Annotated in this window: 105 protein-coding genes, 2 tRNA genes and 2 pseudogenes (2 of these 109 only partly in view); 67 read left to right on the plus strand and 42 right to left on the minus strand. The window is 70.1% G+C overall.

Translation table 11 applies throughout. From position 1 onward, the window contains the following. Both IM767_RS03810 and IM767_RS03815 read right to left on the minus strand, forming a co-directional pair. Window positions 1-577 carry the 5' portion of an ABC transporter ATP-binding protein gene (locus IM767_RS03810; RefSeq protein ID WP_109209122.1) on the minus strand. It extends 1211 nt beyond the left edge of the window, so only the first 577 of its 1788 coding nucleotides appear in the window; the start codon lies at window positions 575-577; its stop codon lies off the left edge, out of view. A gap of 58 nt (window positions 578-635) precedes the next feature. Further along, the gene (locus tag IM767_RS03815; protein WP_109209123.1) at window positions 636-1643 is read right to left on the minus strand and encodes a LacI family DNA-binding transcriptional regulator; all 1008 of its coding nucleotides are present in this window, start codon (window positions 1641-1643) and stop codon (window positions 636-638) included. Between the two features lie 337 nt (window positions 1644-1980). Here IM767_RS03815 and IM767_RS03820 point away from each other — a divergent pair, with 337 nt between their 5' ends. Genes IM767_RS03820 through IM767_RS03830 form a run of 3 tightly spaced genes read left to right on the plus strand, consistent with a single transcriptional unit; the run spans window position 1981 to window position 5732 of the window. After that, complete coding sequence (locus IM767_RS03820) at window positions 1981-2982, plus strand: ABC transporter permease (RefSeq protein WP_109209124.1); 1002 nt, start codon at window positions 1981-1983, stop codon at window positions 2980-2982. A 13-nt stretch (window positions 2983-2995) separates the two neighbouring features. After that, window positions 2996-3952, plus strand: coding sequence for a carbohydrate ABC transporter permease (locus IM767_RS03825; protein ID WP_198425640.1), 957 nt, complete (start codon window positions 2996-2998; stop codon window positions 3950-3952). Between the two features lie 31 nt (window positions 3953-3983). Continuing rightward, window positions 3984-5732, plus strand: coding sequence for a type 2 periplasmic-binding domain-containing protein (locus tag IM767_RS03830; RefSeq protein WP_109209125.1), 1749 nt, complete (start codon window positions 3984-3986; stop codon window positions 5730-5732). Window positions 5733-6219: 487 nt separating this feature from the next. Here IM767_RS03830 and IM767_RS03835 read toward each other — a convergent pair whose 3' ends face one another. From IM767_RS03835 to IM767_RS03845, 3 genes are read right to left on the minus strand one after another with little or no spacing between them, the layout of a single operon-like run. Then, window positions 6220-6825 carry a YesL family protein gene (locus IM767_RS03835; protein WP_109209126.1) on the minus strand — a complete coding sequence of 202 codons (606 nt, stop codon included), beginning with the start codon at window positions 6823-6825 and terminating at the stop codon, window positions 6220-6222. Between the two features lie 54 nt (window positions 6826-6879). Then, complete coding sequence (locus IM767_RS03840) at window positions 6880-7869, minus strand: LacI family DNA-binding transcriptional regulator (protein ID WP_109209127.1); 990 nt, start codon at window positions 7867-7869, stop codon at window positions 6880-6882. After that, window positions 7863-10373, minus strand: a complete 2511-nt coding sequence (locus tag IM767_RS03845) for a glycosyl hydrolase family 95 catalytic domain-containing protein (RefSeq protein ID WP_109209182.1) — start codon at window positions 10371-10373, stop codon at window positions 7863-7865. The genes IM767_RS03840 and IM767_RS03845 overlap by 7 nt, the downstream gene beginning before the upstream one ends. Before the next feature lie 118 nt (window positions 10374-10491). On the opposite strand from IM767_RS03845, the gene IM767_RS03850 reads away from it, so the two are divergent. The 3 genes from IM767_RS03850 to IM767_RS03860 are packed head-to-tail and all read left to right on the plus strand — an operon-like array spanning window position 10492 to window position 17476. Beyond that, window positions 10492-12537: a beta-galactosidase gene (locus IM767_RS03850; RefSeq protein WP_109209128.1), complete on the plus strand. Its 2046-nt coding sequence runs from the start codon at window positions 10492-10494 to the stop codon at window positions 12535-12537. After that, window positions 12534-14885: an alpha-xylosidase gene (gene yicI / locus IM767_RS03855; RefSeq protein ID WP_109209129.1), complete on the plus strand. Its 2352-nt coding sequence runs from the start codon at window positions 12534-12536 to the stop codon at window positions 14883-14885. The genes IM767_RS03850 and yicI overlap by 4 nt, the downstream gene beginning before the upstream one ends. After that, window positions 14882-17476, plus strand: coding sequence for a glycoside hydrolase family 3 C-terminal domain-containing protein (locus tag IM767_RS03860; protein WP_239453164.1), 2595 nt, complete (start codon window positions 14882-14884; stop codon window positions 17474-17476). The genes yicI and IM767_RS03860 overlap by 4 nt, the downstream gene beginning before the upstream one ends. A gap of 101 nt (window positions 17477-17577) precedes the next feature. On the opposite strand, the gene IM767_RS03865 is transcribed toward IM767_RS03860, so the two are convergent. After that, window positions 17578-18492 (minus strand): DUF6807 domain-containing protein, encoded by a 915-nt coding sequence (locus IM767_RS03865; RefSeq protein ID WP_109209130.1) that lies wholly within the window; start codon window positions 18490-18492, stop codon window positions 17578-17580. 191 nt (window positions 18493-18683) lie between these two features. On the opposite strand from IM767_RS03865, the gene IM767_RS03870 reads away from it, so the two are divergent. Continuing rightward, on the plus strand, window positions 18684-18962 hold the full coding sequence (locus IM767_RS03870; protein WP_109209131.1) for a GlsB/YeaQ/YmgE family stress response membrane protein: 279 nt from the start codon (window positions 18684-18686) through the stop codon (window positions 18960-18962). A 159-nt stretch (window positions 18963-19121) separates the two neighbouring features. Here the strand turns inward: IM767_RS03870 and pgm are convergent, their stop codons facing one another. Continuing rightward, the gene (pgm, locus tag IM767_RS03875; RefSeq protein ID WP_109209132.1) at window positions 19122-20765 is read right to left on the minus strand and encodes a phosphoglucomutase (alpha-D-glucose-1,6-bisphosphate-dependent); all 1644 of its coding nucleotides are present in this window, start codon (window positions 20763-20765) and stop codon (window positions 19122-19124) included. Window positions 20766-20861: 96 nt separating this feature from the next. On the opposite strand from pgm, the gene pheA reads away from it, so the two are divergent. Further along, a complete protein-coding gene (gene pheA / locus IM767_RS03880; protein ID WP_109209133.1) occupies window positions 20862-21839 on the plus strand; it encodes a prephenate dehydratase in 978 nt (325 codons plus the stop codon). Next, window positions 21839-22279, plus strand: a complete 441-nt coding sequence (locus tag IM767_RS03885; RefSeq protein ID WP_109209134.1) for a TIGR03618 family F420-dependent PPOX class oxidoreductase — start codon at window positions 21839-21841, stop codon at window positions 22277-22279. The genes pheA and IM767_RS03885 overlap by 1 nt, the downstream gene beginning before the upstream one ends. 102 nt (window positions 22280-22381) lie before the next feature. On the opposite strand, the gene IM767_RS03890 is transcribed toward IM767_RS03885, so the two are convergent. Continuing rightward, window positions 22382-23467 (minus strand): LLM class flavin-dependent oxidoreductase, encoded by a 1086-nt coding sequence (locus IM767_RS03890; RefSeq protein WP_109209135.1) that lies wholly within the window; start codon window positions 23465-23467, stop codon window positions 22382-22384. A gap of 49 nt (window positions 23468-23516) precedes the next feature. Then, window positions 23517-24158 carry an NADPH-dependent F420 reductase gene (locus tag IM767_RS03895; protein WP_239453166.1) on the minus strand — a complete coding sequence of 214 codons (642 nt, stop codon included), beginning with the start codon at window positions 24156-24158 and terminating at the stop codon, window positions 23517-23519. A gap of 116 nt (window positions 24159-24274) precedes the next feature. Between IM767_RS03895 and IM767_RS03900 the strand changes: the two genes are divergently transcribed. Then, window positions 24275-25261 (plus strand): aldo/keto reductase, encoded by a 987-nt coding sequence (locus IM767_RS03900; RefSeq protein ID WP_109209136.1) that lies wholly within the window; start codon window positions 24275-24277, stop codon window positions 25259-25261. 27 nt (window positions 25262-25288) lie between these two features. Here the strand turns inward: IM767_RS03900 and IM767_RS03905 are convergent, their stop codons facing one another. Beyond that, window positions 25289-26644 (minus strand): cryptochrome/photolyase family protein, encoded by a 1356-nt coding sequence (locus IM767_RS03905; RefSeq protein ID WP_109209137.1) that lies wholly within the window; start codon window positions 26642-26644, stop codon window positions 25289-25291. Window positions 26645-26735: 91 nt separating this feature from the next. Between IM767_RS03905 and IM767_RS03910 the strand changes: the two genes are divergently transcribed. The 5 genes from IM767_RS03910 (at window position 26736) to IM767_RS03930 (ending at window position 33562) form a co-directional block, all read left to right on the plus strand. Further along, complete coding sequence (locus IM767_RS03910; protein ID WP_109209138.1) at window positions 26736-27866, plus strand: LacI family DNA-binding transcriptional regulator; 1131 nt, start codon at window positions 26736-26738, stop codon at window positions 27864-27866. A gap of 372 nt (window positions 27867-28238) precedes the next feature. Next, window positions 28239-30023 carry a glycoside hydrolase family 13 protein gene (locus IM767_RS03915; RefSeq protein ID WP_109209139.1) on the plus strand — a complete coding sequence of 595 codons (1785 nt, stop codon included), beginning with the start codon at window positions 28239-28241 and terminating at the stop codon, window positions 30021-30023. Window positions 30024-30053: 30 nt separating this feature from the next. Beyond that, window positions 30054-31424: an ABC transporter substrate-binding protein gene (locus IM767_RS03920; protein ID WP_109209140.1), complete on the plus strand. Its 1371-nt coding sequence runs from the start codon at window positions 30054-30056 to the stop codon at window positions 31422-31424. Between the two features lie 180 nt (window positions 31425-31604). Next, the gene (locus tag IM767_RS03925) at window positions 31605-32573 is read left to right on the plus strand and encodes a carbohydrate ABC transporter permease (protein ID WP_194398798.1); all 969 of its coding nucleotides are present in this window, start codon (window positions 31605-31607) and stop codon (window positions 32571-32573) included. Window positions 32574-32677: 104 nt separating this feature from the next. Next, window positions 32678-33562, plus strand: a complete 885-nt coding sequence (locus IM767_RS03930; protein ID WP_109209185.1) for a carbohydrate ABC transporter permease — start codon at window positions 32678-32680, stop codon at window positions 33560-33562. A 64-nt stretch (window positions 33563-33626) separates the two neighbouring features. Here IM767_RS03930 and IM767_RS03935 read toward each other — a convergent pair whose 3' ends face one another. Next, entirely contained in the window at window positions 33627-35084 is a 1458-nt protein-coding gene (locus tag IM767_RS03935) for a diacylglycerol kinase family protein (protein ID WP_109209141.1), read from the minus strand. Window positions 35085-35180: 96 nt separating this feature from the next. Between IM767_RS03935 and serS the strand changes: the two genes are divergently transcribed. From serS to IM767_RS03950, 3 genes are all read left to right on the plus strand, one after another. Beyond that, complete coding sequence (gene serS / locus IM767_RS03940; RefSeq protein WP_109209142.1) at window positions 35181-36446, plus strand: serine--tRNA ligase; 1266 nt, start codon at window positions 35181-35183, stop codon at window positions 36444-36446. Then, complete coding sequence (locus IM767_RS03945; protein WP_239453168.1) at window positions 36443-37417, plus strand: HAD hydrolase family protein; 975 nt, start codon at window positions 36443-36445, stop codon at window positions 37415-37417. Before serS ends, IM767_RS03945 begins: the two co-directional genes overlap by 4 nt. Window positions 37418-37569: 152 nt before the next feature. Further along, window positions 37570-37654: transfer RNA gene (locus IM767_RS03950), tRNA-Ser, on the plus strand. A gap of 16 nt (window positions 37655-37670) precedes the next feature. On the opposite strand, the gene IM767_RS21135 is transcribed toward IM767_RS03950, so the two are convergent. After that, window positions 37671-39659, minus strand: a complete 1989-nt coding sequence (locus IM767_RS21135) for a DUF4012 domain-containing protein (protein ID WP_162564207.1) — start codon at window positions 39657-39659, stop codon at window positions 37671-37673. A gap of 242 nt (window positions 39660-39901) precedes the next feature. Here IM767_RS21135 and IM767_RS03960 point away from each other — a divergent pair, with 242 nt between their 5' ends. The 4 genes from IM767_RS03960 (at window position 39902) to IM767_RS03975 (ending at window position 44199) form a co-directional block, all read left to right on the plus strand. Then, entirely contained in the window at window positions 39902-41203 is a 1302-nt protein-coding gene (locus IM767_RS03960) for an LCP family protein (protein WP_109209145.1), read from the plus strand. Between the two features lie 35 nt (window positions 41204-41238). Further along, window positions 41239-42519 (plus strand): LCP family protein, encoded by a 1281-nt coding sequence (locus IM767_RS03965; protein ID WP_109209186.1) that lies wholly within the window; start codon window positions 41239-41241, stop codon window positions 42517-42519. A 167-nt stretch (window positions 42520-42686) separates the two neighbouring features. Beyond that, the gene (locus IM767_RS03970) at window positions 42687-43982 is read left to right on the plus strand and encodes a GGDEF domain-containing protein (protein WP_109209146.1); all 1296 of its coding nucleotides are present in this window, start codon (window positions 42687-42689) and stop codon (window positions 43980-43982) included. Window positions 43983-44110: 128 nt separating this feature from the next. After that, a tRNA-Ser gene (locus IM767_RS03975) sits at window positions 44111-44199 on the plus strand. Window positions 44200-44314: 115 nt separating this feature from the next. On the opposite strand, the gene IM767_RS03980 is transcribed toward IM767_RS03975, so the two are convergent. Continuing rightward, window positions 44315-44710 carry a dihydrofolate reductase family protein gene (locus IM767_RS03980; RefSeq protein ID WP_239453169.1) on the minus strand — a complete coding sequence of 132 codons (396 nt, stop codon included), beginning with the start codon at window positions 44708-44710 and terminating at the stop codon, window positions 44315-44317. A 286-nt stretch (window positions 44711-44996) separates the two neighbouring features. On the opposite strand from IM767_RS03980, the gene IM767_RS03985 reads away from it, so the two are divergent. Both IM767_RS03985 and IM767_RS03990 read left to right on the plus strand, forming a co-directional pair. Continuing rightward, window positions 44997-45395, plus strand: a complete 399-nt coding sequence (locus tag IM767_RS03985; protein WP_109209148.1) for a hypothetical protein — start codon at window positions 44997-44999, stop codon at window positions 45393-45395. A gap of 188 nt (window positions 45396-45583) precedes the next feature. Then, window positions 45584-46171, plus strand: a complete 588-nt coding sequence (locus tag IM767_RS03990) for a hypothetical protein (protein ID WP_109209149.1) — start codon at window positions 45584-45586, stop codon at window positions 46169-46171. Between the two features lie 318 nt (window positions 46172-46489). Here the strand turns inward: IM767_RS03990 and IM767_RS03995 are convergent, their stop codons facing one another. Together IM767_RS03995 and IM767_RS04000 are read right to left on the minus strand one after the other, a co-directional pair. Next, a complete protein-coding gene (locus tag IM767_RS03995; protein WP_109209150.1) occupies window positions 46490-46882 on the minus strand; it encodes a DUF4328 domain-containing protein in 393 nt (130 codons plus the stop codon). Window positions 46883-47420: 538 nt separating this feature from the next. Beyond that, window positions 47421-47864: a hypothetical protein gene (locus tag IM767_RS04000; protein WP_162564209.1), complete on the minus strand. Its 444-nt coding sequence runs from the start codon at window positions 47862-47864 to the stop codon at window positions 47421-47423. A 191-nt stretch (window positions 47865-48055) separates the two neighbouring features. Between IM767_RS04000 and IM767_RS04005 the strand changes: the two genes are divergently transcribed. Beyond that, window positions 48056-48775: a DUF5995 family protein gene (locus tag IM767_RS04005; RefSeq protein ID WP_109212381.1), complete on the plus strand. Its 720-nt coding sequence runs from the start codon at window positions 48056-48058 to the stop codon at window positions 48773-48775. Between the two features lie 184 nt (window positions 48776-48959). Here IM767_RS04005 and IM767_RS04010 read toward each other — a convergent pair whose 3' ends face one another. Together IM767_RS04010 and IM767_RS04015 are read right to left on the minus strand one after the other, a co-directional pair. Further along, window positions 48960-49265, minus strand: coding sequence for an NIPSNAP family protein (locus tag IM767_RS04010; RefSeq protein ID WP_109211806.1), 306 nt, complete (start codon window positions 49263-49265; stop codon window positions 48960-48962). A gap of 187 nt (window positions 49266-49452) precedes the next feature. After that, window positions 49453-49890 carry an SRPBCC family protein gene (locus IM767_RS04015; RefSeq protein WP_162564388.1) on the minus strand — a complete coding sequence of 146 codons (438 nt, stop codon included), beginning with the start codon at window positions 49888-49890 and terminating at the stop codon, window positions 49453-49455. A 151-nt stretch (window positions 49891-50041) separates the two neighbouring features. On the opposite strand from IM767_RS04015, the gene IM767_RS04020 reads away from it, so the two are divergent. The 10 genes from IM767_RS04020 to IM767_RS04065 all read left to right on the plus strand — a co-directional run bounded on the left by IM767_RS04020 (window position 50042) and on the right by IM767_RS04065 (window position 58740). Continuing rightward, complete coding sequence (locus IM767_RS04020; protein WP_109211804.1) at window positions 50042-50407, plus strand: nuclear transport factor 2 family protein; 366 nt, start codon at window positions 50042-50044, stop codon at window positions 50405-50407. A 240-nt stretch (window positions 50408-50647) separates the two neighbouring features. After that, window positions 50648-51601, plus strand: a complete 954-nt coding sequence (locus IM767_RS04025) for a coiled-coil domain-containing protein (protein ID WP_162564387.1) — start codon at window positions 50648-50650, stop codon at window positions 51599-51601. Window positions 51602-51693: 92 nt separating this feature from the next. Beyond that, window positions 51694-51885 (plus strand): hypothetical protein, encoded by a 192-nt coding sequence (locus IM767_RS04030; protein ID WP_109211802.1) that lies wholly within the window; start codon window positions 51694-51696, stop codon window positions 51883-51885. An 87-nt stretch (window positions 51886-51972) separates the two neighbouring features. After that, entirely contained in the window at window positions 51973-52338 is a 366-nt protein-coding gene (locus tag IM767_RS04035) for a nuclear transport factor 2 family protein (RefSeq protein ID WP_109211801.1), read from the plus strand. A 122-nt stretch (window positions 52339-52460) separates the two neighbouring features. Beyond that, window positions 52461-53264, plus strand: coding sequence for a CPBP family intramembrane glutamic endopeptidase (locus IM767_RS04040; RefSeq protein WP_239453458.1), 804 nt, complete (start codon window positions 52461-52463; stop codon window positions 53262-53264). Then, window positions 53261-54100 (plus strand): CPBP family intramembrane glutamic endopeptidase, encoded by an 840-nt coding sequence (locus IM767_RS04045; protein ID WP_109211800.1) that lies wholly within the window; start codon window positions 53261-53263, stop codon window positions 54098-54100. The genes IM767_RS04040 and IM767_RS04045 overlap by 4 nt, the downstream gene beginning before the upstream one ends. A gap of 108 nt (window positions 54101-54208) precedes the next feature. After that, window positions 54209-55033: an alpha/beta fold hydrolase gene (locus tag IM767_RS04050; RefSeq protein WP_162564386.1), complete on the plus strand. Its 825-nt coding sequence runs from the start codon at window positions 54209-54211 to the stop codon at window positions 55031-55033. Between the two features lie 350 nt (window positions 55034-55383). Continuing rightward, window positions 55384-55728 (plus strand): hypothetical protein, encoded by a 345-nt coding sequence (locus IM767_RS04055; RefSeq protein WP_109211798.1) that lies wholly within the window; start codon window positions 55384-55386, stop codon window positions 55726-55728. Window positions 55729-55930: 202 nt separating this feature from the next. Next, the gene (locus IM767_RS04060; protein WP_162564385.1) at window positions 55931-57937 is read left to right on the plus strand and encodes an ATP-dependent helicase; all 2007 of its coding nucleotides are present in this window, start codon (window positions 55931-55933) and stop codon (window positions 57935-57937) included. Window positions 57938-58056: 119 nt separating this feature from the next. After that, window positions 58057-58740: a phosphatase PAP2 family protein gene (locus IM767_RS04065; RefSeq protein ID WP_109211796.1), complete on the plus strand. Its 684-nt coding sequence runs from the start codon at window positions 58057-58059 to the stop codon at window positions 58738-58740. Between the two features lie 59 nt (window positions 58741-58799). On the opposite strand, the gene IM767_RS04070 is transcribed toward IM767_RS04065, so the two are convergent. Next, window positions 58800-59456, minus strand: coding sequence for a TetR/AcrR family transcriptional regulator (locus IM767_RS04070; RefSeq protein WP_339327383.1), 657 nt, complete (start codon window positions 59454-59456; stop codon window positions 58800-58802). A gap of 80 nt (window positions 59457-59536) precedes the next feature. On the opposite strand from IM767_RS04070, the gene IM767_RS04075 reads away from it, so the two are divergent. Then, the gene (locus tag IM767_RS04075; RefSeq protein ID WP_109211794.1) at window positions 59537-60271 is read left to right on the plus strand and encodes a GOLPH3/VPS74 family protein; all 735 of its coding nucleotides are present in this window, start codon (window positions 59537-59539) and stop codon (window positions 60269-60271) included. Window positions 60272-60282: 11 nt separating this feature from the next. Continuing rightward, window positions 60283-60861, plus strand: coding sequence for a small multidrug efflux protein (locus IM767_RS04080; RefSeq protein ID WP_109211793.1), 579 nt, complete (start codon window positions 60283-60285; stop codon window positions 60859-60861). Between the two features lie 73 nt (window positions 60862-60934). On the opposite strand, the gene IM767_RS04085 is transcribed toward IM767_RS04080, so the two are convergent. Both IM767_RS04085 and IM767_RS04090 read right to left on the minus strand, forming a co-directional pair. Beyond that, on the minus strand, window positions 60935-61252 hold the full coding sequence (locus IM767_RS04085; RefSeq protein ID WP_162564384.1) for a hypothetical protein: 318 nt from the start codon (window positions 61250-61252) through the stop codon (window positions 60935-60937). A gap of 120 nt (window positions 61253-61372) precedes the next feature. After that, the gene (locus IM767_RS04090; protein ID WP_109211791.1) at window positions 61373-61981 is read right to left on the minus strand and encodes a TetR/AcrR family transcriptional regulator; all 609 of its coding nucleotides are present in this window, start codon (window positions 61979-61981) and stop codon (window positions 61373-61375) included. Between the two features lie 120 nt (window positions 61982-62101). On the opposite strand from IM767_RS04090, the gene IM767_RS04095 reads away from it, so the two are divergent. The 5 genes from IM767_RS04095 to IM767_RS04115 all read left to right on the plus strand — a co-directional run bounded on the left by IM767_RS04095 (window position 62102) and on the right by IM767_RS04115 (window position 67457). After that, a complete protein-coding gene (locus IM767_RS04095) occupies window positions 62102-62545 on the plus strand; it encodes a hypothetical protein (RefSeq protein ID WP_109211790.1) in 444 nt (147 codons plus the stop codon). A gap of 86 nt (window positions 62546-62631) precedes the next feature. Beyond that, window positions 62632-63024: a nitroreductase/quinone reductase family protein gene (locus tag IM767_RS04100; protein ID WP_239453456.1), complete on the plus strand. Its 393-nt coding sequence runs from the start codon at window positions 62632-62634 to the stop codon at window positions 63022-63024. A 97-nt stretch (window positions 63025-63121) separates the two neighbouring features. Continuing rightward, window positions 63122-64951 (plus strand): ABC transporter ATP-binding protein, encoded by a 1830-nt coding sequence (locus tag IM767_RS04105; protein WP_204161318.1) that lies wholly within the window; start codon window positions 63122-63124, stop codon window positions 64949-64951. Beyond that, window positions 64948-66651 carry an ABC transporter ATP-binding protein gene (locus IM767_RS04110; protein WP_109211788.1) on the plus strand — a complete coding sequence of 568 codons (1704 nt, stop codon included), beginning with the start codon at window positions 64948-64950 and terminating at the stop codon, window positions 66649-66651. The genes IM767_RS04105 and IM767_RS04110 overlap by 4 nt, the downstream gene beginning before the upstream one ends. Continuing rightward, the gene (locus IM767_RS04115; protein WP_109211787.1) at window positions 66648-67457 is read left to right on the plus strand and encodes a helix-turn-helix domain-containing protein; all 810 of its coding nucleotides are present in this window, start codon (window positions 66648-66650) and stop codon (window positions 67455-67457) included. Before IM767_RS04110 ends, IM767_RS04115 begins: the two co-directional genes overlap by 4 nt. A gap of 40 nt (window positions 67458-67497) precedes the next feature. Here IM767_RS04115 and IM767_RS04120 read toward each other — a convergent pair whose 3' ends face one another. Further along, the gene (locus tag IM767_RS04120; RefSeq protein ID WP_109211786.1) at window positions 67498-68091 is read right to left on the minus strand and encodes a dihydrofolate reductase family protein; all 594 of its coding nucleotides are present in this window, start codon (window positions 68089-68091) and stop codon (window positions 67498-67500) included. 302 nt (window positions 68092-68393) lie between these two features. On the opposite strand from IM767_RS04120, the gene IM767_RS04125 reads away from it, so the two are divergent. Next, window positions 68394-69182, plus strand: coding sequence for a helix-turn-helix domain-containing protein (locus tag IM767_RS04125; RefSeq protein WP_162564383.1), 789 nt, complete (start codon window positions 68394-68396; stop codon window positions 69180-69182). Window positions 69183-69273: 91 nt separating this feature from the next. Then, window positions 69274-70179, plus strand: a complete 906-nt coding sequence (locus IM767_RS04130) for a Rossmann-fold NAD(P)-binding domain-containing protein (RefSeq protein WP_109211784.1) — start codon at window positions 69274-69276, stop codon at window positions 70177-70179. Between the two features lie 28 nt (window positions 70180-70207). On the opposite strand, the gene IM767_RS04135 is transcribed toward IM767_RS04130, so the two are convergent. Continuing rightward, complete coding sequence (locus IM767_RS04135) at window positions 70208-70795, minus strand: VanZ family protein (protein ID WP_109211783.1); 588 nt, start codon at window positions 70793-70795, stop codon at window positions 70208-70210. Window positions 70796-70941: 146 nt separating this feature from the next. On the opposite strand from IM767_RS04135, the gene IM767_RS04140 reads away from it, so the two are divergent. Then, a complete protein-coding gene (locus tag IM767_RS04140) occupies window positions 70942-71523 on the plus strand; it encodes a TetR/AcrR family transcriptional regulator (RefSeq protein WP_109211782.1) in 582 nt (193 codons plus the stop codon). On the opposite strand, the gene IM767_RS04145 is transcribed toward IM767_RS04140, so the two are convergent. Together IM767_RS04145 and IM767_RS04150 are read right to left on the minus strand one after the other, a co-directional pair. After that, window positions 71489-72919: an MFS transporter gene (locus IM767_RS04145; protein WP_109211781.1), complete on the minus strand. Its 1431-nt coding sequence runs from the start codon at window positions 72917-72919 to the stop codon at window positions 71489-71491. The two genes, IM767_RS04140 and IM767_RS04145, sit on opposite strands and share 35 nt — an antisense overlap. A gap of 96 nt (window positions 72920-73015) precedes the next feature. After that, window positions 73016-73261 carry a hypothetical protein gene (locus IM767_RS04150; protein WP_109211780.1) on the minus strand — a complete coding sequence of 82 codons (246 nt, stop codon included), beginning with the start codon at window positions 73259-73261 and terminating at the stop codon, window positions 73016-73018. A 173-nt stretch (window positions 73262-73434) separates the two neighbouring features. Here IM767_RS04150 and IM767_RS04155 point away from each other — a divergent pair, with 173 nt between their 5' ends. Genes IM767_RS04155 through IM767_RS04170 form a run of 4 tightly spaced genes read left to right on the plus strand, consistent with a single transcriptional unit; the run spans window position 73435 to window position 76747 of the window. Next, window positions 73435-74151, plus strand: coding sequence for an ABC transporter ATP-binding protein (locus IM767_RS04155; RefSeq protein ID WP_109211779.1), 717 nt, complete (start codon window positions 73435-73437; stop codon window positions 74149-74151). Beyond that, window positions 74148-74897, plus strand: coding sequence for an ABC transporter permease (locus IM767_RS04160; protein WP_198425642.1), 750 nt, complete (start codon window positions 74148-74150; stop codon window positions 74895-74897). The genes IM767_RS04155 and IM767_RS04160 overlap by 4 nt, the downstream gene beginning before the upstream one ends. 3 nt (window positions 74898-74900) lie before the next feature. Then, complete coding sequence (locus tag IM767_RS04165; protein ID WP_109211778.1) at window positions 74901-76121, plus strand: sensor histidine kinase; 1221 nt, start codon at window positions 74901-74903, stop codon at window positions 76119-76121. Beyond that, a complete protein-coding gene (locus tag IM767_RS04170) occupies window positions 76118-76747 on the plus strand; it encodes a response regulator (RefSeq protein WP_109211777.1) in 630 nt (209 codons plus the stop codon). Before IM767_RS04165 ends, IM767_RS04170 begins: the two co-directional genes overlap by 4 nt. A gap of 14 nt (window positions 76748-76761) precedes the next feature. On the opposite strand, the gene IM767_RS04175 is transcribed toward IM767_RS04170, so the two are convergent. Continuing rightward, the gene (locus tag IM767_RS04175) at window positions 76762-77115 is read right to left on the minus strand and encodes an SdpI family protein (protein ID WP_162564382.1); all 354 of its coding nucleotides are present in this window, start codon (window positions 77113-77115) and stop codon (window positions 76762-76764) included. 128 nt (window positions 77116-77243) lie between these two features. On the opposite strand from IM767_RS04175, the gene IM767_RS04180 reads away from it, so the two are divergent. Genes IM767_RS04180 through IM767_RS04190 form a run of 3 tightly spaced genes read left to right on the plus strand, consistent with a single transcriptional unit; the run spans window position 77244 to window position 79955 of the window. Then, window positions 77244-78386, plus strand: a complete 1143-nt coding sequence (locus IM767_RS04180; RefSeq protein ID WP_109211775.1) for a 3-oxoacyl-[acyl-carrier-protein] synthase III C-terminal domain-containing protein — start codon at window positions 77244-77246, stop codon at window positions 78384-78386. Then, window positions 78383-79081, plus strand: coding sequence for an iron-containing redox enzyme family protein (locus tag IM767_RS04185; protein ID WP_109211774.1), 699 nt, complete (start codon window positions 78383-78385; stop codon window positions 79079-79081). The genes IM767_RS04180 and IM767_RS04185 overlap by 4 nt, the downstream gene beginning before the upstream one ends. A 22-nt stretch (window positions 79082-79103) precedes the next feature. Continuing rightward, the gene (locus IM767_RS04190) at window positions 79104-79955 is read left to right on the plus strand and encodes a DUF6999 family protein (RefSeq protein ID WP_109211812.1); all 852 of its coding nucleotides are present in this window, start codon (window positions 79104-79106) and stop codon (window positions 79953-79955) included. Between the two features lie 46 nt (window positions 79956-80001). Here IM767_RS04190 and IM767_RS04195 read toward each other — a convergent pair whose 3' ends face one another. Further along, window positions 80002-80574, minus strand: coding sequence for a TetR/AcrR family transcriptional regulator (locus IM767_RS04195; RefSeq protein ID WP_109211773.1), 573 nt, complete (start codon window positions 80572-80574; stop codon window positions 80002-80004). An 81-nt stretch (window positions 80575-80655) separates the two neighbouring features. Between IM767_RS04195 and IM767_RS04200 the strand changes: the two genes are divergently transcribed. Further along, entirely contained in the window at window positions 80656-81852 is a 1197-nt protein-coding gene (locus IM767_RS04200; protein ID WP_109211772.1) for an MFS transporter, read from the plus strand. Between the two features lie 10 nt (window positions 81853-81862). On the opposite strand, the gene IM767_RS04205 is transcribed toward IM767_RS04200, so the two are convergent. Then, entirely contained in the window at window positions 81863-82621 is a 759-nt protein-coding gene (locus IM767_RS04205) for an MBL fold metallo-hydrolase (protein ID WP_109211771.1), read from the minus strand. A 159-nt stretch (window positions 82622-82780) separates the two neighbouring features. Between IM767_RS04205 and IM767_RS04210 the strand changes: the two genes are divergently transcribed. Further along, window positions 82781-83125, plus strand: coding sequence for a UBP-type zinc finger domain-containing protein (locus tag IM767_RS04210; RefSeq protein ID WP_109211770.1), 345 nt, complete (start codon window positions 82781-82783; stop codon window positions 83123-83125). Window positions 83126-83154: 29 nt separating this feature from the next. Then, window positions 83155-84792: an FAD-dependent oxidoreductase gene (locus IM767_RS04215; RefSeq protein WP_109211769.1), complete on the plus strand. Its 1638-nt coding sequence runs from the start codon at window positions 83155-83157 to the stop codon at window positions 84790-84792. Window positions 84793-84799: 7 nt separating this feature from the next. On the opposite strand, the gene IM767_RS04220 is transcribed toward IM767_RS04215, so the two are convergent. Further along, window positions 84800-85882, minus strand: coding sequence for a DNA polymerase IV (locus IM767_RS04220; RefSeq protein WP_194398799.1), 1083 nt, complete (start codon window positions 85880-85882; stop codon window positions 84800-84802). A 175-nt stretch (window positions 85883-86057) separates the two neighbouring features. On the opposite strand from IM767_RS04220, the gene IM767_RS04225 reads away from it, so the two are divergent. The 3 genes from IM767_RS04225 to IM767_RS04235 all read left to right on the plus strand — a co-directional run bounded on the left by IM767_RS04225 (window position 86058) and on the right by IM767_RS04235 (window position 89491). After that, a complete protein-coding gene (locus IM767_RS04225; protein ID WP_109211768.1) occupies window positions 86058-87671 on the plus strand; it encodes a hypothetical protein in 1614 nt (537 codons plus the stop codon). 10 nt (window positions 87672-87681) lie between these two features. Continuing rightward, window positions 87682-88974, plus strand: a complete 1293-nt coding sequence (locus IM767_RS04230) for a DUF11 domain-containing protein (RefSeq protein WP_109211767.1) — start codon at window positions 87682-87684, stop codon at window positions 88972-88974. 178 nt (window positions 88975-89152) lie between these two features. Beyond that, entirely contained in the window at window positions 89153-89491 is a 339-nt protein-coding gene (locus tag IM767_RS04235) for a sugar ABC transporter ATPase (protein ID WP_109211766.1), read from the plus strand. A 47-nt stretch (window positions 89492-89538) separates the two neighbouring features. On the opposite strand, the gene IM767_RS04240 is transcribed toward IM767_RS04235, so the two are convergent. After that, window positions 89539-89898: a hypothetical protein gene (locus IM767_RS04240; RefSeq protein ID WP_194398800.1), complete on the minus strand. Its 360-nt coding sequence runs from the start codon at window positions 89896-89898 to the stop codon at window positions 89539-89541. 2 nt (window positions 89899-89900) lie between these two features. On the opposite strand from IM767_RS04240, the gene IM767_RS04245 reads away from it, so the two are divergent. After that, entirely contained in the window at window positions 89901-90653 is a 753-nt protein-coding gene (locus IM767_RS04245) for a DUF1684 domain-containing protein (RefSeq protein ID WP_162564381.1), read from the plus strand. 86 nt (window positions 90654-90739) lie between these two features. Further along, entirely contained in the window at window positions 90740-91858 is a 1119-nt protein-coding gene (locus IM767_RS20555; protein ID WP_198425643.1) for a potassium channel family protein, read from the plus strand. Window positions 91859-92059: 201 nt separating this feature from the next. On the opposite strand, the gene IM767_RS04255 is transcribed toward IM767_RS20555, so the two are convergent. Then, the gene (locus tag IM767_RS04255) at window positions 92060-93070 is read right to left on the minus strand and encodes a LacI family DNA-binding transcriptional regulator (RefSeq protein ID WP_109211764.1); all 1011 of its coding nucleotides are present in this window, start codon (window positions 93068-93070) and stop codon (window positions 92060-92062) included. A gap of 165 nt (window positions 93071-93235) precedes the next feature. On the opposite strand from IM767_RS04255, the gene IM767_RS04260 reads away from it, so the two are divergent. From IM767_RS04260 to rhaS, 4 genes and pseudogenes are all read left to right on the plus strand, one after another. Continuing rightward, on the plus strand, window positions 93236-94777 hold the full coding sequence (locus IM767_RS04260; protein WP_109211763.1) for a sugar ABC transporter ATP-binding protein: 1542 nt from the start codon (window positions 93236-93238) through the stop codon (window positions 94775-94777). Then, window positions 94774-95837, plus strand: a pseudogene (locus IM767_RS04265) (ABC transporter permease). The gene IM767_RS04260 and the pseudogene IM767_RS04265 overlap by 4 nt, the downstream one beginning before the upstream one ends. Next, a pseudogene (locus IM767_RS04270) lies at window positions 95834-96891 on the plus strand (ABC transporter permease). The pseudogenes IM767_RS04265 and IM767_RS04270 overlap by 4 nt, the downstream one beginning before the upstream one ends. A gap of 61 nt (window positions 96892-96952) precedes the next feature. Next, complete coding sequence (rhaS, locus tag IM767_RS04275; RefSeq protein WP_109211762.1) at window positions 96953-97999, plus strand: rhamnose ABC transporter substrate-binding protein; 1047 nt, start codon at window positions 96953-96955, stop codon at window positions 97997-97999. A 498-nt stretch (window positions 98000-98497) separates the two neighbouring features. Here the strand turns inward: rhaS and IM767_RS04280 are convergent, their stop codons facing one another. Together IM767_RS04280 and IM767_RS20680 are read right to left on the minus strand one after the other, a co-directional pair. Then, window positions 98498-99745: an MFS transporter gene (locus tag IM767_RS04280; protein WP_109211761.1), complete on the minus strand. Its 1248-nt coding sequence runs from the start codon at window positions 99743-99745 to the stop codon at window positions 98498-98500. A gap of 227 nt (window positions 99746-99972) precedes the next feature. Beyond that, window positions 99973-100962 (minus strand): ArsR/SmtB family transcription factor, encoded by a 990-nt coding sequence (locus IM767_RS20680; protein WP_109211810.1) that lies wholly within the window; start codon window positions 100960-100962, stop codon window positions 99973-99975. A 72-nt stretch (window positions 100963-101034) separates the two neighbouring features. Here IM767_RS20680 and IM767_RS04290 point away from each other — a divergent pair, with 72 nt between their 5' ends. Together IM767_RS04290 and IM767_RS04295 are read left to right on the plus strand one after the other, a co-directional pair. Then, the gene (locus tag IM767_RS04290; RefSeq protein WP_109211760.1) at window positions 101035-101418 is read left to right on the plus strand and encodes a cupin domain-containing protein; all 384 of its coding nucleotides are present in this window, start codon (window positions 101035-101037) and stop codon (window positions 101416-101418) included. A 12-nt stretch (window positions 101419-101430) separates the two neighbouring features. Further along, entirely contained in the window at window positions 101431-101721 is a 291-nt protein-coding gene (locus IM767_RS04295; protein ID WP_109211759.1) for a DUF4287 domain-containing protein, read from the plus strand. A 1-nt stretch (window position 101722) separates the two neighbouring features. On the opposite strand, the gene IM767_RS04300 is transcribed toward IM767_RS04295, so the two are convergent. From IM767_RS04300 to IM767_RS04315, 4 genes are all read right to left on the minus strand, one after another. Then, window positions 101723-103669 carry a glycoside hydrolase family 127 protein gene (locus tag IM767_RS04300; RefSeq protein ID WP_109211758.1) on the minus strand — a complete coding sequence of 649 codons (1947 nt, stop codon included), beginning with the start codon at window positions 103667-103669 and terminating at the stop codon, window positions 101723-101725. Next, window positions 103666-104556 (minus strand): carbohydrate ABC transporter permease, encoded by an 891-nt coding sequence (locus IM767_RS04305; protein WP_109211757.1) that lies wholly within the window; start codon window positions 104554-104556, stop codon window positions 103666-103668. Before IM767_RS04305 ends, IM767_RS04300 begins: the two co-directional genes overlap by 4 nt. A gap of 12 nt (window positions 104557-104568) precedes the next feature. Then, window positions 104569-105501 (minus strand): carbohydrate ABC transporter permease, encoded by a 933-nt coding sequence (locus IM767_RS04310; RefSeq protein WP_109211756.1) that lies wholly within the window; start codon window positions 105499-105501, stop codon window positions 104569-104571. Window positions 105502-105564: 63 nt separating this feature from the next. Next, window positions 105565-106866, minus strand: coding sequence for an ABC transporter substrate-binding protein (locus IM767_RS04315; RefSeq protein ID WP_109211755.1), 1302 nt, complete (start codon window positions 106864-106866; stop codon window positions 105565-105567). A gap of 165 nt (window positions 106867-107031) precedes the next feature. Here IM767_RS04315 and IM767_RS04320 point away from each other — a divergent pair, with 165 nt between their 5' ends. Beyond that, window positions 107032-108057 carry a LacI family DNA-binding transcriptional regulator gene (locus IM767_RS04320; protein ID WP_109211754.1) on the plus strand — a complete coding sequence of 342 codons (1026 nt, stop codon included), beginning with the start codon at window positions 107032-107034 and terminating at the stop codon, window positions 108055-108057. Between the two features lie 64 nt (window positions 108058-108121). Here IM767_RS04320 and IM767_RS04325 read toward each other — a convergent pair whose 3' ends face one another. The 6 genes from IM767_RS04325 to IM767_RS04350 form a co-directional block, all read right to left on the minus strand. After that, window positions 108122-108703 carry a DnaJ family domain-containing protein gene (locus tag IM767_RS04325; RefSeq protein WP_109211753.1) on the minus strand — a complete coding sequence of 194 codons (582 nt, stop codon included), beginning with the start codon at window positions 108701-108703 and terminating at the stop codon, window positions 108122-108124. Further along, entirely contained in the window at window positions 108700-109551 is an 852-nt protein-coding gene (locus IM767_RS04330; protein ID WP_109211752.1) for an NAD-dependent epimerase/dehydratase family protein, read from the minus strand. The genes IM767_RS04325 and IM767_RS04330 overlap by 4 nt, the downstream gene beginning before the upstream one ends. 53 nt (window positions 109552-109604) lie before the next feature. Further along, window positions 109605-110561, minus strand: a complete 957-nt coding sequence (locus IM767_RS04335; protein ID WP_109211751.1) for an oxygenase MpaB family protein — start codon at window positions 110559-110561, stop codon at window positions 109605-109607. A 73-nt stretch (window positions 110562-110634) separates the two neighbouring features. Next, complete coding sequence (locus tag IM767_RS04340) at window positions 110635-111669, minus strand: LacI family DNA-binding transcriptional regulator (RefSeq protein WP_109211750.1); 1035 nt, start codon at window positions 111667-111669, stop codon at window positions 110635-110637. After that, window positions 111662-113179, minus strand: a complete 1518-nt coding sequence (locus IM767_RS04345; protein ID WP_109211749.1) for a sugar ABC transporter ATP-binding protein — start codon at window positions 113177-113179, stop codon at window positions 111662-111664. Before IM767_RS04345 ends, IM767_RS04340 begins: the two co-directional genes overlap by 8 nt. A 59-nt stretch (window positions 113180-113238) precedes the next feature. Continuing rightward, a protein-coding gene (locus IM767_RS04350; protein WP_109211748.1) for an ABC transporter permease subunit crosses the window boundary here: on the minus strand, window positions 113239-113250 show its end. 1005 nt of this gene lie beyond the right edge of the window; 12 of the gene's 1017 nt are visible here — the last part of the coding sequence; the start codon falls outside the window, past its right edge; the stop codon is at window positions 113239-113241.

The following is a 113250-nucleotide window of genomic DNA, read 5'->3' on the forward strand; positions in this document are numbered from 1 at the left end:
CCCACCGCAGCACGAGGGCGACCGGAACCGCGAGGGCGTACACCGGCAGGAACTGCGGAACCGCGATGGCGGTCATGACGATCGCGCCGATCAGCACCATCGTCGCCGACAGCAGCGGGTGCGTGACCTGCTGGAGCATCAGCTCGACGTTCTCGACGTCGCGGACGACCTTGGTCTGCACGATCGACGAGCTCACCCGCGTGTGGTACCCGATCGACAGGCTCTGCAGCCGCGCCGCGAGCGCGTTGCGCAGGTCGGCGCCGGTGTCGCGCACCACCGTCATGAAGTTGCGCGTGTAGACGATGTGCATCGGATAGTTCTGCAGCAGCAGCACGGCGGCCACCGAGAACCAGATCAGCACCGTCGACACCTCGCCGCCCGTGGCGACGATGTCGATGATCTCGGCCGTCACCACCGGTAGGAACCACAGCGGGATCTCTTTGCAGGCGAACGCGAGCAGAGCCAGTGCCATGCGTCCGGGTCGCCGCGCGAGCAGCTTGAGGACCGAACGGCCGGGTCGGGGATTCTGGACGATCGAGATGGTGCGGATCGCACCGGTAAACGCTTTCTGCGTCATGATGACATGGTACTGACGGATGCCGCCATCGCGGCACTGCGGAAGGCGATCGGTGGGTTCAGCCGGCGGTAGAGGCGCGCACGATCAGCTCGGGCTGGTACACGATGTTGCCGAGGTCGGCCCCGGCGGTGCCCGCGATCCGCGCCAGCAGGATCTCGGCGGCGGTGCGGCCCATCTCGCGCGCGGGCTGGCGCACCGAGGTGAGCGGCACGCCGGCGATCGCCGCGAACTCGATGTCGTCGTACCCCACGACGGCGACGTCCTCCGGGACGCGCACACCCCGCGAGATGAGGCCGTGGACCAGGCCGATCGCGAGATGGTCGTTCGAGGTGACGATGCCGTCGGGGCGCTCGGCCGGGGCTCGGGCAGCCAGCTGCTCGCCGAACGCGAGGCCGCGGTCGGACGTGGTGCGCTGGGTCCAGATCGGCTCGATGCTCGCACCCGGGTGCGCGGCGACGGCCAGGCGCGCACCCTGCAGGCGCTCCCGCACCTGGCGCACCTCCTCGCGGGCCCCCACGAAGGCGAGGCGTCGCCGCCCGGTCGCGATGAGGTGCTCGGCGGCGAGGCGTCCGCCGGCGACGTCGTCGAACGAGACGGAGGGCAGTTCGCCAGTGTCGTCGACCGCGTCGACGAGGACGACCGGGATGCCGCGTCCGCGCAGCCGCTCGAGCCACGGCTCGAGTGGACCGAAGGGGCTCACCAGGGCGCCTTCGACCTGGACGCGCTCGAACAGCTCGAGGTGGTCGCGCTCCTTGGCGATGTCGTCGCTGGAGTTGCCGACCAGTACACGCAGCCCCGCGGCCGAGGCGGCGTCCTCGGCGCCCGCCACCATGTCGGCGAAGAAGGGGTTCGCGATGTTGATGACGGTCATGCCGAGCAGGCCCGACCGTCCGGCGCGCAGCTGCCGGGCCGCCTGCAGGGGGACGTATCCCAGCTGGTCGGCGGCCGATCGCACGCGGCGAACCAGGCGCTCGCTCACCATGTCGGGGCGATTGAGCGCGTTGGACACCGTGCTGATGGACACGCCCGCGCGCTCGGCGACGTCGCGGATGCCGACTCGCTTCATGTCGCTGGTCCTGTCGTGATCACCCGGAGCAGGTCCGGGAGCGGGCGCCGCCGCGCGCCCGATCCGACAATGGTAGGCGTTTTCCGATGGGAGAGCGGTGCGTCGCGAGGCGAGGGGATCGTTACCCCGGCGTTACGAGATGACATTTGACGAACTGTGGTGGTGCCGCTTACCCTTCAATCGAAGCGGTTCGAAATCGAAGCGGTTCGACAATGGCACCGGCAACCGCGTCCCCTGCGGCAGGGCCACCCCCACGTACACGAAGGAGTGACATGGAACGGCGTCATGCTCACCCGGCGGCGCCCTCATCGGGTGCCGCACGTCCGGGCACGGTCCGATGACCACGCAGGCTCAGGCGCAGACCGTCTTCCAGGAGGCGGCGGTCCACAACCTCGAGAAGAACACGAACAAGCGCCGCGGCCGGCGGCTCCGGCCGGCCGGCAGTCGCACGTCGTTCAAGCTCTTCCTGTGCATCGTGCCCTTCCTGGTGCTCGCCTTCCTGTTCTCGTATCTGCCGCTCTACGGCTGGATCTACTCGCTGTACGACTACAAGCCGGCGCTCGGCCTCGAGGGCAGCGAGTTCGTCGGACTCCAGTGGTTCCAGATGCTGGTCAGCTCGCCGACTCAGATGGCGCAGATCGGCCAGGTGCTGCTCAACACCCTCGCGATCAGCTTCCTCGGCATCGCGACCTCGGTGCTCCCTCTCTTCTTCGCGATCCTCCTCAACGAGATCAAGGCGCCGTGGTTCCGCAACTCGGTGCAGACGCTCACCGCGCTCCCCAACTTCATCTCGTGGGTGCTCGTCTACATGATCGCCTTCTCGCTGTTCTCCAGCTCGGGCCTCGTCAACGACGTGCTGATGGATGCCGGGCTCGTCACGGCGCCGATCAAGTTCCTCGACACCGACCAGAACGTGTGGATCACCATGACGCTCTGGAGCATCTGGAAGGGCCTCGGCTGGGGCGCGATCATCTACCTCGCCGCGATCGCGGGCATCGACCAGTCGCTGTACGAGTCGGCGCGCATCGACGGCGCCGGGCGCTTCCAGCTGATGCGCTACATCACGCTGCCGCAACTCATGCCGACCTACCTGGTGCTGCTGCTGCTGTCGATCGCCAACATCCTCAACAACGGCATGGAGCAGTACTACGTGTTCCAGAACGCCTTCAACAAGGAATGGATCCAGGTCCTCGACCTGTACGTCTACAACATCGGCATGACCGGCAACAGCCTGTCGCTGGCCACCGCGATCGGAATGCTCAAGAGCCTCATCTCGGTCGCCCTCCTGCTCACCGTCAACGCGGTCTCCAAGCGCGTCCGCGGCGAATCGATCGTGTGAAAGGCATCCGATCATGACCACGACGATGACGAAGACGCTCACCACCGCGAAGAAGGGCGATACCTCCGCCCGCTACCGCTCGACTGCCGGCGATGTCCTGTTCCGCCTCGCGAACTACGCGGTGTTCGCGCTGTTCGCCCTCATCTGCGCGTACCCCTTCTACTACCTGATCATCAACTCCATCAGTGCCAACGACGTCTCGGCGCTCGGCGACGTGCGCCTGTGGCCGGTGGGCTTCCACCTGTCGAACTACGCGCAGGTCTTCCAGCTGCCGGGCCTGCCGATGGCGACCGTCGTCAGCATCGGCCGCACCGTCATCGGCACGGTGCTGACCGTGCTGGCGTCGGCGTTCCTCGGCTTCATGTTCACGCAGACCCGCATGTGGGGCCGCAAGTTCTGGTACCGCTTCCTCATCATCACGATGTACTTCAGTGCCGGCTTGATCCCGGTCTTCATCATCATGAAGACGCTGGGACTGACCAACAACTTCTGGGTGTACGTCCTGCCGTTCGTGGTGCAGCCGTTCAACGTCATCCTCGCGAAGACCTATGTCGAGTCGATGCCGAAGGAGCTCCAGGAGGCCGCCGAGGTCGACGGGGCCAACATCCTGCAGGTGTTCTTCAGGGTCTACCTGCCGAACATGACGCCGATCCTCGCGACCATCGCCATCTTCAGCGCGGTGACGCAGTGGAACAGCTTCCAGGACACCCTGATCTACATCACCGACCAGAGCCTGTACACGCTGCAGTACCTGCTCTACATGTTCATCAACCAGGCCTCGAGCCTCGCCCAGGCCGCGCAGAACGCCGGCGGCAACATCGGTCAGATCGCCGGGCTCGCCACCGAGCAGACACCGACCTCCATACGCATGACGGTCTCCGTGCTGGTCGTGCTGCCCATCATCTTCATCTACCCCCTGTTCCAGCGCTTCTTCGTGAAGGGCATCATGCTGGGCGCCGTCAAGGGATGACGGCGGCCGGTCCCACCAAGAAAGGAAAGCAATGAAGCTGAGAAAGAAGGTGTCCCTCGCCGTCGTGGCGCTGCTCGCGGCGGGGTCGCTCGCGTCCTGCAGTGCGGGCGGCGGCGAGCAGGGCCCGATCGACGAGTTCCCGGAGAAGTGGGACGAGGAGATCACGATCGACGTGTTCGACGGTCTCGCGAACTACATGGGCGTCCAGCAGGGCTGGTTCGCCAAGATCGTCGAAGACAAGTTCAACATGAAGCTCAACATCATCGCCCCGAACGTCGCGGGCGGCGGTGACACCCTCTACAACACCCGCGTCGCGGCCGGTGACCTCGGAGACCTGATAATCACCGACAAGGGTGAGAAGCTCGACGAGCTCATCGAGGGCGGGCTCGTGCAGGACTCGGCGAACTACTACCCGGCCATGGAGAACGCCGCGCAGTTCGACAAGGCCGTCGAGCACCTCAACGACGGCAAGGACGGCGTGTACGGCTTCCCGTCGGCGGTGTCGTCGCTGCAGCCGACCGAGCCGTCGGAGGGCCTGAACCCCACCTTCGGCCCGTACGTGCGCTGGGACTACTACAAGGAGCTCGGCTACCCCGAGATCGGCACCCTCGAGGATCTCCTGCCGGTGCTCGCCGACATGCAGGCAGCACACCCCACCGCCGACAACGGCCAGCCGACCTACGCGTTCTCGCTGTTCAAGGACTGGGACGGCAACATGATGGTCACGGCCAAGCAGCCGGCCTGCTTCTACGGCTACGACGAGATCGGCTTCGTGCTGGCCAAGGCCGACGGCTCGGACTACCAGAGCATCCTGGATCCCGAGAGCGAGTACATGCGCAACCTCAAGCTGTACTTCGACGCGAACCAGCTCGGCCTCGTCGACCCCGAGTCGACCACGCAGAACTACGACACGCTGTTCTCGAAGTTCCAGAACGGGCAGGTGCTCTTCTCGTGGTGGCCCTGGCTCGGCCAGTCCGCCTTCAACACCGAGGCCAACATGGCCGCGGGCAAGGGTTTCCAGATGGCACCCCTGCAGGACCAGAACATCTTCTCGTACGGCGCGGAGGCGTACGGCGGCAAGCAGGTGTTCGCCATCGGCTCGAAGGCCGAGGACCCGGAGCGCATCGCCGCGTTCATCGACTGGCTATACTCCGCCGAGGGCGCCTACGCCAACAGCAGCCAGACCGGTGCGTCGGCCGGCCCGCAGGGCCTCACGTGGGACGTCAACGACGCCGGCGAGCCCGAGCTCACCGACTTCGGCAAGCAGGTGTTCCTCGAGGGCGGCGCGACCGTTCCCGAGGAGTGGGGCGGCGGCGACTACGCCGACGGCGTCTCGGCGCTGAACCTCAACGCGGTGCTTCCGATCGAGGTCGACACCGAGACCGGCTTCCCGTACAGCTACACCTTCTGGCCGACCTACCAGGCGTCGATCGCCAACCCGTTGACCGACGACTGGTCGGCCAAGATGGGCGACGCGACCTCGACCATGGAGTACCTCGAGGCAAACGACCAGGTGCTCGTCGCGCCGGGTGCGAGCTACGCAGCCCCCGCCGACAGCTCCGAGATCGAGACGCTGCGCAACCAGGTCAAGGAGATCATCAAGCAGTACTCGTGGCAGATGGTCTTCGCCGAGAACGAGGCGCAGTTCGAGTCGCTGCGCGACGAGCTCATCGAGACCGCCAACGGCCTGGGCTACGAGCAGGTGCTCGAGTTCGACATGGACAACGCGAAGTCGCAGAACGACCAGCGCGTGGCCGTGACCGAGGAGTTCTCCAGCTGATCCGGTGATTCCAGCGAGGGGCCCGGGATGCGCCGCATCCCGGGCCCCTCGTCGTTTCCGGTGCCGCCCCGCCGCCTCGAGCATCGATGCCGCAGGCCCCCGCGCGCCACCTGTCCGTACGTCGATCTCGTCCTCAACTGAGGAGCATTCCCGAGTTGCGGAGCCGGCTGGGGTCCGCGGTCCGCAATTGCGCTCTCGTCCTCAGCTGAGGACGGAATGCCGCGTTCCGGAGCCCGTTGGAGCAGCCAGTCCGCAACCGCGCACCGGCCCTCAGCCGAGGCCGGACCGCCGCGCCCTGGCGCCCCGGTCCGCGAACGATTCTGTTCCTCAGTTGAGGGACACTGCCGAGTTGCGGAGTCGTGCCCGAGCCTGCGGTCCGCAACTCGGCGCTCGTCCTCAGCTGAGGAACGCGAGGGCCGGGGCTGACGACACAGAGAAGAGCGGATGCCGGGGGCCGCGGCATCCGTCACCTCCGAAGCTGAGGGGGTCAGGCGTCGTGGCGGGTGAAGACGCTGCGGAAGAGGAAGGCCGTGGCGTAGGCGCCGACGGAGAAGCCGATCGTGGCGACGAGGATCGCGACGGGCGGGAAGAGGATCGTGAGGGCGACCGCCGTCACGGGGATGATGAGCACCCCGAGGGTGCGGACCGGCTCGGCCGCCGGAAGCAGCAGCGAGTTCTTCAGCGTCTGGCCCACGCTGTTGCGGAAGTACGCGACCTGCGCCATGGCGTAGAGGAAGGCCGCGAAGAGGTAGACCGCGCCGATCACCGCGACCACACCCGCGACGCCGGCGAAGAGCGCCGGGTGGGAGAACCAGAACACGCTCGAGAATCCGAGCAGCAGGGCGGGTGCGAGCAGGCACAGCATCAGGACGGTCGACCGGCCGAAGTTCGCGCGGAACGCCGGGAAATAGTCCTTCAGGGGTCGTCCGCTCTCGTCGTCGGAGTAGCGGATCGTCACCTCGAACAGCGCGCTCGTCGCGGCGCCGATCGTCACCACCGGCAGGCAGAGCACGATGTAGAGGAGGTTCAGGGCGACGAACGTGAGGAACGTCGAGAAGCCGCCCAGCGCGCGACTGTCGGGGTCGATCCGCATGCGCCGGTCACTCTCCGACCGGTCGGGCCACACAGCCCCGGGCGTTGCTCACCGTCATGCTGCCGCGGTGGGGCCGGTGAGGGCGGGCGGCAGCAGCCGGACCGCGGGCTTGGCGCCGCTCGAGAGGATCTCGCAGATCATGTCGGTCGCGGCCGCGCCGATCGCCTCGGCGGGCACCGCGATGCTGTCGGCCAGGCCCGACACCGAGCGGGCGACGTCCTCGGGGCAGAGGGCAACGATGGCGAGCTCCTCGCCGTCACGGCGTCCGCGCTGGGTGATCGTCGTGGCGACGTGGGGGAGCGCGCCCTCGTTGTGGACGAAGAAGCCGGTGATGTCGGGGTTCTCGGTCATCACGTCCTCGACGGTCGCGACAGCCTCGGCGGTGCTCGGGCATGCGTGCACCGTGCCGACGACACCGCTCGCCTCGCACGCGGCGAGGAAGCCCCGCGCGAGCCGGTCGGCGTACGACGTGTGGCGCGTCATGACCTCGGGCGGCGAGCCGATGAGGGCGACGCGTCTGTGCCCCAGCGCGACGAGGCGGTCCACCGCAAGCCACCCCGCGGCCTCGAAGTCGAAGTCGACGCACGGGATCGCGCGGCGCCCCTCCGGAAGACCGATGAGGACACTCGGATGCCCCAGCCCCGACAGCGTGTCGATGCGCGGGTCGTCGGACTCTACGTCCATGACGAGCAGCGCATCCACCATCGACCCCTTCGCGGCGCGCTGCAGCGCCTTGGAGTCGTCGCTGGCGAGCAGGAGGATGTCGTAGCCGTGCTTGCGCGCCTGCGTGACGACGCCGGTGACGATCTGCATCACGACGTGCACGTCGACGCCGGTGCGCAGCGGCGCCTGAAGGCCGATGACGTTGGTCGAGCGCGAGGCCAGCGACCGGGCGCCCGCGTGAGGGCTGAATCCGAGGCTGTCGATGGCCTTCTCGACCCGGTCGCGCGTCTCCTGCGAGATGGCGCGCTTGCCGCTCATGACGTACGACACGGTCGAGATCGACACGCCCGCCGCCTGCGCGACGTCCGCGATCGTCACCATGAGTCTCCCCGTTCCCCTGCATCGATCACCCGGGTGTCTCCCGGGGCGAGATCGTACGTGCCGAGCGGTCCGTCCGGCCCGTGCACACTCATTGTCGCCGCTCGCGCGCCGGCCCGAAGACGCGCGCGCACGAGCGCGCCGCCCGCCCACTCGAGGTCGACCGACACGTCCCCGCGGGACCGGATGCCGCGCACCGCGCCCTCGGTCCACTGCGGAGGCAGCGCGGGCAAGAGCCGCAGCGTCACGCGGGCGGCCGCGTCGGCCGCTTCGGATTCGTCGAAGGACTGCACCAGCGCCTCGGCGATGGCCGCCGTGACGCCCAGGTTGCCGTCGATCTGGTACGGCGGGTGGGCGCTGAAGAGGTTCGGGTAGAGCCCGCCGCGGTGCTCGCCGGAGTTCTCGTCGGCGGGGCGCAGCGCCAGCCGCAGCTGCGCGTGCACCGCGTCGCCGTCGCCGAGCCGTGCCTGCATCGCCGCGCGCCACGCGAGAGCCCAGCCGGTGGACTCGGGGCCGCGCAGGCGGATGGATTCGGATGCCGCACGCGCGAGTCCGGGCGTCGCGTCGGGGGTGATCTGGGCCAGCGGGAAGAGCCCGACGAGGTGCGAGAGGTGGCGGTGCAGCGGCTCGGCCTCGGGACGCTCGCGGTCCCACTCGAGAAGGTCGCCGCGCTCGGACACCGCCGGGTCGGGCAGCGCGTCGGTCCGGGCGGTGAGTTCGGCGAGCCACGGCTCGTCGACGCCGAGCACGGCGGCCGCGCGCCGGCAGACGGCGGAGAGCTCGCGCAGCAGCGCGACGTCCATCGTCGCGGTCTCGCCGACGCCGCGCTCGCGGCCGTCGGCGTCGAGGTAGTGGTTCTCGGGCGAGGTCGAAGGGCTCGTCCACGAGCGCTCGCCGTCGGACTGGATCCACGAGAGCGCGAACGCGGCGGCCGAGGCCAGCACCGGCCACGCCTCCTTCCGGAGGAAGTCGCGGTCGCCACTGAACGTGTAGTGCTCCCACAGGTGCAGCGCGAGCCACGTGCCGCCGAGCGACCAGTTCGCCCACGCGGGGTCGCCGTGACCGGCACCCACCGGCGCGGCGAAGCCCCAGGCATCCGAATTGTGGTGCGCCACCCAGCCGTCGGCGCCGTAGAGCTCGCGGGCGACCACGGGCCCCGTCGTCTCGGACAGCCGCCGCGTGAACCGCAGCAGCGGCTCGTGGCACTCCGCGAGGTTCGTCGTCTCGGCCGGCCAGTAGGCCATCTGGGTGTTGATGTTGAGGGTGTACGCGCTCGACCACGGGCCCGGCAGCTCGGCGTTCCACAGGCCCTGCAGCGTGATGGGCAGGCCGCCGGGCTGCGACGACGCGATCAGCAGGTACCGGCCGTAGTGGAAGGCCAGCGCTGCGAGGCCGGGATCGTCGTGCTCCTCCGCGCGCCGTACGCGCTGGACGGTGTCGAGTGCGGCGACGGCGTCATCGGTCACCGGCAGCTCGAGCGCGCACCGGTCGTAGAGCTCGCGGTGCGCTGCCTCGTGGGCGGCGCGGAGGTCGGCGGCGGTGGCGTGGACATCGACGGAGCCGCGGATGCCGCGCAGCACCGCCGCCGCGCGGCCGAGGGCGTCGCGGGCATCGGCAGGCTCCCCGGGCAGCGAGGGCGCCGTGGCCGTGGCGACCGCGAAGAGGTGCGTGGTGGCGGACTCGGCGACGAGCGCGGCGTCGACCACGGCGGCCGCGCCGCGGGCCTGCACGAGGATCGCGGCGTGGCGACCGTGCTCCTCGTCGTACCGGATGGGCTCGGCCGGGTCCTCATGGCCGGGCGCCACGTCGACGGGGAGCCACCACTCGGTGGCGAGGTCGCCGCCGGCCGAGCGCGGCGCCGAGCGGGGGCGCAGGAGCGACCCGACCTCGAGGCGCACGTGCACGGGTTCGTTCGCGGTGACCTCGAGCATCAGGGCTCCGGTGACGAGGTCGGCCCAGGTGCGGTGGGTCACGTCGATGTCGCCGATCGAGTACGCGTGGGTCGCGACACCGGTCGCGAGATCCAAGCGCCGGGAGTAGATCTTCGCGGTGTCGTCTCGCTCGTTCCCCGCTCGCTCACCGAGGGGCTTCGAGGCCAGCGTGCTGGGGCCCCCGGCATCCGTCTCCACGGTCAGATCGATCCAGCCGAGCGGGAGGTAGGCCTGCACCCACGGCGCCTGCATGCGCTGCAGCAGCGACTCCGCCGTCTCGATATCGCCGGCGTCGATTGCGGCGCGCACCTCATCGAGCGCCGCGGCGCCGCGCGCCGTCACTCCCTGAAGGACGTCGGCGCCGACCTGGCCCGACCACGCGGTGATGTCGTTGAGCCAGAGCCGGTCGCCCCCGACGAGGCCGGCGCACATCGCCCCCCGGATGCCGTTGCCGACGGGATAGGCCTCGAGCCATCGCGACGCCGGCCCGGACGCGCGCAGGCTGTGGAGCCCTTCGGCGAGCTCGGGAGCCGAACCGGGGGCCTGCGGAGCCGCGTCATCGCGGTGCGTGGACATCGTCACACCCTTAGTATATGGTCTCGGTGTTGAAGCGCTTCGAAAGTTCGACGCTCGACCACTGACCGGCTCTCCGAAACCGCCCACGAACGAAACTCAGCGAAGAGGTTCCTGCTCCATGGCCACCGCGACTCCGCGCCCCCTCGGCGCGTTCTCCGACCTCACGAGCGAGCTCGGAATCTGCTTCGGAGGTGACTACAACCCCGAGCAGTGGCCGCGCGAGGTGTGGCAGGAGGATGCGGAGCTGATGGTCGGCGCCGGCGTGAACCTCGTGACCGTCGGCGTCTTCAGCTGGGCCCGGCTCGAGCCGTCGCCGGGGGACTACGACTTCGCGTGGCTGGACGAGGTGCTCGACCTGCTGCACGCGCACGGGATCGCCGTGGACCTCGCGACCCCGACGGCGTCGCCGCCGCCGTGGCTCGGCATCCTTCACCCCGAGACGCTGCCTGTGAATCCCGACGGCGTGCGCCTGGCAGCCGGGTCGCGCAACCAGTTCACCCCTGCCTCGCAGGTCTACCGCGAGCGAGCGCTGGCGATCGCGACCGCGATGGCGAAGCGTTACGCCGCCCACCCCGCCGTGCGCATGTGGCACGTCGGCAACGAGTTCGGGCAGATCGACTTCGGCGACGAGGCGGCCCGCGACTTCCGGCTCTGGCTGCGCGAGCGTCACGGCACCATCGACGCCCTCAACGACGCGTGGGGAACCGTCGTCTGGGCCCAGCGCTACCGCGACTTCGACGAGATCGTGCCGCCGCGCCGCATGCCCTACCTGGTGAATCCTGCGCAGTCCCTCGACTTCCGGCGCTACACGTCGTGGGCGCTGCAGCGGGTGTTCGCCGAGCAGCGCGACGCGATCCGGGCCGCCGGCGCGGCACAGCCGGTGACCACGAACTTCATGGGCTTCGAGCCGCTCACCGACCTGTGGGAATGGGCAGACGAGGTCGACGTCGTCGCCGACGACCAGTATCCCGACCACGCGTCGCCGACGGTGTCGTCAGACATCGCCCTCGTGCAGGACCTCATGCGCTCGCTCGGCGACGGGCGCCCGTGGGTGCTCATGGAGCAGGCGATCAGCGCGACCTCGTGGCGTCCGCACAATCTCCCCAAGAGCGCCGAGCGCGCCCGCCTCGATTCGCTGCAGGCCGTCGCGCGGGGGGCCGACGCGATCTGCTTCTTCCAGTGGCGCCAGGCGCGCACCGGCGCCGAGCGCTTCCACTCCGCGATGCTGCCGCACGCCGGTGCCGACACCGAGGTGTTCCGCACGACGTGCGCGCTCGGCGCCGATATGCGCCGGCTGCGGCCAGTCGTGGGCGGCCGGGTCGCGGCATCCGTCGCCCTCCTCTTCGACTGGCCGTCCCGCTGGGCCGCGGAGGAGCCGGGGCGCCCGACCGAGCGCCTGCGGACCCTCGAGCAGGTCGCCCGCTGGCACCGCGCGCTGTGGCGCCGCGGCATCGCCGTCGACCTCGTGCGGCCCGGAGCCGACCTCTCCGCCTACCGCACGGTGCTCGTGCCGCACACGTACATCGTCGAGACGGATGCCGCAGCCGCCCTCCGCGCGGCGGTGGAAGGCGGGGCGAGCCTCGTCGTCGGACCGTTCTCGGGCGTCGCCGACGGCAACGCCGGCATCCTCACCGGGCGCTCGCCCGTGCTCCTGCGCGACCTCGTCGGCGTGAGCGGCGAGGAGTGGGTCGGCCTGCCCGACGCGCCCACGCCGCTCGCGATGGAGTCCGCCTGGGAGGCCGCGCCCGACACGGCCGAGGCTACGGTGCTCGGGGAGCGTCTTCGCGCCGACGGGGCCGAGGTGCTCGCGCGCTTCGCCTCCGGCCACCTGGCCGGCGCCCCCGCGATCACGCGGCACCGAGTCGGCGAGGGCACCGCCTGGTACCTCGGTGCGGTCGTCTCGGACGACGCGCTGACCGCGGTGCTGGACGACGCGTTGGACGCGTCCGAGGTCACCGGCGTGCTTCCCGACCGCGTGCTGCCCGACGGCGTCGAGGCCGTCCAGCGCGGCGCGGCCCTCTTCCTCCTCAACCACGGCGACGAGCCCCGGCACCTCACGGTGCCCGGGGCGCGCCGGGATCTCTTGTCGGACGCGGACGTCGAAGGCCGGCTCGAGCTGGCCCCCGGCGCCGCCATGGTGCTCATCGAAAGGCACGCAGAGTGAAGTTCACCGATGGCTACTGGCTGACCCGCCCGGGGCTCGCCCCCCTGTACGCGGTCGAGGTCGACGACATCCGCCACGACGAGGCGGAGGGCACGATGACCGTGTACGCGCCGACCGCCGTCATCCGCGACCGGGGCGACACGCTCAACCGCGCGATGCTCACCGTGACGTTCTCGGCGCCCGCGCCGGGCGTGGTCAAGGTCCGCGTGGAGCGGCATGCCGGAGCCGTGCACCGCGGCCCCGACTTCGAGGTGCGCGCCGCGGAGGGCTTCCGGCCCGAGATCGCGATCGACGACGAGGCCGGCGTGCTCCGGTCGGGCCCGTTGAGCGTGCGTGTGGCCCGGACGGCCGGGCAGTGGCGCGTCGACTTCGAGAGCGACGGCCGTGTGCTGACCAGCTCGCTGCCGCGGTCGATCGGGCATTTCACCGACACGACCGGGAAGAACGGCAAGACCGGCACCGCCGGCACGGCGGGGACCGCCGCCGGGGGCGCCCAGCCGACCTGGGTGCACCAGCAGCTGAGCATCGAGCCCGGCGAGCGCGTCTACGGACTGGGCGAGCGCTTCGGCGCGTTCGTGAAGAACGGCCAGACCGTCGACACCTGGAACGCCGACGGCGGCACGTCGAGCGAGCAGGCCTACAAGAACGTGCCGTTCTACATGACGAGCCGCGGCTACGGCGTCTTCGTCGACAACCCTGCCAACGTCTCGTTCGAGGTGGGCAGCGAGGTCAACTCGCGCGTGCAGTTCTCGGTTGACGGCGAGTCGCTGGACTACTACGTCATCGCAGGCCCCGAGCCCAAAGACGTGCTGCGCCGCTACACCGCCCTCACCGGTCGCCCGGCGCGCGTGCCGGCCTGGTCGTTCGGACTCTGGCTCACCACGTCGTTCACCGCGAGCTACGACGAAGACACCGTCAGCGCGTTCGTCGACGGCATGGCCGAGCGCGACATCCCGCTGTCGGTGTTCCACTACGACTGCTTCTGGATGCGCGAGTACCAGTGGACCGACTTCGAATGGGACGACCGCGCCTTCCACGACCCGGTCGGCCAGATCGCCCGGATGCACGAGCGTGGTGTGCACGTCTCGGTGTGGATCAACCCCTACATCGCGCAGCGCTCGGCGCTGTTCCGCGAGGCCGCCGACCGCGGCTACCTGCTCCGGCGCACCGACGGCAGCGTGTGGCAGTGGGACATGTGGCAGGCGGGCATGGGGCTCGTGGACTTCACGAACCCGGATGCCGCCGACTGGTACGTCGCGAAACTGCAGGGGCTGCTCGAGCAGGGCGTCGACGCGTTCAAGACCGACTTCGGCGAGCGCATCCCCGTCGAGGGCGTCGTCTGGCACGACGGGTCCGACCCGTATCGCATGCACAACTACTACGCCAAGCTCTACAACGAGGTGGTGTTCCGCGCTCTCGAGCGGCACCACGGCGTGGGCGACGCGGTCGTGTTCGCCCGGTCGGCGACCGCCGGGTCGCAGCAGTTCCCCGTCCACTGGGGCGGCGACAACGACTCGACCTTCCTGTCGATGGCCGAGTCGCTGCGCGGCGGGCTGTCGCTGGCGATGTCGGGCTTCGGCTACTGGAGCCACGACATCGGCGGCTTCGAAGGAACCCCCGACCCGGGTCTGTTCAAGCGGTGGCTCGCCTTCGGCCTGCTCTCGTCGCACTCGCGCCTGCACGGGTCGTCCTCAGTGCGCGTGCCGTGGGCGTTCGACGACGAGGCCGTCGACATCGCGCGCTCGTTCACGAAGCTCAAGATGCGGCTGATGCCCTACCTCGCGTGCGCCGCCGAGGAGGCGCACTCCTGCGGCACGCCGATGATGCGCCCCATGGTGCTCGAGTTCCCCGACGATCGTTCGGGCTTCGACGCCGACACCCAGTTCATGCTGGGCGACGCGCTGCTGGTCGCACCGGTGTTCACGGCGGACGGGAGCGTCGAGTACTACGTGCCCGAGGGGGAGTGGACCTCCCTCCTCGACGGCTCGGTGACCGACGGCAGGCGCTGGGTCTCCGAGACGCACGGCTACGACTCGGTTCCGCTGCGCGTGCGGCCGGGCACCGTGCTGCCGTTCGGCGCGGATGACACCCGTCCCGACTACGACTGGGCCGACGGCGTGACCCTGCGCTGCTTCCAGCTGCCCGACGGCTACGACCGGGTGACCACCGTGCCTGGGCGCGACGGCACCGCGCCCACGAGGTTCCGCGTGCGTCGCGACGGCGACACCGTCCTCGCGAGCTCGGACGACGCCCGCGCTCCGTGGGCGCTGCAGGTGGGGGAGCGGATCGTGCGGGCCGAGGCATCCGGAGAGATCCGCATCGACATCCAGCAGGAGGGCGACCGATGACCGACACTGTGACCGAGACCGCGACGACCCCGGTCGACGACGCGCCGCAGCAGGACCCGCCCGTGTTCCGGCAGGTCGACCAGCCGCTTCGGGTGCGCGCCCGCGATCTGCTCGACCGGCTCACCCCCGACGAGCGCATCGCGATGCTGCACCAGGCGGCCCCCGCGATCGAGCGGCTCGGAGTGCCGGCCTGGCACACCGGGTGCGAGGCGCTGCACGGCGTCGCGTGGCTCGGCCGCGCGACCGTGTTCCCCCAGCCGGTCGGGCTCGCCGCGACGTGGGACACCGATCTGGTCGAGAAGGTCGGCGAGGTGGCCGCGATCGAGGTGCGCGCCAAACGCGCCGAGAACCCGCTGGTGAGCCTCAACGTGTGGGCGCCCGTCGTCAACACCCTGCGTCACCCCGGATGGGGCCGCAACGAGGAGGGCTACTCCGAAGACCCCCACGTCACCGGCGTGTTCGGCACGGCGTACTCCAAGGGCCTCCGCGGCGACCATCCCCGGGTGTGGCGCACCGTGCCCGCGCTCAAGCACTTCCTCGCGTACAACAACGAGACCGACCGCTCCACGACGTCGTCCGAGATGTCGCTGCGCACCCTGCACGAAGAGGAGCTGCCGGCCTTCCGCGCGGCGATCGAGGCGGGGGTCGCGGGCGGCATGATGCTCGCGTACAACCAGGTCAACGGCATCCCGGCCCACACGCAGCCCGAGCTCGTCGCGGAGGCCCGGTCGTGGTCGGACGAATCGATCGCGGTCGTGTCGGATGCCGGAGCCCCGACCTTCCTCGTCACCACGCAGCGCGCCCAGCCCGATCACGTCCACGCCGCCGCCGCCCTCGTGCGTTCGGGCCTGGACTCGTTCACCGACAACGAGGCGAACGCCGCCCCGACCATCGGGTACGTGAACGAGGCGCTCGCCGCAGGTCTCCTCACCCGCGACGACGTCGACCAGGCGGTGCTGCGCCTTCTCGAGCTGCGCATCCGCACCGGTGAGTTCGACGGCGACGCCGACCCCTATGCGGGCATCGGGGCCGACGCGATCGACGCGCCCGGGGCGCGGGAGCTCGCCCGGGAGGCGGTGGCGCGCTCGGTCGTCGTGCTGCGGAACGACTCCGGCGTGCTGCCCCTCCCGGACGTGTCGAAGGTCGCCGTGGTGGGTCCGCTGGCCGACCTGGTGCTCACCGACTGGTACGCGGGCACCCCGCCGTATGCGGTCGGGATCGGTGCGGCCGCGGCCGAGCGCTTCGGCGAGGCCGAGGTGGTGACCGGCGCCGACACCATCGCGCTCCGCGCCGTCTCCAACGGCCGGTACGTCGTGTCGAGCGCCGACGGCGCCGTGGTCGAGGCGTCGGCCGACGCCGCGGGCGAGGATGCACTGTTCGACGTCACGGACTGGGGCGACGGCATCCTGACGCTCCGCTCCCGCGCGGGCGGGCTGCTGCTCACCGGCGGCTCGTGGCCGGTGCGAGCCGACGCCGCCCGTGTCGGGGAGTGGGTCGTGCAGGAGAGCTTCCGCGCCCACGTGCACGCCGACGGCACCTGGTCGCTGCTGCACCTGGGGTCGGGCCGTTGGCTGCGGGTGTTCCGGGACTCGGGCCTCCTGGCTGCCGAGGCGGTGACGCTCGATAAGGCCGAGCGGTTCGGCGTGCGCGTGGTGCGGTCGGGCGCGGCCGCGGTGGCCGAGGCGGCTGCGAACGCCGACGCCGTCATCGTCGCGGTGGGCAACGATCCGCACCTGAATGGCCGCGAGACCGAGGATCGCCCGCACCTGCGCCTGCCGGACGCCTGGGCGGACCTGTGGCGTGCGGCGCGCGAGGCCAACCCGCGCGCAGTGCTCACCGTCGTGTCGAGCTACCCCTACGTCCTCGCGGACGTCGACGCCGACACGGTCGTCTGGTCGAGCCACGGCGGGCAGGAGCTCGGACACGGCGTCATCGACGTGCTGTCGGGCGATCGCGAGCCCGCGGGCCGGCTGTCGCAGAGCTGGCCCGCGACCGAGGAACAGGCGGGCGACCTGTTCGACTACGACACCCTCCGCCAGGGGGCGACCTACCGCCACCAGGCCGAGCGGCCCACGTTCGCCTTCGGGCACGGCCTCACGTACACGACCGTCGGCTACGAGTCGCTTTCGGTGACAGATGCCGCGACCCCGGCGCCGGAGCCCACGCACCGGCACGCCGGATTCGAGCGGCGGGCCGATGAGGTGCCGGTGACCGCGGTGGTGCGGGTGCGCAACTCGGGCGACCGGGACGCCGAGGAGCTCGTACAGCTCTACGCGCTGCCCGCCGAGGGCTTCGCGATTGCGACCCCGCGCCGCCTGCTGGTGGCCTACGAGCGCGTGCGTCTGGCCCCGGGCGAGGTCCGCGACGTCGAGCTGTCGTTCTCGCCGGCGCGTCTGGCGGTGTGGGACGACGCCGTGCGGCTGCCGGGCGCCGCCCAGGACTGGGTCCACGAGGGCGCCGCGGGTGCAGGCCGGGACGTACGCGCTGGCGGCCGGCCCGTCGGCGTGGGACCTTCCCGTGCGTGCCGAGCTGGAGGTCACAGCCGGCTGAGGCACCCGCCCGCAGGTCGTTGCCTGGCCCCCGGTCGTTGAGCGAGCGAGGAACGAGTCAGGCGAAACGCCGCGACGCTCGGCCCCGGTCGTTGAGCGAGCGAGGAACGAGCGAGACGAAACGCCTGCAACCCGGCGAAGGGTCAGAGCGCGAACTCCTCGGCCAACGAGCGCGTCTCGGCGGGGGTCCAGATGCGGTCGCCGAAGACGTGCCGGTGGGCGAGCGAGAGCTCCGCGCCGGGTGCGAGCAGGATGTGCTGGTCGAACGCCGGCGAGGGCGCGATGATAGGGAACGGCTCGCTGCGCACGAACCAGCGGATCGCCGGGCCGCCCGTAGATGTGCCCGCGAAGACGAGCACCGTTCCGCCGCCGTCGACCTCATCGTGCTCGCCGGACAGCGCCACCCAGGGGCCGGCCAGCCCCATGACCGCGTCGGCGCCGGCGTCGTCAGGCAGCCCGCCTGCCAGAACGCGGCCGCCGGTCCAGGCACGCGGCATCCGGATCGCGAAGCCGGTGTAGCCGGCGTTCGGGCGGCCCTGCGTCGTCGGGCTGCCGAATTCCAATTCGCGGTCGGCGGTGCTGCGGAGGGTGGTGGAGAAGTCGAGTGCCCATAGTCCGCGCTCGGTGTCGACGCCGTGGAAGCGGTGCGTGCGCGTCTCGGAGATCCACTCCTCGCCCGCCTGCGTGATCCACGTGAGCTCTTCGGTGAAAGCGACCTCGGCTCCGGCATCCGTCACCGTCGTGAAGCGGTCGTGGCGCATACGGCCGACGTTGTCGAGCAGTACGTAGTCTCCGTGCTCGGGGCGGTACGTGTTGCCGCCCCAGAAGTTCTGACCCGACACGTGGGTCCACGTGAACTGCAGGCCCTTGTGCCAACGGTGGTCCCACGGCCGGAACGCCGTGAGCGGCGCCCCGTCGAGGGCGCGCAGCGGGTGCAGGAAGGGCTTCGGGCCCTCCGATGGCTCACCGCCCGGGTCGAACGAATAGCGGGCGATGTCGACGCCCGCGGAAGAGACGGTCAGGTCGGTGTCGTCGAGGCGGAGGCTGAGATCGGGCACGCTCCCATTCTGACGCAGATGCGCGGAAAGCGCTTGCCGATCCCAAGGTCGCCGGGATTTTGCCGCGCGTTCAGACCGCTGTCAAGGGGTAGGCCTGTTCCGGACTCTGAGGCCGGGGGGGCGGTAGCGTCGTCGGCATCTCAACGGAGACACCGCACCCCCCGCAGTGTCCACGAGACAAAGGAGAGATCATGCTCTGGACCATTCTCGGCCTCATCATCATCGGCCTGATCGCCGGCCTCATCGCTCGCGCCGTCATCCCCGGCAAGCAGAGCATGGGCATCCTGCTCACGATCGTGCTCGGCATCGTCGGCTCATTCGTCGGCGGGTTCCTGGGCTTCCTGATCTTCGGAAGCGACCCCAACGGCGGCTTCCTGCAGCCGTCGGGCATCATCGGCTCGATCCTCGGCGCGATCATCGTGCTCGGCATCTACGTGCTCGTCACGCGTCGCCGCGGCGTCACCCGCTGACCCGGGTCCGCGACTCCCCTCGCGAACCCACACCAGAAGCGCGAGCCCACACGCTCCGGCGTGTGGGTTCGCGCTTTTGCGTGTGGGTTCGCGCTTTTGCGTGTGGGCTCGCGGTTTTGCGTGTGGGTTCGGGTGTGACGGGCGGCCGCGGCCTGCGACTCAGGCCCCGGCGAGCGCCGCCGACACGACCTCGCGCGCCTCGGCCTGCACCTGCGCGAGGTGCTCGGGGCCGCGCAGCGACTCGGCGTAGAGCTTGTAGACGTCCTCGGTGCCCGACGGACGCGCCGCGAACCACGCGTGCTCGGTCTGCACCTTGAGCCCGCCGATCGCGGCGCCGTTGCCCGGCGCGTGCGAGAGCTTCGCCGTGATGGGCTCGCCGGCGAGCTCCGTGGCGGTGACGGCCTCCGGAGCCAGCTTCCCGAGCGCCGCCTTCTGAGCGGGCGAGGCCGGGGCATCCACGCGCTGATACGCCGACGACCCAAACTCGGCCTCGAGCTCCGCGTAGCGCTGCGAGGGCGTCTTGCCCGTGACGGCGAGGATCTCTGCCGCGAGCAGGCACAGCAGGATGCCGTCCTTGTCGGTGGTCCACACCGAGCCGTCCTTGCGCAGGAACGACGCGCCCGCCGACTCCTCTCCGCCGAAGGCGACGGAGCCGTCCAGGAGGCCGGGTACGAACCACTTGAAGCCGACGGGCACCTCGAGGAGGGCGCGGCCGAGGGATTCGGCGACCCGGTCGATGATCATCGAGCTGACGAGGGTCTTGCCGACCGCGGCATCCGTCGGCCAGTCCGGCCGATGCGAATAGAGGTAGTCGATCGCGACGGCGAGGTAGTGGTTGGGGTTCATGAGCCCGCCGTCGGGCGTCACGATGCCGTGCCGGTCGGCGTCGGCGTCGTTGCCGGTGAGGATGTCGTACTCCTCGCGGCGGCCGATGAGTCCGGCCATCGCCGACGGAGACGACGGATCCATGCGGATCTTCTCGTCCCAGTCGAGGGTCATGAAGCGCCACGTCGGATCGACGTCGGGGTTCACCACAGTGAGGTCGAGGCCGTGCACCTCGGCGATGAGCGCCCAGTACTCGACCGACGCACCGCCCAGCGGATCGGCGCCGATGCGCACTCCCGCACGACGGATCGCCTCGACATCGATGATGTTCGCCAGATCGCGCACGTACGCGTCGCGGAAGTCGTACTCGCCGAGGGTGTCGGCGTCGAGGTCCTTGAAGGGGGTTCGCGAAACGCCCTCCAGGCCCGCGGCGATGAGCTCGTTGGCCCGGTTCGCGATCCAGCCCGTGGCATCGGTGTCGGCCGGGCCGCCGTTCGGCGGGTTGTACTTGAAACCGCCGTCGCGGGGCGGGTTGTGGCTGGGCGTCACCACGATGCCGTCGGCGCGGCCCGGGTCTGCGGCATCCTTCCCGCGGTTGTACGTGAGGATCGCGTGGCTCAGCGCCGGCGTCGGAACCCACGAGTCGCGGGCATCGACCCGCACGTCGACGCCGTTCGCGACGAGCACCTCGATGGCGCTGCGCTCGGCGGGCAGCGACAGCCCATGCGTGTCGCGTCCGAGGAACAGCGGACCCTCGATGCCCTGCGAGCGCCGGTAGTCGACGATCGCCTGGGTCGTGGCCAGGATGTGGGTCTCGTTGAAACTCGCCGACAGCGAGGACCCGCGGTGACCGCTCGTGCCGAACGCGACGCGCTGCTCGGGCACCGAGGGGTCGGGCTTGATGTCGTAATAGGCGGCGATCAGCTCATCGATGTCGATGAGGTCGGATGCCTCGGCGGGCTGTCCTGCGCGACTCATGCGTCCCAGTCTGCCCGTCCTGATCGACCTGCGCACGGTCCGTGACAAGCGGCCCGGCGGTCCGTATGATCGGCCGGGCCGAATAGGCTGGCACGCGTGACTTCCGAGGTCGTCGCCGAGCAGGCTTCCGTTCCCGTCCGCCGCACCTACAGCTACCTGGGCCCTGCGGGCACGTTCACCGAGGCGGCGCTGGCGCAGGTGCCCGAGGCGCGGGGGCACGAGTGGCGGCCGGTGCGCAATGTCGGCGAGGCGCTGGCCGACGTCATCGCCGGCCGGTCGGACGCCGCGATGATCGCGATCGAGAACTCCGTCGACGGCGGTGTCTCGACGGCGCAGGACGCGCTGGCGACCGTGCCGGGCCTGCGCATCGTCGGCGAGTACCTCGTGCCGGTGGAGTTCGTCCTGGTCGGCCGCCCCGGTGCGCGCCTCGAGGACGTGTCGCTGATCGCCGCCCACCCCGTGGCGTACGCCCAGTGCCTGGAGTGGCTCACCCGCGAGCTGCCCGCGCACGCGCACGTGCCGGCCGCGAGCAACGTGGCCAGCGCGATGGGGCTGCTCGACGGATCGAGCGACGCGGATGCCGCGATCGCCCCACCCGGGATCCTCGAGCACCACCAGCTCGAACTCCTCGCCTCGAACATCGGCGACAACCCGAACGCCGTGACGCGCTTCGTGCTCGTCAGTCGCACCGTGGTGCCGCCGCCGCCGACCGGAGCCGACAAGACCTCGCTCATCGTCGAGCTTCCCGACGACCACCCCGGCGCCCTGCTGGAGATGCTGGAGCAGTTCGCGACCCGGGGCATCAACCTGTCGCTCCTGGCCTCGCGGCCGATCGGCGACGAGCTCGGCCGGTACCGGTTCGTCGTCGACGCCGACGGTCACCTCGAGGATGAGCGCATGGCCGACGCCCTCATGGGCCTGCGCCGCTTCAGCCCGAAGGTGACCTTCCTCGGCTCGTATCCGCGCGCGGACCGAGCCGTCGTCCACTACCCCGAGAGGTATGCCGACGACGTCTTCGTCGAGGCGCGCGACTGGCTGCGCGGCCTCCTCTCGGGCGAGCCGGAGGCGCAGTGATGGCCGCCCCGTTCGTGCTCGACCCGGCTGACGAGCGCCAGGCCAAGGCCCTCGCGCGGCTGGAGGGCGAAGAGATCGGGTGGCTCGGCACCATCGGGCGCGACGGCTTCCCCCATGCGGTGCCGGTGTGGTTCCTCTGGAAGGACGACGTCGCCTACGTCTTCACACAGCCGGGTTCGGCGAAGGCGAAGAACCTCCGCGAGAACCCGAAGGCGATGCTGCACCTCGAGGCAGGCGACGACGGCGAGCAGCTGCACGTGCTGCAGGGCACCGTCGAGATCTCCGACGAGCCGACGACCGCGTGGCTCGACCGGCTGGGCGAGGCCTACCTCGCCAAGTACGGCGGCGGCATCCAGCACCTCGGCTGGACGCACGAGCGCATGTGGGCCGAGTACTCGCTGGTGCTGATCTTCCGCCCGCACAAGCTCATCGCCTGGTAGGCGCCGAGACCCGGGGGTGCGAGGACGGCCGACCGTCCCCGGGGGTTAGCCCCCGGCCTGCACCTCAGCCGAGGGCTCGCACCTCAGCCGAGCGCCCGCACCTCAGCTCAGGTCGAGCTCGGCGGCGAGCAGCTCCAGCGTCTGCAGGCGGCCGGGCGCGGCATCCATCGGCTCGTCCTCGTAGGAGCCCGCGATCGGCGAGATCATGATCTCGTCGACGCCGTGCGTCGCGGCGAAGGAGCGGAGATCGGATGCCACGGCCTCGGCGGTGCCGACGAACCACTTCGCGCGGGCCGAGGCCATGAACGTGTCGCCGAGACCGGCGAAGTCCGCCGCGTTCGCGCGCGCGTGCTCGACGGTCTCGAGTGCGACGAGGGGCTTGTTCGTGCGCAGACGTGCCGTCATGCGCAGGTTCGGCAGCGCCCGCTCCTCGGCCTCCTCGGCGGTGGGCGCGACGAGCACGTTCGCGGTGAGGAAGGTGCGCGGAGCGCCGAGCGCCTCCGTCGGCTGGAACGCCGACCGGTAGAGGTCGAGCGCGCGCTCGAGCCCTTCGCCGGAGAAGTGGTTCGCGAACACGTACGGAAGGCCGAGGGCGGCCGCGAGCTGGGCGGAGTAGTCGCTCGAGCCGAGCAGCCAGACCTCGGGGGTGGTGGTGGCCGCGGGGGTCGCGTGCACGTCGTACGTGCCGCCCGACGTGAAGCGCAGCGAGGCGCCGTCGGGCGCGACGAGCGAGAGGATGTCGCGCACGTGGTCGGGGAACCGCTCGACGTCGCTGGTGGTGCCGCTCTGGCGCAGGAGCTGCGTGATCACGGGGTCCGAGCCGGGCGCGCGGCCCAGCCCGAGGTCGATGCGGCCGGGTGCCAGGGCTTCGAGCGCCGCGAACTGCTCGGCCACGACCAGCGGCGAGTGGTTGGGGAGCATGACGCCGCCCGACCCGAGCCGGATGCGCGATGTGCGTGCGGCGGCGGCCGCCGCCAGCACCGGCGGCGTCGTCGAGGCGACCGCGGGCATGTTGTGGTGCTCGGCGAACCAGTACCGCCGGAAGCCCAGCCGGTCGGCCGCGTCGACGAGCGAGAGGGATGCCGCGACCGCCTGCGCGCTGGTCTGCCCGGTGCGCACCGGGACGAGGTCGAGGACCGACAGCGAGAGAGTCGAGGGGGAGGCCGGGGCGGGGACTGCAGTGCTCATCGATTACTGCAACCTTCCGCCCCGGCATCCGCATTCCGGATCGGGAGGATTACGGCAGGCGGTTGGCCTTGGCGAGGTTCTCGCGCAGCTCGTCGGCCGTCTGGGCGACGACGTACGCGGGGCGGTCGCGCTCGAGGCGCCAGGACTCGCTCAGCGGGCCGGCGCTCACGGTGTCGAAGCCCAGGGCGTCGTACACGCCGGTGACGAAGTCGATCGCCTCGGGGAAGTCGCTCGCGGTGCCGAGCGCCCGACGGCCCGGCTCGCCGGCAGGGGAGCCGCCGGCGTTGATGTCGGACGCGTACAGGTGGTTGAACGCCTTCACCACCTTCGAGCTCGGCAGGTGCTCCTGGAGGAGGCCGGAGGTCGTCGCCTCGCCGCGGTCGAGGACGTCGACGTGGCCGTCGCGCTCGAAGTAGTAGTTGTTCGTGTCGAGCACGATCTTCCCCGAAAGCGGCTGGACGGGAACGTCCTTCAGCGCCTTGAGCGGCACGGTCACGACGGCGATGTCGGCGGCCTCGGCCGCCTCCGGCGCGGTGGCGGCGGTGACCTTCGGGCCCAGCTCCGCGACGACGCCCCCGAGGCTCTCGGGTCCGCGCGAGTTCGAGATCACGACGTCGTAGCCGAGTCCTGGGAAGGCGCGGGCCAGCGCGCTGCCGATGTGTCCTGCACCGATGATTCCGATCGTTGTCATGATGGCCCGCAACTCCGGCCCGGCGCCGGGCATTCCGACGCCCGACATGGAAGGACATCCGGGAAACGTTTTCGGAATCCGGCCCCGGCCGCTTCGGGTCGTGTGACGATGTCCGAATGGATTACGTGCATCTCGGACGAACCGGCACCTCCGTCTCGCGGATCGTGCTGGGGACGATGAACTTCGGCGACCGCACCTCGGAGGAGGACGCGTTCGCCATCATGGACCGGGCACTGGAGCTCGGCGTCAACTTCTTCGACACCGCCAACGGCTACGGCGGCGCCGGCGGCCGCGGCACCACCGAGGAGATCATCGGCCGCTGGTTCGCGGCACGCCCCGGCGTGCGCGACGACATCGTGCTCGCGACCAAGGTCCACTCGCCGATGGTCGACCCGACGCCCGACGGCGACGTGGTGAACGCGCGGGGCGCCTCGGCCTGGCAGGTGCGGCGCGAGGCGATCGGGTCGCTCCGGCGCCTGCAGACCGACCGCATCGACCTGTACCAGTTCCACCACATCGACCGGCACATCTCGTGGCAGGAGCTGTGGCAGGCGATGGAGGTGCTGGTCGCGCGCGGTGAGGTCGTCTACACCGGCAGCTCGAACTTCGCGGCGTGGAACATCGCGCAGGCGAACGAGATCGCGAAGCAGCGGCACTTCCTCGGCCTGGTGAGCGAGCAGTCGCTGTACAACCTCGTGCAGCGCTCGATCGAGCTCGAGGTGATCCCAGCGGCGCAGAACTACGGCCTCGGCATCCTGCCGTGGTCTCCGCTCGCGGGCGGTCTGCTCAGCGGCGGCTCCACCGACGCGAAGGCGCGCTCGGCGTCGGAGCGCGTATCGGCGCAGCGCGCGGAGCGCGGCGACCAGCTCGCGACCTACGAGCGGTTCGCGCAGGAGCGCGGCTGGACGCCGTCGGCCCTGGGCCTGGCGTGGCTGCTCCACCAGCCCGGCGTCACCGGGCCCATCATCGGCCCGCGCACCGTCGAGCAGCTCGAGTCGGCGGTCTCTGCGCTCGAGATCCGCCTCAGCGAGGACGACCTGAAGGAGCTCGACGAGCTCTTCCCCGGCCCCGGCGGTCAGGCGCCCGAAGCGTACGCATGGTAGCTCGAGCTCAGACAGCGGGCCGCGCGCTCACGAGCGCGCGGCCCGCTTGACGTGCTCGTAGGCGTCGAGCGCCGCGGCGCGCGTCTCGCCCAGCTCGACGATCGGCTCGGGCGGCTCGTCGCCGAGATGCTCGGGCGCCCACTCGCGTACATAGTGCCCGTCGGGGTCGAACTTCTTCGCCTGCAGCTCCGGGTTGAAGATGCGGAAGTACGGCGCCGCATCGGCACCGGAGCCGGCGACCCACTGCCAGTTGAACGGGTTGTTGGCGCCGTCGGCGTCGACGAGCGTGTCCCAGAACCACTCCTCGCCGTGGCGCCAGTCGATGAGCAGGTTCTTCACGAGGAAGGATGCCGTCACCATGCGCACCCGGTTGTGCATGTAGCCGGTGCGCCACAGCTCCTTCATGCCCGCGTCGACGAGGGCGACCCCGGTACGCCCCTGCTGCCAGGCCTCCAGCCGGCTGGGCTTGAGCCGCGGCCACGGGAACGCGTCGAACTCCGGTCGCAGGTTCTTCGTCGCCAGCTCGGGGAAGTGGTACAGCGTGTGCCACGCGAACTCCCGCCAGCCCAGTTCCGACAGGAACCGGCCGCCGTGCCCGGCCTCCACCGTCTCGTGCCACACCGTGTGCGGGCTCACCTCGCCCCAGCGCAACCGGGGCGACAGCAGCGAGGTCGCCCCCGCCGCCGGCTCGTCGCGCGCGCGGTCGTAGCTCGCGAGGTCGTCCGACAGGAACGCCCGCAGTCGCCGCCGCGCCTCCGGCTCGCCGGGCTGCCAGGTCTCGCGCAGCCCGGCCGCCCAGTCCGGGTGACGGGGGAGCAGCCCCCAGTCGTCCAGGGCGTCGGATGCCGGACCCCGGCCCACCCCCTCGATCCGGCGCGGTTCGGGCAGCGGTGGGCGAGGCGACGGCAGCGACCGGCACGCGCGCCAGAACGGGGTGAACACGGAGAAATGGGTTCCGCTCCCCGTCTTGACCGTCCACGGCTCGAAGAGCAGGGAACTCGCGAAAGAGGCGACCTCGACGCCGTCGTCCCGGAGGGCGGCCTTCAGCCCGGCGTCGATCTCACGCTCGGGCCCGCCGTAGCGGCGGTTCCAGAAGACGGCGCCGGCTGCGGCATCCGTCACCATCTCGCGCACGACGCGATCGGCCGGGCCGCGCCGCAGCACGAGAGCCGCTCCGCGCTCCTCGAGGCGCTCGCCGAGGGAGACCAGCGAGTGGTGCAGCCACCAACGGGCGGCGCCGCCGATCGGCCGGATGCCCGGGCTCTCCTCGTCGAGCACGTACAGCGCGATGACGGGTTCGCCTCGATCGATCGCCGCACGCAGGGCCGGGTTGTCGGCGAGGCGGAGGTCATCGCGGAACCACACGATCGAGGGGCCGGCCATGGCCCCATCCTCGTCCGCGCGCGCCAGCGCGCGGCGGTCTTGACAACGGCGTGACGGCGCGGATCGCGAACCAAGGAGTCACGGCCGAGACATGGGGCGCTGCGCTTCGGCGCTACTCCTCGTTTCGGCGCGCAGGCGGAGGGTGGCGAAGAGTTCGACGCTCACACTTGCGCGGGCTTGCGCGATCCTGCAAGTTCTTGCGTACACTGAGCGCATGTCGAAGCGACTCGCCGAGGTGGCGCGCAAGGTCGGGGTCAGTGAGGCCACGGTGAGCCGCGTGCTCAACGACAAGCCCGGCGTCTCGGACGCGACGCGCCAGGCCGTGCTGACCGCGCTCGACGTGCTCGGGTACGAGCGGCCGACCAAGCTCCGCGGCGAGCGGGCGCGCCTGGTCGGCCTCGTGCTGCCCGAGCTGCAGAACCCGATCTTCCCCGCGCTCGCCGAGATCATCGGGGGCGGTCTGACGCAGAACGGGTACACGCCGCTGCTGTGCACGCAGAACGCCGGCGGCATCACCGAGTCGGACTACGTCGACCTGCTGCTGCAGCAGCAGGTGTCAGGTGTGATCTTCCTCGGTGGGAATTACAGCCAAGCGGATGCCTCGCACGAGCATTACGACCGGCTCCGGCAGGTGAACCTGCCGACCGTGCTCGTGAATGCGCGGCTGGACGCGCTCGACTTCGCCACCGTCTCGACCGACGATGCGGCCGCCGCCGAACAGGCGATCCAGCACCTGCATCAGCTCGGCCATCGCCGCATCGGACTGCTCCTGGGGCCGCCCGATCACATCCCGTCGCAGCGCAAGCTGGCCGCCGCCCGTCCGCTGCTGGAGCGCCTCGGCGCGCCGCTGGAGGACAGCCTCGTCGTGCGCGGCCTCTACTCCCTGGAATCGGGCCAGGCCGGCGCTTCGCGCCTGTTCGCGGCTGGTGCGACAGCGATCGTGTGCGCGAGCGATCCGCTGGCCCTCGGCGCCGTGCGCGCCGCGCGCCGCGCCGGCCTGCGCGTTCCCGAGGACGTGAGCGTCGTCGGCTTCGACGACTCGTTCCTCATGAGCTGCACCGAGCCGCCCCTGACGACCGTGCGCCAGCCGATCGAGTCGATGGGCCGTACGGTGATCGACCTCCTGCTCTCGCAGATCGCCGGCACGACGGAGGCCGGCGACGAGCTGCTCTTCGAGCCCGAGCTCGTGCTGCGTTCCTCCACGGGTCCCGCCGCCTCCTGACCCGACGTCGCGACCGCGTGCGGGGCGTTTCGTCTCGCTCGTTCCTCGCTCGCTCAACGACCGAACTTGAGCGCGGCGCACAACCCAGCCCTTTCCTCCCACCCCCGCGTCGCGCGTCCCGCCGGACGCGGCGCACCGCCCAGCGGAGCGGGATCATCCGCAGAGCGCGCGGGCTCGGGACTGGCGGGCGCCGCCGGCGAAGCCGACGCCGCGGGTAAGCGCGCCGGAGGATGATCCCGCACAGCGGTCATCCAACCCTCACCGACGCAACCAAATCGTAATCTTGCAAAGATTCATTCGACAATTGCAAACTAAGCCACCCTGAACTACATTCAACGCATCACGTCCTTTCCTACTCGATGAGGAGAACCGTTGGACACCGACGTCCTGACCCGCGGCGCGCACCCCGTTCCCGCCAGTGACAACCCGCTGTGGTGGCGGTCAGCCGTCATCTACCAGGTGTACGTGCGCAGCTTCGCCGACGGGAACGGCGACGGAACCGGGGATCTCGCCGGCGTCCGCGCGCGCCTGGGCTACCTCAAAGACCTCGGCGTCGACGCGATCTGGTTCAACCCCTGGTATCCGAGCCCGCTGGCCGACGGCGGGTACGACGTGCAGGACTACCGCGACATCGACCCCCGCTTCGGCACGCTCGAGGAGGCGGAGCTGCTGATCCAGGAGGCGCTGGCCCTCGGCATCCGCACCATCATCGACGTGGTGCCGAACCACATCTCCGACCAGCACCCGTGGTTCCAGGCGGCGCTGGCCGCAGGCCCCGGCAGTCCCGAACGCGAGCGCTTCTGGTTCCACCCGGGCAAGGGCGAGAACGGCGACGAGATCCCGACGCACTGGGTGTCGAGCTTCCAGGGCTCGACGTGGACGCGCACGACGAACCCCGACGGGACGCCGGGGGAGTGGTACCTCCACATGTTCACGCCCGAGCAGCCCGACCTCAACTGGAACCACCCCGACGTGCGCCGCGAGCACGAGGACATCCTGCGCTTCTGGTTCGACCGGGGCGTCGCCGGCGTGCGCATCGACTCCGCGGCGCTCCTCATCAAAGACCCGGATCTTCCCGAGGTCGGCGAGAAGGAAGGGCCGGGGCAGCACCCCACCGAAGACCGCGACGAGCTTCACGACGTCTACCGCTCCTGGCGCGCGATCGCCGATTCGTATCCCGGGACGCGGGTGCTCGTCGGCGAGATCTGGGTGCCCGACATCGTGCGGTTCACCAACTACCTGCGGCCCGACGAGATGCACACCGCGTTCAACTTCGACTTCCTCGCACGGCCGTGGGGCGCGGCATCCTTCCGCCACTCGATCACCGCGACGCTCGAGGCCCACGCGCCCGTCGGCGCCCCGAGCACGTGGGTGCTGAGCAACCACGACGTCACGCGGCCGGTCACCCGGTACGGGCGCGAAGACACCGCGTTCGCGTTCCTCAAGAAGCGGTTCGGCGTGCCGACCGATCCCGAGCTGGGGCTGCACCGTGCCCGTGCCGCGGCGCTGCTGGTCGCAGCGCTGCCCGGCAGCCTCTACATCTACCAGGGCGACGAGCTGGGCCTGCCCGAGGTCGAGGATCTGCCCCTCGACCTCATCGAGGATCCGATGCACTTCCGTTCCGGCGGCACGGATCCAGGACGGGACGGATGCCGCGTCCCGCTGCCGTGGTCGGGCGACCATCCTCCGTTCGGCTTCAGCCCCGACCGGGCCCGCACGTGGCTGCCGCAGCCCGAGGGGTGGAACACGCTCACCGTCGCGGCGCAGGAGGCCGACCCCGCGTCGACCCTCAACCTCTACCGCGACGCGCTGCGCCTGCGCCGCGAGCTCCCCGAGCTCGGCGACGGCCCGCTCGACTGGTGGGACGACAGTGCTGGTTCTCAGGAAGGGGCCCTGCTTGCCCGTCCTGCCCCCGCCGCGAACGGCGCCGGCCCCGACATCCTCGCCTTCCGGCGTGGCGACGACTTCGCGTGCGTCGTCAACACCGGCGAAGACCCGGTCGCGCTTCCCCCCGGCGCGGCCGTCCTCCTCTCGAGCTCGCCGCTCGAGGCCGGCCTGCTGCCGGGCAACGCCGCCGCATGGCTGCGGCTCGAGCCCGCGGCATCCCGATCCCACACCCGCACCATCACCCCGGAGACGTCCGCGCCGAGAGGCTGACGCGGCACCTCCTCTCAGAAAGGAAAGACGATGAAGTCACCAGCAAGGGTCCTGCTCGCCGGTGTCGCCACCCTGGCGACGGTCGGCGCACTCGTCGGCTGCTCGGCGGCCGGCGGCGACGAGAACAGCGACGGCAAGCTCGAGCTGCGCGTCGCGACCTTCCCGCCCGGCGCCGACGCCGCGGCGTACGAGGCGTTCGCCACGCAGGAGGAGCAGTTCGAGAAGGAGCACCCCGACATCGACATCATCGGTGTCGAGTACGAATGGGAGGGCCCGACGTTCGCCGTGCAGCTGGCCGGCGGCAGCCTGCCGGACGTCTTCACGGTGCCGTTCACCGACTCCAAGACGCTGCTCGAGAACGGCCAGCTCATGGACGTCACCGCCGAGGTGAAGGAGCTGGGCTACGAGGACAGCTTCAACCCGATCATCCTCGACGGCGTCAAAGACGCCGACGGCAACATCTTCGGCTTCCCGCGTCAGGCCTACGCCATGGGCCTGCACTACAACCGCGACCTGTTCGAGCAGGCCGGGCTCGACCCCGACCAGCCCCCGGCCACCTGGGACGAGGTGCGCGAGTACGCCAAGGCGATCCACGACGCCACCGGCAAGGCCGGGTACGCGCAGATGGCGATCAACAACACGGGCGGCTGGCAGCTGACCGCGCAGACCGTCGCGCGCGGCGGCCGGACGCAGACCGACGAAGCCGACGGCAGCGCCACCTCGACCATCGACAACGACGCGACCAGGGCGACGCTCGAGTTCCTCCACGACCTGAAGTGGGAGGACGACTCGTTCGGCGCCAAGGTCGACCTCGACTGGGGCACCATCAACCAGGAGTTCGCCGCGGGCAACATCGGCATGTACACGTCGGGCTCCGACGTCTACACGGCCCTCGTGCGCGACTTCGGCCTCGACCCCGCCGTGTACGGTCTGGGCGTCGTGCCCGTCGAGGGCGACGACCCGGGCACGCTCGGCGGCGGCGACATCGCGGTGATCAGCCCGACGGTCGACGACGAGACCAAGGCGGCCGCCGTCACCTGGATCGACTGGTACTACATGCAGAAGCTCCTGAACGAGGACGCCGCCGTGGCGGACGCGAAGGCGCTCTCGGAGTCGGACCAGGCCGTGGGCACGCCGCTGCTGCCGGTGCTCAGCCGCGAGCTGTACGAGGAGTCGCTCACCTGGATCGAGCCGTACATCAACGTGCCGCGCGAGCAGATGACGGCGTTCACCGACAACATCTGGGAGCAGATCCCCGTCGGTGAGCCGAAGAAGCAGACCCAGGAGGTCTACGCTCTCCTCGACACCGCGGTCCAGACGGTTCTCACCGACGAGAACGCCGACATCGACGCCCTGCTCGCGCAGGCGCAGACCGACGCTCAGGCGCTCCTCGACGAGTGAGGGACGAGCGGATGCTGCGGCCCGGCCTCGCCGCCGGGTCGCAGCATCCGTCCTCCGACCCGTTTCGTCTCGGTCGCCGGCGCTCCCTCGCTCAACAACCCGGGTCTCGGTCGTTGAGCGCGCGAAGCGAGACGAAACGCCCCTGACCGACGCAGAACCTCTTCACAGCAAAGGCCGACGATGACCGCGACCCTCCCGGAGCGCCCCGCAGCCGCGGCGCCGCCGCCCGCCGCGCCGCCCGCCCGGCGCAAGACCCGACGAAGCCCGCTCACCTGGTACCGCGGCGGAGGCCTCGCGAACCTGCTGTTCGTGCTGCCGATGGTGTTCGTGTTCTTCTTCTTCTCGTGGTCGCCGATCGTGCAGTCGGTGATCATGAGCCTGCAGAAGACGAACCTGCTGGTGTCGGAATGGGTCGGCCTCGACAACTACGTCGCGGTGCTGTCCGACCCGCAGCTCGGCCGCGCGGTCGTGAACACGATCTACTTCGCGCTGCTGGCGCTGCTGTTCGGCTTTCCGCTGCCGCTGTTCGTCGCGGTGCTCATGAGCGAGGTGCGCCGCGGCAAGGGCCTCTACTCGGCGCTCGCGTACCTTCCCGTGGTGATCCCGCCGGTGGTGGCGGTGCTGCTGTGGAAGTTCTTCTACAGCGCCGATCCGTCGGGCGTCTTCAACACCGTGCTCGGCTGGTTCGGCATTCCGCCGCAGCCGTGGATCTCGTCGGCCGTGCAGGCGATGCCGTCGCTCGTGCTCGAGGCGACCTGGGCAGCCGCCGGCGGGTCGATCATCATCTACCTCGCGGCTCTGCTGTCGGTGCCGCCGGAGCTCTACGACGCCGCCGAGGTCGACGGTGCCGGCATCTGGCGCAAGGTGTGGCACGTCACGCTGCCGCAGCTGCGCGGCATCCTCTTCATCATGCTGATCCTGCAGGTCATCGCGACCGCGCAGGTGTTCCTCGAGCCCTTCCTCTTCACCGGCGGCGGACCGGCGGGGGCGACCAAGACGATCCTGCTGTACATCTACGACAAGGCGTTCCGCAACAGTCTGGGCGGCGACTACGGCGAGGCCACCGCGGTGTCGGTGCTGCTCGCGATCGTGCTCGCGATCCTGTCCTGGCTGTACTTCAAGCTCACGAACCGCTGGAGCACCTCATGACCACGTCGACCACCAGCAGCGAGGCCGACCCCCGGTCGCTGAGCCTGTCGAAGAGCGGCAGGCGCCTCTTCTCCCGCTCCCTGGGCTCGTCGAAGGGTGACGACATGGCCGAGCGGTCGATCATCTCCGGCTCGGAGCGCCGTCGCCCCGGCACGCGGTTCGGGATGTCGCTGACCCACGTGTTCCTCTTCGTCTCACTCACGATCGCCGGACTCGGGCCGATCCTGTGGCTGGCGAAGTCGGCGGTGACCCCGACCCAGGACACGCTGCAGCAGCCGTTCGCGCTGTGGCCCAACGGCATCGACTGGGCGAATCTGTCGACCGCGTGGAACGACATCCACATCGACCAGTACTTCTGGAACACGATCGTGATCGCCGCGGGCGCCTGGTTCTCGCAGCTGTTCATCGCGACCACCGCCGGCTACGCGCTGTCGGTGCTGCGCCCGAAGTACGCGCCGGTGCTCAACGCGCTGGTGCTCGCGACGCTGTTCATCCCGGGGATCGTGCTGCTGGTGCCCCTCTACCTCACGGTGGTGTCGCCGCCGTTCCTCGGCCGCGACGCGAGCCTGCTCAACAACTACCTCGCCGTGTGGCTGCCGATGGCCGCGAACGCGTTCAACATCCTGCTCGTCAAGCGGTTCTTCGACAATCTGCCGCGCGAGGTGTTCGAGGCCGCCAAGACCGACGGCGCCGGACCCTTCCGGCTGTTCTGGTCGATCGTGCTGCCGATGTCGAAGCCGATCCTCGGAGTCGTGTCGGTGTTCGCGATCATCGCCGCCTGGAAGGACTACCTCTGGCCAAAGCTCGTGCTGCCCGACCCCGCGGTGCAGCCGCTGTCGGTGCGCCTTCCCGATGTGCAGTCGCAGACGGAGCTCGACGTGTTCCTCGCGGCTCTCGCGATCGCGACGCTCATCCCGATCGCGATGTTCCTGCTGTTCCAGTCGGTGTTCCTGCGCTCGGCGGGTCTCGGCGGGGCCGTCAAGGGCTGAGGCGCGCTTCGACGGGCGCGGACGTGTGGAACGACGGATGCCGCGGGCCGCGGCATCCGTCGTCTCAGAGGTCGTGGGTGGTGTGGCCTTTGGGCACCACGACGAGCAGGGACGACGGCTCGACGCGGGTCTTCACCGAGAGGGCCTCGCCGAACTCGTCGCCGTCGAGCTGCACCGGCTGCGGCTTCTGCGTAGCGAGCTCGATGCCGGCGCCGCGGGAGTAGACCACGGCGTTGTCCTTGGTGCGCAGCGACAGCACGCGCCGGCCGGCGCGGAAACGGCGCAGGAAACTGTTGTCCCATGCGACCCGCCGCCACACGAAGAGCCAGCCGAAGGGGCCCTTGGGCTGGAAGATCACGATGTCGAGGGCGCCGTCGGCGATGGAGGCCTCGGGGATGAGGTCGAGGCCTGCCGGCAGCTTGCCGCAGTTCGCGAACAGCACGCTCTGCACGCGGGAGGAGTGCAGGCGGTGACCGGGCAGCTCGTACACGACGCGGAAGGGCTTGGCCGCCGGCAGCGCACGGGCGGCGCCGTCGACATAGGCGACCCAGCCGACCGTCTTCTTCAGCTGCGGGTTCGTGTTCGCGATCATCGCCGCGTCGAGGCCGATGCCGCCCATCACGACGAAGGCGTGCTCGGCCGTCGAGCCGTCGGGGCGCGCGAGCTCGGTCCAGCCGACGTCCATCGGCAGGGTGTCGCCGTCGAACACGGCGCGCACCATCGCTTCGGGCTCGGTCAGCGGAAGCCGCAGGTTGCGGGCCAGCAGGTTGCCGGTGCCGCTCGGCACGATCGCGAGGGGCACGCCGCTGCCGCTCATCGCCTCCGACACCGCGCGCACGGTGCCGTCGCCGCCGGCGACGAGCACGGTGTCGACGCCCTCCTCTAGGGCCTGGCGGGTCACGTCGTCGCCGAGGTCGTCGACGGTCGTCTCGTAGAACAGGGGCTCCGACCAGCCGGCCTCGGCCGCCAGGCGCGTGACGGTGTCGCGCAGCGTGTCGGCGTCGACCTTGATGGGGTTGTAGACGAGGGCGGCCTTGGGGGAGGGCCGCTCGCCGTCGGTCTCCATAGGGCGCGTCTCGCCCTCGGGGCCGACCCGGCGCGCCTCGCCGCTCTCGTCGTCCGCGGTGTCGGCCGCGACGTCGCCGGGCTCGCGGATCACGTCGTCGGGCTCGGCGGCCTTCCCGGGGTCGGGTGCGTCGTCGGCGTGCGCACCGGAGCGCTTGGCCGCGCTCGAGTCGGCGTCCTCGCCGGCTGCGCCCTGACCGTCCGGCGCCTCGGCGCCGGACGCGGTCGCGGGCGCGGCATCCGCCGTCGCAGCCGCGTCGGCGAGCTCCAGCTCGGCGGTGTCGGGGCCGTCGGCGTAGACCGCGTCGGCGGGATGGGGGTCGAGGTCGGTGGGGATCTCACCGGTGCGCAGGTCTTCGACGGGCGCCCCCTCGGTCGAGCCGTCCCGGGTGCGCAGATCGTCGGCGGGTACGCCGTCGGTGGGAACGTCTTCGCCCGATCCGGATGCCGCCGCCATGTGGACCAGATTAGGGTGCGAAGCGCTCCGGTGGGCGCATCCGGCGTGGGGCTTGACAGCCGGAGCGGTGTTGCAGGCGCCGACTAAGCTTGCAGGGTGATCGATCCCGTGCTGCTCCGCGACAATCCCGACCTGGTCAGGCGCTCGCAGGAGGCGCGCGGCGAATCGCCCGACACCGTCGACGCGGCGATCGAGGCCGACCGTGCACGGAGGGCTGCGATCACGGCGTTCGAAGAGCTGCGCGCCGCGCAGAACGCGCACGGCAAGAGGGTCGCGCAGGCGCCGAAAGAGGAGAAGGCCGCTCTCGTGGCCGAGGCCAAGGAGCTCAGCGAGCGCGTGAAGCAGGCCCAGCACGCGGTCGCCGCCGCGGAGGAGGCATCCGCCGAGGTCTTCGGTGCGCTCGAGAACATCGTGATCGAGGGCGTGCCCGCGGGCGGCGAGGACGACTTCGTCACCCTCCGCACGCACGGCGAGATCCCCGCGTTCGGCTTCGAGCCGCGCGACCACCTGGAGCTCGGCGAGAAGCTCGGCGCGATCGACATGGAGCGCGGCACCAAGGTCTCCGGAAGCCGCTTCTACTTCCTCACCGGCATCGGGGCGCGGCTCGAGATCGCCCTCATGAACCTCGCCCTCGACCGGGCGCTGCAGGCCGGTTTCACGCCGATGATCCCGCCGACGCTGGTGCGGCCCGAGGTCATGCGGGGCACCGGATTCCTCGGCAAGCACGCGGCCGAGGTCTACCACCTCGAGGACGACGACCTGTACCTCGTGGGCACGAGCGAGGTTCCGCTCGCCGGGTATCACATGGACGAGATCCTCGACCTCTCGCGCGGCGCGAAGCGCTACGCCGGCTGGTCGACCTGCTACCGCAGCGAGGCCGGGTCGTACGGCAAGGACACCCGCGGCATCATCCGCGTGCACCAGTTCAACAAGCTCGAGATGTTCGTCTACACGACGCCCCAAGAGGCCGAGGCCGAGCATCTGCGCCTCGTCGAGATGCAGGAGGGGATGCTGCAGGACCTCGGCTTGGCGTACCGCGTGATCGACGTCGCCGCGGGCGACCTCGGCTCGAGCGCCGCACGCAAATACGACGTCGAGGCCTGGGTGCCGACGCAGCACGCGTACCGCGAGCTCACCTCGACGTCGAACTGCACGACGTACCAGGCGCGGCGGCTCGACATCCGCTACCGGCCCGAAGGCGGCAAGACGCAGCCGGTCGCGACGCTCAACGGCACGCTCGCGACCACGCGATGGATCGTCGCCCTGCTCGAGACCCACCAGCGGGAGGACGGCTCCGTGACGGTGCCCGAGGTGCTGCGGCCGTTCCTCGGCGGACTCGAAGTGATGGAGCCCACCGCGTGACCCCGGAGGCCGACCGAGCCGGTGAGCTGAGCCGCGCCACCGACGAGGTCGCCACCGACACCGCGGTGGAGGAGAGCCTGCCCCAGACCGGCGAGATCGAGGTCGAGGCTCCGGCCGAAGCCGCCCAGCTCGTCGATGAGCTCGCCCGCGAGACCGAGCGCCCCGGCGTGCCCGTCGCCCGGATGCTCATCGTGCTCGACATCGACGGCACCGTGCTGCTCGAGGACGAGTCGCTGAGTCCAGGCGTCGTCGAGGCGGTGGCGCACGCGCAGCAGGCCGGCCACGAGGTCATGATCGCGACCGGACGCAGCTGGGAGGGCACGCGAGGGATCCTGCGTGTGCTCGAGCTCGCCCCCGAGTACGTCGTCTGCTCGAACGGCGCCGTCGTGCTGGCGCGTGTGGACGGCGAGGAGCTGATCTACGACCGCTGGCACGTCGAGACCTTCGATCCGCGCGAGGTGCTGACGCTCCTGCGCGAGCACCTTCCTCACGCGCGGTACCTCGTCGAGCTCCCGGACGGGAAGCGGCTGTACACGGAGTACCTCGAGGACTGGAATCTCGTCAATGCGCGCCGTGTGCCGTTCGAGGAACTGGGCGCGCAGCGCGTGTGCCGCGTCGTCGTCGTCTCTCCCGAACAGGACGAGCAGGACTACCTCGAGCTGGTGCGCGACATCGGGCTGCACGAGGTCTCGTACGCGGTCGGCTGGACGGCCTGGCTCGACATCGCGCCGCAGGGCGTCGACAAGAGCACCGGCCTGGAGCTCGTGCGCACGGAGCTCGGCATCGAGCCCGAGCAGGTTCTCGTGATCGGCGACGGTCGCAACGACGTCGGCATGTTCCGCTGGGCGCGGGATCACGGCGGCCGCGCCGTGGCGATGGCGCAGGGTCCGCAGGAGGTGCAGGACGCCGCGGGCGAGACCACGACGTCGGTGCACGAAGGCGGCGTCGCGGCGGTGCTGCGCGGCCTCTGACCTGTCGCCAGGGCAGGTTCGGGCCGGGGTCCGGTCCGGGTCGCACCTGCTCGGCGCCGGGCGCAGGCGTCGTGAGAGGAACAGCGACGACCGCGCCGTCGGCTAGACTCGACGCCTGTTCGACGGATGCCTCCCCCGGGGCGGCATCGTCGGGAGGGTTGTCCGAGCGGCCGATGGACCTGGTCTTGAAAACCAGTGGGCAGCAATGTCCCGTGGGTTCGAATCCCACACCCTCCGCAGAGCGGCCACCGGGTCAGCCGATGGTCGACAGACGGATGTTGCGCGAGCCTTCCGGGCTGGCGAAGAGCGCGCCGCAGTTCGCGTCCACGGTGACGGCGGTGTCGTTGGCGCCGGGCGAGTGGCGAAGCTCCAGGGGTCCGAGCGACCCCTCGGGGAGCTGCACCTCGTAGGAGATCGTGCGCTCCTCACCCATCTCGAGCAGCAGCGTCTTGCTCTCCGCCGTGTTGCCGTGGTCGACGCCGGTGCGGTCGCGGAAGCGGTTGCCCTGCCAGTTGGCGCCGTCCTGCCAGTCGCCGCGTTCCGGCTCCGTCGACAGGATCTCCGCCCCGGGCGGGGCGAAGAACAGCACGTCGAGCATCATCGTCCTCTCGTCGATGCCGCGGAAGCCGTTGCGCAGCCCGAGCGTGTACTCGCTCGAGATGTCGTCGGTCATGCGGCTGCGCAGGTCCATGGAAACGGTGATGGTTCGCGCATCCGCGTTGCAGGTCGCTCGCTGCGTGAAATCCAGCCAGTAGTTCAGCTTGCCGACGGAGTAGTCGTTGAAGTAGACGCCGAGCTGGGTGGCCTCGGTGTTGTCCTCGCGGAGCGCGCCGTCCAGGCCGTACTCGTGCGCGAGCGACTGCAGACCCGCGTCTTCGAACCAGAGGTTGATCCGGCCCTCTTCGGCGCTGCGCACCAGCTGGTCCCACATCGGGCCGATCTCCCATTCGCCGCCGGTGAGGGCGTCGAACATGACGGAAGTCACCTCACTGAAGAAGGCGTCCATCGCCGCGTTGTCGGCCCCGAACCGCTCGTAGGGCTCGCTCATCAGCAGGGAACCCGTGTTCTGGGCGTTCACCTCCTCGCCGGAGGCGAGGGTCAAGGGGCCGGTCGCCTCGAGCATGTGCGCCAGCACGATCGGGTCGATGGAGATCACCCCGTCGAACTGAGGTTGTCCGGTCCACTTGCGTGCGGCATGGAAGAGCTCCACGGCCCTCGGGAAGTGCGGTGTCATCGTGAAGTTCGACGACCAGTTCGTCAGCTCGAAGGGATAGAGGGAGCGGACCTTGGGCTGCAGCTTGATGAGCGAGCCGTTCACGGTGTCGAACCCCGCCTCGGGAAGCGCGGAGTACATCAGGTCCACGCCGTTCTCCTGAGCGACCAGCTCCGCCCTGCCGTTCTCGACCTTGAGCACCAGCCAGTGGGCTGGACCGCCACCTGTCGCGCGGATCTCCGCGGGAGTCTGGATCATCAGCTGGTACAGCATGGGCTTGTCGGCGCCCGCCGCGTGCATGAGCTCCGGAAGGTGCTCTTGAACGAGAGTCAAGGCGGGGACGGCCATCGCGATGAGGTCGACCATCTCATCGACCGGCTCGGATACGGCGGGGACGACACCCGTCCGATCCAGGCTCGTCGCGATCGCCGAAGCCTCCTCCAGGGACGAGATGACCGTGGGAAGGACGGTCCCGGCCCCGAGGAACGGGCGCAGATCGATCCCGAGGCCCGGATCGGCGCCACCGCCGGCGTCGGCCGTGGACACCATCTCCACGAGGGGAGGCAGTGACCGCGAGGTGATCGTGTTCACGGCGTCCGTCATGCCCCGCACGGCGAGCACGTTGTTCCTCACCTGAGGGATCTCCGCCGCGAGATCCCACAGCGGGCCGCTCGAGGTCGCACGTGCCCGCTCGGTGCGTTCGACGATCTCTTCGCTGGCCTGCGCGAACCCCGAGAAATCCATCCCGACGGCCGCCGCAGCGGCCACCCCCAGCTGCTCCTTCGCCACTTCCATGTCTTCGCGAACCTGGAGCACCTGCTGCGCGAACGCCCCGGCTGCCAGCAGTGCCACCAGGAAGACCGTTGCGAGCGGACCGCCCACCAGGCAGATCACGATGTTCCTGCGCCTGCGGCGGCGCTGCGCGGACGTCTCCGCCGCGGCGTGACGCGCCAGCGGCTTGACCGCAGCGTGCCGCCGTCGAGGTGGTTTCGACGTCGCGGGCGCCGGCGAGGAGGCGGAGACAGTCACGGCGGGATAGTACAGGGCGATTGTTGCGAGATCTCGACAAACGACGGCGGTGCGGGTCGTGGCGGGGAAGCGGTGTCCCTCAGCGCGCCCTCAGGGCAGCATGCCAGAATACTTCCCGACTACGGCAGCCATCTGAAGCCCATCGGGCCGCAGAAGGAACAGAACAGGAACTCCTGGCGACCGGTTGTCACGGCGCTTCCCGCGACACCCCGCCGAAGCGGACAGACTCCGAGAGGACCCGAGTGAGCGCGACGAGCAGATCTCCCCGGCGTGGCCGCCGCACGGTGGCCCGCCACGGTGAGCTGTCGTCTCCGGGCCCCGCCTCGTTCCTGCTGAAGGTCGTCGCCGTCGTGGCCGCCGTCGTCTTCGTCTCGGGGGCCGGGGTCGCGGCGTACGCCGCAATCGACCTCGGCACGAGCTTCGCCGTGGACGCCGTCGAGCTGGAGGGTCAGGAAGAGCTGCCCCCGCCGACGATGGGCGCCATCGAGGGCGAGGCGAACTTCTTCCTCGCTGGAACGGATGCCTGCGAGCCTGAGTACGCCCAGTTCTTCGGCAAGCGCTGCACCGGCGCCGACGCCGAGGCGGAGCTGAACGATGTCAACCTGCTGGTGCACATCTCCGACAACCCGCGCCGCGTGACCGCGATCTCCTTCCCGCGCGACCTTCGGATCCCGATCCCCGCCTGCACGCGCGAGGACGGCTCCATGACGTCGCCGGTCTCGAAGGAGTCGATCAACGCGGCGTATTCGCTCGGCGGCCTGCCGTGCATCGTGAGCGCCGTGTCGGAGCTCTCAGGGCTCAACATCCAGTACGCTGCGAAGATCACGTGGGGCGGGGTCATCGAGCTCACCGAGGCTGTCGGCGGTGTCGAGGTCTGCCTGGCCGCCGGCATCCGCGATCGCAACACCGGCATCGACTGGCCGGCCGGCACGCGCACGATCGCGGGGATCGAGGCGCTCCAGTTCCTGCGCACGCGCTACGGCGTGGGCGACGGCTCCGACCTCGGCCGTGTCTCGAACCAGCAGGTGTACATGTCGAGCCTCGTCCGCAAGATCATGAGCGAGGAAGTGCTCTCGAACGTCGGCACGCTGTACAAGCTCGCGACGACCGCCGTCGACAACATCACCCCGAGCCAATCCCTCACCAACCCGGTGCGGCTCGCCCAGCTGGCGCTGGCCGTCAAGGACGTGCCGCTCGACGAGATCACCTTCGTGCAGTACCCGACCTTCACCGACCCGAGCGACCCGAACAAGGTCGTTCCCAACGAGGAAGCCGCTGCGGAGCTCTGGGCCGCGCTCGCCGCGAACCAGCCCCTCCAGCTCACCGGTGACGTGGCCGCGAACGACGGCGTCGTCCTCGCCGACCCCCCGCCCGCCGACGCAACCGCGCCGGAGGCCACCGACTCCGCGCCGACTCCGGACGCCACCTCTACCTCGCCCGCCCCAGAACCCACGGAGGCGGCTGTGGCCCTTCCCTCGACGATCACCGGGTCCAACGCGTCTCAGACGACCTGCTCCAACGGAAACCTGCGGGGCCGCGGCTGATGGCGGCGCACAAGCGGCCCTCGGGAGAGGGCCGGATGCCCCTTGCGCGTCACGGCGTGCTGAAGTCGCGGCATCCGTTCGCCACCCTCTTCTCGATGTTCGGAGTCGTGCTCGCCGTCTTCGGCGTCAGCGCCGCAGGCATCGCCGCCTACAACGTGTGGGATGCGACGCAGGCGATCACCGCCAACGCCGTCGTGCTCGATCAGGACAAGCCGCTGCCGCCGTCGCTCGGCGCGATCGAGGGTGGCGTGAACATCCTGATGGTCGGCACCGACTCGTGCGAAGGGGCCAACGCCGCGCTCTCCGGAGCCTGCCAGGCCAAGAGCACCGAGGGGGAGCGCAACGACGTCACGATGCTCGTCCACATCTCGGACGAGCCGCGCCGTGTCACCGTGGTCTCCTTCCCGCGCGACATGCTCGTGCCGATCCCGTCGTGCCCGAAGGAGGACGGCACCGGCAGCTACTCCGCCATGTCGTCGCAGATGCTCAACGCGTCGTACGAGTACGGCGGGCTCGCGTGCACCGTGCTGACCGTGGAGTCCCTCATCGAGGACCAGATCGACTTCGCCGCCGCGATCCGGTGGACAGGGGTCATCAACATGTCCGACGCGATCGGCGGCGTCGACGTGTGCGTCGCCGGTGACATCAGCGACTCGCACACCGGTCTCGAGCTCACCGCCGGCACGCACACGCTGCAGGGCGTCCAGGCGCTGCAGTTCCTGCGCATCCGCCACGGGATCGGCGACGGCTCCGACCTCGGCCGCATCTCCAATCAGCAGCAGTTCATGTCGTCGATGGTGCGCAAGCTCCAGTCCGACGCCGTGCTCGCCAACCCGTCGACGCTGCTGAACCTCGCCACCACGGCGATCAGCCAGGTGCAGCAGGGGCAGCTCACCCTCAGCTCGGGACTGACGAACCCGACGCTCATGGTGCAGATCGCCATGGCCGTGAGGGACGTTCCTTACGAGGACATCGTCTTCGTGCAGTACCCGACCAGGTATTCGGCCGGCGACGGCGCCAGCAGGGTGATGCCCGTGAAGGATGCCGCGACGGTGCTCTTCGACGCGCTCAAGGCCAATCAGCCGCTCACTCTGACCGGCGAGGCCAGCCAGGGCTACGGCGTAGAGGTGACCGGCGAGGCCGCCAAGCCCGAGACCGCGCCGACAACGGCTGCGACCCCCGTGCCGGAACAGACGGCGACCGCCGAGACGCCCGCGCCGGTCGACACGCCGGCCGCGGAGACGCGCGTCGAGCTGCCGTCCGACATCGCCGGCCAGACCGCAGCCCAGACCACCTGCACCCGCCCGGAGGAGTAGCGGGCCGACCCCGGCGGATGTCTCGGTGGCCGGCTGTGCCCCATCCACAGCGAGTCGCCCGACCGGCCGGTGCGGATGCTGGATCTGCGTATGATCCTGTCGCGAGAGTGCCGCATTGCGATACGTTTCGGACGCAGACCGCGCGCCCGAGACGGGAGAGGAAGCCGATGACCGGCCCGGATATCGACGCGCTTCCCGTGGGCGTGATCCGCGTCGGCGCCGACGAGCGCATCGTCGAGGCCAACGCGTGGTTCCGTCGGTGGGCGCGCGAGGAGATCGTGGGCTGCGCCCTCCGAGATGTGCTGGTTCCGGTCCCCGATTTCCTGGATGGCACGGGTGCCGTCTCGACCATGATGTCGCGTGTCGGAGATCCACAGCGGGCGGTGCTGGTCGCCCGCGCCGAAGACGGCGACGGCGCGGTTCTGACGGTGATGGATGCCTCCGACCGCTACGCCTCGGGCAACCGCCTGCGCCGGCTGCACAACCTGGCCGATCGCACTCAGATCCGGCTGCAGCTGATCATGGACGCCTCCATCGCCTTCGCGGCGGCGGCCGACGAGGAACGGCTCAGTGCGATCCTCGCCGCCACCGCGGCGCAGGCCTATCAGGCCGAGGAGTCGGTCGTCGTCCTCTTCGGTGAGGACGGACTGCTTCATCGGACGGCGGGCACGAACCCGCTGCACGGGGTGTTTCCCGAGGTCGCGGTGTCGGCGAGGGCCCGCGAACTCGGCCATGTCGTAAAGGTGAGCGGCGAGGAAGAGGCGGAGGCGCTTTCACCAGACCTTGCGGGCGCGATGCGGCAGTCGGGGGTCGATGCGCTGATCGCCGCGCCGCTGCGCCTGGAAGGTGTCGCCCTGGGCATGTTCGCGTGCTTCTTCCGGCACCCCCGCGTCTTCGACGACGAGGCTACGCCGCTTGCCGAGGCCCTCGCCGGCCAGGCGGCGCAGAAGCTCGACGCGGTGCGGCTGCAGCGGCGCCTCGAGCATGCGGCGATGCACGACGAGACGACGAATCTTCCGAATCGCCGGGCCCTCGACGAGCTCGCGGCCCTCACCGATGTGTCGCACGCGTCGGTCATCTTCATCGACCTCGACGGGTTCAAGGCCGTGAACGACCGCCTGGGTCACGAGCTCGGCGACGAGGTGCTGCGCGAGGTGGCCCGCCGCCTGCAGGGGAGTGTCCGCGGCAGCGACGTCGTCGCCCGTTACGGCGGCGACGAGTTCGTCGTGATCTGCGATGCCGATGCCGAGGGTGCGGCCGAGGTCGCCCAGCGGCTCCTGCGTGCGCTCGAGGGAGAGTACGGCTTCCTGACCGAGTCGCTGCCGATCGGCGCGAGCATCGGTGTCGCGAGCGCGGGTGCAGCTCGCAGCATCTTGAGCGTCGACCACCTCATCCGTCGCGCCGATCAGGCCATGTACGTGGCCAAGAGCCGCGGCGGGCACCAGGTCGCCATCGCCGACTGACCCGGCGTCTCTGCCCTCCCTGCATCGAGGTGGTCCGCCGGATCGACGTGCTTCGAGCCGGTGCAAGAAGCGGCGCCGGTCTCGGTTATGATTGCTGGGTGCATCCGTGCCTTCACGGCCGGATGCCTGGAGACGTCGCATAGTCAGGCCTAGTGCACCACCCTGCTAAGGTGGAGTCCTCGCAAGGGGACCGAGGGTTCAAATCCCTCCGTCTCCGCAATTTTCCTCTTGAGCCGACGTCGCTCGGACGGGTTTCTGGCGGTGTCGTTCCGCTCGCATCGCTGTCGATCGTGGGTGCGCCTTGGTCGACGTTGCTTCGATCTGCCGTTGCTTCAGCCGGATGCTCGTCCAGCTTGGACTTTCTGCGCGAGGGCGATGCTCCCATGTATGCCGATGTCTCCGCCTTCCGCCCGGTTGAGCTCGGCGACGTACCCGACGGCGGGAGTGTCGACGAACGTCGACGACGCCCAGGTCACCGACGGCGTGGTGGAGGCGAAGACGTACTTCGGCGTCGTGTTGATGAACGACGCGAACGGCTCGAAGTTCGAGGAGGGCCAGTAGTCGACCCAGTAGTCGAAGGTCCCTCGCCCCAGCAGCACCGCGGTCTGGCTGGCGATCACGTGGCCAAGGTGCTCGACCAGGCGATCGTCGGCGTGGAAAACCCAGTTACTGGGTTCCTCGGCGATTCCGTCCAGCGAGAGCAGCGAGTACAGCACGACCTTACGCATCCGAGGCCCTTCCTGCTGATTCATCATGCCAACTGCTCCCCAGAGATGCCACGCGGGGGCTCTTGCTCACCATCCCGCCACGCACTCTGCCCCCTCGCTCGCGGCAGGACGAGTTGCGAGCGGTATCGTCGCGAACATCCCACATGTCGGGGACCCCAAGTTGAATACGCTTTACCGCTCAGTCAGCGTCGAGCGGGCGATTCGGCGAGATCCAGCGGATTGGTCATGAAAGCCGAACATGGGTTCAAGCGATGCCGGTTCGCAGGGTTCCTGAAGGAGGAGATCGATGACCTGGGACTACCTCTTCGCACGTGAAATCCGCGACGGCAAGGAACGGTGGTCAATCCGCGAGGTTCACATCGATGACGATGGCAGCATCTCGTGGATCGCGGAAGCTTGTGACCCTGGCGGCGATACCGCGCAGGAACTCGCCACTGATCTGTCCCGCATGCTCCTCGCGATCGAAAAGCCAATCCTGGATCTGGCGCAGGACGAGCCCAAGATTGTGGCGATGCCAGACGGAGGAGCCCCAGCCCATGCTGTGCTCGAGAACATCTCGCGCATCACGGTGGTGACCTCCAAGGGCAAAGCATTCGAGAAGTACAACCTGTTCTCTGACGGCGTCGAGCTGCACCTTCAAGATGAGGGGCGAACGCTGAAGGTTTTCCCCCGCCGGGAACCATAAGCGAGAGCCCGGCGATCGCATTTCCACGAAGGGCCGTAGCGGCCGGCGAGTCAGCGCGGCACCTTCCCGGCCCGCCCTCACCCACGTTCGCGTAGGCGCGGGCCTGACAGATCCATCTATGCTGCACGCTCACCGACCGGTTGGCGGACGGCATGGTGAAGAGCGTGGATTGGCTCTAGCCTTCCGGCATGAACCTCGCCATACGGCGGCGGGTGTTCCCTGTCGCCATCTTCATCGGTCTCGTGTGCGCCGGCTGTGCGGCGCAAACCCCGGCCACCGAGCAGAACCCGCCAGCCTCCGGCTCCGATGATGCGACGCGCAACCCCTTGCCGGAGGGGGTGCGCGAGGGTGCCTCGCCCACTCGCACCACGAGCAAGACCATGCCACCCGACTGGTGCGAGCCACGCGAGTTTCCCGAAGCGTCGCTGGACGGTGCGGCCGCTCCAGCGCCCGGCGAGCACCTGACCTTGCCAGCAGACCCGTGCTTGACCGCAAAGAGCCTGCTCGGCTCGTACTCGTGGCTTGAGGACCAAGGCATCGACGCCGATCAGATCCAGGGTTTCCAAGCCGTCGCCGGCATCGAGCCGTGGACGGCGCCCCTTGCCGACGGCACTGGTCACTGCATCCTCCTCCGCGCAGATGACCATAACGGATGGGGAAAGATCGCCTGCGACACCCCCGGCGGGTCGGCTTCCGTGGAACGAACAGTCGACGGCGCGTCACTCCGCTTCAGTCTCGAGCGCGACGCGGTCGTCGTGTACACCCTGTCACCATGACCCGGCACCTGTTGCCGAGAGAGCCGACGAGATCGCGAACTCGTCGTTCGTGTGACGCCCCCAGGATCGTTCCGCCGCCTAAACGCGCGCTCACGGACCGGTTATCGTGTGGGTGGCCGCCGCAGATCCCAGTCCCCAGGTGATCAGCAACACGCCCAGCAGCACGAACACCATCGCGCGCAAGCCGATTCGCGTCAACGGGCCCGCTCGCCCACTGTGTCGGGAGAATCGACGATTGCTGCCAACGTGTCGCTCAAGTTGATCGAGAGTATGAAGGCAGTAGCCAAGGACGATGCGGGTGTGACCACGCGCCGCGCGTCAGTGCATGAGCGACGAAGGCTGCGGAGCCGAGGGTCGGGTGATGCCGCGCGTGATGCCGCGGACCACAAGCGACGCGAGCGCCGCGGCGGCTAGGAGCAGAACCTCTCCCGCGATGCTCACCGACATCGCGATCTGGAACTGCTCGAGCGTCTCGGCGCTCAGGTACAGGCGGGTCGACACCTGGATCATCGAGTTGCTGAGGAGCCAGCACAGCCACCAGACGATCTGCCACCCGGGTCGGGAGCGGCCGACCGCTCGCCAGAGATCGGAAATGTTCTGGTAGGGGAACCACGCGGAAATGATCGGCACGAACCACGCTCCAACGTGCCAGCCGGGCGAGCGCCGCGTCTGCCCCACGAATCGCTTGGCGGCCTGGTACAGAGCACCCAGGCCACGCCGGTCGCGACGATGGCAACGCTCGTCATAACGCTGACCACGGACATGAACTGGTCATAGACGTTGATCAAGTCAATGGCTCGGTCGTTGCCGTCGAGGTAGGCATTGATGGCGCCGATCCCAAAGGTCTCGATCCCGATCGTGAAGATCGCCGACACGGCGCACATCGCCAGCAGCACCTGGGTCGCCACCGCCAGTTTGGCGAGACGACCCGTCGGCGCAGGCACCGTATGGGACTGTTGACCGGGTGGCGTCCAACGTGCGCCATCCCACCACCACGTCGCCGATGATCCGTCAGGCGCTGGGTACCACCCGGCAGATGAGGACGTCGATGTGCCGCTCATTGAAGGACCCCTCTGGCGCGCCGCGAGGCTGTGGGACATGCCGCGCCGAGCGCGAAATCGACTGCCAACTCTAGCGATCCACCGCGGTCCCGAAATGCCAGCTGCGGATAGTCGCCGCCGAGACAGCACGGGTCGCCATGAGTGAACGCTGAGCGACCGCTCTGCGTGCGTGGCGCTGGAACTCGATTTCAGAAAAGTGCGCGCTCGTCGACGTCAACCCATAAGTAGAGACGGCTGTCGCTGTTCGCCGCGGTGGACGCGCAGAGATGAAGCCGGTAAAGCAGCTTGTGCGTGTCCGCGCGCGTCAGCCGCTCAGCCCGCACCTCATCGGTACGAGCCCAGCCGCGCGCAACCCGCGAAGCGCGCCAGCCCCGCACAGAAGCCAGCTGGTCACGAAGCGCCGTACTCAGCGGCAGCACGAAGCGCTGCCCACCGTGGAAGAGTGCTACGGGCTCAGGCTGCTCGGCCGCGACCTCGGCGTAGGGGCGTCCGGCGAGAAGCGCCTCCAGGGACCACAGCCCGACGGGACCGGGATCGCACACGACCCCTTCCGGCGGGCCGGGATGAAGAAGGCCTGCAGCCACATCGTCGTCTGGCGCAACGAAGACGACTTGGCGCACGAGAAATCCCACGCGTGCATATTCGCACGTCGTTGGAATGGTCTTCGGTGATCGAAACCGCACCACACCGCGTGCGGACGAGGACCGGCCTGCGGGCGGTCGAGGAGCGACTCACCCCATGAGGGATCCGCGCCCCATGCCGGTCCGTTCCTTCGAATTCGCGTACCCACCCGCTCGCGAGCACTGCGCAGTACTGTGGCGGCATGACGACGCCCACGAACGTCGACCGGTCCTCGCCTATCGGCAAAGTGGTTCTCGAACTTGACGGCGTGCGCGCTCCGCTGCCGCAAACGGACGGAATCCGCGACTTCGCGGACGTGTATCGCGATGCGACTGCTCTGGTCGGCCTGCGGGTGGCGGATGACACCTTCGCCGACCCTGACTTCATCGAGCATCTGGACGTCATGTTCGCCGACTTGTTCCTGGACGTGCCGCGAGATATTGCTGCGGGCCGCGACATCTCGAAGGCGTGGGCACCGCTCGTGGAGCGTCGCTCCAAGCGTCTCTTTCCCCTGCAGTTCGCACTTGCCGGGATGAACGCTCATATCAACCACGACCTCGCCGTCGCTGTCGTGCACACCTGTCGCAAGCTGAAGCGCTCGCCCGACTCAGGCAGCATCCACGCAGACTTCGTGAAGATCAACAAGGTGCTGGCCGAACGCGTACGACCCATCCGCCAGAAGTTCCTCGACGAGGATGTCGTGAAATACGGCGCTCCCCTCTCGCCGCTTGCTGATCTGATGACCAACTTCTCCATGGAGAAGGCAAGGGATGCCGCGTGGGCGTCAACGCTCGCACTTTGGGCCGTGCGCGACATCCCCATCGTCAACGAACTCACCCAGGATTCCCTCTCCCGCACAGTCGGCCTCGTGAGCCGCCAGCTATTGACGCAATTCGACCTGCTCGACCAAATCGAAGCGTAGCGCGCAGCCCCTCGGCTCCCGTCGAGGTTCGATCGATGGCGCGTGGAGGGCGACTTTCGCGCGGCAGGGTACCGATATGCGGGCTGGGCCACACCCCGGATCGCAAGAACCGGAAGATCGAGTCCTTTCGGCGCGTGGGGGTTCAAGGCGGAGCGGGGGAAGTCGGTTCGGACTTCAGGGACCGTCAAGAGAACACGGGAGAAAGGAACCGACGTTCGTAGCGACGGATGCACCCGGTCGTGCGCGCGAGCTCGAACGCCTCCTGACACTGGGGATCCGTCTTCGAGGCATTCCGGTAGACCTCGTACTCGGCCAGCGACGGAAACGTGAACAGCGCGAACGCCTCGTCGCTGTCGCCCTCGCTGGGCATGAAGTAGCCGTGGTGCTGGCCTCCGAGCTTGTTGACCAGTCGGATCCACGCGCGGCCGTATTCGGTGAAGTCGTCGAGCTTGTCGGGATCGATCTCGTAGCGCAGATGAACAGTGATCATCGAGGGCCTCCGTGTTCAGGTGTTCCCAGAGTCTTGCCGACGCGAGGAGGGTGCGAGGACGATCGCGCACTTGTGCGCGAAGTGTGGCGGACAAGGTTGGAACCTTGGCAGACCGCAGCGCGGCATCGCATCGCCCTCTCCCTGAGCGACCGGCATCCGCGCCGATGGACGCGGCACGACACTGGAGCTAGCCGGCGAGGATGCGATCCAGTTTCGCGAAGGTGCGTCGCCACCCGTCGGCATAGTCGTGATCGGAGATACCGCGGAGGTCCTGGTGCACGAAACGCATGCGTGTTCCGGTTTCATCCCTCGCGAAGACGACGTGCACTCGAGATGGAGTGTTGGTTTCACTGAGCCACGACCAAGTGAACTCCAGCTCAGCCGGCTCCTCGACGCGGAGGTACTCGCCGGTGCTGGTGTGAAGGTCACCACTGGAATCTTGGAATGAGATGACGAAACGGCCGCCTGGTCGCAGGTCGAGAGCTGCCGATGTCACGACACCATCGGGGTCGGATCCCCACCAGGCACGCACGATCGTGGGGTCCGTCCAAGCGGCCCATACCTTCGTCTGCGCTGCATGGAAGTGGTGGTAGACCGTAACCGACGTTGGGGGCTCCTCAGCCATGCGACGAATGCTATCGCCGCGGATCGCACACGGCATGCCGACCGTGTGCATGACGGAGCTCCGGCTCCCGCGATGCGTGCAGCGCGGAATATCGCGTCCTGGTCCGACGGTTGAGCTTGCTACGTGATTCTCGACAGCGATTGGGCGAAGAATGACCAGCGTCTCAGAACTCCTCTCAGCCAACCTGCACGGGGTCTTCGGTAACCGAGATGCCGACGCCCGGCGCAGCACGATCAACGTCGTCTACGCCGAAGATGTTGAGTTCACCGATCCCGAGGGAACCGTTCACGGTCGTGCGGCCGTCGAGGAGAAGGCAGCAACGCTTCTTGCCGGCGTACCTGACAGCTTCGTGTTCGCAGAAGATGGCGAGCGCTACGTCGGCTCGGACATCGGCGCCCTCGCATGGGCGTTCGGCCCTCAGGGCGCGCCCGTCGCCCGAGGAATCGACGTCATCACCGTAGCGAACGGCTACATCACGAGTGTGCGAACTTTCTTCATCGACGCCGCAAGCCGCTGACCCCGATCCGGCTCGTCTCGCCAAGCGCGCACCGCCACGTACTGCACCGTGGGCGCCGAGACCGCTTCGCGGATGATCAACGACGCGGGAGCACGCCCGCGGGCAGCCCGCCGGTTATCGATAGGCCGAGTCGATTCTCCACAGGCACGGCGGATGACCGGCGAGCGCACGGCTCGTTCGGTCTCACGGCCCGGGGCGGAGTCTCGGTTGAAGGTGGGACGCGTGTGGCACAGTGACTGGGTGACCGAACCGGATCTTGCTGCGCTGACCGAGGCCGTCCGCACGGCCGCAGAGGCCCGTGCGTCCCTCCAGCGACTCGGTGTCCAGCTTGACACTGCCGAGGCGCTCGTGGAGACGCGCCGTGGTGAGTTGGCCAGCATGCAGCGGGGATTGCAGGTGGAGCTGTCCGACGTCCGCCGGTTGGAGAAGCTCTCGCCGACGAAGATATGGGCGACGCTGCGCGGAGACAGGGCCGATCGGCTGGCCGTCGAGCGCGCCGAAGCGGATGCCGCCAGGCTCGCCGTGGCCGGCGCACAGGCACGGTTGGACAGCGCCATCGCCGGCGCGGGCCGAGTCCGCCGTGGACGCGATGCCTTGGGCGGCGCGGATGACGCGTACCGCGAAGCGCTTGCCGGCTATGAGGTCGCGCTGTGCGCGGCCGGCGGCGGCGACGCGGTGGAACTGGCGGAGATTGCCGCCCAGTTAGGCGTGGCGGCGGCGCGTCAGCTCGAGATCGCTGAGGCCGTCGATGCGCTGCGCGCCACGAAAACTGCCCTCGACGACGCGCTGATGAAGCTGGACAGCGCTGGCGGGTGGTCGGCGTACGACACGTTCTTCGGCGGCGGCTTCGTCGCAGACATGGTGAAGCACTCCAACATCGGCGACGCCACCGACGCATTCATCGAGGTCAACCGCGCGCTCGAGCGACTTTCCACCGAGCTCGCCGACCTCGGAGCTCCGACTGTCGCAGGCGTCGAGATCTCCGACACGCTGGCCGTCTTCGAAGTCCTGTTCGACAACGTCTTCAGCGACTGGATGGTGATGGACCGCATCTCCGAAGCCCGAGTCAATGCCGAGGACCTTGACGTTCGCCTCACTCAACTCGCCGAGCACCTCGGCACCCTCGCCGTCGAGACCGCAACGCGCACCGACACACTGCTGCGGCGGCGCGAGGCGATCCTCACCGCCGCCTGAATAGAGCCGCGCCCGCGGGTTCATTGCCGCGCGAGGTCGATATCCTCCACACGACGGATGTGCCCCGCTGTGCCACTCAATACCGTTTTCGCATGAGCGATTCATCGAACAGTCGCCGAACATACCTCGGCGTCGGAATCTCGTTCTTCGCCGTCGCGATTGCAATGTGGCTCACCATGGATAACTGGGCGATTGCCCTCCCGTTCGCCACCCTGGCAGTCACATTTCTCATCCTCGGTGCCCGGCAAGGCCCACCCGAGTCGGACGAGAACGACGCGGGGTGACCGCAGCGCCCCCTTTGACGGCACCCGCCTGAGGTGCGTGGCTGTCAAGCTGTGGCATGGTGAATCGGCCTTGCGTAGCGTGACGGAATGGACATCGACGAGTTGCTCGGCCTGGAACGTCGCGGATGGCAATCTCTGTGTGATGGAGACGGCGCCGATTTCTACGGTGAGATCATGTCCTCCGATGGCGTCATGGTGCTCGCCAACGGCGTCGTTATGGACCGCGCGACGGTGACGCAGTCACTCGCCGACGCGCCGCCCTGGGATTCATTCCGCATAGAGGAACCTCAGATCGTGCCTGCAGGGGATGACAGCGCCGTGCTCGTCTACCGCGGCGTCGCGATCCGGCGCGGCGACTCGCAACCCTTCGAAGCATTGATGACCAGCGTCTACGTCAAAACCGACGAACGCATCCACTTGGTCTCGTATCAGCAGACTCCCGTAGTTCGCTGAGCGACCCACGACGTGCGGAGACGCGGGGCGAGTGTCGCGGTGATGAACGTTGGGCGTGGCTGGCCTGCTGCTCGTTGCGTATGCGCTTCACTTGGCCGATAACTCGTCAAGGAGAACGTCATATGACTTCGAGCGCAGCTGAGCGTCTGCGGGTACAGCCGCGTGTATGGATCGGCGTGGTGATCTATTTCGGGTACGTCGCGGTCGTGTTCGCGGTGCAGCAGCTGACGGGGGTGCCGTACACCGACCTCGGCGACAGCGGCGCGAACTTGTTCCTCGGGGCTGGGCTCTCGCTGATCGTCGGTGCGATCTTGCTCGCGATCACGACGACGCTGCTGGGGTGGTGGCGGCCGGCGCTGTTCGATCGGCACCGGTCCGCGCACTCGTGGCCGATCATCGCCCCCGCGATCATGGTCCTGGCGCTGCTGGTCAACCTCGTCTCCACGGACTGGAGCTCGTACGACGGCGCGTTCTTCGCGGCATCCGTCGTCCTGCTTCTCGTCGGCTTCACGGAGGAGCTGACGACCCGAGGGCTGCTGCTGGTGGGCCTGCGCAGTCGGCTCTCGGAGGTGTGGGTGTGGTTCCTCACCTCGGCACTGTTCGGCCTGATGCACCTCATCAACGCACTCGGCGGCCAGCCGCTGGCCCCGACGCTTCAGCAGGTCGCTCTCGCATTCGGCGGCGGGACGATCTTCTACATCCTGCGCCGTGTCACCGGCAGTCTGATCTGGGCGATGGTGCTGCACGGCTTCTGGGACTTCTCGACCTTCGCCGTCGGGCACGGCACTCCGGGTCCTCTCGCTGCGACCGGAGGGATCATCGAGATCGTCGGTGTCGTCATCGCGCTCGCGAGCGTCGCCTTCGTCATCCGCGGCGCGGATGAGAGACTCTCCACGCCCGCTACCGGCGTCGCAGCGACGCCGTGACCCACGCGGGCACTGTCGCGGCGACCGTGGACGACCGTGTTCCCCGCGTCGTGTGGGTGGGTCTGGTCGCGTTCGCGTTCTACGTCATCGTCGCTGCCGGCGGTGGCCTGCTGATCGACGCGCTGGGCGCGGGCGAGGCCGATCCGGTGACCGAGCTCGCGCTCACGCACCTCATCCCGCTTCCGATCGCCATCGCCGCCGGGCTCGTGTTCGCCCGGCTGTCGGGCTGGTGGCACGACATCTGGACCGACGCGCCCCTCCGGCGATCCACGCCGCGTCGCTGGTGGATGTGGCTCATACCCGTCCTCCTCGTCGTGCAGATCGTGGCCCTGTTCGCCGAAGCACCGTGGGCGCAACTGTCCGTGAGCTACATCCTCATCGGGCTTGTCTGTTACCTGCTCGTCGGGCTGGGCGAGGAGCTGTTCACCCGCGGCATCCTGCTGGAATCAGTCCGCGCCCACCACGGCGAAACCGTCACGCTGCTGGCGACAGCACTCGCGTTCGGCGCCGCGAACAGCGTCGGAAGCGGCATCAGCGGAGTGCCGGTCGGCACCATCGCCTTCCAGATCGCCGTCACCGCCATGGACGGTGTGCTCTTCTACGCCGCGCTCCGCGTCACCGGCACCCTCTGGGCGCCCATCCTGCTGCACGGGCTCGGTGACTACGGCCGCTGGCTCATCGCCGGAGACGGCGCCGACCACACCAGTGGCGCGGATGCCATCACCCAGACAGGGTTGACGCTCCTATCCGCTGCCGTCCTGATCAGCGTCATCCTCGAAGACCGACGCAACCGCAGACGCCGAGAGATCACCACATCCCCGACCGGGAACGGCTGACAGCCGGACGACCACCTCACTCGACAGCCGCCCCGAATGAGGATCCCGATTCGAGCGGATCTGCAGCGATCGCTTGGGTGGGTGTTCCGCTTGAATCATCATGGGGACATGCCGATGAGTGTTCAGCTGAGCGATTCGGCTTCGCTCGCGTACGAGGTTGTCGGCGACGGCATCCCACTGCTGGCGCTTCATGGCGCGTACTCCGCGCGGGGCGAGGTCCGTGGCTTTCTCGAACCGATGATCGGGGCGCGGCCGGTGCGTCGGGTCTACATCGACCTGCCTGGGCACGGCGATTCCCGCCCGTCGTCGGGAGTTCGGCAACCTGATGACGTGCTCGACCTCGTCGACCGCCTCCTGGAGGAGGAGGCACGGGCGGGGAGATTTCTCGTGCTCGGGCACTCGTTCGGTGGACACTTCGCTCGCGCGATCGCGGCCCGCCATCCCGACCGCGTCGCGGGGATCGCCCTGGTCTGCCCGGCTCTTCCCGGGGAGCAGCGCACCCCTGCACTCGCCGTGGTGAGAGACGATCACGTGTCCGAGGCACGGGCCCTGGATCAGCGAGCCGAGTACGAAGGGTACTTCGTCGTTCGAACCGCTGAGACCCTGGAGCGATTCCGTCGCGTCGTGGTCCCGGTCATCGGCGAGGTCGACGAGCAGACCCTGGAGAGGGCGATCACCGCGGGTCCGCATGCCGCGGATCCGGACACTGCAACCGTGACTGCTCCGGTCCTAGTGATCTCGGGCCGGCACCATCACTGGGTCGGCTGGCAACGGCAACAGAGCCTCGGCGATCACTACCCGCGTGCCACCGTCGTGACCGTGGGCGATGCCGGTCATGCACTGCCCCACGAGCGCCCCGGCCTCCTGGCGGCGCTCCTCGCCGACTGGCTCGACGAGGTCGGCGTCCCCTCTGCATCCCGCGTCCAGCAGTAGACGCCGTTGCGTCTCGCGAACGCGCCAGATCCACATCCGGCGCGCTCGGTCGGGACCCTCGACTGGATCGTGGAGTCCACTCGCCGGAGGGCGCTGAGTGCTCGACGGAATGCGTCCCTCGAGGTCGTCAATCGCCCGCGCGGTATGTCGCGAAGCTCGCCGTCGATCTGCCCGGGATCCTCGTCTCGATCCGGGAGACGGCTGTGACCGCTCAGCTCCCGGGCCAGCGTGCGCGCAACCAACGCGTTCGGCTACTACGGTCAAGAGGGTCGTACCGCTGTACGGCGAGCTTCAGTACCGAGGCGTCGTTCAGATCCTCACGTGGACGCGAGGACTCTAAGGAGAGCTTGTTGACCGATCAAGACGACACCGACACAGAGGAGGCGCCGCGGCCCCTCGACGCCGAGGACCGGCGTCTCGTCGGGTGGACGATCGCCTTGATCATCGTCGGCGGGTACGCCATCTGGCAGCTCCTCGGTGTCTGGACCGCCAAGGATGCAGTGCCGCCGGCATGGCTGATCTCACCGCCGGCGGGCGCGACGATGGTGGGCGAACCTCGGATCGACTACCAGCCCTACAGAGTCACGCTTTACGTGACGGTGCGTCCGGCGGAGGGTGAGAGAGCTCATCAGCTCGTGGAGCGGATGGGGTTGTCTGAGCAGCCGACGCAGATCGGTCCCACACCCCTCGACTGACGGCCCGTGTGGGTCTACAGCAGACCCGTGGAGGACGGCGTCGAGCTGCGGCTGGTATACCCGCGAGACGCGCAGGACATCATCCCACCGTGACGACCCGCTGAAAGGTAGGACTGCCGCCCACGCGCGGACCCGCTTCGGCATCTGCGCGAGTTCGCCAAGAGGGGCCTGAATGTCCGAGGGGCTGGCTACGGTCACCCCCGTGGCAGAAGATGATGCGGTTGGCGGGCTGGATCCGGCACAGCTTGCGGCCGTCGAGCATGGGGACGGGCCGCTGGTGGTCGCGGCGGGGGCGGGTACGGGGAAGACGCGGGTGCTCACCGCGCGAGTGGCGCGGCTGCTGGAGGCGGGGGTTGCACCGGAGCGGATCCTGCTGCTGACGTTCACCCGCCGCGCGGCGTCCGCGATGCTTTCTCGTGCTGCGGTGATGTGCGGGGACGCGCAGGCTGCGCAGCGTATCGCCGGTGGCACGTTCCATGCCGTCGCGCACCGCATCGTCGCCGAACACGCTCAGCATCTGGGCTTGGAGGCGGTGACGGTCATCGATCCTGACGATGTCATCGATCTGCTCGACCTGCTGCGCGCGGAGCACGGGCTCGACGGCACCGACGTGCGGCTGCCCACGACGCGCGCCATCGCCGACATCGCCTCCCGTGCGATCAACACTGCGACACCGGCCCGTGCCGTGATCGAGGAGCAGTTTCCCTGGGCGCTCGAGCAGGCCGATCAGATCGCCGCCCTGCTGCGTCATTACCGTGACCGCAAGCGTGAGCGCCGCCTGCTTGACCTGGATGATCTGCTCATCGCGTTGCGGGCGCTGGTCGCTGATCCCGATGTCGGTGCGCGGCTGCGGGCGCGCTGGGACTGGGTGCTGGTCGATGAGTACCAGGACGTCAATCAGCTGCAGGTCGACATCGTGCGCGGGCTCAGTCCGGACGGTCGCGGGCTCACTGTCGTCGGCGACGACGCACAGGCGATCTACGCGTTCCGAGGGGCGAGCGCTGGCCACCTGCTCGAACTCGTGGAGGCCTACCCCGATGCCACGCTCGTGCGCCTGGAACGCAACTTCCGTTCCACCCAAACGGTCCTGGATCTCGCGAACCAGGTGCGCCCAGGAGCGCTGAGACTGCGGTTGGTCGCCGACCGTTCGCAGCCGGGCGCCCGGCCGACGCTCGTGACCTGCCGCAACGCCGACGACGAGGCCCGCACGATCGCGGACCGCATCCTCGCCGCGCACGTGGACGGCACGCCGCTGCGTTCGCAGGCCGTGCTGATGCGCACCGGCTCTCACAGTGCGCAACTGGAGGTCGAGCTGAAGGTGCGGGGTATCCCGTTCCACAAGTTCGGCGGGATCGGCTACCTGGAGACCTCGCACGTGCGCGACCTCCTGGCCAGCTTCCGGGTGGTGCTCAACCCGGCAGACGAGGTGTCCTGGTACCGCCTGCTCACCCGACACCGCGCGATCGGCAAAGCGAGTGCCCGCGGGTTGGCCGGAATCCTCGCGGACGGGAGCGCGGATGCCGCGGCCGACGCGGTTGCGGCGGCACCGGCGAAGGCGCGCACCGGGCTCGCGTCGACGCTGTCGCTGCTGAGCGCCGTCGACGCCACGACCGCCGTGCCGGAGCTGGTCGAGGCCTGCCGGGGGGTGGTGGATCCGCTGTTGCGCGCGCACTATCCGGATTGGCATCGTCGCGTCACCGAAGTCGACGGCATCGCGCAGGCCGCCGCTCAGCAATCCGATCTGCGCACGTTCGTCAGCGAGCAGGCGATCGACCCGGTGAATGTCGCCGGTGACTGGGCGAAGCAGCCACACCTCGATGAAGACTGGCTGACCCTGTCCACCATCCATTCCGCGAAAGGCCTGGAGTGGGACGCGGTACACCTGCTGCGCGCGAACGACGGCGCGATGCCCTCGGACATGGCGCTCACCTCGACCGCCGGTCTCGCCGAGGAGGAGCGCCTCTTCTACGTCGCCATCACGCGGGCACGCGACACCCTCGATGTGTACGTGCCCTCGCAGCTGCCCACGCATCCCACCGCATTCCTGGCCAAACACGTCGCCGCCAAACCCAGCAGATTCCTCCATGAGTCCGCTCGCGCACTCATGAACTCGGTCAGCACTGACGCCGTCACGCCCGAGCGCGCGATCAAGCCGGCCGTCGCTGCGCCGCGGGTACGCATCGACGCGTTCGACGAGCTATTCACCTGATGCGCGTGGGCTGGTCCCGCCGCGCGTCTGTCCACACTTCAACGACCGGCGTTCAGGTGCTTCCCGGGAGTGGCCCTGCGATCCACGTCCATCCCGCCCCGTGCCACTAGTCTGCGGGCATGTCGTTGCTCCGAGCCGTCGTTCTGCCGGGGCTCGGCGCGATCGCCATATTCGGCGCGGCCGGGCGGGTGATGCGGCCCCTCGGCGGCGACGACCCACGCGAGGACCGCGTCGTGCGTGCCCTCCAGGGCGCATTCGGCCACCGGCCGGCCGAGAGCGACGTCGCCGCGATGGCCGACCTCGTCGACCCGACTGGACCCCGCGAACCGATCGACCGCTTCACCGGGCCCCTCTCGTGGTACTCCGGCGTGCCGCAGACGATCGCGAACGGGGCGATCTGGTGCGCAGTCACCTGGTTGTCGACGCGCGACCGGCGCTCCGCTGTCGCCCCTGCGGCGGCACTCGCGCTCGAGACCGCGTGCTTCGTCGCATCCGCGGCGCTCGCAGGACGGCCACGACCCGAGAGGGTGTGGCGCCCGGAGCGGCCGCACGCGACGTCGTCGTTCCCCTCCGGCCACACGGCGGCAGCCTTCGCGCTCCACGGCACGCTCGCCGACCTGCTCGATCGCCACGGCGCGCCTGGCGCCAGGCTGCTCGGCCCCCTCCTTCGGTACGGGGTTCCCGCAGCGATCGCGTTCTCGCGGGTGTACCGCGGCCAGCATCACATCTCGGACATCGTCGCGGGCGCCATTCTCGGACGGTGGAGCGCCGCTGTTGTCCGGCGGGAGCTGATCTCCCCGTAGTCGGGTGGCACGACCCCGGGTCACTGAAGGACTTGCCCGAACGCGAGACTGCATGCGACTCAGGCTCGAGGAGCCTCCGCGAGGACGGCGTCCACAGCGAACGCGAGCGTCGCACGCTCGCCTTCGATGCGTTCGCCCGAGGCGGCGAGCGCTCGCTCGATCGACAGGCCGTCGACCACTGTGAGCAGGAAACGCGCGCGAGCGCTGTTGTCGCCGGGCTTCAACGTTCCCTCGGCCTCGAGGATCGCGAGCCACGCCTCGACACGGTGCAGCGCTTCGCGTTCGAGCACGAGGTAGCCGGCCCGCGACTCGTCCGACGCGGTCGGCCCGATGAACGACGAGAAGACGCCCTCCCACACCGCGCGCGCCTCGGTCACTGAGGCGACGGGATCGAGGATGCTCCACAGCGAGTCGATGAGCCGCTGCCGTGCGGGCGCCGACGTGTCGCGGATGCGCTCGTCGGGGAGCGATTCGTCGTAGACGGCGGTCAGCACCGCGTCCATGAGCGCTCGCTGCGTGGGGAAGTAGTACCGCAGCGTGCTGGCGCCGATCCCGGCCCGGGCAGCGACCGTTCGAACGCTCGGTCGCTCACCTGTGCCGTCGTACAGGATCTCCATCGCGGCCTTCACAATGCGGGTTCGCGTGTCGATCGCGCACCTCCTGGCCTCGATCCGGACTTGACAGGAATACCTTACTGGCACACTGTGTTGGTACACCGTACTAGCACAGCGTACTAGCCGGACTTCCGCCTCGCAGGGCGCTGTGCTACCGACCGGATCACGATCGAGAGGCCGTCATGCCCAACGACATCAACCCATCACGAGACGCCCGGGCTGCGGCATCCGTTGCCGGCATCGGCTCCGCCAGCAGCGAGCCGCTCCTCGCTGAAGACCTGATGCTCACGCTTTTCCAGCCGGAGTCCGGCACGATCGCGGCCGAGAACACCCTCTATTACGTGCTCGCCGGCGCCCTGCTGGCCGAACTCGCTGAGAGGGGCGGAGCCGAAATCGAAGACCGAGGCATGCGCGGCGCGATCGTGCGCGCGGCCGGAGACCAGCCGACCGACGCGCTGCTTCGGACTGCATGGGACTACGTCGCCGAGAAGCCGCGCGAGGTGCAGACCGTGCTCGCTGCGGTGGGGCCCTCGCTTCGTGCGCCGGTGCTCGACCGACTCGTCGCGCGAGGTGACATCCGCCGCGAGGTGCGCAAGACGCTCGGCTTCATCCCATCGACGGCGCTGGAGCTGGGCTCCGGGCGACGCGCCGACTTGGTCCGCGCAGCCCGAGCGGTGCTCGTCGACGACGCCCAGCCCCATCCGCGGACAGCGGCGCTCATCGCGCTGGTCTCGGCGAGCGGTGCGATGCCCGTGCTGCACCGTGAGATCCCCTGGACCACTCCCACCATCACCCGCGCGAAGCAGTTCGAGAGCGGGAACTGGGGCGCCGAGGCGGCAGCGGCGGCCGTCACCCGAACGATGACCGCAGTCATCACCAATGCCATCGTGGCGGCAGCGGTGCTGCCGCACAGCTGATCGGAAGAACCATGAACCACACATCCAATTTCGTCGAGGGCCTGCAAGACCTGATCGTGCAGGTGCCGGAGTTCGTCCAACTCCTGATCGTCGGCGCCGTCGCGACGGTCCCGTTCCTCGAGGGCGAGCTCGCCTCGACCCTCGGCGTCTGGGCCGGCCTCAACCCCTTCATCGCGTTCGCCGTCGCCGCGACCGGCAACTTCCTGTCGGTGTTCGCCGTCGTCGTGTTCGGGGCTCGCGTTCGTGAGGCGGTCGTCGCTCGCAGCGCTCGAGTCAAGACCGCCGCGGCTGGTGGCGCCGTGTCCGATGGCGCCGTCCTGGTCGGCGAGCGACCTGACGCAGTGGGGATCGACGGGGCGAAGCCCGAGTCGAAGGGTCGGGAGCGCTTCCGGCGCTTCCTCGTTCGCTTCGGTGTCCCCGGAGCGAGCCTGTTGGGACCGCTCGCCCTTCCCACGCAGTTCACTTCCGCCATGCTGGTCGCCTCCGGCGTGAGCAGGCGCTGGGTGCTGCTCTGGCAGGGCGTCGCCATCGTCGTCTGGACCGGACTCACCACTCTCATCGCCACGGGCGTGCTCGCGCTCATCGCGTGACCCACCCGACCGGCCGGGGCGCGGCATCCGTCGCTGTCCCGGCCGGCGCGCACGCGCGGACGGAATTCCCGATTCAGGCCGCGGCGGGCTGCGGGCCCTGTCGTCCCGCGGCCGCAGCCGCAGCCGCAGCGGCGGGCTCGGGCTGCGGTTCCGCAGCCGCGGCCTTCTTCGACGTGTTCGCGACCGCGAGCCCGGCAACCGGGACGCCGAGATAGCCGAGCACGGCGAGGGTGGCGATCAGCCAGTCGGGGTTCGGGACTCCGAGCGAGGTGAGCGCCACCTGGGTGGCGCCGACGACGAGGAGAGCGAGCACGTAGGTGCTGTAGATGAACCGGCGTACGGCCAGGTTCGAGATGATTGCACCAAGGGTTGGTGACGTGCTTTCGTCCATGATCCGATCCTTCTGTCGGGAATCGCGGAGTGTCATCGCTCCCGACGAGGCCCCGTGGGAACGGCTCCGTTCAACATGAGGCCGGCTCAGCGGAGTCAGATACAAGCGGGCGGCGGCGCGTCAGGTCTTCGCCGGCCAGATCCTCCGCAGAGGCGCCAGCCCCTCGTCGACGTAGTCGGCGATCGGCCGCTGCGTGTCGTCCAGGAACCACTGCTCGAGCGCGGCGAAGTAGCCGAACACGAGTGAGTTCGTGAGCACCCTCGCCTGCACGGGCGGAAGACCGTTCGCCTCGGCGAGCAGGGGCGTGATCCTCTGGCCGGCACGGTCGAGGACGGCGCAGACCGCTTGCCGCACCGAGGGCTCGGTGAAGAAGTAGCGGACCCGGCGCCGCGCCTCGTTCTCGCGGGGCTCATCGTGCGGCGCGTCCGCGGTGGAGCCGTCGGGCGTCGACTCGTAGGTGCGGATGGCTCGGAGGAGGCTGCCGATCGGGTCGTTCGCATCGATGAACTCGCTCAATGCGTCGGGGCTCGCCCGATCGAACTCATCGGCGACGACGATGCCTTCCTTCGTCCCGAAGTAGCGGTAGATCGAGGAGGGCGAGACCTCCGCGGCTGCGGCGATCTCCTCGATCGTGACGGCGTTGAAACCTCGCTCGTCGAAGAGGTCGAGGGCGTGCTCCTGGATGCTCCGCATCGCCTTCATCTTGGAGCGCTCGCGCAGTCCCGTCATGTCGAAACGATAGCAAGCGATCGACGGAAAAGAGAGTCACTTTCAAAAGCTCTTGACTCTCCCGAGACACAATCATACAGTCACTTCCTAAAGATAGTGACTTTCAGTACTGGAGGATCGATGTCGTCCGCACCTGCCGCCCGCCGCCGCGTCTCGCTCACGCTGCTGTACCTGGGAGCCGCCCTCACGCTGGTCGCGGCGGCGCTTCCGCTCGTTCCACACTTCCGCGCCCTGCTGAGGGACCACGTCAGCGCCGGGTACCCCGGCTACACCCAGCCGGACGTCGACACGGCGGTCACGACATATGTCGGCATCCTGGTCGTCGTCGGCGGGTTGGGACTTCTGGGATGGGGCGCCGCTCTCTGGGCGGCACACGCCGGAGCCCGTGCCACACGCTGGCTCATGGCGGGACTCCTCGTCGCCGGAGCGCTGCTGGCGATCGCCGCTCTCACCATCCGCGACACCTCGGGGGATGTCGGTCTCGCGCCGCTGTTCGGCTGGCTGCTCGTCGCGCCGTGCGTCGCGGGAGCGGCCGCGTTCGTGCTGTGGACCCGCCCCGCGTGAGGCCGGCCAGGCGATGGGTCGGAGACATCAAGCGCGCTCTGTATCGCGGCGACAGGCCACGTGGCCTCATGCGAATGCTCACCAGGATGGACATGCCGGCATACGGCGCGCGGTGGTGGGCACCGCGCCACGGCGCGGTTCTGACCGTGACCGGGCGCGCCAGCGGTCAGCCGATCTCGATCCCCGTCGCCGTGACGCCGTTCCGCGACCGCGAATACCTGGTCTCGATGCTCGGCCCGAGCGTGAACTGGGTCCGCAGCGTCCGGGCGGCAGCAGGACTTGCGACGCTGCGTCGCCACGGCCGCGACGAGACGGTGCGCCTCCACGAAGTCGAGGCGGCGCGGCGCGCGGAGATCTTGCGCCGCTACGTCGCTGTGGCACCGGGAGCCCGGCCCCACATCGGACTCGGGCCGCGGGACGCGCTCGCATCCTTCGACCGGGTCGCCGGCGATCATCCCGTCTTCCGTATCACTCGATGACCGGACGGCCCGGAGGACCGGACGGCCTCGTGACGTGCGCGAAGACGTCGGGTACGGCATCCGTTGACAGACGCAAGGAGTCTCGATGAACCGGCCGGTGAGCTCTGAACCGATCGGCACCGCGTCCGCGAGTCGCGACGCGCGGAGAGGGCCCGACGACACGACGGGGGAGCGCTTCTCTCGCAGCGCCTCGTCGGCCGCACGTCGCTACGCCCCCCACTTCATCGGTGTCGCGGCGCTGGAGGTCGTGGGCGCGGTCGCCGGTCTTCTCCCACTGCTCGCGGTGGCCGAGCTGGGCCGGATCCTGCTGTCGCCGTCGCCTGCCGAAGGGGGCGTCTGGACGGTCGTCGCCATCGGCATCGCGGGCGTGGTGCTGAATGTCGTCTTCGGCGCCGCGTCGGGGATGCTCGGGCATCTGCTGGACGGCCGTGTGCAGCTCGCCCTGCGCAGGCAGCTCGTCCAGCACCTCGGGAAGGTTCCGCTCGGATGGCTGTCGTCGCGTCGCGCCGGCGAGTTGAGCAGGATCGTGGGCGACGACGTCGGCGCGCTCCACCCGTTCGTCGCCCATATGCCGGCGCAGATCGCGTCGGCGATCGTCGTGCCGTTGGTGTCGCTCGCCTACCTCCTGACGATCGACTGGAGATTGACCCTCGTGAGCCTGATCCCCGTCGCGGTCGCGCTCGCGCTGGTCCCGTTCCTCATGATGCCCGCGCGCACGCGCGAGCAGACACAGTACGAGGGCTCACTCGCACGGCTGTCGAACGTTGTCGTCGACCTGGTCCAGGGCATTCCCGTCGCGAAGACGTTCGGGGAGGGCGGAAATGCGCAGCGGGCGCTCCTGTCCGCCGCAGACGAATTCGTGGGCGTCTTCTCGACATGGGTGCGCGGCATGTCGCCCGCCGCGGCCGGCATGCAAGTCGCGCTCTCGGCACCGTTCGTGCTGCTCGTGGTGTCGGTCGGCGCGCTGTGGCTGATCGGGACCGGCGGGGTCGAGCCGCCCGACGTGCTGCCGTTCCTGCTCCTCGGTCTGGGGCTGACGGCGCCGGTCGCCACCCTCGGTCACGGGTTCGACGACCTGACCGCGGCCGGGAGGGCGCTCGGGCGGATAGAGATCGTTCTGCGAACCCCCGTCCTCGACGATCCGACAGATCCACGGATGCCGGTGGGCGGACGTGTGGACTTCCGCGACGTGCGCTTCACCTATCCGGATGGCGAGGAGGTGCTGCGCGGCGTGAACCTGACTCTCGAGCCCGACACGCTGACGGTGCTCGTGGGCTCGTCGGGCGCCGGCAAATCGACGCTCGTCCGGCTGCTGCCGCGCTTCTTCGACGTGACCTCCGGCTCCGTGTCGGTCGGCGGAGTCGACATCCGCGACATCGCCGCCGATGCGCTGTACCAGCACGTGTCGTTCGTCTTCCAGGAGGTGCAGCTCCTTCGGGCCTCGGTCTTCGACAACATCGCGCTCGGAAAGCCCGGCGCCTCCCGCGAAGAAGCGGTGCGGGCCGCCCGGCTCGCGGGAATCCACCAGCGAATCCTGCAGCTGCCGCGGGGATATGACACCGACCTCGAGGCCGAGGCGACGCTGTCGGGCGGCGAAGCCCAGCGGATCACGATCGCGCGAGCGCTGCTGACCGACGCGCCGGTGCTCGTGCTCGACGAGCCGACATCCTTCGCGGACCCTGAGACCGAGCGCCTCCTGCGCCGCAACCTCCGCGAATTGCGGCGAGGTCGCACCATCCTCCTGATCTCGCATCGCAGTGAGGCCGTGGCCGACGCGGATATCGTCGCCGTTCTCGAGGACGGCGTGATCGTGGAGCTCGGCCCGCCGCACGCGCTCCCGTCGACGGACGGCCGGTACACCGCGCCGCGACGAGCTCACACCATCGCATCGCCGAGCGCAGGCTCGGGTGAGGGGGAACGCCGATGATCCGTCTGCTTTTCGATGTGCTGGGAGACCAGCACAGCCGGAGCCTGCGGCGCACCGTGCTGCTGATGGCGCTCACGTCGGTGGCGGAGGGACTGGCGCTCGGGATGCTGGTGCCTCTGCTTCGTGCGCTTCTCTCCGACGATCCCTCGCAGGCCATCCCGTGGCTCATCGCCGACGCCGCGGCCGTCGCGCTCTACGGATCGCTGCGATTCACGAGCGACCTGTTCGGCATGCGGGTCGGCGTGGGCATGCTGCGTGGCATGTATCGCCGGCTCGCCGAACAGCTGGTGCGTCTGCCCCTCGGCTGGTACCGCGCTGATCGCGTCGGCGAGGTGTCGGCCATCGTGAGCCGCGACCTGCTGCAGTCGCTGGCTGTGACGGCGCATCTGCTGGCGCCCTTCGTCCGTGCGCTGGTGACCCCGCTCACGATCGTCGGCGTCGTTCTCTTGGTCGACTGGCGGTTGTCCGCGGTGGCCTTGATGACCGTACCCCTCGTCGTCATCGTCCAGCGGTGGGCGGCTCGCTTCAACGCCGGCCTCGACGACGAGCGCGCCGAGCGTGATCGGGAAGCGACCGGGCGGATCATCGAGTATCTGCAGGCCCAGCCGGTTCTTCGGGCGGCGGGCCGCAGCGGAGAACGGCATCTCGCGCTGGACGAAGAACTCACCGGACTGGAGCATCTTTCGCGCAGACGGGTGTTCGCCACCGTGCCGGACGCGATGGGCTCGGCGGTCATCGTGAGGGCGGCATTCGCCGCTCTCCTGACGTTCGCCGTCTATCTCTCGCTGGGCGGCCGGCTGGAACCGGCCGAGGCTGTCGCCCTGCTGGTGCTCGCCGGTACCGCGACCGAACCGCTGCTGTCGCTGACCGACACCTCAGCCGGCTTGAGATCGGCGAGAGGATCTCTGCTCCGACTGCGCGGCATCCTGACGAGCCCGCCGCTGGCGGTGCCCGCACACCCCATGGTTCCTCTCCGCAACGATCTCGAACTGGATGCCGTGACGCACGCCGCGGACGGACGTCTGGTGATCGAGGACTTCACGCTGCAGATCCCCGAAGGGCAACGCCTCGCGGTCGTCGGTCCGTCCGGGGCGGGGAAGAGCACGCTGCTCACGTTGATCGCCCGGTTCCAGGATCCCGACGAGGGCGCCGTGCGCATCGGGGGCATCGACGTTCGGGAGGTCGCCGAGGACGCCCTGATGGCGCAGATCGCGATCGTCTTCCAGTCGGTCTACCTCTTCGACGGCACGATCGAGGAGAACATCCGCGTCGGCCGTCCCGATGCCGACGAAGCGGACGTGCAAGCCGCTGCCCGCGCTGCCGGTCTCGACGAGGTCATCCGACGGCTCCCGGCAGGCTGGGACACGCCGGTAGGCGAGCGGGGCAGTGAGCTCTCTGGCGGCGAGCGCCAGCGCGTCTCGATCGCTCGGGCTCTTCTGAAGGACGCGCCCATCGTGCTCCTGGACGAGATGACCTCCGCGCTCGACCCCGCGACCGATGCCGCCCTCCGAGCGAGCATCGAAACCTTGATCGCCGGCCGAACGGTCGTCATGGTCACCCACCGGGTAGAGGACGCCGGCACGGCAGAACGTGTCGCGTTCGTCGAGGGCGGACGGCTAGCCGCGTACGGCACCCACGCCCAGCTGATGCAGGGCGGCGGTCGCTACCTGGAGTTCTGGGGCGCCGAGGTGCGCGCATGATGCTGCGGGATCCCGACGAGGCGACGGGCATCGCGGTCGGCAGCTTCCTCCGCGCGCGCCGAGACGCCGCATCGCCACCGGAGACGGTCGGACTGAGGAGGGTCTCGGGCCTGCGGCGCGAGGAGGTGGCAGGGCTCGCTGGGGTGAGCGTCTCGTACTACACGCGCATCGAACAGGGCGCCGTGAGCGCGACCGCCGAGGTACTGGAGGCGATCGCTCGGGCCCTGCAGCTGTCGCCTGACGACAGGGAGCACCTGCGCGACCTGACGAGAGCCGGCCGCGCCGGCCGCGATGCCGAGATCGGCGCACCGTATGAGCTGGACGACGGGCTCCGCCGGACTTTGGCGGCCCTGCACGCCGTGCCGGCCGCGGTGCTCGCGTTCGACATGAGCATCCTGAGTTGGAACCGCCGAGCGCACGAGATGTTCGCGCCGATGGTGGACTTCCACGCACCGGCCTCCAGCGCCCGGCCCAACTGGGCAGAGCTGCTCTTCACCGATCCGTACTGCCGCTCGCTCTTCCGGCCGTGGGAGCCCGTCGCGCTCGATATGGTCGGCCGGCTCCGGGCGTCACTGGCGAAGCACCCGAACGAGCCGGTGCTGCGGTGCACGATCACACGGCTCCGGGCGCGGAGCGCCGAGTTCGAAGCAGTGTGGCGACGCTACCCGGTGAGCATCACGCCGCTCGGAGTGGTGAGACTCGATCATCCGGCACTCGGACCATTGGTCTTGCGGGACACCGTGCTCCGGGTCGGCGGTGCGTCGGACCAGCTCCTGTTCATCTTCCATGCCGTGCCGCAGGCGTGATGGCCGGGGTCGCCGCCGTGGCGACCCCGGACCTGAGGGCTCAGCGGACGATGCGGTAGCGCAGGTGCGCGACGGTGCTCGCCACGCGCCCCCCGATGGGCTCGAGCAGCGTGCCCTCGACGCCCTCGAGCAGTCGTGCGCCACCGCCGAGGATCACCGGCGCGATGTGCACGCGCAGCTCGTCGACGAGCCCGGCGGCGAGGTACTGGTTTACCGTCTGCGCGCCGCCGGCGATGTCGATGCGGCCGTCACCGGCGGTCTCCTCCGCCAGGCGAAGGGCCTCGCGGATGCCTCCGGTGACGAACGTGAACGTGGTTCCGTCGAGCGCGAGAGCGTCGCGTTCGTGATGGCTGAGGACGAAGACGGGGGCGTGGTACGGCGGCTCAGGGCCCCACCAGCCCTGCCAGTCGAGATCGAACGGCCCGCGGTCGGGCCCGAACATGTTGCGTCCCATGATGTAGGCGTCGGCGCCGGTGATCTCTGCGAGCTCGGCCGCGTTCTCGTCGGCAGCGTCGAACATCCATGTCGTGATCGCGTCGGACAGGCCTTCGCCGAACGGTGCCGACGCGCTCTGCCGTGGTCCGGCGACGTAGCCGTCCAGCGAGATGTTCATGTCTGCGGTCACGTAAGCCATGTGTTCTCCTTCATTCCTCGAATCGTCGGGAGGGCGCGTCCTCTGCGCCTCGTGCATCAGGGACGGCCCGCGTCCATCCCAGGATGGAGCGAGTCGCGAAGGTCAGCCAGACCAGGTCTTGGTCAGGGAGATCGGCCTGCCTCGGTCACCGGGGCGAGAGGCATCGCCTCACCGTCCGGCCATTCTCGGGTGGATTCATGCCACGCGGCAGCCCAGGCGGGGTCCTGCGGCACCAGATGCGACCGCTGCAATACGATCGTATTGTGGCGGTGGCTGACGCCGCTGGAAGTGAGGCGGACGCGATGAACGACGTCGTGGTGGGCGACTTCCTCCGTGCGCGGCGCGACGCCGCGCGCCCGCTCGACACCCCGGGGAGGCGACGGGTCGCCGGCCTTCGGCGCGAGGAGGTGGCCGTGCTCGCGGGGGTGAGCGCGTCGTACTACACCCGCATCGAGCAGGGGGCGGTATCGCCCACCGCCGAGGTGCTGGATGCCATCGCGCGTGCGCTGCAGCTGTCGACCGAGGACCGGGAGTACCTCGCAGACCTGACGCGCACCGCCCGTCATCGTCCGCGTGACGCCTCGCAAGACGCGCCGCACGTCGTCGACGACGGACTGAGCCGCACGCTCGCCACCCTGCACGCCGTTCCCGCCGCCGTGCTCGCGTTCGACATGAGCGTGCTGGCGTGGAACCGCAGAGCGCATGAGATCTTCGCGCCGCACGTCCCGTTCGATGCGCCCGCCACGGCATCACCCCCGAACTGGGCGGTGCTGCTCTTCACCGATCCGTACTGCCGCTCGCTGTTCGCGCCGTGGGGGCCGGTCGCGCTCGACATGGTCGGGCGCCTGCGCGCGTCGCAGGCGAAGCACCCCGATGAGTCGCCTCTCGAGCGCGTGATCCTGCACCTTCAGGCGGTGAGCCCGGAGTTCGCCACGCTGTGGCGCCGTCATCCGGTGCGCCTGAGTCCGCTCGGCGTCGTGCGTCTCGATCACCCGACGCTCGGCCGACTGGTCCTGCGAGACACGGTGCTGCGCGCGAACAGCGCGGCCGGCCAGCTGCTGTTCGTGTTCCACGACGTGCCGCAGGCTTGACCGCGAAGACCGCAGGCGTACTGGGTGACCGCCGGCGGGGTACCCGGATCCCGGGCTGGTTGAAGGGCGGGTCACTGTCGAACCTGAAGCCATGACGATTACTCCAGACCGATTCCAGGACCTGACCCGCCGCACCGTCGTGCTCGGCGGCACCGGCACGACCGGCCGCCGCGTGGCTGCGCGGCTCTCCGCCGCAGGGGTGCCCACGCGCGCCGTCGGGCGTTCCACTCCGATTCCGTTCGATTGGACGGATGCCTCAATCTGGCGCCCGGCCGTCGATGAGGCCCGCGCCGCCTACGTCGCCTATTCGCCGGATGTCGCAGCCCCCGGTGCGACGGAGGTCATCGCGGAACTCCTCGAGACGCTGCACGGCGCCGGCGTCGAGCATGTGACCCTCCTGTCGGGGCGCGGAGAGCCTGCGGCGAGAGCGGCGGAGCTGCTCGTCGAGAACTCGGGGCTGTCGTGGGCGGTCGTGCGGTCGGCCTGGTTCGCGCAGAACTTCAGCGAGGGCTACCTGCGGCCGGCCGTCATGGGCGGAGTCCTGGCGATTCCGGCAGGCGGAGTCACCGAGCCGTTCCTCGACGTCGACGATCTCGCGGCCGTGGCCGCGGCCACGCTCACCGATGCCCGCCATGCCGGGCGGGTGCATGAGCTCACCGGACCCGAACTGCTCACGTTCGACGACATCGCGGCGACGCTGTCGCGGGCTGCCGCGCGTCCTGTGGTGTTCGCCGATGTCACTCGCGCCGACTTCATAGACGGGGCGATCGCCGACGGCATCCCTGAGGACGTCGTGGTCGTGCTCGACCACCTGTTCTCGGAGATCCTCGATGGACGCAACTCCTCGTTGACGGACGACGTGGAGCGGGCGCTCGGGCGTCCGGCGACGCCGTTCGCCTCCTTCGCCGAAGCGGCCGCGCGGGCCGGGAGCTGGTCCGATGCCGGTGGCGCCTCGCCGTCGGGGGCGCCGGTCGCCGACGCCGCGGCGGCCCACTGATCGGTCCACCCGAGGGCAGGGGAGCGGGTCATCCCGGCATGGCGGCAGAGGACGGGCGCTCCACGACGACATCCCGTTGCGGGCCGTAGTGCAGCGGAGAAGCGATGAACGCCACCACCGCGACGAGTGCGAGCGCTGAGACGATCACGCACACGCGAGTCATGATGGGCGGCGTCCGCTCGCCCGCCGTTCGACGCACCGCGACGAAGATCGCCCATCCGAGGAGGGCACCCCCCGTGTTGACGATGAGGTCGGTGGTGTCGAAACTGCCCGTCGAGATCAGGTGCTGCACGATCTCGAGCGCGAGGCTCGCGCCCAGCGCGCTGACGCCGGCTCGCCACCACGTCCAGGTCGGCGCCAGCGCGCCGATGAAGAGGCCCAGTGGTACGAACAGAACGAGGTTGATCAGCATCTCGGCCGGCGTGCTCGCCCCCGCATCGCCGCTCGGCACGAACGGCACGAGCTTGATCGGGCGGGCAAGCCCCGCGGCGTCGCCGATCCAGGGAGTCTCGAGCTTCCAGAGAATCACCCACGCGAGCAGCACCGCGTACACGAGGAGGGCGACGATCACCACGACGCGGCCGCGGCGCGAGGGGAGGTGGGACGGAGTGGTCACAGCGCATTCTCCCGCGAGATCCTCTGCGCCGGCCGAGCCTGTGCGCCTCGGTCTCCTCGCCGGTCGGCCCTTCCCCGTCGGTCGAAGCGGCTCGCTCCGGGGGCGACGCCGTAGGGTGAAGACGAGCTCGTTCGAGGAGGGCGTCGATGTCCACCGCCAGCACCACGCGCAAGCGCGCCGACGCCCGGCGCAACATCGAGTCGATCGTGGAGGCAGCGACATCGCTGCTCGCAGCCGACCCCGACGCCAGCATGCTCGCCATCGCTCAGGAGGCGGGCGTGGGGCGGGTCACACTGTACGGCCACTTCGCTTCACGTCCCGCGCTCATCGCCGAGGTCGCGGCGCGCGCGATCGCGCACACCGACGAGGCGCTGAACGCCGTGGACACCCACGGCGACCCTCGAGAGGCGATGGAGCGACTGCTGGTGGCGACGTGGCAGCTGACGTTCCGCTTCGGCGGAATCGTCGTCGCGGCCAACCAGGCGCTGCCGCCCGATGCCGTGCGGAAGGCGCACGAAGAGCCCGCGCGACGCGTCCGGACTCTGCTCGAGCGCGGCCGCGACCAGGGGGTCTTCACGACGGCGATGCCCGTGGAGTGGCAGCTCACGACCATCCAGGCCGTGCTGCACGCGGCATCCGCTGCCGTCCATCGAGGTGAGATCACCGCCGACGAGGCGCCCCGGCTCGTCTCGGTCACGGTTCTGGCCGCGCTCGCTCCGCAGGGCTGAGGCCGCGCCACCAGGCCGCGGCCGTCCGCCCGGGCAGCAGCGCGAAGGCGAGGGCCGTCGAAACGACCGCGACGACGCCGAGAAGCCAGAACCCCTGGTTGTAGGCGGCGAAGCTCTCGCCGGCGATGCCGGCCGCGACGATGCTCGAGACCGCCGAGACGCCGGTCGCCGCGCCGAACTCGTGGAACGTGCTGAGAGCTCCGGAGCCGACGCCCGCATCCTGCGGCGCGACCGCCGAGAAGACGCTCGTCGCGGATGCCACGAAAGCCAGCCCGATGCCGAGTGCGGCGAGGCTCATCCCGACGACGAGCAACGTCATGCTGACAGTGGTCGCGGCGAGGAGGGAGGCCGCAGCGGCGATGGCCAGGCCCGAACCGCCGACGACCCGGACGCCCAGCCGCACGACCGCGCGGCCGCCGAGCTGCGCACCGACGATCGATCCCAGGGCGACCGGGAGGAATACCAGGCCCGTGTCGAGCGCCGAGAAGCCGTGCACCCGCTGGAAGATGAACGACCCGAGGAAGAACACGGCGATCATGAGCGCGGTGGCGACGAAGATCAGCCCGAACCCCGCCGCCACCGGGCGCCGCGCGAGCATCGTCGGATCGATCAGCGGGTGCCGGGCGGCGCGCTGGCGCCAGACGAAGGCCGCGTAGCCGAGCGCGGCGGCGACCACGGGAACCAATGTGGCCGGGGTGCCCCACCCCGCGTCTCCGGCGTTGACGAGTCCGAGGATCAGTGCTGCCGTCGCGGCTGTCACCAGGAAGGCGCCGATCCAGTCGAGTGCGCCGCCCGGTGCGCTCAGCCTCGGCAGGGTGCGGGCGAGTGCGATGAAGAGGATCACACCGATCGGCGCATTGATCCAGAACACCCACGGCCACCCCGGCCCCGCGGTGAGCGCGCCGCCGAGCAGCACCCCCACAGCGGCGCCGGCGCCGCCGAGGGCCGACCACACGCCCAGCGCCTTCGCGAGTTCCGCGCCCTGGAAGATGCGCGCCACGACCGACAGTGCCGCCGGCGAGAGGGCCGCCGCGCCCAGTCCCTGGACGGCCCGCGCGGCGAGCAGGGTGGCCGGATCCGCCGCGAAGCCCGCGAGCGCCGAGGCGATCGTGAAGACGCCGAGACCGACCAGCACGACGCGGCGACTGCCGTATACGTCGGCCGCCTTGCCTCCGAGCAGCATGAACCCGCCGAAGACCAGCGCGTAGACGCTCACGACCCACGTCAGCGTGCCGCGGCTGAGTTCGAGCTCGGCCTGCATCCGAGGCAGGGCGAGCGCGACGACCGTCACGTCGATGATCAGCATCAGCTGCGCGGTGGCGAGGAAGCCCAGCAGCAGCCAGCGCCCGGAGACGGTGCTCGCGGGGGCGGTGGTGGATCGTGCGGAACGAGACATGCTTCCTCCTAAGTCGGATTGTGGTGTTCGAGTTCGAAAGCTAACATGAACAGGTGTGTACGACAACGGTGTCGGCAGGCGGCGCGTGGCTCGTGATCAGAACGGGCGGATCGCCACCCACATCGCCATCTGGCGAAGCATCTCCGCCTCGCGCTCCCGGCGTGCGTTCTCGAGCAGCCGGCGGTGGTGGTGCTCTTCGGGGGTCATCGGCTCCGGCGCGACCCTCCAGCGCAGCAGTCGATCGCGCAGGGTGCGCCGCGGCGTGCGCCCGGACGCCTGTGCGTCATCGCGGATGCGGCTGGACGTCTCGATCGTCTGGAGCAGGAGTTCGTTGTGCGACATGGGGAAAGACTCGCGAGGACCGCGGGCAGCGGCATCGCGCGACCGGACAGAACTCGGTCTCGCATGTTCGACTTGCGTATCAACCGATCGGTGGATCAGAAGGTCATCCACGGCGGGCGCACATCGGCTCACCGGTCGATCCGCGCGGGCACGACCAAGGCGATGCTGAGGTCATGGCGATCATCGAGGTTCAACAGGTCAGCAAGTCGTATGCGGGTCGCAGCGCGCTCTCCGACGTCACGCTGTCTGTCGACGCGGGCGAGATCTTCGGCATCATGGGCCCGAACGGGGCCGGAAAGACCACGCTCGTGGAGGTGATCGAAGGGCTGCGGACGCCGGACGCCGGGTCGGTGCGGGTGCTCGGCATGAACCCGCGAACCGAGCGGCGCCGGCTCAACGAGTCGCTGGGGGTGCAGCTGCAGCACACCGAACTGCCCGCGAACCTCAAGGTCGCAGAAGCGCTCAAGCTCTACGCCTCGTTCTACCGATCGCCCGCCGACTGGCCGGCGGTGATGAGCACGTGGGGGCTCTCGGAGCTCGCGGGCAGGCGCATCGGCAAGCTGTCGGGCGGCCAGAAGCAGCGACTCTTCATCGCATTGGCCCTCGTCGGCGACCCGGAACTCGTGGTGCTCGACGAGCTCACGACCGGATTGGACCCGAGCGCCCGACGGGAGACGCTCTCACTCGTGCGTCGTGTGCGCGACGGGGGAGTGACGGTCGTCCTCATCAGTCATTTCATGGGCGAGATCGAAGCGCTGTGCGACCGTGTCGCCGTGCTGAACCGCGGCACCATCGTGGCCGTCGACACCCCGGCGGCGCTGGCCGAGCGGGTGGCGGAGCGCACCCTCGACGAGGCGTTCGAGAAGCTCACCGGAGGAGTCGGCGAATGACCAGCTCGAACCTGATGCAGGCGGACCGGAGGGCCCCGCGGAGCACGGCGACCGCGCAGCTCACCATCGTGGAGACGAAGCTGCTCGCCCGTGAGCCCGGCGCGCTCTTCACCTTCGCGATTCCGGCGTTCATCCTGATCGTGTTCGGCGGCTCGGTCGGGCAGGCCGACGTGACGCTGCTGCCGATGACCCTCGCGATCTCGGTCGGCCTGGTCGCGCTGTACCTCATGCCGACCACGCTCGCCACCTATCGCGAGAAGGGGATCCTGCGCCGGCTGTCCACGACGCCGGTGCGACCGGGCATCATCCTCGTGGTGCAGCTCATCCTGCAGGCGGCGGTCGCGCTCGCGAGCGGGCTGCTCCTCGTCGCCGTCGCCGCCGTCGCGCTCGGAGTGCCCGTGCCCGCCGACCCCTTGGCATTCCTCATCGTCTACGCCCTCGGCATCCTGTCGATGTTCTCGATCGGGCTGGTCATCGCCGCCGTCGCGCCGAGCGGCATGGCCGCCAACGGCATCGGCGTGCTGCTGTTCTTCCCCCTCGCGTACCTGGCCGGGCTGCTCCAGCCCGTCGCCCTGATGCCCGCTACCATGGTGCGCATCGGGGAGTTCACGCCCCTGGGCGCGTTCCGTCAGGCCCTGCACCAGGTCTGGACGGGCGCTTCGCTCGACCTCGCGCCGCTGGTTCTCATGGCCGCATACGCAGTGGTGCTCAGCCTGGTTGCGGCCAAGCTCTTCCGCTGGGAGTGACCGATGGGCCGGCAAGCCGCAAACCTCGTGGTCGTGGAGCAGCAGCTCGAGCGGGTGATGACGGTCGTCCCCTACGTCCTGCTGGTGCTGTCGATGGCGCTGTCGCTCGTCGCGGGGTCTTCGTCGTGGCACGACCAGCTCGTCACGCTCGGCATCGCGCTCGTCGCGGGGCTGTGGATCTGGCTGATGTCGAGCGTGCGTCCGCCCGGACCGCTCTTCGTCTGGGGGCTCATCGGCCTGATCGCCGTCCTGGCGTTCCGCGATCCGTGGTTCGCGGGCTTCTTCGGCTTCGTCGGCTACCTGCAGTCATGGCACGTCCTGCGCGGCGCATGGCGGATCGTCGGCGTCGCGGTGACCGCCCTCGTCACGATGACGCCGCTCCTGGGCGGCGTCATCGCGCTGACACCCCTGGGAGCGCTCGTCTACGCCCTGGTACTGGTGGCCCTGGTCATGCTCGTGGCGCTGTTCAGCCTGTTCGGCGACGTCACGGCCGAGCGCGCCGACGAGCGCACGCGGATCATCGCGCAGCTCGAGGAAACCCTCCACGAGAACGAGCAGCTGCAGCAGCTGCTGATCGATCAGGCCCGGGAGGGCGGCGCGAGAGACGAGCGGGAGCGGATCGCGATGGACATCCACGACACCCTGGCGCAGGGGTTCACGGGCATCATCACGCAGCTCCAGGCCGCGGAGCGATCGGCCGACCGGCACGACGACGCCGACATGCGACACCATCTGGGGCTGGCGATGTCGCTCGCGCGCGGCGGCCTCGACGAGGCGCGGCGCTCGGTGCGGGCGATCGGCCCGCGGATGCTGGATGCCGCGCACCTTCCCGAGGCGATCACCACCCTCGCCGCCGAATGGAGCGAACGCAGCGGTGTGCGCGCCGTCGTCCAGACGACGGGCAACGCACAGCCTCTCCACCCCGAAGTCGAGACGACGCTCCTGCGTGTGGCGCAGGAGGCGCTCGCCAATGCGGCGAAGCACGCTCACGCCACCCGCGCAGGCGTCACGCTGTCGTACATGGGAGATCTGGTGTCGATCGACATCCGCGACGACGGGCGGGGGTTCGATCCGGCGGCCCACGAGACGCGCGGCGGCTTCGGGCTCATCTCGATGCGCGAACGCGCTGCCCGCGTGGACGGCTCGCTGGCGATCGAATCGGCTCCCGGCTCCGGAACCGCGGTCTCGGCCACCCTTCCGGCGCTCTCGAGGGATGGCGCATGACCGTCGCCACCATCCGCGTCATGATCGTCGACGATCACCCCATCGTCCGCGACGGCCTGCGCGGCATGTTCGCCGGCACGACCGGCATCGAGGTCGTCGCGGAGGCGGCTGACGGATCGCGCGCCGTCGACCTAGCGCTCGCGCTGGACCCGGACGTCATCCTGATGGATCTGCGGATGCCGCGGCTCGACGGCGTCGCCGCGATCCGCCGTCTCGCGGACCTGGGTTCGCGGTCCCGGGTCGTCGTGCTCACGACCTACGACACCGAGGCCGAGGTGCTGCCCGCGATCGAGGCGGGTGCGACGGGCTACCTGCTGAAGGATGTCGCGACCGACGACCTCCTCCGCGCGGTCGAGGCAGCGGCGCGCGGCGAGGCCGTCTTGGCGCCGGCGGTCACAAACCGGCTCATGGGGCGTCTGCGTGAGCCCGAGCCCGCACTCACCGAGCGCGAGCTGGAGGTGCTGGGGCTCGTCGCCCAGGGGACGACCAATCGCGACATCGCCGCCGCGCTCTTCCTCAGCGAGGCGACGGTGAAGACGCATCTGCTCCACATCTACGCGAAGCTCGGCGTCACCGATCGCGCCTCTGCGGTAGCCGTCGGCTTCCAGCGCGGGCTCCTGCGCTGATCTCGCCGGACTGGTCAGACGGCGAGGGCGGCGCGGTTCGCGAGGACCGCTCCCCACAGTGTGAACGCGATCATGGCGAGGGCGCCGAGCAGCACGACGCCGACGACGACAGGCAACGGAAGCGGAGTCAGAGCGGAGGCGGTGCTGGCCAGCGCGCACCATCCCGCGATCTCGGTGGGTCGCCGCGCCGCCCGGTGCCCGGCCAGCCACGCCTCGTCGCTCGCGAGCGTGGAGGGCAGCCGGACGCCGGCGAGCTGATTGCGCCCCAGCCGTCCCGACGCCGCCGCGCGGGCCAGCCACAGCATCAGCAGTCCCGCCCCGACCATCACGGGGAAGAGGATCGCCCGCGCCACGATCTCCTCACTCACCCCTCCAACGTATCGGCCGCCGCCCCGCCCGCCGCATCGGCCGGGGCGCCACGGGAAGCCCGGCGGTGAGGCAAGACCTGCTTGCAGAGGCATCCGTTTCGCGGGCCGGCTGGCCTAGTCTCATCACCATGGGGACGACCGCGCACGCCTATCTGACGGGGTTCGGTCGCTACCTGCCCGGTGAGCCGGTCGACAACGACGCGATCGTCACGCGCCTCGGCGGCGACGATCCGGTGACCGACCGCATCCGGCGCCGCATCCTCGAGTCCAACGGCATTCGTCAGCGGCATTACGCGCTCGACGAGCACGGCGAGCCGACCGAGCTGAACGAAGAGCTCGCGGTCAAGGCGCTGCTGGCCGCGTTCGACGACCGCGGCATCGATGCGACCGACATCCGCATGCTGGCCTGCGCCACCACGATGGGTGATGTGCTCGTACCGGGATTCGCGTCGATGGTGCACGGGCGTCTCGGCGGGGGACCGATGCAGCTGCTCTCGGCGTCCGGCGTCTGCGCCTCGAGCCTCGCCGCCCTCGATGCGGCCGTCAGCAAGATCCGCCTGGGCGATCATCCGCGCGCCGCCGTGGTCGGCTCCGAGCTCGCCAGCCGGAGCCTGCGGCAGCGCCGCTATGACGGCATCCGAGCGGGAATGGACTCGCACTTCCTGCGCTGGATGCTGTCAGACGGCGCCGGGGCGGTCGTGGTCGAATTCCGGCCGCATCCGGCCAAGCCGTCGCTGCGGGTCGACTGGGTGCGGCAGGTGTCGCTCGCCCACGAGCACGACGTCTGCATGCGGGCCGGCATGACCGGCGCCGAGCCGGTCGTCGGCGGAACGTGGCAGGACCGCGCGATCGACGACGCCGACGCCGCCGGGATGTTCCTCCTCCGGCAGGACGTCGGAGTGCTGGACGACCTCGCGGATGCCGGGATCCGGCAGTTCGAAGAGCTCGTCGACATCGGACTCGTGGACGTCCGCCACCTCGACCACGTCGTGTGCCACTACAGCACCAACGTGTTCCGCGACGTGGCGTTCGACGCGCTGCAGCGCCGCATCCCGACGCTCGACACCGATCGCTGGTTCTCGAACCTCGAGACGCGGGGCAACACCGGCTCGGCGAGCATCTTCATCGCCCTCGAAGAGGCGTGGCGCACCGGCCGGTTCGCGGTCGGCGAGACGGTGCTGCTGGCCGTGCCCGAGTCGGGGCGGTTCTCATTCGCATTCGCCCACCTCACGGTGGTCGCCCCGCCCGGACAGCAAGGAGCCCCGACATGACCACCTCTGCTACCACCGTCCCCGCCGATTCGCCCGCGGATGCCGCGAACCTCTTCGAACGGCTCGCCGACGTGTGGGTCGAGCTCGAGGAGCGCCTCGCGGATGTGCCGGTGCTGCGCCGGCTCGCCGAGGGCACGGTGACCCTGCACGACTACGAGCGGCTGCTGTTCAACCTCCGGCAGCAGGTCGTCGACGGGTCGCCGTGGATCTCGCGGGCGGCGTCGAACTTCGACATCGATCACTTCGCGCTGCGATCGGCCGCGATCCGCCACGCCGAGGAGGAGCACCGCGACTATCTGATGATCGAGCGGGACTACGTCGCGATCGGCGGCTCGCTCGACGCGCTGCGCGCCGGCCGCAAGAACGTCGGCTCGGAGGCGCTGTCGGGGTACATGTTCCATTACGCCGACCAGCCGAACCCGGTGGGACTGCTCGGGGCGATGTTCGTCATCGAAGGACTGGGCGCGAAGCGCGCCGCCGGCTGGGCGGCGCGGTTCCAGGAGGTGCTCGGCCTGGCCGACAACCAGGTGCACTTCATGCGCTACCACCAGGATGCCGACAGCGCGCACACCGGCGACCTCGAGGCGATCCTCACCTCGGGGATCATCGACGAGCGGGAGGCCGATGAGGTCGTCCGGTGCGCCCAGGTGGTCGCCCGCCTCTACGCGCTGCAGCTCGAGGAACTGGACCGCTGACGTGGCGGCGCCGCGGCCGAGCATGCCGGAGTTCGTTCGCTCGGACCCGAGCATGTGGGAGGCGGTGTACGCCGATCCCTCCGTCCCGCTCGATCGCGCGCTGGTGCGCCAGATCATCAACGACCAACGGCGCCTGTCCCGGCGCTGGTTCTATCCGATCGCGCGGGTGTTCTCACGAGTGCTCGTCGCGCTCATCTCGATCGTCAAGCGCGTGCTGCCCTTCCGGTGGATGCCGCTGCGCACGATGGACACGCTGTGCGTCTGGTTCCTGCGTCGCTTCGTCGCGCCCGGTGCCGTCGAGCTGCTGATCCGCCACTTCGTGGTCGAGACGAACCTCGTCAACTTCATCATCCGCAACACGGCCGTCGACATGGCGCCTGTCGAACTCCGGCCCGAGACGCTTGCTGGTCTGGGCGACTCGGCCGTGGTGGAGCACGACGTCAACGTCTACGACGTGCTCATCGCGCTGGACGGGATACCGCTCACGCCGCCGGCAGCGCTCGACTTCGCGCAGCTCGACATCCCTCCGCTCGATGCTGAGCGGGGCCGCCGGCGCTACCAGCGGCTCGACATCCAGACCGCGTTGTGCTTCATGAACATCCCGTTCTCGATGGCGCTGACGGTGGAGGAGTACCGCCGCGCCGTCCACTCCATCCGGTTCGACGACTCGTTCCTCGAGATCCTCGCGCTCATCACCGGCGACGACACCTTCCGCCACTGGAAGCTGGCGGGGATGAGCCTGTGGATGGACTCCAACGTCGACGTGCCCCGGATGGTCTACCGCCACGCCCTCGTCTGCGAGTACGCCCACGCGCACCTGGTGAAGCTCGCGGGTGGGGCGTACCCGCGGAACACCGCCGCCGAGTTCGACTGAACGGCCGTCCGCCGACGACTCGTCTCGCCGTCGGACCCCGGTCGCGTCAGACCGCCGCCGGGTCCACGTCCGGCTCGAAGCGGTCGACGATGGTCTGCACCACCGCCGCGACGTAGGAGCGGTCCAGCGGCTCCGCCTCCCAGGCCTGGTGCATAGGCCACGCCTCGACGAGGGCGTCCAGGGCCCGCGCCGTCGGCTCGGTGAAGTGCAGCCCGAGGCTCGCGCGGCTGACCAGGAGCCAGTCGCGGCAGAGGTCGTGGACCCTGGCGTTGTAGTTGCCGAACCAGTACATCTCGAAGAGGGCCCGCACCTCGTCGGTCGTCGCGTACGACCCGCAGATGAGGTCGACGACGGCCGCGCAGGCCTCGGCGCGGTCGCGGGCGGACTCCATCGTGGCGCGGTACTGCAGCGCCATCCGCTCCGAGAGCGTCTGGAAGGCGTGCTCGAGGATGTCGGAGAGCCCGTCGAAGTAGTACGTCAGCGATCCGAGCGGCACCCCCGCACGCGCGGCGATCGCACGGTGGCTGGTCTGATGCACGCCGCGCTCGGCGATCACCGCGAGCGCGGCATCGATGATCCGCTCGCGACGAGCGGGATCGTTCGCACCCCGTGCGACCATGTCGGGCCTCGCCTCCGCTCCGTGATGTGTACGATGGTACAGGTTCGCTGTGTACGTCTGTACACAAACCGAAGGATCTCCATGCTCTCCACCCTCCGTGCGCGCCGCCTCGCACTGGCCGCTCTCTTCTTCGTGCCGGGCGTCGGCATCGCATCATGGGTCACCCGCACCCCCGACATCCGTGATCTGCTGAGCGCCTCGACCGCCGAGATGGGTCTGGTGCTGTTCGGCCTGTCGCTCGGGTCGATGGTCGGCATCCTGTCGTCGGGCCCGCTGGTGGCGAGGCTGGGCGCGCGCCCGGTCATCGCGGTCGGCGCGGCGGGCATCGTGCTGAGCATGCCCGTGATCGGCCTGGGCGCCGCGGCGGGCAGCGCCATCGCGGTCGCCGTCGGCCTGTTCCTCTTCGGCGCGGGGATGGGCGGCGGCGAGGTCGCGATGAACGTCGAGGGTGCAGACGTCGAGCGCGTCGCCGAGCGATCGTTCCTTCCGTTCCTGCACGGATGCTTCAGCCTGGGCACCGTCGTCGGCGCGGTCATCGGCATCTTCGCCACCGCCGCGGCGTTCCCGGTCGCCTGGCACCTCGTGCTCGTCGGAGCGCTCGCCCTGATCGCCGTGGTGTTCGCGGTGCCACGGCTGCCCGCCCACACCGGGCGCGCAGCGGCGAGGCACGCGACGCCGGAGGCGGCATCCGCTCGTCGCGCCCTGTGGAAGGACTCGCGCCTGCTCCTCATCGGCGTCATCATCCTGGCGATGGCCCTGGCGGAGGGAACCGCGAACGACTGGCTGCCGCTGGTGATGGTGGACGGTCACGGCTTCGATGCGGCGCTCGGCTCGACGATCTACGCGGTCTTCGCGGCGGCGATGACGATCGGCCGGTTCGCGGGCGGCTGGTTCATCGAGCGCTTCGGACGCCCCGCGGTGCTCTGCGCCAGCGGTGTATTCGCGGCCGTAGGCCTCGCGCTCGTCATCTTCGTCGACAACCAGATCGTGGCCGCCGCAGCCGTGCTGCTGTGGGGGCTCGGCGCCTCGCTCGGCTTCCCGGTCGCGATCAGCGCGGCCGGGGATTCGGGACTTGACTCGGCGGCGCGGGTGTCGTTGGTGGCGACGGCGGGCTATGTCGCGTTCCTCGTCGGCCCGCCGGCGCTCGGATTCGTGGGCGACGAGTTCGGTCTGCGCGCGGCACTGCTGATCCCCATGGCGTTCGCCATCGTCGCCGCGTTCGTCGCACCGCTGATCGGAGACCGCCGCCGCGCGCGAGCGCTGGTCGAGCAGCGCTGAGCCGTCGGCTTTACGAGGCGTCCGCGACCAGGCGGCGGAGGTGCTCGTACTCCTCGTGCATCCCGGGGTTCGCCAGGCGTGGGTCACTCGGCGTCGTGCCCGCCATGACCTCGGCGAGGTAGCGACGATCAGCCTCCAGCCGGGCGATCGCGCCGGCGCCCGGCGTCCCGTGGCCGGGGATCACGACCTCGGCCCGTGCGGCGTACGGCTCGAGCACCTCGAGGGCCGCGAGGTACGCGGGCAGGTCGTCGGGGTCGAAGGGGAGCGGCAGCTCGAGGTCGCTGAGCATGTCGCCGGCGATCAGCACGCGCTCCGCAGGCAGCCACACCGCGGTGTGACCCGGCGCGTGGCCGTCGTGGACGATCAGCTCGGGTGCGAAGCCCGGCGGAACCGATGCGCGCGGGATCGCGGCATCCGTCGCCTGGACACGCCCCATGAGATCGGCCAGGTCTGCGGGGAAGCCGTCGCCGAGGCTCGCGAGAAGGACCGCGCGCTCGTCGCGGGCGACCGCCGCGGTCGCGGCGGAGGCCCAGCGTGGCGCGGCGCCGAACCGCGGGTGCCACAGCAGGTGATCGTGGTGGGCGTGCGTGGCGAAGCCTCCGACCACGCGGAGGCCGCGTCCCTCCAGCTCGTCGGCGAGCGTGTCGAGCTCGTCCGGCAGCCACGCCGGGTCGATCAGCAGTGCCTCGCCGTTCCGGCAGAGCACCGTCGACGTCGTCGACATCACCCGGCTCGTCGCGACGAGCACGCCCTCGGCCACCTCGATCATTGCGCGCCACTCTAGCCGCCGGCCCGCTCCTGGCCCCGCCCGCTCCGGGCCCACCGCCCGCTCCGGCCCCCCGCCCGCTCCGGAAGCACGGCGGCCCCGCTCCGCCGCCGGGGCGTTAGCATCGCTCCGACGGAGAACGTGCGACGAGAGGCAGGCGGGATGAGCCTGGACGAGATCGACCCCACCGTGCCGCCCTCGGGCGAGGGCTGCGCCGACTGCGACGACGTCGGCGGGTGGTGGGTGCACCTGCGGCGCTGCGCAGTCTGCGGCCAGGTGCGGTGCTGCGACACCTCGCCGGCGCAGCATGCGACGGCCCACTTCCGCTCGAGCGGGCATCGGTACGTGCGCAGCTTCGAGCCGGGTGAGGACTGGTTCTGGGACTACGTCGCCGAGGACTACGTCGACGGGCCGCTGCTGGCTCCGCCCGAGTCGCGTCCTGACACGCAGCCGGTGCCGGGGCCGGCGGGCCGCGTGCCGGCCGACTGGCGCGCGCTGATCCACTGAGGTCCGATGAGCGATCGCGAGGTCATCCGATGAAAGAGCACGAGATCGAGCGGATGATGAAGCCGCCCCTCACCGACGCCCAGTGGGACCGCCTGCTCGCCTTCGGGGAGGCGCACGACGTCGCAGCGGGCGAGTACCTCTTCCAGGCCGGCGACCTCGACTACGACCTGATCCTGGTCGACAGCGGCGAGGTCGAACTCGTCCGCGTCGCCTTCGGCTGGGTCGGCGAGACCCCGATCGGCCGGATGGGTCCGCGCAGCTTCGTCGGCGAGCTGGGGCTGCTCAACGGGCAGGGGGCGTTCCTGTCGGCCCGCGCCTCGCGCGCGGGACGCATGCTGCGCGTGAGCCGAGCGCGCCTCCGGCTGCTCATGGCCGAGGACGACGAGCTGTGCGACATCGTGCTGCACGCGCTGTGGGCGCGCCGCGAGATCCTCCGGCGCGGGCCGGCGGCGCTGACCCTCAAGCTCGTCGGACCCCGGTCGTCGCGCGACTTCCTGGCACTTCGGCGCTTCGCCGAGCGGCTCGACCTGGTCCACACCGCGATCGAGCTCGCTCCCGGCGATCTCGGCGCGCTCGGCGAGCACGGCATCACCCTCGACGACCTTCCCGTGGCCTTCATCCAGGGCGAGCCGATGCGCCGGGCCACGCCGGGCCTCGTCGCCGAGCGCCTGGGCCTCAGCTACCAGGCCACGGCCGACGAGGTGGTCGACCTCGTGGTCGTCGGAGGCGGACCCGCGGGTCTTGCGGCGGCGATCTACGGCGCGTCCGAGGGTCTCAGTACGGTGCTGCTGGATGCCGTCGCCCCGGGCGGGCAGGCCGCGGCGACGTCGCGCATCGAGAACTTCCTCGGCTTCCCCTTCGGCGTGAGCGGCGGCGACCTCATCGGGCAGGCGTCCCTGCAGGCGCTGAAGTTCGGCGTCCGCGTCTATGCGCCCTGCGAGGCCGTCGACCTGCGCCCGGCGGGCGATCACATCGACATCGCCCTCACCGACGGGCGCCTGATCCGCACGCGGACCGTCATCGTCACCTCGGGTGCCGCGTACCGCACGCTCGACCTGGACCGCTGGGGTGAGTTCGAGGGCGCGGGCATCTACTACGCCGCGACCCCGCTCGAGCTCCGCCAGGTGCTCGAGTCCCCGGTCGTCGTCGTGGGCGGTGCGAACTCCGCCGGCCAGGCGTCGCTGTACCTCGCCGCGAACGGCTGCCCCGTGCACCTGGTCGTCCGCGGCACCGACCTCGGCAGCCGGATGTCGTCGTACCTCGTCGATCGCCTCCTCGAAGATCCGCGCATCACGGTGCACACCGGGTCGCGCGTCGTCGGGCTCAGCGGTTCCTCCGCCCTCGAGGGCGTCAGCATCGACTCCGTCGGGCAGGTGTCCGCCCGCGGACTCTTCTGCTTCATCGGAGCCGAGCCCGCGACGTCGTGGCTCGCGGAGCTCGACCGCGACGCCGACGGGTTCCTGCGCACCGGCACCGACGTGTCGGTGCAGTCGCTGGAGCGCTGGCAGGGCCTCGGTCGCGAGCCACTGCCGTTCGAGACATCGGTGCCGCGCATCTTCGCCGCCGGCGACGTGCGCCGCGGGTCGATGAAGCGCGTCGCCGCCGCGGTGGGGGAGGGCTCGAGCGCCGTGGCGTCGGTCCACCGCGCGCTCGCCGACCTGCGCTGAGCCGCCGTCACCACCCGCTGCGGGTGGGAGTGTGCCCCTCGCGGGCGTCGTCGGGCATGGCCATCTCGGCCCGGACGCCGAGGAGGCGCAAGGGGCGGCCGGGCTCGATCTTGGCGACGAGCTCGAGGGCGCGCTCGATGATGACGGCCCGGTCGGATGTCGACGGGATCTTCTTGGTGAACGTCTTCGTGAGGAAGGGTGCGTAGCGCACCTTGAGGCCGAGCCCGACGACGGGGCGGTCGTCGGCGGCGACCTCGTCGAGCACCTGGTCGAGGAGGCGGCGGGCGGCGTCCTCGATCTCGGCCGGATCGACGATGTTCGTCTGGAACGTCGTCTCCTTGCTGTGCCCGCGCGCCACCCACGGGGTGTCGTCGACGACGTTCGCCCCGTCGCCGCGGCCGAGCTGCCGGTACCAGAGGCCCATCTTCGGCCCGAACTCCGCCGTCAGCGCGTCGGCGTCGGCGATCGCCAGCTGGGCCACGGTGTCGACACCCAGCAGCGCGAGGCGCTTGGAGATCTTCGAGCCGACGCCCCACAGCGCGATGGTGGGCTTGTCGCCCATGACCTCGAGCCAGTTCTCGGCCGTCAGCTCGAAGGTGCCGCGCGGCTTGCCGAAGTCGGTCGCGTTCTTGGCGCGTACGAGGGTGTCGCCGATCCCGATGCTGCAGTGCAGGCCGGTCCGCTCGAGCACGGCCGCCTGTGTGCGGCGCGCGTACGCCTCGGGGTCGTCCGTCGTGACGCCGACGAACGCCTCATCCCACCCGAGCACCTGCACCACGGCGCCCGGCTGGGCGCGCAGGGTCGCCATGACCTCCTCGGATGCCGCGAGGTAGAGCGGTGCGTCGACAGGCAGGAGGACGGCATCCGGGATCTTCCTCGCGGCGATGCGCAGCGGCATGCCCGAGCCGACGCCGTACTCGCGCGCCTCGTACGAGGCGGTGGACACGACCGCTCGTTCGGTGGGATCGCCCCGGCCTCCGACGATCACGGGCTTGCCGGCCAGCTCGGGGTTGCGCAGGATCTCGACGGCCGCGATGAACTGGTCGAGGTCGACGTGCAGCACCCACCTGCGGGTGCCGGCGCCGCTCATCCGCGGAACCCTCGCGTCTCGCGCATGAGACGAGCGTAGGCCGGGCGTCGGACGTGCGCGCGCCCCACTCCGCGGCGACCGGTTCCCGCTCGGTCGAGGCCCGACGTGTATCACGGCGTGACGCGAGCCCCTCTTCGGACGAGCACCGTCATGTCGACGAGCAGAGGAGCCTTCGATGGAACCCACACCAGCGCGGCCGAGGGGCCGCCGTCGTCAGAGCCGGATCGCGATCGCGGCCGTCGCCCTCCTCGCGGGATCGACTTTCGCCGTCCTCATACCCTCCGCCGCGAGCGGCGAGACCCTGACGAACGTGCGCGTCGTGATCGAGCGCGTCGAAGAGCGCGGCTGTACCGACACGTTCGACGGCTCCGACTTCTACTCGCGCGTCACGATCGACGGCAACGACACGAACTTCGGCGAGATCGAGGACGAGGACGAGATCTCGCCCAACTGGATCGCCGAGCACGTGGTCGACGCCGACGTGACGACATCCGTGCCCGTCGTCGTCAAGATCTCGGACTCCGACGGCTTCCTGAACTTCGACGACGACATCTGCGACCTCACCGCCGGTCCGGGCGACGACCTCCACCTGACCGTGGATCTCACGCTCGGCGGCTGCACCGTGACCGGCGACGTGAGCGGCCAGTGCGACTCGCAGCTGACGACCACCGGCGGCGGCGACGAGAGCGTGTTCGTGCGCTTCCGCGTCGAGGCCGACGTCGACGCCCCGCCTCAGACGGCGTCCGACGCGCTGGTCCGGTGCACGCACTCGCCGCTGTGGCCGCAGCCCGGCGACACGGTGACCATCACGGCCGAAGCGCTGGACCCCGCGCTCAACGTCGGCGACACGATCCAGGACACGTCCACGGGATCGGGCCCGCCGCTGGTCAACCGCACCGTCCTGGTGGACCAGCTCGAGATCTGGGTGAACGACAAGGCCGGACCAGACCAGGTCGCGACCACGGCATCCACCACCACCTTCACGGTGCCCAATGTCAACGCGGGTGACCTCGTCTATTCGTGCAAGGTCGCGACCAACGGCGAAGAGAGCTTCACCGGCTGGCGACGCACGCGGGTCGGCCCGCCCGAGCAGGGGTCCGCGGTGCCGGTGCTCCTCACCGGTGGGCGCGCGAACCGCGTGGACGTGGTGCTGATCGCCGACGGCGACGACTTCACCGGCGCGGCTGACACGGCCTTCCAGACCGCCGTGGCGAGCACGATCCAGGGCGCGCACTTCGGGGAGGGCTTCTTCCTCGCACGGCAGCAGGGCTTCAACTTCTGGCTGGCCACCGGCACGGGCGACTCCGAGGTCGCCGCCCCGACGCCATCCGACCCCAATGCGACGAAGTGCCAGCCGCAGGGGCCGGCGAACTGGGCGACCGACTACTCGTGGGCCGACACCGGTGCCGTGCTGCATGCCAACACGTTCCGCGACTGCGCCTCGAACGGCATGTTCACCAGCGAGCCGACCTCGCTCGGGACGGTGCTGCACGAGACGGGCCACTCGCCGTTCGGACTGCCCGACGAGTACTGCTGCGACGGCGGCTACTGGGAGAACACGCCCAACCCGACGATGTTCGACACGCAGGCCGAGTGCGAGGCCGATGCGCCGAACCTCGGACGCACCGCGGCCGACTGCCGCTCGATCGCCGAGACCGACGGGCCGACGTGGTGGGTCTCCGAACCCGATCCCGACGACCTCATGAACAGCGACAGACGACCACCCAGAGCCGGCGACATCCGGCGGATGGACTGGTTCCTGACCGAATGCCTCGACGGAAACTGCTGAGGAGACGACGATGAACACCACAACGAAGCGCCGCACCGTGCTGGTCGTGAGCGCTGTGGCCGCAGCGACGGCTCTGACACTGACCGCCGGCGCCATGACCGGGTACGCCGATCCGTTCAGCGACACCGATCCGGTCGCGGCCCCCATCCCCGAGTACGACTACGACGACACGGCGCGCTCGTTCGTCGTCGAGGCCGAGTTCGGCGCCACGACGGCGACGCCCACGGCGGTGGTCGTGGGGATGCAGCGGGCACGCACACACATCGGCGACCCGGCGCTGCTCGAGCTGCGTCTCGAGGGCAACGCGGGCGACCTGGTCGACAGCATCAACGCGTGGGACCCGCGCTGGGTCTTCGAGGAGACCGAGACCGGGGGAGAGCGTCGCGTGATCCGTCCCGGGCCCGGGATCCTGACGGTGCCGTTCGACGCGGATGCCGAGACCATGGTGGTCAACGACCTGCGGGCCGGCACGACGCTGGCCGAGATCGACCTCGCGCCCGCCGTGCGCCAATACTGCCTGGAGCACCCCGAGGACGCCCAGTGCGTCGAAGCGGACCTGGCGGTCACGGCGATCGCCGCGGATGGCGTCGGGTTCAGCGTCGTCGGCGCGACCACGACCTTCGAGGTCGCGACCGAGGTCGAGAACCTCGGCCCCGACGGGCCCGTCGACGCGGTCGTCGAAGAGACGGTCACTGCGGGCCCGGGCGTCATCGTCGCCCCGGCCTCGGCGTCGTGGGATGCCGACGCGCTCGCCGTGGGGGCGCCTCGCGAGCACACCGGCTCGTACGACATCACGTGCGCGGAGCCCGGTGTGCACACCGTCACGATCGCCGCCGCGGTGGCGCCGGTGCTCGCCAAGGTCGCCGATCCTGATCCCGCGAACGATCAGGCCTCGACCGACTTCTCGATCGACTGCGCCGTGCCGGTGAAGCTCGACATCAAGCCGGGGTCCGTGCGCAACCCGGTGAACGTGAAGGAGGCGAGCATCCCGATGGCGGTGCTGACCACCACCGCCGGCGAGTTCGGGCTGCCGCTCGCCTTCGATGCCACCGCGATCGACGCCGACAGCGTCCGCATCGGCGACCGCGATCCGCTCATGACGTCGGCCGACGGCGTGCCTGAGCGGCACGGCAAGGTGCATCTCGAAGACGTGACGACGGCCGACGGTGATCGTGACGCGATGCTCCACGCCGCGGGCCGCGACATCCCGGTGCGCAAGACCACCACCGAGCTGTGCGTGCGCGGCACGACCGAGGACGGGCTGAGCTTCTTCGGCTGCGACGCCGTCGACGTCGTGCCCTGACCCCGGTCAGATGAGAGGGACGGATGCCGCGGGCCGCGGCATCCGTCCCTCTTCTGCTCGCAGGCCCCAACCGAAGCCGCGCCCCCCGACCTACCTGTCCTCTTCAGGGGGCGTCAAGCCCCGTGCGACCCGGGCGGGGCGTCCGTAGCGTGGGTGTTCCAGGGAGAGAGGAAGAACGATGTCGGACAACCTGCCTGATGACATCCCCCGCGCCCCGGACGGCCAGCCGGGCGTCCAGCCGATCCGCGACGAGGACACCTCTATCGAACCCGATCCCACGCGGGATCCGGCCCAGGTCGAGTGGGACCAGACGACGGCGGCCGACGCCGGCGTCTTCGAGGAGGACTCGGCGACCGCCACCGGCGACGACCCGGCGCATCTTCCCGCCGACGACGAGGAGGTGCCGCGGGCCGACCAGCCGCCCGCCGCCCTCCAGCCCGAGACCCAGGATCTCGACCCCACGATCGCCGAGCTCGGCGACGAGGGACAGGGCGACCTGGCCCCCGAGGACTACTGAACCGACTGTGACGGGGGACGGATGCCGCGGCATCCGTCCCCCGTCCGTCATGCGTAGCCGAACAGCGGCGGGAAGACGACCACCACGATCGCCGCCCACGCGAGGTAGACCGGGAGGAAGCCGGTCTGCCACCGCTCGAGGCGCTCGAACGTCGTGCGGGCGCGCACGAAGCGCAGCTGCAGCCAGCCCGCGCCGACGAGGTTCGCCAGAAGGATGACGTTGAGGCCCAGCGACGCCAGCTTGTTGGGGCTCGCGCCCCACTCGGTGATGCCCCGATCATCGCGATGGCAAGGTGCCAGCGTGACGCCGGATGACGCCCGGTGACGCCGGCCGTCGCCGGTGGGAATGCGCTCGCTCGCGGCGTGTTGGGATGGAGGGACGACACCGCGCCCCACGCCGAAGGACACGAATGACCCTCCCCGCAAGCACCCCCGACACCGTCACCGACGAGCGCTGGAGCGCCGTGGCGTCCGAGCACGGCATCGCCGCGCTGCGGCACACGCACTGGCTCGACGGCGAGCCGCGGTCGTACGAGGGCGCGCCCGGCGTCTGGCGCGCGGTGGACGGCCGGGTCGTCGGTGCGGGACTCCGTGCGGACGCGCCGGACGCCCCGGCGGACGACGTGGTGCTGGCGCCCGGCGAGCACCTGGACGTGGGTCGCCTCCGCCTCAAGGCGATCAGCCGCGAGGGTGCACCGGCCCTTCGCGTCTTCGACCCCGAGACTCCCGGACGCACGCGGCTGCGCGGCATCCTGTCGTTCCCCTTCGACGAGGCGTGGGCGGTGCCGGGCGTGTTCCGCCCCGCGGCGGCGGGCGAGATCACCGTCATCCGCAGCGTCGACGGCTACGAGCGCGAAGAGCCCGCGGTGGGCACAGTCGTGCTCGAGGTCGCCGGGGCTCCCGTCGAGCTCACGGTCACGGGCGACCCTGCCGAGGAGCTGAGCGCGGTCATCGCCGACGCCACCAGCAACGTCGACGCCTATCGCTTCCGGTTCCTCGAGATCCAGGCGCCGGCGGCCGACGGCTCCGTGACGGTCGACTTCAACCAGGCTTATCTGCCGCCGTGCGCCTTCAGCGACCACTACGTGTGCCCGCTGCCGCCGGCGAACAACCGCCTCTCGGTGCGCATCGAGGCGGGGGAGCGCGCCACCGCGCTGGACTGAGAGTCGTTCTCGCACCGCGCGGCGCGGGCGAGGACAATGGGGCTGGCCGGAGCGGGTCCGGCTGCAGCCCGATCCGAGGAGCCGACATGGCCCGATCACTCTCCGAGATCCGCGAGCGCTCGCGCGCCCGCGCACAGGCGCGCGCCGCCGCGCGCGCCGAGCTGAAGAACACCGCGTACGAGATCTTCATCGGCGCGCTCTCGATCCTGTCGATCGTCAACCTCGTGCTGGTGTACGCGATGGCGGGCGATTCGGCGCTCGAGCTCGTGCTCTCGGTGATGAACGCGCTGTTCAGCGCGATCTTCCTCGGCGACTTCATCTACCGCATCGCGACCGCGCCGTCGGCCGGCCGCTACTTCTTCCGCGGCTTCGGGTGGGCGGATCTCCTCGCGAGCCTGCCGTTCCCGCAGTTCAAGATCCTGCGCCTGTTCCGCCTGCTGCGGGTGTTCCGGCTGCTGCGCGAGCTCGGCCCGCGCACCGTCTGGACGACGCTCGTCAAGGACCGCGCCAACAGCGCCCTGATGACCCTGCTGCTGATGGGCGTCCTCGTGCTGCAGTTCGGCAGCATCTCGATCCTCGCGGTCGAGGAGAACGCCGAGGGCGCCAACATCACCTCGGCCTCCGACGCGCTGTGGTACACGCTCGTCACCATCTCGACGGTGGGCTATGGCGACCAGTTTCCGGTGACCAACGCCGGCCGCCTCATCGGCACGATGATCATCGTCGTGGGCGTCGGCATCTTCGGCACGTTCACGGGCTATCTCGCCAACCTGTTCCTCGGTCCTCGCAAGGCTGCGCAAGAGCTTGAGGAGACGGAGACGGATGCCGCGCCCCCGGCGCCGACCGAGGGTGCCGAGGTCATGGCAGGGGAGCCGGCAGCGGAGCCGAGCCCGACAGCTGCGTCGTCCGCCGCCGCGGAATCCCAGCCGCCCTTGGCCGTGCACGCCGCGAAGGGGGTCGCTGCCGGCGCGGTCGCGGGTGCCGTCGCGGCGGGCGTGGCGGCAGGCTCGTCGGGGGCGGGGCCGCGCAGTGCGCCCGGCGCCCCCGTGTTCGCCGAGGATGCCGCCGCGTCAGGCGCCCGCAGGCCTCCGGGTGCCGCGGGGGAGGCCGACGCGGCGACCGCCGAGCGGCTCCACGCCCTGCTCGCCCAGCAGGAGGAGACGCTCGCCGAGATCCGCCGACTGCTCGCCGGCACCCCGTCCTAGAGCAGCGCCAGGGTTCCGCCCGGTCGCCGTTTGCGGTGCCGTGCCGGTAGGCGGGTCCGGTCATCGGCCCACCGTCTCGGGTGCCGAAAACCTGGTCCATCACCTCGACGCGCCGATGACGGATGCCGCGACCCGGCGCGTCGCGCGACCGGCCAGGTTTTCGGGCATCGCGCCCGCGGGTCTGGGGGCGCGGCCGCGCCGTCAGCGGGGACGCGTCGAGGCCCGCACGACGAGCTCGGGCGGGAACACCGTCTGCCGCGCGATGCTGTCGGGGTCGGCGGCCTCTTCCAGCACGATCCGCAGCGCCGTGCGCCCGATCATGCGACTGGGCTGGCGGATCGATGACAGCGGCACCGCCGCGGCGGCGGCGAACGAGATGTCGTCGAACCCGATGATCGCGATGTCGTCGGGCACCAGCATCCGTCCATCCACCACCAGGGACTGCAGCAGCCCGAGGGCCAGCAGGTCGTTGGCCGCGAACAGGGCGTCCGGCCACTCGCGGCGCGGGCGCGCGATGATCCGGGTCCCCGCAGCGACGCCCTCTTCGACGGTCATCGCCGCCGTCGCGACCACCTCGAGGTCGACGTGGTCGCCCGCGTTCTCGGCCGCGACGCGTGCCCCGGCGAGCCGGTCGTTCACCTGGCGGATGTCGAAGGGCCCGCCCACGAACGCGATGCGGCGCCGCCCGCCTTCGATGAGGTGTTCCATGGCGAGCCGTCCGCCGGCCACGCTGTCGACCGAGACGGACGAGAATCGGCCGTCGCCGCTGAAGCGGTCGACGAGCACCGCGGCGATGCCCCGTGCGCGCAGCCGCTGCAGCCGCGAGGTGACGTCGCCGTACGGGGCGATGAGGAGGCCGCGCACCTGCTGCTCTTCGAAGAGATCGAGGTAGAGGCGCTCTCGGCGATGGTCCTCGTCGGTGTTGCCGTACAGGATCGCGATGCCGTGACGGGTGGCCTCGTCCTCCGCGCCGCGGACGACGTCGTTGTAGAAGGGATTCTGCCCGTCGAGGACGACGAACCCCACCGTGGTGCTGACGCCGGCGCGGAGTTTGCGCGCCGCGTCGTTGCGGACGTAGCCGAGCTCTTCGATCGCGCGCATGACGCGGTCGGCCGACTCTGTCGACACCTCGCCCGGGCGGTTGAGGACGTTGGAGACCGTGCCGACCGAGACTCCCGCGCGCTGCGCGACATCGCGGATGCTCACTGGCACGTCATCGTCTCCACTTCGTCGTCGGATCCTGAGTCCGGTCACGATCGGGTCGACGTCGCCGAGCGACTTGACCGGGATCGGACTGAACTTTAGAGTAGCCTGAACTTCACCTGAATCGATTCAGGAAGCTTCAGATTCTTTGATTCCCTCGACGAGGAGGATGCCGTGGCAGCCGATGTCGCACCCGCCGCGCCAGCCGCACCCGACCCGACGCCCGCGCTCCAGCTGCGCCGCGTGGTCAAGTCCTTCGGACCGGTCGTCGCCCTGCGCTCGGGCAGCCTCACCCTCGAGCGCGGATCAATCCACGCGCTGATCGGTGAGAACGGCGCCGGCAAGTCCACACTCGTCAAGATCGTCGCGGGTCTGTACCGCCGCGACGCCGGCGAGTTCCTGCTCGACGGGGAATCGGTCGACTTCACGAGCACGGCGCAGTCGAAGGCCGCCGGCATCGCCGTCATCTACCAGGAGCCGACGCTCTTCCCCGACCTCTCGGTGACCGAGAACATCTTCATGGGCCGCCAGCCCACCGGCCGGCTCGGGCGGATCGACCGCAAGGCGATGCGCGCCGAGGCGATGGAGATCTTCCAGCGGCTGGGCGTCGCTCTCGACCCCGATCGCGTGACCGAGGGCCTGTCGATCGCGGATCAGCAGATCATCGAGATCGCCAAGGCCATCTCGCTCGATGCGCGCGTGCTCATCATGGACGAGCCGACCGCCGCGCTGTCGGGCGTCGAGGTCGAGCGGCTCTTCGCCGTCGCGCGGAGCCTGCGTGACGAGGGACGCGCGCTGCTGTTCATCTCGCACCGCTTCGACGAGGTGTTCGCGCTGTGCGACACCGTCACCGTCATGCGCGACGGCTCGTACATCGAGACCACGCCGATCGATGAGACCTCGGTCGACGAGCTGGTGCGACTGATGGTCGGACGCGACGTGACCGAGCTGTTCCCGAAGCTCCCGTCCGAGGTCGGCGACGTCGCGCTGAAGGTCGAGGGCCTCACCCGCAGGGGCGTGTTCCGCGACATCACCTTCTCGCTGCGTGCGGGTGAGATCGTCGGGCTGGCGGGGCTCGTCGGCGCCGGCCGGAGCGAGGTCGCACGCGCCGTCTTCGGCGTCGACCCCTACGAGTCCGGTCGGGTCACCCTGCTCGGCTCGCCGCTGCCGGGCGGCAACCCGCGCCTGGCGACCACACGGGGCATCGCGCTCGTCCCCGAGGACCGCCGCAAGCAGGGCCTCGTCCTCGACGACGGCGTCTCGCGCAACATCACCCTCGCCATCCGCACCAAGCTCGCCAAGTGGGGCCTCGTGTGGTCCGGGCTCGAGAACGAGGCCGCGCAGGTGTGGGCGAGCCGGCTCGAGGTGAAGACCGCGGCGCTCGACGCCGAGGCCGGCACGCTGTCGGGCGGCAACCAGCAGAAGGTCGTGCTGGGCAAGTGGCTCGCCACCGAGCCGAAGGTGCTCATCGTCGACGAGCCCACGCGCGGCATCGACGTCGGCACGAAGGCCGAGGTGCACCGGCTGCTCTCGCAGCTCGCCCAGCAGGGGATGGCGATCCTCATGATCTCGTCGGAGCTTCCGGAGGTGCTCGGCATGGCCGATCGTGTGCTGGTGATGCGCGAAGGCCGCATCACCGGAGAGTTCGCACGCGAGGACGCCACACCCGAGACCGTCATGCACGCTGCCACGGCCGACGCGGAGGTCACCCGATGAGCACCACCACCGCTCCCGTCCAGCCGCCGGTCCGGCCCGGCTCCAGTGCGGCGTCGCGGCTCGTGCGCCACCTCGCCACCGCCCGCGAGACCGGCATCCTGGGGGCGCTGCTGCTGGTGATCGTCGCCGCCACCGTCGCGAACCCGAACTTCCTGTTCTCCTCCGACGGGTTCCGCGACCTGCTGCTGACGCCGTCGCTGCTGCTGCTGGTCGCGGTCGGCCAAGCCGTCGTCATCATCACGCGCAACGTCGACCTCTCGGTCGGCTCGATCGTCGGCCTCACCGCCTACCTCACCGGCCGCCTCTTCATCGATGTGCCGGGCATCCCGATCATCGGCGTCTTCTTCGCCGGGGTGCTGCTGGGCGGACTGCTCGGCGCGATCAACGGCGCGCTCGTCGCGTTCGCCCGCGTGCCGCCCTCGTCATCACGCTCGGCACGATGTACATCTACCGCGGCATCAACGTCGCGTGGACGGGCAGCGATCGGATCAACGCCTCCGACCTGCCGCGCGACTTCCGCGGCCTTGGAACGGACCAGCTGATCGGCATCCCGATCCTCACGATCATCGCCGTCGTCGTCCTCGTCCTCGCCGCCTGGTATCTGCGCAACATGCGCGGCGGCCGCGAGTTCTACGCGATCGGCTCCGACCCCGCGGCCGCCCACCTGTACGGACTCAAGGTCAACCGCCGCATCATCACGGCGTTCGTGGTGTCGGGCGCGCTGTCGGGCCTGGCCGGCGTGCTCTACGCGGCGCGCTACGGCACGGTCAGCTCGGCGGCCGGGTTCGGCTGGGAGCTGCAGGCGATCGGCGCCGCGGTGATCGGCGGCGTCGCCATCTCGGGCGGCGTCGGCACGGTCTGGGGCGCCGCGATCGGGGCATTCCTGCTGCTGACGATCAACCGCGCGCTGCCGATCCTCGGCATCGACGACTTCTGGCAGCGGGCCGTCGTCGGCGCCCTCATCCTCGGCGCCATCGTGCTCGACCGCGTGCTCGCCGCCCGTCAGCACCGACGACTCATCGCACAGAGATTCAGCGACCAAGGGGAGGAGGCGCGATGACCGCCGTGACGGATGCCGCGACCACGCGCGTCTACAAGGCCCACGCCCGCCCTGCCTGGCGCCGCGCGCTGCTGACGCGCGAGGCCGCGATCATCGGGATCCTGATCCTCGTGGTCGTCGTCGCCCTGGCGACGGTGGAGAACTTCGACAGCCCGCTGACGGTCACCTACCTGCTGCGCGAGATCGCGCCGATCCTGCTGATCGCCCTGCCGATGACCCTCATCATCATCACCGAGGAGATCGACCTCTCGGTGGCGAGCATCGTGGGGCTGTCGAGCGTGATGACCGGCATCCTGACCCAGGCCGGCCTTCCGTCCCGCTCGCCGCCCTCGCCGCCATCATCGTGGGAACCCTGGCCGGCGTCTTCAACGGCTTCCTCATCACGGTGGTGGGGCTGCCCTCGCTCGCGGTGACCATCGGCACGCTCGCGCTCTTCCGCGGCATCGCGGTGGGGCTCCTGGGCACGACGGCGATCACGGAGTTCCCCGAAGAGTGGACCGATCTCGCCAAGGCGAACATCCCGGGCACCCCGATCCCCGTCGTCATGATCCCGTTCGTCGTGCTGGCGGTCATCTTCGCCGTGGTGCTGCACTTCACGCCCTTCGGCCGCTCGCTGTACGCCATCGGCCTCAACAAGGAGGCGGCGGCGTTCTCGGGCATCGACGTGGGGCGCACGAAGTTCCTGCTGTTCGTGCTGTCGGGCGCGGTGTCGGGCTTCGCCGGCGTGTACTTCACGCTGCTCTACTCAAACGCCCGCGGCGACAACGCGATGGGCATGGAGCTGCAGGTGATCGCCGCGGTGCTGCTCGGCGGCGTGTCGATCTTCGGCGGCCGCGGCGCCCTGCACGGCGTGATCGCCGGCGTCCTGCTGATCGGCGTGCTCGGGTCGGCCCTGCGGCTCGCCGGCGTGACGAGCGACGTCATCAACATCATCACGGGAGTGCTGCTCATCCTCTCCGTGGTGTCTTCCAGCCTCCTCGCCTGGCTGCAGCGTCGACGCGCCGCGGCCATCGGGAAGAGAAAAGGGCGGGGCGAGGCGCAGGGCGTCTCGTAGCCGCATCCATCCACTACCCGCAGCACTGCACCAGCACCTGCAACCAAGAAGGGAAACAACGATGTTCGGACTTCAGCGCAAGGGCCGGATGGCCCTCGCCGCGGTCGCGCTCACGGTGGGCGTCACGCTCGTCGCGACCGGCTGTGCGGGAGGCAACGGTGGCGACGGCGGCGACGGGGGAGACGGCGGCGACGCCGAGCTCTCGATCACGATGCTGCCCAAGAACCTCGGCAACCCGTACTTCGACACCTCGACGTCGGGCGCCCAGGAGGCAGCGGACGAGTTCGGCGGCTCGCTCGAGGAGGTCGGCCCCACCGAGGCGAGCCCGACCTCGCAGGTCAGCTACATCCAGACGGCCGCACAGCAGGGCGTCGGTGCGCTCGTGGTCTCGGCCAACGACCCCGAGGCGATCTGCGACGCGCTCGACGAGGCGAGCTCGGCTGGTGTGAAGATCGTGACGTTCGACTCCGACACCAACCCCGACTGCCGCGACCTGTTCATCAACCAGGCCACCGCCGAGGGCATCGCCAAGGTGCAGGTCGACCTCATCGCCGAGCAGATCGGCGACGCCGGTCAGATCGCGATCCTGTCGGCCTCGGCCAACGCGACCAACCAGAACGCGTGGATCGAGACGATGAAGGAGCTGCTGGCCGCAGACCACCCCGACATCGAGCTCGTCGAGGTCGTCTACGGCGACGACGACGACCAGACGTCGTTCGACAAGACCGCAGCGCTGCTGCAGACGTACCCCGAGCTCAAGGGCATCATCTCGCCGACCACGGTCGGCATCGCTGCCGCGGCGCGCTACCTGTCGACCTCGGAGTACAAGGGCAAGGTCGCGCTGACCGGACTCGGCACCCCCAACCAGATGCGCGAGTACGTCGAGGACGGCACCGTCACCGCCTTCGCGCTGTGGAACCCCGCCGACCTCGGCTACCTCGCCGCCTTCGCCGCGCAGGCGCTCATCACCGGTGAGATCACCGGCGAGGAAGGCGACTCGTTCGAGGCCGGCAAGCTCGGCGACTACGAGGTCGGACCCGACGGCGTCGTGCTGCTCGGCGACCCGTTCGTCTTCGACGCGGAGAACATCGGCGACTTCGACTTCTGAGTCCTGTCGCCCAGAACGCCCGGTCCGCTCGCGCGGGCCGGGCGTTCGTCGTTTGCGCGCGGTGCCCGGTGTGCGGTGGTCCCGCGCACCCACGGTGGTGGTCCCGAGAACCCGCGGTGGTGGTCCGAAAACCTGGGTTGGTGTTCCCGACCGCCTCAAGTGGTGGTCCGAATACCTGGTCGATCACCTCGACACGCCGATGACGGATGCCGCGACCCGGCGTGTCGCGCGACCGGCCAGGTTTTCGGGCTGAGGCCGGCCGCGGTGGCAGCGGCTTCCGGGCGAGCGGGCGGGGTGGTCCGAAACTTGGGGTGGTGTTCCCGACCACCCCAAGCGGTGGTCCGAAAACTTGGGGTGGTGTTCCCGACCGCCTCAAGCGGTGGTTCGAAAACCTGGTCGGTCACCTCGACACGCCGATGACGGATGCCGCGACCCGGCGTGTCGCGCGACCGGCCAGGTTTTCGGGCTTGTGAAGCGCGGGGTCAGCGGCAACCGGGGTCAGCCGCGGGAGGAGACCGCGTTCCAGACGCCGGCGCCCAGCACCACCGTCGCCGCGAGGAGCGGGGCGACCAGTGCCGCGCCGGCTCCGGCGGTGTCGGCCACGAGGCCGGTGAGGGCGGATGCCGCAGACTGGCCGACGACCACGGCGGAGCCGAGCATCGTCATCACGGTGGCGGAGCGGCCGCGTGGGCTGAAGGCGGCGGCCAGGCTGTACTGCGTGACCAGCGTCGGCCCGATGCCCACTCCGATGACGAGCAGGCAGACGGCCATCGCGCCCACGGTGGTCACGAACGGCAGCGCGACGGCGCCGGCGGCGAGCACGGCGGCGAAGGTGAGCCAGCGCGCGCGGAGCGTGAAGCGTGCGGGGAAGAGCGCGACGCCGAGCGCGAGCGCCGCCGACCCGATGCCCATCGCGCCGTAGACGAGGCCCGCCTGCTCGGGTACGCCCCGCTCGGCCATGAAGGCCGTGAGAGACGTCAGCATCGCGCCGAAGAACAGCCCCATGCCGAGTGCACCGGCCACCGGCGCCAGCACGCGCGCGCGGACGAGCTCGCGGGCAGGCGCCTGCTCGGGGCGCGCCTCGCGGCCGAGCGCGGTCGCCGTGCGGGCCGTCGGGTGCAGCGCGAACGCGCTCACGAAGACGAGGCCCAGCACCGCGGCGCCGATCACCGGCGCCGCCGGGTTCAGGGTCGTCGCAAGGAGCCCCACGATCACCGGCCCGAAGACGAACACGATCTCGTCCGCGGCCGACTCGTAGGCCATCGCCCCGTTCACGACTGGGGTCCGGCGCTCGGCAGGATACGAGCGCCCGATGATGCCGACCAGGCGACTGCGTGAGAGCGGGGCCACCTGCGGCATGGACGCGCCGATGAGGAACGCGGCGCCCAGGAGTGCGGCATCCGGAACCGGCGCGAACGCGAGCCATGCCATCACAGCCAGCAGCGCGCTGTTCGCCACTCCCGCGACCAGCAGCACGCGCCGCTGCCCGAAGCGGTCGGCGGCGGCGCCCAGGAGCGGGCCGACGAGTGCGGTGCCGAGGCCCGTCATGGCGCTGGTCGCGCCGCTGAGCGCGAGGGATCCGCGGGCTGAGACGACGAGGGTCAGGATGCCGACCACCATCATGGCGAAGGGCAGGCGCGCGATCAGCGCGACGGGGAAGTAGGTGAGGCCCGCCTCGCGGATGAGGCTCGGACGCCGGGTCGTCGGGCGCGCAGCGGTGTCGGAATCGACGAGTGTCGTGTGCATCTTTCTCCAGGCCGTGTCCGCCGAGGGTCGGCGGCAAGTGGTGCCGCCTTGTCCTCAGCCGAAGCCGCAGACAGGTAGATGCACATCGAAATGGGCGGCGACCAGTCTATCCGAGCCCACCTGTGCGGCTCCTGGCCGGGGCGTCCGGAGTCTCCGGTCCGGGGCGCGCCGCAGGCGCCCAGAACGCACGGCACCCGCCCCGAACGCACGGCACGTGCGGCGCGCGCTCAGAGCACGGCGCCGACCATCGCCTCGCCGAGCGGCGTGCGCCGATGGAGCACGCGGGCACCCTGACGGGTGCTGGTCAGCAGGCCGGCGTCGGCCAGCACGGTGAGGTGGTGCGACGCCGTCGAGACGGCGATGCCGGTGTCGCCGGCGACCTGCGACGTGGTCCGCGGTTCGTGCGCATCGAGCAGGATGCGGGCGCGCGCGGGTCCCAGCAGGGCGCCGAGCGCGGCGCTGACGTCGGCGGGGTCCCGCGCCCAGGTCGCGGTCACACCCTGTGCGGGATAGAACAGCGTGGGCTGCGCCGGGGGCTCGGTCAGCACGAAGCATCCGGTGGCGCCCATCACGGACGGCACCAGCACCAGACCGCTGCCGCGGCAGTCGACGACCTCGCTCCAGATGCGCATCGTGACGCGCACCGCGCCGTCGGACCACTGCACGCGATCGTGCAGCGTCTGGATCATCGCTCCGATGCCGCTCTCGGCGATGCGGCGCGAGCGCACCGCGATGTCGGCGCGCAGCAAGCGCTCGAGTTGCGTCCAGACCGGCGCCACTCCCGTCTGCCACACGGAGAGCCAGGCGTCGGCGATCATGGCGCGCGCCCGGTCGGGGTGATCGAGCATGCGCTGCACCGCCTCATGGCGCGCGCCCTCGGTGCGCACCAGCACCTTGGTCATGTCGACCTCGAAGCGGGCGTCGTCGATGTCGCGCAGCCGTTCGGCCTCCGCCTCGGGAGTGAGCTCCCAGGTCGGGGTCGTGGTGAGGAAGTCCGGGAAGTAGCCGTCCTCGCGTATCAGCAGGGCGAGCACCTCGAAGTCGTCGCGGGGGATCGCGCCGCGCGTGGCGCGCATCCATCCCCATTGCAGCGGGTACTCGTCGGGCAGCAGCAGAGCGCGCACCGCGTGGCACAGCTCGTGGCCGGGCGAGATGCCGAAGCGGATCGCCGTGAGGTCGTCGGGCGCGAGCTGGAAGTCGACGAACTTTCGATCCACATCGAAAGGATAGGGGCCCGGCACCGGCACCGCGAGGCTGGTGGCACCAGGAACCCACGGACGGAGCATCCCATGAGCACCTTCACCCCGGCCATCGTCCCCGCCGCCGACCTCGTCGTCGGCACCGGGCGCCTCCGCCGATTCATCGGCGCCGAGCACGGCGCCGCCGTGTCGTACTTCTTCGTCGACAACGAGCCCGGCCAGGGCCCCGACATCCACCGCCACCCCTACCCTGAGACATGGGTGCTGCTCGAGGGCGAGGCCCGCATCACGATCGACGGCGAGGTGCTGCACGCTCGCGCGGGAGACACCGCGACGGCCCCCACCGGCGCGTGGCACGGTTTCAAGAACTGCGGCACCGGCCGGCTCCGCGTGCTGTGCATCCACGCGTCCGATCGGATCATCCAGGAGTGGCAGGACGCTCCCGGAGTGCTCGACATCCCTGCTGACCACTGAGAAGGAGAGAACATGTCGTTCCAGGCATACCTCGACAACATCGAGGACAAGACTGGCCTCACACCCCGGCAGTTCATCGAGAAGGCGAACGAGAAGGGCTTCGGCGAGGGCACCAAGGCGACGCCGATCGTGGAGTGGCTCGCCGCTGACTACGGACTCGGCCGCGGCCACGCGATGGCCCTCGTGCACGTCATCACGAAGGGTCCGCAGATCAGCGACAAGCACGTCGGCACCGACACCACCCACTCCGACCCGTCGAACACGCTGTGGCTCGACGGCAAGGCGACGAACCCGAATCACTGAGTCAGGGCGAGGCGGGGATCCAGACGCGCATGGTCGAGGGTCCCCGCTCGGCCCACTCGTGATAGGGCACCAGCGGGACGTCGACGGATGCCGCCTCCTGAGCCTGCCCGCCGGCATCGGCGTATGGCCACGCGGCGTCGCTCCGGCCGTGAGGGACGACCGCGATCCAGATGCGTCCGTCGCGCTCGACCGGGGTCGCGCCCGGTGCGAGTGCGACATCTGCCACGTCGTCGACACCGGCCGGACCGAGGTCCGCCGACTCGAGCGCGAACACCTCGGGCCCGCGCTCGATCGCCAGACATCCGCGCACCGCGTCGATCCGCTCGTCCGGGGCGGTCAGCCGCGGCGCCATCGGCAGTTCGAGCTCCACGACGTCTCCGGCGCGGAAGGCCCGCCGGACCTCCGCCGCACCGGGCTTCGCCTCTCGCTCCTCGGCCGGCCCGTCGACCGGCGTGACGCGCAGGCGCGTGCCTTCGGCCCACGAGGGCACCCGCAGCGCGAGCGTCCAGGGGGCGCCGGTCGCGGCATCCGCTCGTGAGATCACCCGGATGCGACCGGAGGCCGGGTAGTCGGTCTCGACGTCGAAGGCGATCGCGCGTCCATCGTCGAGCGTCGTGCGCACCGCGGCGGGCGCGTACTGATGCAGCTGCACGCCCTCGTCGTCGGCGGTGGCGAGATAGGCGTCGAGGCTCGCGAGCGTGCGGGCGACGTTGGGCGGACAGCACGACACCTCGAACCACGGCGCCCGCAGCGACGACGATGCCCGCGGCGACGTCGCGTCGGGGTCGGCCGGCACGCCGGGCACGCGCTGGTGCAGCGTGTTGGCGTAGAAGAACGAGCGGCCGTCGGGTGCGGGCGAGGTGGCGACGACGTTGTACAGCGTGCGCTCGATGAGGTCGGCGTGGCGCGGGTCGCCGCCCGTGAGCAGCAGCCGCCAAGCGAACATGATCGAGCCGACGCCCGCGCACGTCTCGGAGTACGCGCGGTCGGCGGGCAGCTCCCAGTCCTCGCCGAACGCCTCGTCCTGGTGGTGCGATCCCTGGCCGCCGGTGACGTAGGTGCGCCGGGCGACAGTGCGTTCCCACTGACGCCGCAGGGCGTCGAGCAGCCCGGTGTCGCCGGTGTCGACCGCGACGTCGGTCGCGCCGGCCGACAGATAGTTCGCGCGCACGGCATGGCCGCGCAGCACCTCGGCGTCGCGGACGGGGACGTCGTCCTGGAAGTACTTGCGGCCCCACTCGATGTCGCGCAGCGTGCCGCGGCCGTGCCGCTCGATGAAGAGGCGCGCCTGCTCGAGGTAGCGGTGCTCACCGGTCACGCGCGCGAGCTCGGCGAGTCCCACCTCGACCTCGGCGTGTCCGCAGATGCCGTCCCGGCCGTCGGCGCCGAACTCGCGGCACACCAGGTCGGCGGCGCGCCGCGCGATCTCGAGCAGGCCGTCGTCGGCGCCGGGCCGGGTCCGCGACCTGGCCACCGCGGCCTGGAACAGGTGCCCCAGGCAGTACAGCTCGTGCCCCCACTCGAGGTCGGACCACCGTGCGCCTTGGCCGGGGCGGCCGAACATCGTGTTCAGGTAGCCGTCCGGCTCCTGCGCCGCGGCCACCCTGGCGACCACCGCGCGGAACCGCTCCTCGAGCGCCGGGTCGTCGTTGCGGCCGATCTCCCAGGCGAGCGCCTCGAGGTACTTGTAGACCTCCGAGTCCGAGAACTCGCGGCCGCGCCGGCCCTCGGGCAGGGTTCCCGCGACGGCGAGGTCGAAGTTCGGCAGCCAGCCCTCGGACTCGAGCCGCGAGCCGATGTGGACGAGGGTGCCCGCGGCGTTGACCGCCTGGCGGTCGCCCCAGAATCCGCCGGTGATCCGGACCTCGCTCTGCCCGAGCGGGCGCAGGCGGCTCCGCGGCGGCACGACGGGCGCCTGGGGTGCGGCGATGGTGGTCTGCATGGTCATCCCTTGAACGCTCCTGACATGAATCCGCGGACGTAGTGGCGCTGCAGCACCAGGAAGAGCACGATGCACGGCAGCGCGAGCACGACGACGCCCGCCTCGGTGGCGCCATAGTCGATGACGCCCTGCACCTGCACGCGGAGGTTCGAGACGGCCAGGGGCAGCGTCATCCGGTTCGTGTCGGTGATGAGGATGAGGGGCGCCATGAAGTCGTTCCAGGCGGCGAGGAAGGCGAACATGCCCACGGTGATGAGGCCGGGCTTGACCGCCGGCAGCAGCACGCGGCGGAGTGCGCCGAACGTGCTGGCGCCGTCGACCATGGCCGCCTCGTCGAGCTCGCGCGGGACGGATTCGAATGAGATCCGCATCATGAACATCGAGAACGGCAGCTGGAACATCGTGAGCACGATGGCGACGCCGACGAGCGAGTTGCTCAGTCCCACCGCGTTGAGGATCACGTAGAGCGGGATGAGGAGCGTCGTGTAGGGCACCATCAGGATCGCGAGCACGGTGAGGAAGAGCAGGTTCTTGCCCGGGAACGAGAACCGGGCGAACGCGTATCCGCCGAGCGTCGAGACCAAGAGCGTCAGCAGGACCGTCAGCAGCGCCACGAAGGTCGAGTTTCCGAGGTACACCCAGATGCCTGCCTGGTAGTTCGCGAGGGCGGCGTAGTTGCCGAAGCCCCAGCCCTCGGGCTGGCTGGTGCCGGCGCGGGGGGCGACCGACGAGACGGCGGTCCAGATGAGCGGATAGAGGAACATGATCGCGAGCGCGGTCGTCAGCACGGCGTAGGGGATGCCGAACACGATGCGGGTCGCCGGCGAGCGGCGGCGCCGCGACGGCTTGACCGTGATGAGCGTGGTCGCCGAGGGGAGGGTCTGGACGGACATTCCGGGGCTTCCTCAGTCCTCGTCGGTGCGGCGGAACGCGCGCAGCTGGGCGATGTTGATCAGGATCAGGGCGCCGAGCACGATCACCGACAGGGCGGCGGCGATGCCGAGGTTGTTCTGGCCCTGGAAGGCGACGTTGTAGATCAGCTGCACGATCGTCATGGTGCTGTTGTCGGGTCCGCCCTTGGTCAGGATGTAGAACTGCTCGAACGCGAGCAGCGACCCTGTCACGCACAGCACGATCGTGAGTGCGAAAGTCGGGCGCAGCAGGGGCAGCGTGATGGTGCGGAAGGTCTGCCACGTCGAGGCGCCGTCGATGCGCGCCGCCTCGTACACGTCGTCGGGGATCGCCTGCAGGCCCACCAGCATCAGGAGCATGTAGAAGCCCGCGTAGCGCCAGACGATGAGGAACACCGTCGACCACAGCGCTCCCTCGGGCGTGCCGAGGAACGTGAAGCCCCACGACTGCATCAGGTCGGCGAACGGTCCGGCGTAGGGGGAGTAGAGCACGTAGAAGAGGAGGGATGCCGAGGCCAGGCCCAGTGCGCTCGGCACGAGGAACGATGTGCGCAGGATCGACTTCCACCGCGTGGACTCCTGCACGAGGAGGGCGAGTCCGAGGCCCAGTCCGATGAGCAGGATCGTCGTGATGACGGTGTACTTCAGCGTGAACCAGGTCGCGTCCCAGAACAGGCGGTGCTGGACGGCGTCGACGTAGTTGTCGGGGAGGTTCCAGCCCTGGTTGCCCGACAGCAGCGGCCAGTCCGAGGCCGACATCTGCAGCACGAGCGCGAGGGGCACGAGGAAGACGAACACCACGAAGAGCGCGGTGGGCGACGCGTACAGCCAGCCGCGCAGAGCCTCGCGGCGGGCGCGTGACGTGCGCTGCCGCCGCGGCGGTGCGTTCGGGGGACTGGTCGTCGGACTCAGGGTCTGTGCGGACATCGCGTTCGTTCTCCGGGGTCTTTCGGGGGGCGGCGGCCCGGTCGCCCGGGCCGCCGCCGTGGCTCACTGCGAGAGGATCTCGGTGATGCCCTCGTTGTCGGCGTCGACCGTGTCGGTGCCCTCCAGCACGGCGTTTCGCACGAGCGTCAGCCAGGGGCTGCCGGGGGCGTTGAAGGCCTGCTGGAAGTTGAGCGCCACCGGGGTGTCGCCCTGCGACGCCACCTCGTTGATGGTGACCAGGCGCGGGTCTTCGGCCGCGTACTCGTTGTCGGCGAAGTCGGCGCGCGAGACGACGTCGTTGTTCTTCGCGAGGACCTCGACCTGTGCCTCCTCCGACATCAGCCACGTGAGGAAGTTCCACGCCTGCGCGGCCTTCTCGGAGTCCTTCGAGATGCCGATGCCGTCGCCGCCGACGAACGTGGAGGCGCCGCCGTCGACACCCGGGATGCCGGCGACGCCCGCGTCGAACGGCGTCGACGACAGCAGCGTCGCGGGGTAGAACATCAGCCCGACGTTGCCCTCGGTGAATCCGGCGGTCCACGTCGGGCCGGCCTCGTCCTGCGAGCTCGGCAGCACGGCGCCCGACTCCCAGAGGTCGCGCCACGTGCCGTAGATCTCTTTGGCGGCGTCGTTCGCGAGCAGGGACTCGCGGCCGTCGTCGCCCAGCACCTCTTCACCCGATGCCCAGATGCTGGGGAACCACGTGAAGACGAGGCATCCGCCGCAGTTCAGACCCGTCGCGGTGCCGTAGACGCCGTCCTTGCCCAGCGCCTGGATCTTCTTGGCGGCATCGGCGTACTCTGCCATGTTCGCCGGAGCCTTCTCGGGGTCGAGGCCGGCCTCTTCGAACAGCGCCTTGTTCCAGAACAGCATCGACAGGTCGAGCACGAAGGGCAGCACGTGCTCGTTGCCGTCGGCGTCGGTGCCGGCCGACAAATGGCCCTTGTTGATCTCGTCCTTGTAGTCGAGTCCGTCGATCTGCGCGGTGAGGTCCTGGAAGAGACCCTGCTCGACCCAGTTCGGCACGTAGACGATGTCGGCGGCGAAGAGGTCGGGCAGTCCGCCGGAGCCCGCCGCGGCGCCGACCTTGGCGACGTAGTCGTCGTTGGGCACGACGGTGAGCTCGACCTGGTTCTCGTGCGTCTCGTTGTACGCGTCGACCAGCAGGTTGGCCTGCTTCTCGAGGGGCGCACGCGTCCAGAGCGTCAGCGTCGTGCCGTCGTCGGTGCCCTCGGTCGGGATGTCCTCCGGGGCGGTGCTCGCGCCGCCGCCGCCGGCGCAGCCGGCGAGGCCCACGAGGGCGCCCGAGAGGAGCAATGCGGTCGCGGCGCGCCAGCCTGCGGCGCGACGTCGGGTGGGTGTCATCACAGTCTCCTTGGCTCATCGTCGAGCGTGCGCTGCGCGGTTGCGGCGCCGCTGCTGTGGGTGATTCCGAAAATGATCGAAATCGCTTTCGGCAAGGTATCGTGAGTCATCACGAGCGGTCAAGACGTCCTGTCGATAACGTTTCCGCAACGACGAGGAGGGGTGATGGCGCCGAGCGATGCCGGAGGACGCAGCGCGACACTGAGCGATGTCGCGAGGAAAGCGGGGGTGTCGATCGCCACCGCCTCGAAGGCGCTCAATGGGCGCGACGACGTCGCGTCGGCCACCCGCCGGCGCGTGATGGATGCCGCAGAAGAGCTGTCGTTCACCCCCAACGCGATGGCGCGCGGGCTCCTGGCCGGCCGCACCGGCACCGTCGGCCTCCTCACCAGCGATCTCGAGGGCCGCTTCATGATCCCGATCCTCATGGGGGCCGAGGACGCCTTCGGTGCCGGACAGGTGAACGTCTTCCTCTGCGACGCGCGCGGCGACGCGATCCGCGAGCAGCATCACCTGAAGGCGCTGCTGAGCCGGCGCGTCGACGGCATCATCGTCGTCGGGCGTCAGACCGACCCTCGTCCGTCGCTCGGGCAGGAGATCCCGGTGCCCGTCGTGTACGCGTACGCGCCCTCGGACGACCCGCGCGACCTCTCACTCACCCCTGACAACTACGCCGGCGGGCGCCTGGCGATCGAGCACCTGATCGCATGCGGCCGCACCCGCATCGCGCACATCACGGGCGATCCGACGTATGCGGCAGCGCAAGACCGCATCGCGGGGGCCAGGGCGGCGCTGGACGCCGCCGGACTCCAGCTCGTGGGCGATCCGATGTTCTCGGAATGGACCGAGCATTGGGGGAGGGATGCCGCAGCCCTGCTGCTTCAGCGGCACCCCGACGTCGACGCGATCTTCTGCGGCTCCGACCAGATCGCCCGGGGTGTTCTCGACACGGCGCGAGACCTGGGGCGGAGCGTGCCCGAAGACCTCGCGGTGATCGGCTACGACAACTGGGAGGTGCTCGCGACGAACTCGCGGCCGGAGCTCACGAGCATCGACGCGAACCTGCAGCAGCTCGGCCGTCAGGCCGCGCAGCGGGTGTTCGACGCGATCGACGGCGTCGACATCGGCGAGGGCACGCACCACCTGCCCGTGCGCCTCATCATCCGCGGCTCGACGATCCCGCGCCGCTGACGCGGCTGAGCTCCGCCGAGGCCCCGGACGCGCGCGGTGCGCCCCGACTCAGGAGAGCCGGCCGCTACCCGCGCGGACGCCGCCACCACGGCCGACGGCGCCGGGGTGCGGCATCCGTCTCGGCAGCCGTCGCGGCGGCGGCACGAGCGTCGCGGCGCTCGCGCCATGCGGCCACCTCGTCTTCGACCTCGCGCGTCGGCGTCACGACGGGCGGGCCGCCGAGCAGCTGCCGCCGGGCCTCGATGACCCGCCGGTTGAAGTCCTCGAGCGCATCGCGCACCTCGTCCTCGCGCGACAGCTCGTCGAGCTTCGCGTCGAGCTCGGCGTTCTCCACCCGCAGCATGAGCGCGGGAGGGCCGAGGCCGGTGAGCTGCTCCGTCTCGATCTTGCGCCGGATCCACCAGTCCGGGTCGTGCGTCTCGCCGAGTCCGGGGATGGGCTTGCCGGCGCCCGGGAGGTCGTCGAACTCGCCGCGCCGGATCGCCTGCTGGATCGCGGTCTCGACCACGGCGGCGCGGTCGGCCGCCGAATACGCGCGCGCGACCTGCGAGCCCTCGGGCGAGGCATCCGTCTCCTCCTCGGTGCCGTCGGCGCCCGACCTCGCCGCCCGATAGCGTGCGGCGGCGAGGCGCGGATCGTCGGTCATGACCCCGCGACGTGGTCCCGCCACGAGTGCTGCGGGTCGTACCCCAGCAGGCGGCGGGCCTTGTCGATCGACAGGAGGGTGTCGTGCTCGCCGAACTCTCGCGTCTCGACGCCGGGGAACACCTCGGCGACGAGCTCGGCGTTCGGGCGCGACATCACGGTGTCGGCGGCGGCGATGATGTACGTCTCGAAGCCCGGGGGAGCGACCTCGAGCGCGCGCTGCACCGCGTGCGCGCCGTCGCGGGCGTCGATGTAGCCCCACAGGTTCCACTTGCGCTTCATCGCATCGTCGTCGTACGAGGGGAATGCCTCGTAGTCCTTGGGGACCATCACGTTCGAGAAGCGCAGGCCGGTGATCGACAGGTCGGGGTGCCAGCGCACCAGCTCGACGGCCATGCGCTCCTCGAGCGTCTTGACCAGCGAGTACACCGACTCGGGCCGCGGCGGGTACACCTCGTCGACCGGGATGTACGGCGGCGGCACGTCGAAAGGCAGGCCCAGCACCGTCTCGCTCGACGCGTAGACGAGGCGACGGATGCCGAGCCGCACGGTCGCCCAGAACACGTTGAACGTCGCGTTCATATTGTTGTGGAACGTCGCGACATCGGAGCGGATGCCGGGGGCCGGGATCGCGCCGAGATGAACGACCGCGTCGAACCCGTCGTGGCGGTCGTTCACGGCGGCGAGGGCGTCGACGACCTGGCCGTAGTCGGTGAGGTCGACCTGGACGAAGTCGTGGCCGCGGGTGCCGACGACGTCGAGGCCGATGACGTCGTATCCGGCCGCACGCAGTTCGCGGGCGACGACGGTGCCGAGCTTTCCGGACGAGCCGGTGAGGGCGATGCGCATGCCTCCAGCCTGCCACTGCCGGCGGGGCCGCGGGCCATCGGTCGCCCAAGGCGTCAGGGTCGAGGGTCGACCGCCGTCGCGAACCGCTCGGGCTCGCCCTCGCCCTCGCCCGCGACCAGGCGGCGCAGTCGTTCGCGGGCGAAGTCCTGCGCGCGCGGTCCGCTGGCCAGCGCTTTCGCCGAGACCGAGAGCACCACGCGGGTGAGGGTGATCACGGGGAAGGGCGAGCGGCGCAGGCCGAGCAAGCGCCGATACCGGACCGGGAGGCTGGCCACCGCGGCGGCGAAGAGCACGCGGTACGCCGGGCGCATCACGCCGTGGAAGGGGGCCTTCCGAAGGAACCGCACGACGTCGTCCACGCGCTCGTCGCGACGCAGCTCGCCGCGCTCCAGGTAGCCGTCCATCCGTGCGTGGAGGTCTCGCTCGGTGAGCGGCGGATCCGCGAGCCGCATGAGCCTGCCCGCCTGGGACCACTCCGCGACGTAGGCGTCGGGCCCGCCCGGGATCGCCCCGCCCCACCGCTCGTGGGCGCCCAGGAATGCCTCCGTGAACGCCAGGTGCACCCACTCGACGAGATCGGCGTCGGCCGCGGAGTAGGAGCGCTCGCCGGATGCCGACTCGTACGAGCCCCGCACCCGCTCGTGCAGCCGCGCGACGCGCGCCGTCTCGCGCGCGGCCTGCTCCCTCGAGCCGTAGGTGACGCAGATGATCCACCGCACCGTTCCGGTCAGGCGGCCGATGGGATCGTCGCGGTATCGCGAGTAGTCGTGGACCCCGGCCATCGCTCCCGGATGCAGGGCCTGGATCAGGAGGGCGCGGATGCCGGCGACGAAGGTGCCGGTGCCGGCGTGCACGGTCCACACGGGCCCGCCGTCGGCGAACCAGCCCGCGTCATCGCCGTCGGCGAGCGCCCGCACCCACGGCGGCGTGCCGTCGGGGTCGCCGGAGAGCGCGGTCAGCAGCCGAGCGCGCAGCGTCGGCCGGCCGGCATTCCGAGAGGGCGCGCTCATGAGTCCAGCGTGCCATCCCCGGAGCCGGGAAGGCGCGTGGCCGGGGCATCCGCTCGCAGACCGGCCCGCCGGGTCACGCCGAAGGCGCCCGGGTCGACTCGCGCACGATCAGGTGGGTCGGCAGGGGGGTGTCCTCCGTGACGCTGTCGGGCTCTTCGACCGACACCAGCACCTTCTGCATGATGAGTTCGCCGAGCGTGTCGAAGTCCTGGCGAACGGTCGTCAGCGGCGGATACAGGTAGCCCGCCTCGGGCACGTCGTCGAAGCCGACGACGCTCACATCCTCGGGAACGCGAAGCCCCCGCTCGCGCAGCGCCGAGAGCAGGCCGATCGACATGTGGTCGTTCCCGACGAACACGGCGGAGCCGGGACGGATGTCGAGCTCGAGCCCGACGCGATGCCCGCTCGCCGCCGACCAGTCGCCGTGACGGGGCTCGACGACCTCGAGCCGGCGCTCGGCCAGCTCGTCGCGCCATCCGCGGATCCGCTCGAGCGCATCCGGCGCGCGAGTCGGACCGGCGAGGTGGAAGATCCGCGTGTGGCCGAGCTCGGCCAGATGGCGGACGGCCGATCGCGCGCCGCGGTACTGGTCGATCGACACGATGTGGGGACTCCGCCGGGCGGAGGCCGTCGCGGCCACGAGCGGGATGCTGAGGTCGAGGCCGCGGACGACCTCGAGGACCCCGATGTCGACGACGATCAGCACGATCGCGTCGACGCGCTGCCGCAGCAGTCCCTCGACCACCCCCTTGATCGCCGCGGGGTCGGGGTCGACCGCGCTGACGGTGTCGACGCTGTAGCGCGCGGCCCGGGCCGCGAAGTTGAAATGCGTGGCGATCGAGGTAGGCCCGAAGTCGGGGACGCCGGGCGTCACCAGCCCGATCGTGCGCGTGCGACGGGTCACGAGCGCGCGGGCGGCGGGAGACGGGCTGTAGCGCAGCTGCGCGATCGCCTGCTCGACGCGGGCTCGGGTGGCCGGGCGGACGTTGGGCAGGTCGTTGATCACGCGCGAGACGGTCTGATGCGAGACCCCCGCGAGGCGGGCGACGTCGAAGATGTTGGCGGCGCGCGTCGATGCGTCGTCGGCCGCCGCCCGCGGGTCAGTCATCGAGCTCATCCGGTCGGGCGACGAGCGCGAGCAGCGAGTCCACGGTCAGCGCGTCGGAGGGGATGGTGTCGACGATGCGGCCGTCGCGCACGATCGCGACGCGGTGGCCGACCCGCAGCACCTCCTCGAGCTCTGCCGAGATGAACATGACCGACAGGCCGTTGGCGGCCATCTCGCCCACGAGGTTCTGGATCTCGACCTTGGCCCCGACGTCGATGCCGCGCGTCGGCTCGTCGAGCACCAGGACGCGCGGCGACAGCGCGAGCAGCCGGGCGAGCAGCACCTTCTGCTGGTTGCCGCCCGAGAGGGTGCCGGCCGGGCGGTCGAGATCGGGCGGACGGATGTCGAGGGCCTCCACCCAGCTCGCAGCCAGTTCGCGCTGCCGGGCGGGCGGGATGCGGCGCATCACGCCCCGGTCGGCCTGGAGCGCGAGGGTGATGTTCTCGAGCACGCTCAGCTCGCTGATGATCCCCTCGGTGCGGCGGTTCTCGGACGAGTACACGACTCCGAGCGAGATGGCCGAGCGTGGGCCCGACGGGCCGCGGCCGTCCCCCTCGATGCGGATGACGCCGCTGTCGATGCGGTCGATGCCGGTGAGGGCGCGGGCGAGCTCGGTGCGGCCCGATCCCAGGAGCCCGGCGACACCGAGCACGTCGCCCTCGTGCAGGTCGACGTCGGCGTCGCGGATGCCGGCACCTGCGCTGACGCCGCGCGCCGACAGCACCGGCCGTTCGCCGTCGTCGGACGGCTCCGTGCGCGGGACGGCGTGGAGCGCGGTGGCGCTGCGGCCCAGCATCGCCTGGACGAGATCGATGCGCAGCAGCTCGCGCGTGAGGTACTCGCCGATGAACTTGCCGTCGCGCAGCACCGTCACCCGGTCGCACAGTTCGTAGACCTGATCGAGGAAGTGCGAGACGAAGAGGATAGCGACGCCGCGGCTCTTGAGGTCGCGCACGACGCGGAAGAGCTCGGCGACCTCGTCGAGGTCGAGGCTCGACGTCGGCTCATCGAGCACGAGGACCCGCACATCGGTCGAGATCGCGCGTGCGATGGCGACGAGCTGCTGCACGGCGAGCGAATGGGTGCCCAGGCGCGCGGCAGGATCGATGTCGAGCCCGAGGTCGGCGAGCACCTCGTGGGCCTCCCGGCGCATGCGACGCCAGTCGATCATCCCCGCCCGGCGCGGCTCTCGGCCCAGCGCGATGTTCTCGGCGACCGAGACGTTCGGCAGGAGGTCGATCTCCTGATACACCGTGCTGATGCCCGCCTGCTGGGCGTCGTGCGGGGAGGTGAACTTCATGACCTCGCCCGCGAGGGTGAGCACGCCGGCGTCCAGGGGGAGGGCTCCGGTGATCGCCTTGATGAGCGTGGACTTGCCGGCGCCGTTCTCGCCCATGAGCGAGTGCACCTCGCCGGGGAACAGGCGGAAGTCGACGCCGTCGATCGCGGCATCCGCCCCGAAGCGCACCGTCGCCCCGGAGAGCTGCAGCAGCGGCCGCGCCTCGTCCATCAGGCCATTATCCCGGCGGAACTCGGCGCGACCGCTGCGTGCAGACGTGGTGTCGCCGCCTATCTGCGCCG

This window comes from Microbacterium ureisolvens, assembly GCF_015278315.1.
GTDB lineage: Bacteria > Actinomycetota > Actinomycetes > Actinomycetales > Microbacteriaceae > Microbacterium > Microbacterium ureisolvens.

Bases quoted from the DNA above. Each gene is read 5' to 3' on its own strand.
- IM767_RS03815 (WP_109209123.1), bottom strand. From the start codon at position 1,643: ATGAAGCGAGTCGGCATCCGCGACGTCGCCGAGCGCGCGGGCGTGTCC.
- IM767_RS03820 (WP_109209124.1), top strand. From the start codon at position 1,981: ATGACCACGCAGGCTCAGGCGCAGACCGTCTTCCAGGAGGCGGCGGTC.
- IM767_RS03825 (WP_198425640.1), top strand. From the start codon at position 2,996: ATGACCACGACGATGACGAAGACGCTCACCACCGCGAAGAAGGGCGAT.
- IM767_RS03830 (WP_109209125.1), top strand. From the start codon at position 3,984: ATGAAGCTGAGAAAGAAGGTGTCCCTCGCCGTCGTGGCGCTGCTCGCG.
- IM767_RS03835 (WP_109209126.1), bottom strand. From the start codon at position 6,825: ATGCGGATCGACCCCGACAGTCGCGCGCTGGGCGGCTTCTCGACGTTC.
- IM767_RS03840 (WP_109209127.1), bottom strand. From the start codon at position 7,869: ATGGTGACGATCGCGGACGTCGCGCAGGCGGCGGGCGTGTCGATCTCG.
- IM767_RS03845 (WP_109209182.1), bottom strand. From the start codon at position 10,373: ATGTCCACGCACCGCGATGACGCGGCTCCGCAGGCCCCCGGTTCGGCT.
- IM767_RS03850 (WP_109209128.1), top strand. From the start codon at position 10,492: ATGGCCACCGCGACTCCGCGCCCCCTCGGCGCGTTCTCCGACCTCACG.
- IM767_RS03860 (WP_239453164.1), top strand. From the start codon at position 14,882: ATGACCGACACTGTGACCGAGACCGCGACGACCCCGGTCGACGACGCG.
- IM767_RS03870 (WP_109209131.1), top strand. From the start codon at position 18,684: ATGCTCTGGACCATTCTCGGCCTCATCATCATCGGCCTGATCGCCGGC.
- pgm (WP_109209132.1), bottom strand. From the start codon at position 20,765: ATGAGTCGCGCAGGACAGCCCGCCGAGGCATCCGACCTCATCGACATC.
- IM767_RS03885 (WP_109209134.1), top strand. From the start codon at position 21,839: ATGGCCGCCCCGTTCGTGCTCGACCCGGCTGACGAGCGCCAGGCCAAG.
- IM767_RS03890 (WP_109209135.1), bottom strand. From the start codon at position 23,467: ATGAGCACTGCAGTCCCCGCCCCGGCCTCCCCCTCGACTCTCTCGCTG.
- IM767_RS03895 (WP_239453166.1), bottom strand. From the start codon at position 24,158: ATGACAACGATCGGAATCATCGGTGCAGGACACATCGGCAGCGCGCTG.
- IM767_RS03900 (WP_109209136.1), top strand. From the start codon at position 24,275: ATGGATTACGTGCATCTCGGACGAACCGGCACCTCCGTCTCGCGGATC.
- IM767_RS03905 (WP_109209137.1), bottom strand. From the start codon at position 26,644: ATGGCCGGCCCCTCGATCGTGTGGTTCCGCGATGACCTCCGCCTCGCC.
- IM767_RS03910 (WP_109209138.1), top strand. From the start codon at position 26,736: ATGGGGCGCTGCGCTTCGGCGCTACTCCTCGTTTCGGCGCGCAGGCGG.
- IM767_RS03920 (WP_109209140.1), top strand. From the start codon at position 30,054: ATGAAGTCACCAGCAAGGGTCCTGCTCGCCGGTGTCGCCACCCTGGCG.
- IM767_RS03925 (WP_194398798.1), top strand. From the start codon at position 31,605: ATGACCGCGACCCTCCCGGAGCGCCCCGCAGCCGCGGCGCCGCCGCCC.
- IM767_RS03930 (WP_109209185.1), top strand. From the start codon at position 32,678: ATGGCCGAGCGGTCGATCATCTCCGGCTCGGAGCGCCGTCGCCCCGGC.
- IM767_RS03935 (WP_109209141.1), bottom strand. From the start codon at position 35,084: ATGGCGGCGGCATCCGGATCGGGCGAAGACGTTCCCACCGACGGCGTA.
- IM767_RS03965 (WP_109209186.1), top strand. From the start codon at position 41,239: ATGCCCCTTGCGCGTCACGGCGTGCTGAAGTCGCGGCATCCGTTCGCC.
- IM767_RS03970 (WP_109209146.1), top strand. From the start codon at position 42,687: ATGACCGGCCCGGATATCGACGCGCTTCCCGTGGGCGTGATCCGCGTC.
- IM767_RS03980 (WP_239453169.1), bottom strand. From the start codon at position 44,710: ATGCGTAAGGTCGTGCTGTACTCGCTGCTCTCGCTGGACGGAATCGCC.
- IM767_RS03985 (WP_109209148.1), top strand. From the start codon at position 44,997: ATGACCTGGGACTACCTCTTCGCACGTGAAATCCGCGACGGCAAGGAA.
- IM767_RS03990 (WP_109209149.1), top strand. From the start codon at position 45,584: ATGAACCTCGCCATACGGCGGCGGGTGTTCCCTGTCGCCATCTTCATC.
- IM767_RS04005 (WP_109212381.1), top strand. From the start codon at position 48,056: ATGACGACGCCCACGAACGTCGACCGGTCCTCGCCTATCGGCAAAGTG.
- IM767_RS04010 (WP_109211806.1), bottom strand. From the start codon at position 49,265: ATGATCACTGTTCATCTGCGCTACGAGATCGATCCCGACAAGCTCGAC.
- IM767_RS04015 (WP_162564388.1), bottom strand. From the start codon at position 49,890: ATGGCTGAGGAGCCCCCAACGTCGGTTACGGTCTACCACCACTTCCAT.
- IM767_RS04020 (WP_109211804.1), top strand. From the start codon at position 50,042: ATGACCAGCGTCTCAGAACTCCTCTCAGCCAACCTGCACGGGGTCTTC.
- IM767_RS04030 (WP_109211802.1), top strand. From the start codon at position 51,694: ATGAGCGATTCATCGAACAGTCGCCGAACATACCTCGGCGTCGGAATC.
- IM767_RS04035 (WP_109211801.1), top strand. From the start codon at position 51,973: ATGGACATCGACGAGTTGCTCGGCCTGGAACGTCGCGGATGGCAATCT.
- IM767_RS04040 (WP_239453458.1), top strand. From the start codon at position 52,461: ATGACTTCGAGCGCAGCTGAGCGTCTGCGGGTACAGCCGCGTGTATGG.
- IM767_RS04050 (WP_162564386.1), top strand. From the start codon at position 54,209: ATGCCGATGAGTGTTCAGCTGAGCGATTCGGCTTCGCTCGCGTACGAG.
- IM767_RS04065 (WP_109211796.1), top strand. From the start codon at position 58,057: ATGTCGTTGCTCCGAGCCGTCGTTCTGCCGGGGCTCGGCGCGATCGCC.
- IM767_RS04075 (WP_109211794.1), top strand. From the start codon at position 59,537: ATGCCCAACGACATCAACCCATCACGAGACGCCCGGGCTGCGGCATCC.
- IM767_RS04080 (WP_109211793.1), top strand. From the start codon at position 60,283: ATGAACCACACATCCAATTTCGTCGAGGGCCTGCAAGACCTGATCGTG.
- IM767_RS04085 (WP_162564384.1), bottom strand. From the start codon at position 61,252: ATGGACGAAAGCACGTCACCAACCCTTGGTGCAATCATCTCGAACCTG.
- IM767_RS04090 (WP_109211791.1), bottom strand. From the start codon at position 61,981: ATGACGGGACTGCGCGAGCGCTCCAAGATGAAGGCGATGCGGAGCATC.
- IM767_RS04095 (WP_109211790.1), top strand. From the start codon at position 62,102: ATGTCGTCCGCACCTGCCGCCCGCCGCCGCGTCTCGCTCACGCTGCTG.
- IM767_RS04100 (WP_239453456.1), top strand. From the start codon at position 62,632: ATGGACATGCCGGCATACGGCGCGCGGTGGTGGGCACCGCGCCACGGC.
- IM767_RS04110 (WP_109211788.1), top strand. From the start codon at position 64,948: ATGATCCGTCTGCTTTTCGATGTGCTGGGAGACCAGCACAGCCGGAGC.
- IM767_RS04115 (WP_109211787.1), top strand. From the start codon at position 66,648: ATGATGCTGCGGGATCCCGACGAGGCGACGGGCATCGCGGTCGGCAGC.
- IM767_RS04120 (WP_109211786.1), bottom strand. From the start codon at position 68,091: ATGGCTTACGTGACCGCAGACATGAACATCTCGCTGGACGGCTACGTC.
- IM767_RS04125 (WP_162564383.1), top strand. From the start codon at position 68,394: ATGAACGACGTCGTGGTGGGCGACTTCCTCCGTGCGCGGCGCGACGCC.
- IM767_RS04130 (WP_109211784.1), top strand. From the start codon at position 69,274: ATGACGATTACTCCAGACCGATTCCAGGACCTGACCCGCCGCACCGTC.
- IM767_RS04140 (WP_109211782.1), top strand. From the start codon at position 70,942: ATGTCCACCGCCAGCACCACGCGCAAGCGCGCCGACGCCCGGCGCAAC.
- IM767_RS04145 (WP_109211781.1), bottom strand. From the start codon at position 72,919: ATGTCTCGTTCCGCACGATCCACCACCGCCCCCGCGAGCACCGTCTCC.
- IM767_RS04150 (WP_109211780.1), bottom strand. From the start codon at position 73,261: ATGTCGCACAACGAACTCCTGCTCCAGACGATCGAGACGTCCAGCCGC.
- IM767_RS04155 (WP_109211779.1), top strand. From the start codon at position 73,435: ATGGCGATCATCGAGGTTCAACAGGTCAGCAAGTCGTATGCGGGTCGC.
- IM767_RS04160 (WP_198425642.1), top strand. From the start codon at position 74,148: ATGACCAGCTCGAACCTGATGCAGGCGGACCGGAGGGCCCCGCGGAGC.
- IM767_RS04165 (WP_109211778.1), top strand. From the start codon at position 74,901: ATGGGCCGGCAAGCCGCAAACCTCGTGGTCGTGGAGCAGCAGCTCGAG.
- IM767_RS04170 (WP_109211777.1), top strand. From the start codon at position 76,118: ATGACCGTCGCCACCATCCGCGTCATGATCGTCGACGATCACCCCATC.
- IM767_RS04180 (WP_109211775.1), top strand. From the start codon at position 77,244: ATGGGGACGACCGCGCACGCCTATCTGACGGGGTTCGGTCGCTACCTG.
- IM767_RS04185 (WP_109211774.1), top strand. From the start codon at position 78,383: ATGACCACCTCTGCTACCACCGTCCCCGCCGATTCGCCCGCGGATGCC.
- IM767_RS04190 (WP_109211812.1), top strand. From the start codon at position 79,104: ATGCCGGAGTTCGTTCGCTCGGACCCGAGCATGTGGGAGGCGGTGTAC.
- IM767_RS04195 (WP_109211773.1), bottom strand. From the start codon at position 80,574: ATGGTCGCACGGGGTGCGAACGATCCCGCTCGTCGCGAGCGGATCATC.
- IM767_RS04200 (WP_109211772.1), top strand. From the start codon at position 80,656: ATGCTCTCCACCCTCCGTGCGCGCCGCCTCGCACTGGCCGCTCTCTTC.
- IM767_RS04205 (WP_109211771.1), bottom strand. From the start codon at position 82,621: ATGATCGAGGTGGCCGAGGGCGTGCTCGTCGCGACGAGCCGGGTGATG.
- IM767_RS04210 (WP_109211770.1), top strand. From the start codon at position 82,781: ATGAGCCTGGACGAGATCGACCCCACCGTGCCGCCCTCGGGCGAGGGC.
- IM767_RS04215 (WP_109211769.1), top strand. From the start codon at position 83,155: ATGAAAGAGCACGAGATCGAGCGGATGATGAAGCCGCCCCTCACCGAC.
- IM767_RS04220 (WP_194398799.1), bottom strand. From the start codon at position 85,882: ATGAGCGGCGCCGGCACCCGCAGGTGGGTGCTGCACGTCGACCTCGAC.
- IM767_RS04225 (WP_109211768.1), top strand. From the start codon at position 86,058: ATGGAACCCACACCAGCGCGGCCGAGGGGCCGCCGTCGTCAGAGCCGG.
- IM767_RS04230 (WP_109211767.1), top strand. From the start codon at position 87,682: ATGAACACCACAACGAAGCGCCGCACCGTGCTGGTCGTGAGCGCTGTG.
- IM767_RS04235 (WP_109211766.1), top strand. From the start codon at position 89,153: ATGTCGGACAACCTGCCTGATGACATCCCCCGCGCCCCGGACGGCCAG.
- IM767_RS04245 (WP_162564381.1), top strand. From the start codon at position 89,901: ATGACCCTCCCCGCAAGCACCCCCGACACCGTCACCGACGAGCGCTGG.
- IM767_RS20555 (WP_198425643.1), top strand. From the start codon at position 90,740: ATGGCCCGATCACTCTCCGAGATCCGCGAGCGCTCGCGCGCCCGCGCA.
- rhaS (WP_109211762.1), top strand. From the start codon at position 96,953: ATGTTCGGACTTCAGCGCAAGGGCCGGATGGCCCTCGCCGCGGTCGCG.
- IM767_RS04280 (WP_109211761.1), bottom strand. From the start codon at position 99,745: ATGCACACGACACTCGTCGATTCCGACACCGCTGCGCGCCCGACGACC.
- IM767_RS04290 (WP_109211760.1), top strand. From the start codon at position 101,035: ATGAGCACCTTCACCCCGGCCATCGTCCCCGCCGCCGACCTCGTCGTC.
- IM767_RS04295 (WP_109211759.1), top strand. From the start codon at position 101,431: ATGTCGTTCCAGGCATACCTCGACAACATCGAGGACAAGACTGGCCTC.
- IM767_RS04300 (WP_109211758.1), bottom strand. From the start codon at position 103,669: ATGACCATGCAGACCACCATCGCCGCACCCCAGGCGCCCGTCGTGCCG.
- IM767_RS04305 (WP_109211757.1), bottom strand. From the start codon at position 104,556: ATGTCCGTCCAGACCCTCCCCTCGGCGACCACGCTCATCACGGTCAAG.
- IM767_RS04310 (WP_109211756.1), bottom strand. From the start codon at position 105,501: ATGTCCGCACAGACCCTGAGTCCGACGACCAGTCCCCCGAACGCACCG.
- IM767_RS04315 (WP_109211755.1), bottom strand. From the start codon at position 106,866: ATGACACCCACCCGACGTCGCGCCGCAGGCTGGCGCGCCGCGACCGCA.
- IM767_RS04320 (WP_109211754.1), top strand. From the start codon at position 107,032: ATGGCGCCGAGCGATGCCGGAGGACGCAGCGCGACACTGAGCGATGTC.
- IM767_RS04325 (WP_109211753.1), bottom strand. From the start codon at position 108,703: ATGACCGACGATCCGCGCCTCGCCGCCGCACGCTATCGGGCGGCGAGG.
- IM767_RS04330 (WP_109211752.1), bottom strand. From the start codon at position 109,551: ATGCGCATCGCCCTCACCGGCTCGTCCGGAAAGCTCGGCACCGTCGTC.
- IM767_RS04335 (WP_109211751.1), bottom strand. From the start codon at position 110,561: ATGAGCGCGCCCTCTCGGAATGCCGGCCGGCCGACGCTGCGCGCTCGG.
- IM767_RS04340 (WP_109211750.1), bottom strand. From the start codon at position 111,669: ATGACTGACCCGCGGGCGGCGGCCGACGACGCATCGACGCGCGCCGCC.
- IM767_RS04345 (WP_109211749.1), bottom strand. From the start codon at position 113,179: ATGGACGAGGCGCGGCCGCTGCTGCAGCTCTCCGGGGCGACGGTGCGC.